At 73.9% G+C, this 87,865-nt stretch carries 82 protein-coding genes and 2 pseudogenes; 45 read left to right on the forward strand and 39 right to left on the reverse strand.

The genetic code is table 11. From position 1 onward, the window contains the following. Nucleotides 1-231 precede the first annotated feature (231 nt). Genes AB0B40_RS23060 through AB0B40_RS23070 form a run of 3 tightly spaced genes read left to right on the forward strand, consistent with a single transcriptional unit; the run spans nt 232 to nt 6,096 of the window. A complete protein-coding gene (locus AB0B40_RS23060) occupies nt 232-1,038 on the forward strand; it encodes an HlyD family efflux transporter periplasmic adaptor subunit (RefSeq protein WP_345060343.1) in 807 nt (268 codons plus the stop codon). Further along, entirely contained in the window at nt 1,035-3,269 is a 2,235-nt protein-coding gene (locus tag AB0B40_RS23065; protein ID WP_345060341.1) for an NHLP family bacteriocin export ABC transporter peptidase/permease/ATPase subunit, read from the forward strand. Before AB0B40_RS23060 ends, AB0B40_RS23065 begins: the two co-directional genes overlap by 4 nt. A 1-nt stretch (nt 3,270) precedes the next feature. After that, a complete protein-coding gene (locus AB0B40_RS23070; protein ID WP_362265298.1) occupies nt 3,271-6,096 on the forward strand; it encodes an NHLP bacteriocin export ABC transporter permease/ATPase subunit in 2,826 nt (941 codons plus the stop codon). 95 nt (nt 6,097-6,191) lie between these two features. Here AB0B40_RS23070 and AB0B40_RS23075 read toward each other — a convergent pair whose 3' ends face one another. Together AB0B40_RS23075 and AB0B40_RS23080 are read right to left on the reverse strand one after the other, a co-directional pair. After that, nucleotides 6,192-6,797 carry a dihydrofolate reductase family protein gene (locus AB0B40_RS23075; protein WP_345060337.1) on the reverse strand — a complete coding sequence of 202 codons (606 nt, stop codon included), beginning with the start codon at nt 6,795-6,797 and terminating at the stop codon, nt 6,192-6,194. Nucleotides 6,798-6,865: 68 nt separating this feature from the next. Further along, nucleotides 6,866-7,684 carry a ribonuclease BN gene (locus AB0B40_RS23080; RefSeq protein WP_345060361.1) on the reverse strand — a complete coding sequence of 273 codons (819 nt, stop codon included), beginning with the start codon at nt 7,682-7,684 and terminating at the stop codon, nt 6,866-6,868. A gap of 260 nt (nt 7,685-7,944) precedes the next feature. On the opposite strand from AB0B40_RS23080, the gene AB0B40_RS23085 reads away from it, so the two are divergent. Then, nucleotides 7,945-8,991: a galactosyldiacylglycerol synthase gene (locus tag AB0B40_RS23085; RefSeq protein ID WP_362265356.1), complete on the forward strand. Its 1,047-nt coding sequence runs from the start codon at nt 7,945-7,947 to the stop codon at nt 8,989-8,991. A 35-nt stretch (nt 8,992-9,026) separates the two neighbouring features. Here AB0B40_RS23085 and AB0B40_RS23090 read toward each other — a convergent pair whose 3' ends face one another. From AB0B40_RS23090 to AB0B40_RS23100, 3 genes are all read right to left on the reverse strand, one after another. After that, nucleotides 9,027-9,806, reverse strand: coding sequence for a polysaccharide deacetylase family protein (locus AB0B40_RS23090; RefSeq protein ID WP_362265300.1), 780 nt, complete (start codon nt 9,804-9,806; stop codon nt 9,027-9,029). A 7-nt stretch (nt 9,807-9,813) separates the two neighbouring features. After that, the gene (locus AB0B40_RS23095; RefSeq protein WP_345060333.1) at nt 9,814-10,734 is read right to left on the reverse strand and encodes a DMT family transporter; all 921 of its coding nucleotides are present in this window, start codon (nt 10,732-10,734) and stop codon (nt 9,814-9,816) included. Nucleotides 10,735-10,860: 126 nt separating this feature from the next. Next, on the reverse strand, nt 10,861-11,715 hold the full coding sequence (locus tag AB0B40_RS23100; protein WP_362265302.1) for an SDR family NAD(P)-dependent oxidoreductase: 855 nt from the start codon (nt 11,713-11,715) through the stop codon (nt 10,861-10,863). A 261-nt stretch (nt 11,716-11,976) separates the two neighbouring features. Here AB0B40_RS23100 and AB0B40_RS23105 point away from each other — a divergent pair, with 261 nt between their 5' ends. From AB0B40_RS23105 to AB0B40_RS23125, 5 genes are all read left to right on the forward strand, one after another. After that, on the forward strand, nt 11,977-13,482 hold the full coding sequence (locus tag AB0B40_RS23105) for an MFS transporter (RefSeq protein WP_362265304.1): 1,506 nt from the start codon (nt 11,977-11,979) through the stop codon (nt 13,480-13,482). Between the two features lie 173 nt (nt 13,483-13,655). Then, the gene (locus tag AB0B40_RS23110) at nt 13,656-13,823 is read left to right on the forward strand and encodes a hypothetical protein (protein WP_362265306.1); all 168 of its coding nucleotides are present in this window, start codon (nt 13,656-13,658) and stop codon (nt 13,821-13,823) included. Between the two features lie 289 nt (nt 13,824-14,112). Continuing rightward, the gene (locus AB0B40_RS23115; protein ID WP_362265308.1) at nt 14,113-15,126 is read left to right on the forward strand and encodes an iron-containing redox enzyme family protein; all 1,014 of its coding nucleotides are present in this window, start codon (nt 14,113-14,115) and stop codon (nt 15,124-15,126) included. 30 nt (nt 15,127-15,156) lie between these two features. Then, nucleotides 15,157-15,801 (forward strand): HemK2/MTQ2 family protein methyltransferase, encoded by a 645-nt coding sequence (locus tag AB0B40_RS23120; RefSeq protein ID WP_345060357.1) that lies wholly within the window; start codon nt 15,157-15,159, stop codon nt 15,799-15,801. A gap of 52 nt (nt 15,802-15,853) precedes the next feature. Then, nucleotides 15,854-16,120, forward strand: a complete 267-nt coding sequence (locus tag AB0B40_RS23125) for a CDGSH iron-sulfur domain-containing protein (protein WP_362265358.1) — start codon at nt 15,854-15,856, stop codon at nt 16,118-16,120. 207 nt (nt 16,121-16,327) lie between these two features. Here AB0B40_RS23125 and AB0B40_RS23130 read toward each other — a convergent pair whose 3' ends face one another. Then, nucleotides 16,328-16,762: a protease inhibitor gene (locus AB0B40_RS23130; protein WP_345060323.1), complete on the reverse strand. Its 435-nt coding sequence runs from the start codon at nt 16,760-16,762 to the stop codon at nt 16,328-16,330. A 472-nt stretch (nt 16,763-17,234) separates the two neighbouring features. Between AB0B40_RS23130 and AB0B40_RS23135 the strand changes: the two genes are divergently transcribed. Both AB0B40_RS23135 and AB0B40_RS23140 read left to right on the forward strand, forming a co-directional pair. Next, the gene (locus tag AB0B40_RS23135) at nt 17,235-18,827 is read left to right on the forward strand and encodes a cytosine permease (protein WP_362265309.1); all 1,593 of its coding nucleotides are present in this window, start codon (nt 17,235-17,237) and stop codon (nt 18,825-18,827) included. 82 nt (nt 18,828-18,909) lie between these two features. Beyond that, nucleotides 18,910-20,079, forward strand: a complete 1,170-nt coding sequence (locus AB0B40_RS23140) for a lactate 2-monooxygenase (RefSeq protein WP_345060319.1) — start codon at nt 18,910-18,912, stop codon at nt 20,077-20,079. Nucleotides 20,080-20,201: 122 nt separating this feature from the next. Here AB0B40_RS23140 and AB0B40_RS23145 read toward each other — a convergent pair whose 3' ends face one another. The 3 genes from AB0B40_RS23145 to AB0B40_RS23155 all read right to left on the reverse strand — a co-directional run bounded on the left by AB0B40_RS23145 (nt 20,202) and on the right by AB0B40_RS23155 (nt 22,645). Continuing rightward, complete coding sequence (locus AB0B40_RS23145) at nt 20,202-21,851, reverse strand: RICIN domain-containing protein (RefSeq protein WP_362265310.1); 1,650 nt, start codon at nt 21,849-21,851, stop codon at nt 20,202-20,204. A 170-nt stretch (nt 21,852-22,021) separates the two neighbouring features. Continuing rightward, a complete protein-coding gene (locus AB0B40_RS23150) occupies nt 22,022-22,402 on the reverse strand; it encodes a toxin Doc (protein ID WP_345055335.1) in 381 nt (126 codons plus the stop codon). 3 nt (nt 22,403-22,405) lie between these two features. Then, nucleotides 22,406-22,645, reverse strand: a complete 240-nt coding sequence (locus AB0B40_RS23155; protein WP_030344647.1) for a hypothetical protein — start codon at nt 22,643-22,645, stop codon at nt 22,406-22,408. Nucleotides 22,646-22,806: 161 nt separating this feature from the next. Between AB0B40_RS23155 and AB0B40_RS23160 the strand changes: the two genes are divergently transcribed. From AB0B40_RS23160 to AB0B40_RS23170, 3 genes are all read left to right on the forward strand, one after another. After that, a complete protein-coding gene (locus tag AB0B40_RS23160) occupies nt 22,807-23,337 on the forward strand; it encodes a methylated-DNA--[protein]-cysteine S-methyltransferase (protein WP_345055328.1) in 531 nt (176 codons plus the stop codon). Nucleotides 23,338-23,348: 11 nt separating this feature from the next. Continuing rightward, on the forward strand, nt 23,349-24,071 hold the full coding sequence (locus tag AB0B40_RS23165; protein ID WP_345055326.1) for a 2OG-Fe(II) oxygenase: 723 nt from the start codon (nt 23,349-23,351) through the stop codon (nt 24,069-24,071). Nucleotides 24,072-24,365: 294 nt separating this feature from the next. Further along, complete coding sequence (locus AB0B40_RS23170) at nt 24,366-26,756, forward strand: SpoIIE family protein phosphatase (RefSeq protein WP_362265312.1); 2,391 nt, start codon at nt 24,366-24,368, stop codon at nt 26,754-26,756. A gap of 39 nt (nt 26,757-26,795) precedes the next feature. Here AB0B40_RS23170 and AB0B40_RS23175 read toward each other — a convergent pair whose 3' ends face one another. Next, nucleotides 26,796-27,344: an RNA polymerase sigma factor gene (locus tag AB0B40_RS23175; protein WP_345055321.1), complete on the reverse strand. Its 549-nt coding sequence runs from the start codon at nt 27,342-27,344 to the stop codon at nt 26,796-26,798. Between the two features lie 47 nt (nt 27,345-27,391). Here AB0B40_RS23175 and AB0B40_RS23180 point away from each other — a divergent pair, with 47 nt between their 5' ends. The 5 genes and pseudogenes from AB0B40_RS23180 (at nt 27,392) to AB0B40_RS23200 (ending at nt 32,933) form a co-directional block, all read left to right on the forward strand. Next, the gene (locus AB0B40_RS23180) at nt 27,392-28,780 is read left to right on the forward strand and encodes a serine/threonine-protein kinase (RefSeq protein WP_362265314.1); all 1,389 of its coding nucleotides are present in this window, start codon (nt 27,392-27,394) and stop codon (nt 28,778-28,780) included. A 152-nt stretch (nt 28,781-28,932) separates the two neighbouring features. Continuing rightward, complete coding sequence (locus AB0B40_RS23185) at nt 28,933-29,646, forward strand: DUF4232 domain-containing protein (RefSeq protein ID WP_362265316.1); 714 nt, start codon at nt 28,933-28,935, stop codon at nt 29,644-29,646. Between the two features lie 197 nt (nt 29,647-29,843). Next, nucleotides 29,844-31,093, forward strand: a pseudogene (locus tag AB0B40_RS23190) (hypothetical protein). A 63-nt stretch (nt 31,094-31,156) separates the two neighbouring features. Continuing rightward, complete coding sequence (locus tag AB0B40_RS23195; RefSeq protein WP_345055338.1) at nt 31,157-32,410, forward strand: SLC13 family permease; 1,254 nt, start codon at nt 31,157-31,159, stop codon at nt 32,408-32,410. 31 nt (nt 32,411-32,441) lie between these two features. Next, a complete protein-coding gene (locus AB0B40_RS23200) occupies nt 32,442-32,933 on the forward strand; it encodes a universal stress protein (RefSeq protein ID WP_345055311.1) in 492 nt (163 codons plus the stop codon). Between the two features lies 1 nt (nt 32,934). On the opposite strand, the gene AB0B40_RS23205 is transcribed toward AB0B40_RS23200, so the two are convergent. Beyond that, entirely contained in the window at nt 32,935-34,875 is a 1,941-nt protein-coding gene (locus AB0B40_RS23205) for an RICIN domain-containing protein (RefSeq protein WP_362265360.1), read from the reverse strand. Between the two features lie 322 nt (nt 34,876-35,197). After that, complete coding sequence (locus AB0B40_RS23210) at nt 35,198-36,166, reverse strand: aldo/keto reductase (RefSeq protein WP_362265317.1); 969 nt, start codon at nt 36,164-36,166, stop codon at nt 35,198-35,200. Nucleotides 36,167-36,305: 139 nt separating this feature from the next. On the opposite strand from AB0B40_RS23210, the gene AB0B40_RS23215 reads away from it, so the two are divergent. Next, nucleotides 36,306-37,157 carry an endo alpha-1,4 polygalactosaminidase gene (locus AB0B40_RS23215; RefSeq protein ID WP_362265319.1) on the forward strand — a complete coding sequence of 284 codons (852 nt, stop codon included), beginning with the start codon at nt 36,306-36,308 and terminating at the stop codon, nt 37,155-37,157. A 70-nt stretch (nt 37,158-37,227) separates the two neighbouring features. Here the strand turns inward: AB0B40_RS23215 and AB0B40_RS23220 are convergent, their stop codons facing one another. Next, nucleotides 37,228-37,425 carry a ferredoxin gene (locus AB0B40_RS23220; RefSeq protein ID WP_345060636.1) on the reverse strand — a complete coding sequence of 66 codons (198 nt, stop codon included), beginning with the start codon at nt 37,423-37,425 and terminating at the stop codon, nt 37,228-37,230. A gap of 12 nt (nt 37,426-37,437) precedes the next feature. Further along, a complete protein-coding gene (locus AB0B40_RS23225; protein WP_362265321.1) occupies nt 37,438-38,667 on the reverse strand; it encodes a cytochrome P450 in 1,230 nt (409 codons plus the stop codon). Between the two features lie 405 nt (nt 38,668-39,072). Here AB0B40_RS23225 and AB0B40_RS23230 point away from each other — a divergent pair, with 405 nt between their 5' ends. After that, nucleotides 39,073-39,522 carry a nitroreductase family deazaflavin-dependent oxidoreductase gene (locus AB0B40_RS23230; RefSeq protein ID WP_345060640.1) on the forward strand — a complete coding sequence of 150 codons (450 nt, stop codon included), beginning with the start codon at nt 39,073-39,075 and terminating at the stop codon, nt 39,520-39,522. A gap of 125 nt (nt 39,523-39,647) precedes the next feature. Here the strand turns inward: AB0B40_RS23230 and AB0B40_RS23235 are convergent, their stop codons facing one another. Continuing rightward, nucleotides 39,648-40,574: a cation diffusion facilitator family transporter gene (locus AB0B40_RS23235; protein WP_362265362.1), complete on the reverse strand. Its 927-nt coding sequence runs from the start codon at nt 40,572-40,574 to the stop codon at nt 39,648-39,650. A 311-nt stretch (nt 40,575-40,885) separates the two neighbouring features. Here AB0B40_RS23235 and AB0B40_RS23240 point away from each other — a divergent pair, with 311 nt between their 5' ends. Then, entirely contained in the window at nt 40,886-41,902 is a 1,017-nt protein-coding gene (locus AB0B40_RS23240; RefSeq protein ID WP_345060642.1) for a glutathione S-transferase C-terminal domain-containing protein, read from the forward strand. Between the two features lie 28 nt (nt 41,903-41,930). Beyond that, the gene (locus AB0B40_RS23245) at nt 41,931-42,233 is read left to right on the forward strand and encodes a DUF4235 domain-containing protein (protein WP_345060645.1); all 303 of its coding nucleotides are present in this window, start codon (nt 41,931-41,933) and stop codon (nt 42,231-42,233) included. Between the two features lie 48 nt (nt 42,234-42,281). Here the strand turns inward: AB0B40_RS23245 and AB0B40_RS23250 are convergent, their stop codons facing one another. The 3 genes from AB0B40_RS23250 to AB0B40_RS23260 are packed head-to-tail and all read right to left on the reverse strand — an operon-like array spanning nt 42,282 to nt 43,955. Then, nucleotides 42,282-42,674 (reverse strand): VOC family protein, encoded by a 393-nt coding sequence (locus AB0B40_RS23250; protein ID WP_345060647.1) that lies wholly within the window; start codon nt 42,672-42,674, stop codon nt 42,282-42,284. Nucleotides 42,675-42,726: 52 nt separating this feature from the next. After that, nucleotides 42,727-43,191 carry a pyridoxamine 5'-phosphate oxidase family protein gene (locus tag AB0B40_RS23255; RefSeq protein ID WP_345060649.1) on the reverse strand — a complete coding sequence of 155 codons (465 nt, stop codon included), beginning with the start codon at nt 43,189-43,191 and terminating at the stop codon, nt 42,727-42,729. A 32-nt stretch (nt 43,192-43,223) separates the two neighbouring features. Then, nucleotides 43,224-43,955 carry a helix-turn-helix domain-containing protein gene (locus AB0B40_RS23260; protein WP_345060651.1) on the reverse strand — a complete coding sequence of 244 codons (732 nt, stop codon included), beginning with the start codon at nt 43,953-43,955 and terminating at the stop codon, nt 43,224-43,226. 126 nt (nt 43,956-44,081) lie between these two features. Here AB0B40_RS23260 and AB0B40_RS23265 point away from each other — a divergent pair, with 126 nt between their 5' ends. Further along, nucleotides 44,082-45,584, forward strand: a complete 1,503-nt coding sequence (locus tag AB0B40_RS23265; RefSeq protein WP_362265324.1) for an APC family permease — start codon at nt 44,082-44,084, stop codon at nt 45,582-45,584. A gap of 28 nt (nt 45,585-45,612) precedes the next feature. Continuing rightward, nucleotides 45,613-47,238, forward strand: coding sequence for an amidohydrolase (locus AB0B40_RS23270; RefSeq protein WP_345060655.1), 1,626 nt, complete (start codon nt 45,613-45,615; stop codon nt 47,236-47,238). Nucleotides 47,239-47,365: 127 nt separating this feature from the next. Here AB0B40_RS23270 and AB0B40_RS23275 read toward each other — a convergent pair whose 3' ends face one another. Beyond that, nucleotides 47,366-48,238: a hypothetical protein gene (locus tag AB0B40_RS23275; RefSeq protein WP_362265327.1), complete on the reverse strand. Its 873-nt coding sequence runs from the start codon at nt 48,236-48,238 to the stop codon at nt 47,366-47,368. A 60-nt stretch (nt 48,239-48,298) separates the two neighbouring features. Further along, nucleotides 48,299-49,267: a helix-turn-helix domain-containing protein gene (locus tag AB0B40_RS23280; RefSeq protein ID WP_362265328.1), complete on the reverse strand. Its 969-nt coding sequence runs from the start codon at nt 49,265-49,267 to the stop codon at nt 48,299-48,301. A 71-nt stretch (nt 49,268-49,338) separates the two neighbouring features. Here AB0B40_RS23280 and AB0B40_RS23285 point away from each other — a divergent pair, with 71 nt between their 5' ends. From AB0B40_RS23285 to AB0B40_RS23295, 3 genes are all read left to right on the forward strand, one after another. Next, complete coding sequence (locus AB0B40_RS23285; RefSeq protein ID WP_345060661.1) at nt 49,339-50,289, forward strand: NADP-dependent oxidoreductase; 951 nt, start codon at nt 49,339-49,341, stop codon at nt 50,287-50,289. A gap of 129 nt (nt 50,290-50,418) precedes the next feature. Next, the gene (locus AB0B40_RS23290; protein WP_345060664.1) at nt 50,419-50,799 is read left to right on the forward strand and encodes an anti-sigma factor antagonist; all 381 of its coding nucleotides are present in this window, start codon (nt 50,419-50,421) and stop codon (nt 50,797-50,799) included. Nucleotides 50,800-50,886: 87 nt separating this feature from the next. Beyond that, nucleotides 50,887-51,543, forward strand: a complete 657-nt coding sequence (locus tag AB0B40_RS23295; RefSeq protein ID WP_362265330.1) for a DUF4230 domain-containing protein — start codon at nt 50,887-50,889, stop codon at nt 51,541-51,543. Here AB0B40_RS23295 and AB0B40_RS23300 read toward each other — a convergent pair whose 3' ends face one another. Genes AB0B40_RS23300 through AB0B40_RS23325 form a run of 6 tightly spaced genes read right to left on the reverse strand, consistent with a single transcriptional unit; the run spans nt 51,544 to nt 55,322 of the window. Then, entirely contained in the window at nt 51,544-53,307 is a 1,764-nt protein-coding gene (locus AB0B40_RS23300; RefSeq protein WP_362265332.1) for a proton-conducting transporter membrane subunit, read from the reverse strand. It lies immediately after the preceding gene. After that, a complete protein-coding gene (locus tag AB0B40_RS23305; RefSeq protein WP_345060704.1) occupies nt 53,307-53,654 on the reverse strand; it encodes a sodium:proton antiporter in 348 nt (115 codons plus the stop codon). The genes AB0B40_RS23300 and AB0B40_RS23305 overlap by 1 nt, the downstream gene beginning before the upstream one ends. Before the next feature lie 8 nt (nt 53,655-53,662). Continuing rightward, on the reverse strand, nt 53,663-54,400 hold the full coding sequence (locus AB0B40_RS23310; protein WP_345060670.1) for an MnhB domain-containing protein: 738 nt from the start codon (nt 54,398-54,400) through the stop codon (nt 53,663-53,665). Next, nucleotides 54,397-54,657, reverse strand: coding sequence for a hydrogenase subunit MbhD domain-containing protein (locus tag AB0B40_RS23315; RefSeq protein ID WP_345060672.1), 261 nt, complete (start codon nt 54,655-54,657; stop codon nt 54,397-54,399). Before AB0B40_RS23315 ends, AB0B40_RS23310 begins: the two co-directional genes overlap by 4 nt. Nucleotides 54,658-54,678: 21 nt before the next feature. Then, nucleotides 54,679-55,131 carry an MrpF/PhaF family protein gene (locus tag AB0B40_RS23320; protein ID WP_345060674.1) on the reverse strand — a complete coding sequence of 151 codons (453 nt, stop codon included), beginning with the start codon at nt 55,129-55,131 and terminating at the stop codon, nt 54,679-54,681. After that, complete coding sequence (locus AB0B40_RS23325) at nt 55,128-55,322, reverse strand: hypothetical protein (RefSeq protein WP_362265335.1); 195 nt, start codon at nt 55,320-55,322, stop codon at nt 55,128-55,130. The genes AB0B40_RS23320 and AB0B40_RS23325 overlap by 4 nt, the downstream gene beginning before the upstream one ends. Before the next feature lie 257 nt (nt 55,323-55,579). On the opposite strand from AB0B40_RS23325, the gene AB0B40_RS23330 reads away from it, so the two are divergent. Together AB0B40_RS23330 and AB0B40_RS23335 are read left to right on the forward strand one after the other, a co-directional pair. Then, nucleotides 55,580-56,197 (forward strand): VanZ family protein, encoded by a 618-nt coding sequence (locus tag AB0B40_RS23330; RefSeq protein ID WP_345060678.1) that lies wholly within the window; start codon nt 55,580-55,582, stop codon nt 56,195-56,197. A gap of 92 nt (nt 56,198-56,289) precedes the next feature. After that, a complete protein-coding gene (locus tag AB0B40_RS23335; RefSeq protein ID WP_345060680.1) occupies nt 56,290-57,522 on the forward strand; it encodes a lectin in 1,233 nt (410 codons plus the stop codon). A 9-nt stretch (nt 57,523-57,531) separates the two neighbouring features. Here AB0B40_RS23335 and AB0B40_RS23340 read toward each other — a convergent pair whose 3' ends face one another. The 3 genes and pseudogenes from AB0B40_RS23340 to AB0B40_RS23350 form a co-directional block, all read right to left on the reverse strand. Then, the gene (locus tag AB0B40_RS23340; protein WP_345060682.1) at nt 57,532-57,777 is read right to left on the reverse strand and encodes a hypothetical protein; all 246 of its coding nucleotides are present in this window, start codon (nt 57,775-57,777) and stop codon (nt 57,532-57,534) included. A gap of 35 nt (nt 57,778-57,812) precedes the next feature. Then, nucleotides 57,813-58,717: pseudogene (locus AB0B40_RS23345) on the reverse strand (DNA topoisomerase IB). A 7-nt stretch (nt 58,718-58,724) separates the two neighbouring features. Further along, complete coding sequence (locus AB0B40_RS23350) at nt 58,725-59,528, reverse strand: SDR family oxidoreductase (protein ID WP_362265338.1); 804 nt, start codon at nt 59,526-59,528, stop codon at nt 58,725-58,727. A gap of 277 nt (nt 59,529-59,805) precedes the next feature. Here AB0B40_RS23350 and AB0B40_RS23355 point away from each other — a divergent pair, with 277 nt between their 5' ends. The 5 genes from AB0B40_RS23355 to AB0B40_RS23375 all read left to right on the forward strand — a co-directional run bounded on the left by AB0B40_RS23355 (nt 59,806) and on the right by AB0B40_RS23375 (nt 64,389). Next, complete coding sequence (locus AB0B40_RS23355; RefSeq protein WP_345060686.1) at nt 59,806-60,849, forward strand: PHP domain-containing protein; 1,044 nt, start codon at nt 59,806-59,808, stop codon at nt 60,847-60,849. A 51-nt stretch (nt 60,850-60,900) separates the two neighbouring features. Next, complete coding sequence (locus AB0B40_RS23360) at nt 60,901-61,557, forward strand: HAD family hydrolase (protein ID WP_345060688.1); 657 nt, start codon at nt 60,901-60,903, stop codon at nt 61,555-61,557. 332 nt (nt 61,558-61,889) lie between these two features. After that, nucleotides 61,890-62,921, forward strand: a complete 1,032-nt coding sequence (locus AB0B40_RS23365; RefSeq protein ID WP_345060706.1) for an SDR family oxidoreductase — start codon at nt 61,890-61,892, stop codon at nt 62,919-62,921. Nucleotides 62,922-62,961: 40 nt separating this feature from the next. Beyond that, entirely contained in the window at nt 62,962-63,210 is a 249-nt protein-coding gene (locus AB0B40_RS23370; protein ID WP_345060690.1) for a hypothetical protein, read from the forward strand. 201 nt (nt 63,211-63,411) lie between these two features. Continuing rightward, nucleotides 63,412-64,389 (forward strand): PP2C family protein-serine/threonine phosphatase, encoded by a 978-nt coding sequence (locus tag AB0B40_RS23375; RefSeq protein WP_345060708.1) that lies wholly within the window; start codon nt 63,412-63,414, stop codon nt 64,387-64,389. 45 nt (nt 64,390-64,434) lie between these two features. On the opposite strand, the gene AB0B40_RS23380 is transcribed toward AB0B40_RS23375, so the two are convergent. Both AB0B40_RS23380 and AB0B40_RS23385 read right to left on the reverse strand, forming a co-directional pair. Further along, nucleotides 64,435-65,724, reverse strand: coding sequence for an ROK family transcriptional regulator (locus AB0B40_RS23380; RefSeq protein WP_345060692.1), 1,290 nt, complete (start codon nt 65,722-65,724; stop codon nt 64,435-64,437). 235 nt (nt 65,725-65,959) lie between these two features. After that, nucleotides 65,960-69,139 (reverse strand): cytochrome P450, encoded by a 3,180-nt coding sequence (locus AB0B40_RS23385; RefSeq protein ID WP_362265341.1) that lies wholly within the window; start codon nt 69,137-69,139, stop codon nt 65,960-65,962. Between the two features lie 240 nt (nt 69,140-69,379). Between AB0B40_RS23385 and AB0B40_RS23390 the strand changes: the two genes are divergently transcribed. The 5 genes from AB0B40_RS23390 (at nt 69,380) to AB0B40_RS23410 (ending at nt 74,608) form a co-directional block, all read left to right on the forward strand. Beyond that, nucleotides 69,380-70,027 (forward strand): PAS domain-containing protein, encoded by a 648-nt coding sequence (locus AB0B40_RS23390; protein WP_345060696.1) that lies wholly within the window; start codon nt 69,380-69,382, stop codon nt 70,025-70,027. A 210-nt stretch (nt 70,028-70,237) separates the two neighbouring features. Beyond that, a complete protein-coding gene (locus tag AB0B40_RS23395; RefSeq protein ID WP_362265343.1) occupies nt 70,238-70,732 on the forward strand; it encodes an FBP domain-containing protein in 495 nt (164 codons plus the stop codon). Nucleotides 70,733-70,826: 94 nt separating this feature from the next. Then, entirely contained in the window at nt 70,827-72,113 is a 1,287-nt protein-coding gene (locus AB0B40_RS23400; RefSeq protein WP_345060700.1) for an aromatic acid exporter family protein, read from the forward strand. Between the two features lie 13 nt (nt 72,114-72,126). Next, a complete protein-coding gene (locus AB0B40_RS23405; RefSeq protein WP_362265346.1) occupies nt 72,127-73,230 on the forward strand; it encodes a hypothetical protein in 1,104 nt (367 codons plus the stop codon). A gap of 220 nt (nt 73,231-73,450) precedes the next feature. Continuing rightward, entirely contained in the window at nt 73,451-74,608 is a 1,158-nt protein-coding gene (locus AB0B40_RS23410) for a lactonase family protein (protein ID WP_362265365.1), read from the forward strand. Here AB0B40_RS23410 and AB0B40_RS23415 read toward each other — a convergent pair. Together AB0B40_RS23415 and AB0B40_RS23420 are read right to left on the reverse strand one after the other, a co-directional pair. After that, nucleotides 74,576-75,301 (reverse strand): DUF2470 domain-containing protein, encoded by a 726-nt coding sequence (locus AB0B40_RS23415; protein ID WP_345049923.1) that lies wholly within the window; start codon nt 75,299-75,301, stop codon nt 74,576-74,578. The two genes, AB0B40_RS23410 and AB0B40_RS23415, sit on opposite strands and share 33 nt — an antisense overlap. Before the next feature lie 83 nt (nt 75,302-75,384). Beyond that, nucleotides 75,385-75,993: a TetR/AcrR family transcriptional regulator gene (locus AB0B40_RS23420; protein WP_345049921.1), complete on the reverse strand. Its 609-nt coding sequence runs from the start codon at nt 75,991-75,993 to the stop codon at nt 75,385-75,387. 121 nt (nt 75,994-76,114) lie between these two features. On the opposite strand from AB0B40_RS23420, the gene AB0B40_RS23425 reads away from it, so the two are divergent. Beyond that, entirely contained in the window at nt 76,115-77,644 is a 1,530-nt protein-coding gene (locus tag AB0B40_RS23425; protein ID WP_345049918.1) for a cytochrome P450, read from the forward strand. A 36-nt stretch (nt 77,645-77,680) separates the two neighbouring features. Here AB0B40_RS23425 and AB0B40_RS23430 read toward each other — a convergent pair whose 3' ends face one another. From AB0B40_RS23430 to AB0B40_RS23440, 3 genes are read right to left on the reverse strand one after another with little or no spacing between them, the layout of a single operon-like run. After that, the gene (locus AB0B40_RS23430; RefSeq protein WP_362265348.1) at nt 77,681-78,529 is read right to left on the reverse strand and encodes a pentapeptide repeat-containing protein; all 849 of its coding nucleotides are present in this window, start codon (nt 78,527-78,529) and stop codon (nt 77,681-77,683) included. Between the two features lie 49 nt (nt 78,530-78,578). Next, complete coding sequence (locus AB0B40_RS23435; RefSeq protein ID WP_345049911.1) at nt 78,579-79,322, reverse strand: PIG-L deacetylase family protein; 744 nt, start codon at nt 79,320-79,322, stop codon at nt 78,579-78,581. A gap of 59 nt (nt 79,323-79,381) precedes the next feature. Next, on the reverse strand, nt 79,382-80,683 hold the full coding sequence (locus tag AB0B40_RS23440) for an alpha/beta fold hydrolase (protein WP_362265350.1): 1,302 nt from the start codon (nt 80,681-80,683) through the stop codon (nt 79,382-79,384). A gap of 205 nt (nt 80,684-80,888) precedes the next feature. Here AB0B40_RS23440 and AB0B40_RS23445 point away from each other — a divergent pair, with 205 nt between their 5' ends. The 4 genes from AB0B40_RS23445 (at nt 80,889) to AB0B40_RS23460 (ending at nt 85,003) form a co-directional block, all read left to right on the forward strand. After that, complete coding sequence (locus AB0B40_RS23445) at nt 80,889-81,644, forward strand: (Fe-S)-binding protein (protein WP_345049904.1); 756 nt, start codon at nt 80,889-80,891, stop codon at nt 81,642-81,644. Next, nucleotides 81,641-83,119, forward strand: coding sequence for a LutB/LldF family L-lactate oxidation iron-sulfur protein (locus AB0B40_RS23450; RefSeq protein WP_345049901.1), 1,479 nt, complete (start codon nt 81,641-81,643; stop codon nt 83,117-83,119). The genes AB0B40_RS23445 and AB0B40_RS23450 overlap by 4 nt, the downstream gene beginning before the upstream one ends. Further along, the gene (locus AB0B40_RS23455) at nt 83,116-83,757 is read left to right on the forward strand and encodes a lactate utilization protein C (RefSeq protein WP_345049897.1); all 642 of its coding nucleotides are present in this window, start codon (nt 83,116-83,118) and stop codon (nt 83,755-83,757) included. The genes AB0B40_RS23450 and AB0B40_RS23455 overlap by 4 nt, the downstream gene beginning before the upstream one ends. Nucleotides 83,758-83,848: 91 nt before the next feature. Further along, nucleotides 83,849-85,003 (forward strand): betaine/proline/choline family ABC transporter ATP-binding protein, encoded by a 1,155-nt coding sequence (locus AB0B40_RS23460; RefSeq protein WP_345049893.1) that lies wholly within the window; start codon nt 83,849-83,851, stop codon nt 85,001-85,003. Between the two features lie 6 nt (nt 85,004-85,009). Here the strand turns inward: AB0B40_RS23460 and AB0B40_RS23465 are convergent, their stop codons facing one another. The 3 genes from AB0B40_RS23465 to AB0B40_RS23475 are packed head-to-tail and all read right to left on the reverse strand — an operon-like array spanning nt 85,010 to nt 87,296. Further along, entirely contained in the window at nt 85,010-85,951 is a 942-nt protein-coding gene (locus AB0B40_RS23465) for an ABC transporter substrate-binding protein (protein ID WP_362265353.1), read from the reverse strand. Next, nucleotides 85,948-86,619 (reverse strand): ABC transporter permease subunit, encoded by a 672-nt coding sequence (locus tag AB0B40_RS23470; protein WP_345049887.1) that lies wholly within the window; start codon nt 86,617-86,619, stop codon nt 85,948-85,950. The genes AB0B40_RS23465 and AB0B40_RS23470 overlap by 4 nt, the downstream gene beginning before the upstream one ends. Beyond that, the gene (locus AB0B40_RS23475; RefSeq protein ID WP_345049884.1) at nt 86,616-87,296 is read right to left on the reverse strand and encodes an ABC transporter permease; all 681 of its coding nucleotides are present in this window, start codon (nt 87,294-87,296) and stop codon (nt 86,616-86,618) included. The genes AB0B40_RS23470 and AB0B40_RS23475 overlap by 4 nt, the downstream gene beginning before the upstream one ends. Nucleotides 87,297-87,865: the final 569 nt, after the last annotated feature.

Below are 87,865 nucleotides of genomic sequence, written 5' to 3' on the forward strand. Positions count from 1 at the left end.
GCCGGCCCGCCGGCGAACTGCACCGGCCGACGGCCGACGCGGTCGCCCCCCGGATGACCAGGCTCGGCGCCTGGGAGGACTCTCGGATGCCCAGGAACACGTGGGCACCCGGCACACGTGCGCCTCTGAAGCACACACGTATGCGCAGCACATACGCCTCGGCGACACGCGCATCCGCAGCACACGTGCCTTTGAAACACTTGCGTCTCTCCCACAGGTGAGGGAAGTTCCGTGCAGTTCCGCCAACAGGCCCTCGCCAAGCTCCAGTCCCCGGAAGAGCTGGATCTTCCGGTGCGGCTCGCCCGCCCGCAGGGCTGGCTCGCGCTCGGCGTCACCGTCGTCGTCATGGCCGCCGCCTCCGTGTGGGCGGTGACCGGCTCGGTCGCCTCCACGGTCGGCGCGCCGGCCATCCTCACCCACGGGCAGGGCAGTTACCTGCTGCAGAGCCCCGTCGCCGGGCAGGTGACGGCGGTCCTGGCCCGGCAGGGCGAACGCCTGCCCGCGAACGCGCCGGTCCTCAAGGTCCGTACGGGCAGGGGCGACACCGTGGTCCGCACCGTCGCCGCGGGCCGGGTGACCACGCTCGCCGCCGGCATCGGACAGATCATCCAGACCGGCGCGAACATCGCCGCGGTCGAGAAGGTCGCCCATGCCTCCGACCCGTTGTACGCGACCGTGTACGTGCCCGCCGAGAACGCCGCCGCCATCCCGGCGCACGCCTCGGTCGACCTCACCGTGTCCTCGGTGCCGACGGAGCGGTACGGCGTCCTGCGCGGCGAGGTGAAGTCGGTGGACCGCACCGCGCAGTCCCCCCAGTCCATCGCCGCGTACCTCGGCGACAGCCAGCTCGGCGAACAGTTCACGCGCAAGGGCCGCCCGGTCGCCGTACTGGTGGAACTCGACACGTCGTCGTCCACGAAGAGCGGCTACCGGTGGTCCACCGCCGGCGGGCCGCCGTTCCGCCTCGACTCCATGACCCTCGCCACCGGTTCCGTCCGCCTCGCCGACCAGCGACCCGTCGATTGGCTGCTCCCGTGACCGCCCCGACCGGGAACGCCCCGGAAACCCGTCCCCGCAGACGGGCGGCTCCCGCGAAGCGGCCGGCTCCCAAGTCCCGTACCGGTACGGTCCGTACGCCCACCGTGCTGCAGATGGAGGCCGTCGAGTGCGGCGCCGCCTCCCTCGCGATGGTGCTCGGCCACTACGGGCGGCACGTCCCGCTGGAGGAGCTGCGCATAGCCTGCGGGGTCTCCCGCGACGGCTCCCGCGCCTCCAACCTGCTGAAGGCGGCCCGCGGTTACGGCCTGACGGCCAAGGGCATGCAGATGGACCTGTCCGCCCTCGCCGGGGTGCGGGCGCCCGCCATCCTGTTCTGGGAGTTCAACCACTACGTCGTCTACGACGGCGTGGGCCGCCGCTTCGGCCGGCGCGGGGTCTACATCAACGACCCCGCCAAGGGCCGCCGGTTCGTGCCCATGGAGGAGTTCGACGGCAGCTTCACCGGGGTCGTCCTGGTGCTGGAGCCGGGCGACGGCTTCAGCAAGGGCGGGCGCAGGCCGGGTGTGCTCGGCGCCATGCCGGCCCGGCTGCGCGGCACGGCGGGCACCCTCCCGGCGGCGATGCTGGCCAGCCTGCTGCTGGTCGCGGTCGGCGCGGCCGTGCCCGCGCTCAGCCGCACCTACATCGACGTGTTCCTCATCGGCGGCCAGACCTCGCTGCTGGGCGTGCTGTTCACCTCGATGGCCGTCTGTGTGCTGCTCACGCTGGTGCTGACCTGGCTCCAGCAGACCAACCTGCTGCACGGCCGGATCATCTCCTCGACCCTCTCCAGCGCCCGGTTCCTGCGCCATCTGCTGCGGCTGCCGGTGACGTTCTTCGCCCAGCGCTCCCCCGCCGACCTGGTCCAGCGCCTGCAGTCCAACGACCAGGTCGCCGAGACCCTCGCCCGCGACCTCGCGGCGGCCGGTGTGGACGCGATCGTGGTCGTGCTGTACGCGGTCCTGCTCTACACCTACGACCCGCAGCTGACGTTCCTCGGCATCTCCGTGGCCCTGCTGAACGTGGTGGCCATGCGGCTCGTCGTACGGTTGCGCGCCACCCGGACGGCGAAGCTGCGCGCGGACACCGCGCGGCTCACCAACACCTCCTACACCGGTCTCCAGCTGATCGAGACGATGAAGGCGACCGGCGGTGAGGACGGCTACTTCCGCAAGTGGGCCGGCCAGCACGCCACCACGCTGGAGGAGCAGCAGCGGCTCGGCGTGCCGAGCGCCTGGCTGGGGGTGGTGGCGCCGACGCTCGCCACCTTCAACAGCGCGCTCATCCTGTGGATCGGCGGGCTCCGCGCGGTCGACGGGCACATCTCGGTCGGTCTGCTCGTCGCGTTCCAGGCGCTGGTCACCCGCTTCACCGCGCCGCTGACCCGGCTCAACGGAGTGGCGGGCCGCATCCAGGACTTCGCGGCGGACGTGGCCCGGCTGAAGGACGTGGAGAACTTCCGGGCCGACCCGCTGCACTCCCGCCCCGAAGGCGGCGACTCGACCCGCCGGCTGCACGGGCACGTCGAGCTGGAGAACGTCACCTTCGGCTACAGCCCGCTCGACCAGCCGCTGCTCACGGGCTTCGACCTGACCGTCGGCCCCGGGCAGCAGGTGGCGCTGGTCGGCGGCTCGGGCAGCGGCAAGTCCACGGTCTCCCGGCTCATCTCGGGCCTGTACACCCCGTGGGACGGGGTGATCCGCATCGACGGCCGGCGGCTGGAGGAGATCCCGCGCGGCGCCCTCGCCGCCTCCGTGTCCTTCGTCGACCAGGACGTCTTCCTGTTCGAGGGTTCGGTCCGCGACAACGTGGCCCTGTGGGACCCGTCGATCCCCGACGAGGCCGTGGTGGAGGCGCTCAAGGACGCGGCCCTGTACGACGTGGTGACGCGCCGCCCCGGCGGTATCCACAGCAAGGTGGAGCAGGACGGCCGCAATTTCTCCGGCGGGCAGCGCCAGCGCCTGGAGATCGCCCGGGCGCTGGTGCGCCGGCCGAGCATCCTGGTGCTGGACGAGGTGACCAGCGCGCTGGACGCGGAGACCGAGCTGGTCGTGATGGACAACCTGCGGCGGCGCGGCTGCGCGTGCGTGGTGATCGCGCACCGGCTGAGCACGGTCCGCGACAGCGACGAGATCGTCGTCCTCCAGCACGGCACGGTCGTGGAGCGCGGACGGCACGAGGAGCTGGTGGCGCGTGGCGGCGCGTACGCGGCGCTGGTCAGGGAGCGGTGAGATGACGACTGTTCAGGAGGGGTACGGAGGCGACCTCGTCCTCGGCGCGCTCGGCTCGCTCGGCACCCGGCTGGACTGCGCCGGTCTGGGCCGCCTGGACCTTCAGGGCCCGCAGGTGCTGTGGCTGGTCACGGCCGGCGCCCTGGACCTGTTCGCGGTGGACGCCGCCGGGCAGGGCCACTGGCACCACCTCGGGCGGCTGGAGCCGGGCGCGCTGCTGCTCGGCCCGGTCACCGGGCCCCAGCACACGCTGGTGGCCCGCCCGGTCCGGGACTGCGTGGTGCACCGCGTCAGCCTGCGCGAGCTCTATCAGCCGGCCCCCACCCAGACCTGGTCCTACGACGAGTACGGCAACCCGCAGTACGTGCCGCCCGCCACCAGCCCGCTGGAGTACGCGGTCGCGCTCGGTGTGGGCCGCGGCCTGTCCGTCCTCTTCCAGGCCCCGATGGCCGAGGAGCGTCCGGCCACGCCCACGGACGACGACGTCTTCTGGATGCAGGTGCCCCCGGGCAGTGTCCAGTACGGCTCGCTGTACGGCGCGGAGGCCGCCGCCGACCTGCTGATGGACCCGGCGCTGTGGCAGAGCATGGTGGACCAGCAGTACCGGCTGCTGACCGCGCTGGACCGGTGGATCGAGCAGCTGGAACGCGCTCACGAGACACGTACGGCCGCCGGGATCAAGGCCGGTGAGGCGGTGCGCGCACAGGCCGACCAGACCCTGCTGGCGTCCATCGGCAAGCGTTCGGCCCGCCGTACGACCGCCGCCGACGCGGATGCCTCGTACGCGGCCTGCAGACTGGTCGCCGAGGCGGCCGGGATCGCCCTCGCCGAGCCCGCGCAGGGCGGCACCGAGAGCGACCGGCTGGATCCCGTCGAGCGGGTCGCCCTTGCCTCACGCGTACGCACCCGGGCGGTCCGCCTGGACGGGCGCTGGTGGCGGGAGGACGTCGGCCCCCTGGTCGGCCGGCGGGCGCTGTCCGGAGCCCCGGTCGCCCTGCTGTGGCGGCGCGGCGGCTATGTGGCCGTACAGCCCGCGACCGGCCGTGAGACACCCGTCGAGAAGGCGAACGCGGAGGAGTTCGAGCCGCGCGCGGTGATGTTCTACCGGCCGCTGCCCGACAGACGGCTCGGGCCGCTCGGACTGCTGCGGTTCAGCCTGGCCGGCACCCGCGCGGACCTGCTGCACCTGCTGCTCGCGGGCCTGGTGACGGTGGTCATCGGCGCGCTGGTGCCGATCGCCACGGGCAAGGTGCTCGGCGAGTACGTGCCGCGGGCACAGGTGGGTCTGATCGTCCAGGTGTGCCTGGCGGTGATGGTGAGCGGGGTGGTCGCGGCGGCGTTCACGCTGCTGGAGAACCTGTCGATCCTGCGCCTGGAGGGCCGTATCGAGGCGGCGCTGCAACCCGCCGTCTGGGACCGGCTGCTGCGCCTGCCCACCCGGTTCTTCACCCAGCGCTCGACCGGTGAGCTGGCGAGCGCGGCCATGGGCATCAGCGCGATCCGCCGGCTGCTGGCCGGAGTGGGCCCGGTGGTCGCGCAGTCGGTGACGGTCGGCGCGATGAACCTCGGTCTGCTGTTCTGGTACAGCGTGCCGATGGCGATGGCGGCGGTCGGCATGCTCGTCGTCATCGGGGCCGTGTTCACCGGTCTGGGGCTGTGGCAGGTGCGCTGGCAGCGGCGGCTGGTGGTGCTCGGCAACAAGCTGAACAACCAGGCGTTCCAGACCCTGCGCGGGCTGCCCAAGCTGCGGGTGGCGGCGGCCGAGAACTACGCGTACGCCGCCTGGGCGCGCCAGTTCGCGCGCAGCCGGGAACTCCAGCAGCGGGTCGGCCGGATCAAGAACCTCACCACGGTCCTCGGCGCGGTCTATCTGCCGGTGTGCACACTGCTGATGTTCATGCTGCTGGCGGGTCCGGCCCGGGGGGCGATGTCGGCGGCGGACTTCCTCACCTTCAACACGGCGGTGACCATGGTGCTCACCTCGGTCACCCAGCTGACCGGCGCGTTCGTGTCGGCGGTGGCGGCGCTGCCGCTGTTCGAGGAGATCAGGCCGGTGCTGGACGCCACACCCGAGGTACGGACCGGGAGCACCCGCCCCGGCCCGCTGTCGGGTGCCGTGGAGGCCCGCCGGCTCTCCTTCCGGTACGCCGACGACGGCCCGCTGGTCCTGGACGACGTGTCCTTCGCGGTCCGGCCGGGCGAGTTCGTCGCGGTGGTCGGCCCGAGCGGGTGCGGCAAGTCCACGCTGCTTCGCCTGCTCATCGGCTTCGACCGGCCGGTCTCGGGCAGCGTCCTGTACGACGGCCAGGACCTCGGGGCGCTCGACCAGTCCGCGGTGCGCCGCCAGTGCGGGGTGGTCCTCCAGCACGCGCAGCCGTTCACCGGCTCGATCCTGGACGTCATCTGCGGCACCGAGCCGTACACCCCGGAGGAGGCGATGGCGGCGGCCGAGCTGGCGGGGCTCGCGGAGGACATCAAGCGGATGCCGATGGGGCTGCACACGATCGTCGCGGGCAACGGCGCGATCTCGGGCGGTCAGCGCCAGCGTCTGATGATCGCCCAGGCTCTCGTCCGGCGCCCGCGCCTGCTCTTCCTCGACGAGGCGACCAGCGCGCTGGACAACGACACCCAGCGCATCGTCATCGACAGCACCCGCAAGCTGAACGCCACCCGGATCGTGATCGCCCACCGGCTGTCGACCGTCCTGGACGCCGACCGGGTGATCGTGATGGAGGACGGCAAGGTGGTCCAGCAGGGCACCCCGGACGACCTCCTCGCCGACACCGGGGGCAGGCTGCACGAGCTGGTACGCAGGCAGCTGACCTAGGCCCGGTCCGCGGCGCCGCCCGGGTGAGGCCCGCCGGGCGGGGCGTGCCCGGCGGGCTTCACCCGTGGCCTGTTCGGTGACCCGGACGAAACCGCCTAGTAGCTGTCGGAGCCGGGCTTGCCGTTCGGCCGGTAGACGCCGACGACGGTGCCGCCCTTCGTCGTCGAGACGCTGACCGGCTCCAGCGCGGTGGGGATCGCTCCGTCGGCGAACAGCCGCTTGCCGGTGCCGATGATCACCGGATGGACGGTCAGCCGGAACTCGTCGACGAGGCCGTGCCGCATGAGGGTCTGAGCGAGATCGCCGCTGCCGACGACGTTGATGTCGCCGCCGTCCGACGCCTTCAGCCTGAGTACGGCATCGACGGTGTCGCCCTCCAGCAGCGTGGAGTTCCGCCACTCGACGGACGTCAGGGTCCGGGACGCCACGTACTTGTGCATGCTGTTCATCCGATCGGTGAACGGGTTGCCGGGATCGGCGGTCGGCCAGTACGACGCGAAGATCTCGTACGTCTTGCGGCCGAGCAGCATCGCGTCGGAGTGCTCGTACCAGCCGGCGATGGCCGTGCCGACCTCGTCATCGGACACCGGTTTCTGCCAGCCGCCGTACTCGAAGCCGCGGTCGGCGTCCTCGTCCGGACCGCCCGGCGCCTGCATGACGCCGTCCAGCGTCAGGAACGTACAAACAATGATCTTGCGCACGGTGCGCTCCCTTCGTCGAGGGGTAGACCGCGCGACCGCCGGAGACTCATCGGTGCGGACGTCAGGTCCTAGGGGGATTCCTCGTCACCCTTCCCCTGCGGCTCGTCGTGGTGGTGGGACGGCATCCAGTGGTGTTCGGTGAACCAGCGGCCGAAGAGGGCACCGCCGTAGATGACGAACCCGACGCCGATCAGCCAGGACTCGACGACGAGTACGGTGCCGACGGCTCCGTAGCTCAGGGCGTTCGTGACGATGAGCGGGGTGAAGACGAGGTAGGAGAAGGCCCTCAGTCCGGCCAGGCCGATGACCGTGGCCAGCGCGCCGGGCAGCAGCCCGCGCCAGCGGATCTGGCCGCCCAGCAGGAAGCGCTGGCCCCACCAGAAGAAGAGCACCCCGCTGATGGCGGACACGATGATCCGCTGGTCGCCGTGCAGCGTCGTCTTCGTCGCCACCTCCTGGTAGAGGTAGGCGGTCAGAAGAACCAGCCAGGTCGCCTGCCGCCACACCCGGTGCCAGGGACCGGGCGCCAGGCCCCAGATCCGTTCGTAGGCGTTCTGCACACTGCCGCCGAAGGCCACGCCGAAGACGGCGAGCAGCACGGCGCTCCAGACACTGGTGGTGCCGATGACCTTGCGCGGCGGGCTGACCACGTCGGTGATCACGCGCGCGGACCGGCCGGTGAGCCCCATGCCGTCGGTGAGCCAGGAGGCGAAGCCGCCCCGCACCAGGGGGTCGGCCGCGGCCACCACGATCAGCAGGGGCGCCAGTGTCACCAGGGCCAGGGTGGCGAACCCCATGGCCCGGTGCATCAGCTCCAGCTCCTGTCCGTGCTCGAACAGGGCCCGGACGCGCAGCCACTGCCACGCGCGGTGCAGGCCGCGCCGCAACCGCTTCACGGCTCCTCCCGTGCTCGCCGCCCACACGCTCTCCCGTAACCGATTCCAGCGTGGCACGCCGTGGGCGGCTCGCAGCCGGAGGACGGGGCACCGGCATGGTGTCGTGGTGCGCACGAGTGACGCTCCGGCCGGGCGACACGGCGGGCGCGTCCGCCGTCCGGGCGCCGCGTCGGCGGAGAATCGGGGCTGTGCGGACCACCGACCAGGAAGCGCCGGGCGGCCGGCGGCGAACGCTGATCGTGAGCGCGAGCATGGGAGCCGGTCACGACACCGTGGCCGCCGAACTCGCGCGACGGGCCGCGGCCCAGGGGCACGAGGCCCATGTGGCCGACGTGCTGCGGCTGCTGCCCCACGGCCTGGGCACGGGGCTGCGCCTCGGTTACCAGGCCTCGGTACGGCACCTGCCCTGGGCGTACGCCGGGATCTACGGCGCGTTCCTGCGCGAGGGCGGTGGCCCCCGGCCCAGCGGGGTCCCACTGGCCAGGCTCGCCGCGGACCGGCTGACGGAACTCGTGGACCGGCTGGACGCCGATGTGGTGGTGTCCGTCTTCCATCTGGCCGCACAGCTGACCGGGCATCTGCGGGCCCGGGGCAGGCTGCGGGTGCCGTGCGCGGTGTTCCTGCTCGACTTCGCGGTGCACCGGCAGTGGCTGCATCCGGGCAACGACCGGTATCTGTGCCTCACCGACGCGGCGGCGGAGCGGGTGCGCCGGGCCGTCCCCGCGCCCGTGGTCACGACCGGCCCCGTGGTCGCGCCCGCCTTCCGCGCCCCGGCTCCCGGAGCCGCCCGGTGGCGGGAGCGGTTCGCCGCGCGGGCACCCGGCCGGCCCCCGGTCCTGCTGTCGGCGGGTGCCTGGGGCGCCGCGTCCCGGCCGGCCGGCACCGCCCGGCTGCTGGCGGCGGGCGGCTGGCTGCCGGTGGTGCTGTGCGGCCGTAACGAGCGGCTGCTCGCGCGTCTGTCGCGGGAGCCGGCGGCGGTCGCCCTGGGCTGGGTCGACGACATGCCCGGGCTGCTGGCCGCGTGCCACGCCCTGGTGGACAACGCCGCCGGCCAGACCGCCGTCCAGGCCCTCGCCTCGGGCCTGCCCGTGATCGGCCACCGCCCGCTGCCCGGCCACGGTGCCGAGGGCGTACGGCGGATGGCCGACCTGGGCCTGTCCGAACTCGCGCCGGACGGCCCCGCGCTGCTGGCGGCCCTGGCCGCGCTCCGCGAGGGCGGCCGGGAACGCACGGACCGGGTGACCCGCGGCCAGGCCCTCTTCCGGCACGACGCGATGAGGTACGCGACCGAATGGTGACCCTCCGCGCTCCGGCCCTCGTACGGCCGACGCGGTCACCTCGTGGGGGCTTCCCCCGCTGCGGGGGCCGGTGCGGCTGCCCATGCCCGGGCGTGTTCGCTCAGCGGCCCCACTTCCAAGGCCGCCTCCCGGCAGCCTCCGACGAGGGCCGGCAGGGCACCCAGCGCCGCGTGCCAGCAGCCGGGAGCCGAGTACCGGTCGGAGTCGTGCAGCAGGACGGTGCCGCCGCCGCGCAGGTCCGCGGCGACCCGGGCCCGTACGGACTCCGGCGTGGCGTCCGCCGTCCAGTCCCTGCCCCAGGCCGACCAGAGCACCGTCCGCAGTCCGGCCCGTCGCGCGGCCCGCCAGCGGCTCGTGGTGAGGATGCCGTACGGCGGGCGGTACCACCGCGGGCGGTGCCCGGTGATCTCGTGCACCGCGCGGACCGTCCGGGAGACCTCCTCGGCGTCGCGGGCGAACGCGGGGCGCCAGGGCCGGTCGTGGCGCCAGCCGTGCACGCCCAGTTCGTGTCCGCGCCGTACGGCCTCGCGGACCACGGCCGGGTGGCGCACCACGTGCTCGCCGACCACGAAGAAGGTGGCCCGTACCCCGAGCCCGTCCAGCGCGTCGAGGAAGCGCGGGGTGGACACCGGGTCCGGTCCGTCGTCGAAGGTGAGCGCGATGTGCCGACGGCGGCCGGTGCCGGCGAACCCGGGGAAGAGCAGGGGCCGCAGGCCCGGGAGCCAGGTGGCCGCCGGGCCGATGTGCGCCGCGGCGGCACCGGCCGGCAGCAGGAGGGCGGCCGTCCGCCAGGAGCGGCCGGGCGCGAGGGACATCGGTGACCTACCTCCTCGGAGTGCGCGGGACGGCGGCGGAGCCGGCAGGGTCCGCCGGGTCGGTGGCGTCCCACTCCCCGGCGGCCGACGACGCGTGGGCCAGGCCGATGCTGCCCGCGCCGATCAGGGCGGCGCCGATCACCTCCGGCAGCACGTGCAGACCCAGGCGGATCGTCTCGTCGAACAGCACCCAGCCGAGGACGACGCTGGTGAGCGCGTCGCCGAGGGTGAGCGCGGGCTGGGATGCGGTCAGCGATCCGGCGGCGAGCGCCCCCTGGAGCAGCAGGAAGGCGACGAGTCCGGCGGCCCCGGTGGCGTACAGCGACCAGTGCGTGAACATCGCCGCGGGGCCGTGGGCCAGTCGCCCCACGGCCTCCTTGAGCAGCGCCGCCGTGGTGGCGAAGGTGACCGCCGAGGCGAGACCGAGCAGCGCGGCCCGGGACGCGCCCCTGACCGGGCGCGCGGCCACCGCGAGCAGGACGACGGCGCCGAGCGCTGCGCAGCCGCCCAGCAGCCAGGCCCCCGGCCGCGCGGTGGGCCGGCCGGCCGACGGAGCAGCGGCGAGCAGGAACAGGGCCAGACCGACGGCGAGGGCGGCGAACGCCAGCCAGGTCCGGGTGTCGGGGCGGCGCCGGAAGACGACACTGCCCACGGCCAGGGTGAACAGCAGCTCGGCGGCGAGCAGGGGCTGGACCAGCGACAGGCTCCCGGTGGCCAGCGCCCCGGCCTGGAGCACGCCGGACAGCGCCAGCAGCCCGGTGCCGGTCAGCCAGGACGGACGCCGCAGTAGGTGGCCGAACCGGCGCACGGCCGACTGCGCCCCGTCGCCCTGGTCCGGCTCCTGCACGGCGGCCCGCCGCTGCAGCACCGAGGCGGACGCGTTGGACAGGGCCGCGAGCAGGGCGAGCAGCACCGTGACGACGGTCACGACACACCCACCGGAAGCCCTCGGCGCGCCGCCGGTACGGCCCGGGCCCGCCACCCCGCGCCGCTGGAGGCCGACAGCGTCCTCACGGCGACCATGACGCACCCGCCCGGACCGGACATGGCCGCCTCACCCGAAGCGGGCGGCGAGCCGCCGGTAGAGACCGGGCGCCGCGCCACGCACCCGGGCGGGCAGGCGCAGCCATCCGGGGACGTACACCTCGTCCCTGCCGTGCAGTACGGCGGCGTGGACCGCGTCCGCCACGCGCTCGGGGGATACGGCCCGCGGCCAGGACCTCGTGTAGGGGATGCCCCGCCGGTCGAAGAAGGGCGTGTCGACCACGCCCGGGATGACAAGGCTGACCCCCACTCCGGTGCCGCGCAGCTCGTACCGCAGGGAGTCGGCGAAGGTGCCCAGGGCGGCCTTCGCCGCGGAGTAGACGGCTTCCCCGCGTACGCCCACGCAGCCGGCGAGGGACCCGATGAGCACGACGCGTCCCGATCCGGCCGCGACCATGTGGGGCAGTACGGCCCGCACGAGGTGCACGGTGGCCAGCAGGTCGACGCCCACGATCTCGTCGATGCGGGCGGCGGGCATGCCGGTGAAGTCGCCGGCCCAGCCGACGCCGGCACCCGCCACGAGCAGGTCCACCTGACCGAGGTGGTCCAGGACGAGCTCGGTGAGCCGGCGGCCGGCGCCGGGCCGGGTCAGGTCCGCAGGCAGCGCGATCCCGTCGGCGAGCGCGGCCACCTGCTCCAGTCGGGTGACGTCACGCCCGTTCAGCGCCAGCCGCCAGCCGCCCTCGGCGGCCAGCCGGCGGGCCACGGCCGCACCGATGCCGGAGGAGGCACCCGTCACCAGGGCGGTACCGCCCCGACCGGTCCGGCCGCGACCGGTGAGCGGGGCGACGCAACGCTCCTCGGCCGTGGCCGGCGCCGTCCGGGTGCCGTCCGGCGGTCCTGGCGGGGAGGGGGCATGGGACATGGTGACGACCTCACTGCGACGGCGTGCACGGGCTCGCGAACTCCGGGGCCGAATCCTCGCGGTGTATCCAGGGCGCCACACACTGAAACTCCGCGCACGGCGGGACCCGGGCGGCGGGGCCCGGCACGTGAGCGGCGGCACCCAAGATAAAGAAACGTTGCCGTTTCGCTCGTATCGTCGTAGGCTCGACGTGTACGAAACAGTTTCGTTTACGAGCTGTTTCCCTTTCCGCACCCTGACGACTTCCCTGGAGTGGCCCCCATGTCCGAGAAGACCCTGGCCGCCGCCTCCGGCGCGGGAACCGCGGCGACGCAGGAAGGCGCGGCCTCGCCCAGGCGGTGGGGGATCCTCGCGGTCATCGCCATCGCCCAGCTGATGGTGGTTCTCGACGCCACCATCGTTAACATCGCACTGCCGTCCGCCCAGACCGACCTCGGCTTCTCCGACGGCAACCGGCAGTGGATCGTCACCGCCTACGCCCTGGCCTTCGCCTCCCTGCTGCTGCTCGGCGGCCGGATAGCCGACCTGTTCGGCCGCAAGCCCGCCTTCCTCGTGGGCGTCGTCGGTTTCGCGGCGGCCTCCGCGCTCGGCGGTGCCGCGAACGGCTTCACCATGCTGGTCGCCGCCCGCGCCCTCCAGGGCGCCTTCGGCGCGCTGCTCGCCCCCGCCGCACTGTCGCTGCTCAACACCACGTTCACCGACGCCCGGGAACGGGCGCGCGCGTTCAGCGTCTACGGCGCGATCGCCGGTGCCGGCGGCGCGGTCGGCCTGCTGCTCGGCGGTGTGCTGACCGACGCGCTGGACTGGCGCTGGACGCTGTACGTCAACGTCGCCATCGCCGTCATCGCCTTCGCGGGCGGCTGGGTGCTGCTGGGCAACCACCGCGACGCGGCGAACGCCAGGCTCGACGTACCGGGGACGGTCCTGGTCGCCTCCGGTCTGTTCGCCCTGGTCTACGGCTTCTCCAACGCCGAGACCCATGACTGGGACTCGCCGCTGACCTGGGGCTTCCTCATCGCGGGCGGTGTCCTGCTGGCGGCCTTCGCCTGGTGGCAGACCCGGACGGCGCACCCGCTGCTGCCGCTGCGCATCCTGCTCGACCGTGACCGGGCGGCCTCCTTCCTCGCGGTGCTCATCACCGGTGCCGGCATGTTCGGCGTGTTCCTCTTCCTGACCTACTACCTCCAGCTCAACCTCGGCTTCAGCCCCACGAAGACCGGCGTGGCCTTCCTGCCGATGGTCGGCGCGCTGATGGTGACCGCCCAGGCCGGCACCACGATGCTGCTGCCGAGGCTCGGCCCGAAGACCGTCATCCCGCTGGGCTTCGCGATCGCCACGGCCGGCATGGCCTGGCTGACCGGCATCGGCCTCGGCTCGCACTACCTGGGCGCGGTGCTGCCGCAGCTGATCGTGATCGGTGTGGGTCTCGGCCTGGTCATGCCGCCGGCCATGCAGCTGGCCACGGGCGGGGTCGCGGCCGAGGACGCGGGTGTGGCCTCGGCGACCGTCAACGCCATGCAGCAGGTCGGCGGCTCGATCGGCACGGCCCTGCTGAACACCCTCGCGGCGAGCGCCGCCACCGACTACCTCTCCGGCCGGAACGCCACCGCCAAGCTGGTGCAGGCGCAGGCCACCGTCGAGAGCTACACCACCGCCTTCCGGTGGTCGGCGGTCCTCTTCGGCGCGGGCGCGGTGATCGCCTTCCTCTGCTACCGCCGTGGGGTGCCCCGGCAGGACGCGGGCGCCACGCCCGTCGTCCACATGTAGACGACCATGCAGACCGCCCGGCATGGAGATCGTCTTGCAGCTCGCCGCGCCCGGGCCGAGGGGCCGCCGTCCCCCCGCGGACGGCGGCCCCTCGGCCGTCCCGGCACAACGCTTGAGAACGCGCCGGCGGGTAACCCGCACAGGAGATCACCACGACGGCGGAAGGAGACGTCATGCCGGGCGGCAACGAGCACGAGGACCAGCCGGAGACGGCCCTGGAGGAGGTGCTCCGGGAGGTCGAGGAGGCCGAGAAGCGCGACGAGGACAAGACGGCCTCGGGCGAGGCCGGCGACGCCATCACCCCGAACACCGGCGCGCAGGAACAGGCGGAGGGCGACTGAGGCGCGCAGGATCAGGCGGAGGGCGACTGAGGCGCGCAGGATCAGGCGGAGGGCGACTGAGGCCGGCCGGGCAGCCCGCCCGCGGAACGCTCCGCCGCGGACACCCGGCCCGCTCCGCCCCGGTTCACCGCCACGGCGCGACCGACGCGGTGCACCCGGTGACCCGGTGCCGGGTCGGCGCGGTGCACCCGGTGACCCGGTGCCCCGGTGGCCGGTCGGCACGGGATCCGCGTGATCCAGCGCGCGCGTGCGCGGAGATTCTTTCCCTCGGGCCGGGTACCCGAGCCCCATGACCGACCACCTGCGAGGACCTCAGCTGCCCACGCCCCGCGGGCCTCTCTCCGCCGCCGTCACCGCCTACCTGCGCGGCACGGGCCCGCTCCCCCGCCCCACGGAGGCCGGGGCCGCCGACCCTTACGGCGACGATCTCCAGCTCGCCCTGTACCTGTGCTACGAACTGCACTACCGCGGCTTCGCCGGGGTGCCGGCGGACACCGAGTGGGACCCGGACCTGTTGCGCGTCCGGGCCGGCCTGGAGCACCGCTTCCTCTCGGCGCTGCGCGCCGACAGCCCGGCCCACGACAGCCTGGACGAGGCGCTCGCCGCCCTTCTCGTCGAGCCGGCCGAGGGCACGGGGGTCTCCCATTTCCTGTGCTCCGAGGGCGAGCTGTGGCAGCTGCGGGAGTACGCGGCGCTGCGCTCGCTGTACCACCTGAAGGAGGCCGACCCGCACGCCTGGGTGCTGCCCCGGCTGTGGGGCCGGGCGAAGGCGGCGATGGCCGCCGTGGAGTACGACGAGTTCGGCGGCGGCCGGGCCGAGCGGGTGCACGCGCGCCTGTTCGCCGACCTGATGACGGACCTGGGCCTGGACACCGCCTACGGCCGCCACCTGGACGCGGCCCCGGCCGAGATGCTCGCGGTGGTCAACCTGATGTCCCTGTTCGGCCTGCACCGGGAGCTGCGCGGCGCGCTGGTGGGCCACTTCGCCGAGGTGGAGATCACCTCCTCGCCCGGCTCCCGCCGCCTGGCCGAGGCGATGCGCCGCACGGGCGCCGGCCCGGCCGCGGAGTTCTTCTACGACGAGCACGTCGAGGCCGACGCGGTGCACGAACAGGTCGTCCGGCACGAGGTGATCGGCGGACTGCTCGCCGAGGAGCCGGAGCTGGCTCCGGACATCGCCTTCGGGATCGACGCGACCGAGTACCTGGAGGGCCGGCTGGCCGGGCGGCTGCTCGACGACTGGCGCGCGGGACGGTCGGCACTGCGGACACCGCTGGCACAGGAGCTGTCTCATACATCCTGAATCCCGGGGTACCCGCGCGGTGTGATCGCTATGGTGCTTCCGGGCGTGTACGCCCCGCAGGACGACACGGAACTGCTGGCCGAGGCCCTCCGCGAGGAGGGTCCGCCGCCCGGCGCGCGCGTCCTCGACGTCGGCACCGGCAGCGGGGCGCTGGCCCTGGAGGCGGCCCGGCGAGGCGCTCGGGTGACCGCGGTGGACGTCTCCCGGCGGGCGGTGTGGACGGCCCGGCTGAACGCGTGGCTGACCCGGCTGCCGGTGCACATCCACCGCGGCAATCTCTTCACCCCGGTCCGTGACCGCACGTACGACCTCATCCTGGCCAACCCGCCATACGTGCCCGCGCCCGACACCGGGCGCGGACCGCGCGGCCGGTCCCGGGCCTGGGACGCGGGGCACGACGGGCGGCTGCTGCTGGACCGCATCTGCCGGGACGCGCCGGCGCTGCTGCGGCCCGGAGGGATCCTGCTGATCGTGCACTCGGCACTGAGCGGTCCCGACCGCACCCTGGAGCTGCTGCGGGCGTCGGGACTGAAGGCCGCGGTGGTCCGGCGCCGATGGATCACCTTCGGCCCGGTGCTGCGCTCCCGGGAGGACTGGCTGCGCCGGCGCGGGCTGCTCGCGCCGGCCGAGGACAGGGAGGAGCTGGTGGTCATCCGTGCCGAACGACCCTGCTGACACCGTGCAGCACGACCCTGCCGACACCGTGCCGGACGACCCTGCCGACACCGTGCCGGACGACCCGGCGACGCCCGTACGGGAGGACCCGGCGCAGGGCGCGGACGAAACCGCCGGCTCCGGGCCGCGCGCCCCGGCCCGGCAGGCCCGTCACGTCACCATGCGACGGCAAGGGCCCCTCCTGATGGAAGGGCCCGTGGAGATCGAACTGGAGGACGGGACCACGGTCTCCTCGGACCGGTTCCGCGTCGCTCTGTGTACCTGTCGGCGCAGTCGCCGCTACCCGTGGTGCGACACGAGCCATCGGCGCCGCGCCTGAAGACGAGGTCTAAACCAGTTGTTTTTCGCCGCTCCCCGGAAGGCCCCCCACGGGCCTGTCCGGGGAGCGGCTGTGTGCTCGGGACCGGCGGGCGGCCCCACTCCGCCCGCCTGCCCCGGTGCGAGATCGCAGGATCCCCGCGCCAGGGGCCGCACTCCCCAGTTGCGAGCCTGATCCGGTGTCGCGAAGACCCCTGCGATCCCGGTCTCAGAACGCGAAGAGGCTGCCGCCGACGGCGTCCCTCATGCACGCGTTGCCGAAGGTGCGCTCGTAGGAGACGCGCTTGCCCTGCCAGACGCCCTGGACCGTGACGACCACGGGGGCGTAGAGCTTGGTGCACATCACACCGTCCGCCGCCTTCAGCGATTCGAGATCGCCGTTGACGCCGCGCAGTTCGGCGCAGGCCTCGGCGGCGGCGGGGTGGGTGCCGGAGGCCGAGGGGGCGCAGTTCAGTGTGACGGCGCGCTCCGGGGTGGCCGTGGCCGCGTCGTTGCCGTGGCCGGTGGTGAGGACCAGCGCCGAGGGGGCGTAGAGCGACGACGGGGCGGCGCCCGGTGCAGCGACGGCGGCCCCGGTCAGGGGTCCGCAGACGGCGGCGGCCGTGAGGCCGAGGGCCGCTGCCCAGCGCGCGGTGTTCCGCATTGTGTGCATCCTTCCGCTCGAGAGACGAGGTGCCGGCTCCGGTCCGGTCGGGTGCCGGAGCGGCGAGCGCCACTCTGCCGAGTCCACCGCCGAAACTCACATCGAACCCATGGCTTTCAGTAACCTTTCGTGTTGAATCAGTGGCGTGAAGTCACGGAAATCGAACGCTGTGACCCCGGAACAGAGCCGTTCCCCCGTGCTGTGAGCGGTCAGATGGCTGAAAATCAGCGCTTCGTTAATCGTCCTGAAACATTCCGGCTCCGCCCTCCATAAGTCGCTTCATGACTCCTTGTGTTCATGAAGTGATCACCAGGAGTGGGTGCCTCCGCCATGCGGGCGGAGCACGTTCCCGCCCGACGGGTGGACGGATCATCCATCGGCGGCGCGAAAGTTGGATGAACCGTCGTCTGGATCATGGGCGGCGACGGCCGTACCGTCGCCACACCTCGCCCCCGTCCCCGCTGGAGCGCCCATGACCCCGCTGCCCGAACCACCCGTCCCGCCCGCCGCGTCGGCCCTCACGGAGGTGGAGGCGCACGGCGTGGAACGCATTCCGGACGCGGACCGCACCGCGACCGCGCTGGACCTGTTCCGGCTCGCCTTCGGCGGCGCCAACACCTTCTCGACCTGTGTGCTCGGCGCCTTCCCCATCCTCTTCGGGCTCTCCTTCCGACAGGGCCTTGCGGCCACCGTGCTCGGTGTCGTCGCGGGCGCGCTGATCCTGTGCCCGATGGCCGTGTTCGGCCCTGTCAACGGCACCAACAACGCCGTCTCGTCCTCCGCGCACCTGGGCGTCCACGGCCGCGTGGTGGGCTCGTTCCTGTCGCTGCTGACGGCGGTCGCGTTCTTCTCGCTGTCGGTGTGGAGTTCGGGCGACGCACTGGTCGGCGGCGCGCACCGGCTGTTCGGCCTGGAGCGCGACAACCTGTCGTACGTCGTCGCGTACGCGCTGTTCGCCGGTCTGGTGCTCGCGGTGTGCGTGTACGGCTTCCGGTTCATGCTGTTCGTCAACAAGATCGCGGTGATCTCGGCGAGCGCGCTGTTCCTGCTCGGCGTGATCGCCTTCGCGGGTGACTTCGACCCGTCGTACGCCGGTGTGTTCACGGACTCGGCGGACGCGGTCACGCGGTCGATGTTCTGGCCGTCGTTCATCGGCTCCGCACTCATCGTGCTGTCCAACCCGGTGTCGTTCGGCGCGTTCCTCGGCGACTGGTCGCGCTACATCCCGGCGTCCACTCCGCGCCGCCGGGTGGTCGGGGCCGCGTTCCTGTCCCAGCTCGCGACGCTGCTGCCGTTCGTGTTCGGCCTGGCGACGGCCAGCATCGTGGCGACGAAGGCACCGAAGTACCTCGACCCCGCGGCCCCGGACTTCGTGGGCGGGCTGCTGGCCGTCTCGCCGGGCTGGTTCTTCCTGCCGGTGTGCCTGCTGGCGCTGATCGGCGGCCTGTCTACGGGCACGACCTCGCTGTACGGCACCGGCCTGGACTTCTCGTCGGTGTTCCCGAGACTGTCGCGGGTCCGGGCGACCCTGCTGGTGGGCGTGCTGTCGATCGCGTTCATCTTCGTCGGCCGGTTCGGCCTGGACCTGGTGCAGTCGATCTCCACCTTCGCCACGATGATCGTCACCTGCACCACGCCATGGATGGTCGTGATGACGCTGGGCTTCTTCACCCGGCGCGGCTGGTACGACCCGGACGCCCTGCAGGTCTTCAACCGCCGTCAGCGCGGCGGACGTTACTGGTTCACGCACGGCTGGAACTGGCGCGGCATGACCGCCTGGTGGGTGGCCGCGCTGGTCGGCGTGCTGTTCACCGACATCCCGGGCCAGTTCGTGGGCCCGCTGGGTGACCTGGCGCACGGCGTCGACATCAGCCTGCCGCTCTCCCTGGCCGTGGCCGCGGTCCTCTTCCTGGCCCTGCTGTGGCTGTTCCCCGAACCGCGTGCCGCCTACGGCCCGCAGGGCGCCCGGCTGGTCCCGACGGCCGAGGTCCCGGTACCGCCGATCACCGGCCAGGGCGCCGTCGCCGGCGCGCCGGAGTCCCTGCCGGCGGCGGACGCCGGCTGATCCGGTCCCGGCACCGGCCCCTCCGACTTACCGGTCGGTATCGTCGGGCGGGCAGGTGACCGGTGACCGCGGGAGGGACGGAATGGCCAAGCACTGGGCGGACTTCCAGTACGAGATCTACCTGAACGGGATGACCGGGACCGTGCCCCGGCTCCCCACCGACCTGACCCGGCTGGAGGAGCTGGCCGAACACCGGCTCGGCCCGGGACCCGTGGGGTACGTGGCGGGCAGCGCGGGGGACGGCGGCACGGCCCGCGCCAACCGGGCGGCGCTCGCCCGGCGCCGGATCGTGCCGCGGATGCTGCGGGACGTGAACGAGCGCGACCTCACGACCGAGGTGCTGGGGCGGACCCTGCCGGCACCGCTCGCCCTGGCGCCCGTGGGTGTCCTGTCGATCATGCATCCGGACGCCGAGTCCGCCGCCGCCCGGGCCGCCGCCGCCCACGGCGTGCCGTTCATCCTGTCGTCGGCGTCGAGCACCCCGCTGGAGCGGGTGGCGGAGGCGATGGGGGACGCCGAGCGGTGGTTCCAGCTGTACTGGGGCAAGGACCGCGAGGTGACCCGGAGTTTCCTCGGCCGGGCGAAGGCGGCCGGTTTCTCGGTGCTGGTGGTCACCCTGGACACCCCGCTGCTGGCGTGGCGGCCGCGCGACCTGGACCAGGCGTACCTGCCGTTCCTGCACGGCGTGGGCACCGCCAACTACTTCACCGACCCGGCCTTCCTGGCCGGCCTCGCCAAGCCGGTGCACGAGGACCCGAACGCGGCGGTACTGCACTTCCTCGGCCTGTTCGGGGACGCGAGCCACACCTGGCCGGACCTGGCCTTCCTGCGTGAGCACTGGGACGGGCCGATCGTCCTCAAGGGCGTGCTGCACCCGGACGACGCCCGGCTGGCCGCGGACGCCGGGGTGGACGGCGTGGTGGTCTCCAACCACGGGGGCCGGCAGGTGGCCGGGTCGGTCGCGGCGGCCGACGCGCTGCCCGGGGTCGCGGACGCGGTCGGCGACCGGCTGACGGTGCTGTTCGACAGCGGGGTGCGCACCGGTGACGACGTCTTCAAGGCCCTCGCCCTCGGCGCGCGGGCGGTCCTGCTGGGCCGGCCGTACGTCTACGGGCTCGGCCTGGACGGCCGGGCCGGCGTGGAACACGTCATCCGCTGTCTGCTGGCGGAGTTGGACCTCACACTCGCCCTGTCGGGCCACGCGACCCCCGCCACGGTGACCCCGGCTGCCCTGGCCGAGTCCCCCGCCTGACCCGACCCGGCCGACGTCGCCCCGGCCCCCCGGGCGGGGCGGGGGCGGCAACCACGCGAGCGACCACGACCGGGGCGCCGTCGGCGACCTGCCCCGCGCCCCGCGGCGAGCTGCCGGGGGCGCTACGCGGGCCGGGCCGATCGCCCGCCCGGGCCGGCGATCGAGAGCGAGCCCGGGCTCGCCGTCGGCGTGCCGGTCGTCCATCGCTGGCCGGCGGAGCCGTCCCGGACCTTGACCACGAGGTCGGAGCCGGCCCCGTCGCCGGCGGCGAGGGCCAGGGTCCGGTCCCACCGGGGCAGCAACTCGCCCTGAGCGGTGAGGTCGTAGCGCACGTCGTCGCCGCGCTTCGACGCTGCGTCGGCGCAGTCGCCCAGCTGCACCACGCCGGCGTCGGCGTGCGAGTCGAGGCACAGGCCGGCTCCGGCCGCGTTGCGCAGTTGGCCGCCGGAGTCGTACGTCCACCGCTGCGTGAGCGCGCCGGAGCACGCGGCGAGGACGGCGCTCGCCCCGGCGCGGGGCGTGCCCTCGAGGTCCAGGCACAGACCGGCGGCGGCGTTGCGCAGCGGTCCCGGCCGGCCGGTGCCGGGCAGCGGCGCGGTGGCGGTCCCCGGCGAGGCCGAGGCGCCGGGCGCGGCACCGGCGGTGGCGACCGGGCCGGTGCTCGCGTCGCCGTCCGGCCACACGCTGACCGCGATCACGACGGCGAGCAGACCGGCCGCCGCCACGCAGACGCCGGTCAGCAGGGTCCGGGACGAGCGTGCCGCGCCGGGTGCGCGGCGCGCGGACTCCCCGGTGAGGGCCCGGCCGGCTGCGGAGCCGTCCTCGTCGGCCCGGCGCCGTCCGCCGGCCGCGCTCGTCCGGCCCAGGAAGCCCGGACCGCCGCCGCGCCTGCGGCCCCCGGAGCGGCGGGAGCCGCCGCGGGCGCGGGCGGGGTCCGGACGGCGGCCGGGGCGCGAGTCGAGGTAGCGGCGGGCGCCCCAGCCGAGCACGGCCTCGGCCAGCAGCACGCCCAAGGCCGCCTCGGCGTGGCCGAGTTGCTCGGCGGCGTGCCGGCAGTAGGCACAGCCGGACAGATGCTCCTGGACATCGGGCAGCAGTGCGCCGCCCCGGCGGATCGGGACGTCGAGCAGACGGTTGTAGTAACGGCACTCCTTGCCGGGCGCGAGTTCCCGATGGGCGCGTACCAGGCCCTCGCGGAACTTCTCCCGAGCCTGTTCCAGCGCCGCCCGCGCGGCCTCGATGTCCACGCCGAGCAGCCCGGCGGGCACGTCCAGCGGTTCCGCCTCGACCTCGGCGTGCCACAACAGCGCCTGTTCCAGGCGGGAAAGGCTGTGGAACGAGCGGTCGGACAGGGTGCGGTTCTCCGGTATCGGCGGGTGCGCGGCGCGCATACCGCGGCCCCCGGCGGGCTTGCCGAGTCCGGGCAGTACGGCGGCGATCCGGTCCGTGCCGGACCAGTTCACGACCGTGTCCCGGACGGTCACCAGCAGACGCGGGCGCAGCGCGTCGGCCGGTTCCCCGAGCGCCAGCCGGCCGAGGACCTGGTGGAAGGCGGTGGCGGTGACCATGTGGGCGAGGGGCCCGGAGGCGGCCAGGCAGATGACCGCGTACTCCTGGGCGGGCTGCCAGTGCCGGGCCATCAGGAGGGCGGAGGACCGGGACGCCTCCGCGTCGGAGCCGGCCCGCAGCGGGCCGGCGAGGAGTTCGTCCGGTTCCGCGGGTTCGGCGCCGGACGGCGGGTAGGGCGGACGAGGGGGGTGGGGGGTGTGCACTGAGCGGATTCCTTAGGCGCGTGGTGCGTCGGTGCGTGTCTCTCCCGCTCCCGTGCGTGCGGGAGATCGGGGAATGCAACCGCGCTGGAACCCTTGCACAACTGCCGCACCAGCAACAAGGCGCCCGCAGGACATCGACGGGTTTGCGAGAACCGTCCGGCTCCGGCGGGTCAGATCTGCCAGGAGCGGAGCCGGTCGGCCGCGCCGTACACGTCGGCCTTGCCGGAGATCAGGTCGCGGGCCAGGTCGACGAGGGCGCCGTAGGGCGGGTCGATGCCGGCGCCGCTGACGAACATGTAGGCCACCGCGGTCGCGCAGGCGAACCGGGCGTTGGCCGCGGGCAGCGGCTTGAGCACGGCGAGGGTGTGCAGCAGCGCGGCGGCGCGCCAGGCCGCGTCGGAGTCGACGCCGAGCCGGGGCGGGTCCACCCGGTGCCGGGCCACGGCGGCGACCAGAGCGGAGAAGTCGTCCACGGCGGGCTGGTCGGGCAGGACCTCCTCGTGCCGCTGGAGCAGCCACGGGACGTCGATGTGGATGACGGAGGGGGGCATGGCTCAGGCGGCCTCGCCCTTGGCGGGGCGCTCGTCGTCGGGGAAGGCCGCCGCGAACTCCTCGGCGTGGCCGGCGAAGAAGCGGCGGAAGGCCTCGGCGCCCTCCTGCAGCGCCCGGTGCCGGGCGATGTCGGCGGCGGCGGCCTCGCGCACGAGGGCCTTCATCGACGTACCCCGCTCCTTGGCGATCTGCCGCAGGTCCTCTAGTTCCCGTTCGCTGAACTCCACATTCAGAGCTGGCATGTCCCTCACGGTACCGCGCGGGTACTCACCCGTAAATATGAGCAGGTCGGACGGCACCCGGCACGGTACCGGCGGGCGGTGAAGGCCATGTCCGATTCCCGCCGGTGACGCGACGCGCGGCGCACCAGACTCGACAGCACGGAACAAGCCGAGGAGGACCGATGGCGACGCACACCGTCCGCACCGTCCGTACGATCCACACCGTCCACGCGAGCCCGCTGGGCGACCTGCTGCTGACCGGGTCCGTGTCCCCGGCCGGCGCTCTCACCCTCACCTCGCTGTCCCTGCCCGGGCAGGGCGGCGCGCCCGCGGTCCGTGCCGAGGACCGCGACGACCGCCCGTTCGCCGAGGCGCACCGGCAGCTGGCCGCGTACTTCACGGGCCGCCGCACCCGGTTCGACCTGACGCTGTCCCCCGCCGGCAGCCCGTTCCAGCGGGCGGTGTGGCAGGCCCTGGAGGACGTCCCCCACGGCACGACGACCACGTACGGAGAGCTGGCCGCCCGGCTCGGCGTGCCCCGCGCGGAGATCCGCTCGGTGGGCCGGGCCCTCGGCGCCAATCCGCTGCTGCTGCTCCGCCCGTGTCACCGGGTGATCGGCGCGGACGGCTCGCTGCGCGGCTACGCGGGAGGGGTCGAGCACAAGCAGTGGCTGCTCACCCACGAGGGCGCCCTGCAGCCCACCCTGCTGTGAGAGGAGGATCGATGACGCCCACCCCGGCCGAGATCCGCCGCCGGGCGGCCGGCACCGACTGGCCCGCGCTCGCGGCCGAGCTGGACGAGCACGGCAGCGCGCCCACCGGGGCACTGCTGACGCCCTCCGAGTGCGCGGACCTGGCCGCCCTGTACGAGCGGCCTGAGCTGTTCCGCACCACGGTCGACCTGGGCCGGCACCGGTTCGGCTCGGGTGAGTACCGCTACTTCCGCCACGACCTGCCCGCCGGGGTCGCCGCGCTGCGGGCCGCGCTCTACCCCCGCCTGCTGCCGGTGGCCCGGGACTGGGCGGCCCGGCTCGGCCGCCCGGCACCCTGGCCCGACTCGCTCGACGAGTGGCTGGCGCGCTGCCACGCGGCCGGACAGGACCGGTCGGCGCAGATCCTGCTCAGCTACGGGCCGGGCGACTGGAACGCCCTGCACCGGGACGTGTTCGGCGAGCTGGTCTTCCCGCTCCAGGTGGTGATCGCGCTGGACGCGTACGGCAGCGACTACACCGGCGGCGAGTTTCTCATGGTGGAACAGCGCCCGCGTGCCCAGTCCCGGGGCACGGCGAGCGTGCTGCGGCAGGGGCACGGCCTGGTGTTCACCACCCGGGACCGCCCCGTGCGCACGCGCCGCGGCTGGTCGGCCGGGGCCATGCGGCACGGGGTGAGCACCGTACGGTCCGGGCGGCGGCGCACCCTGGGGCTGGTCTTCCACGACGCCGCCTGACCGCGCCGCCGCCGCTCCGGTCACCTCGCCTCAGCGGGAACCAGAAGTACTCGCAACCGATCGTGAAGAAACAGATTCTGACGTGTTGCCACACATGCTCGTCAGGGGTCCGTCAGGACACGGGCGCCCCCGGGCCGGCGCCGGCCCCGGGATCGCCCTGACCGGGGACCTGAGCACGCCCGACGGGTCGGCCGTGTGGCCCGGGACGGCGTTCACGCGAGGGCCGGAAGCACTACCCTGGAGCGCGGGTGGTGTCACCCGATCACTGTGAGTGCGCGCTTGGGAGCGGCGACGATGAGCCGGGTCTATCCGTTCGACGATGGGGCGACGGCCCGGGCCGTCATCGGCGCCGACGGCACGCTGACCGAGTGGAACGAGGGTGCCCGCCGCCTGCTCGGCCACCCGGCCGAGGTCGTCCTGGGCCGCCCCGCCGCCGGCCTGCTGGCCGGCGCCGGCATCCCGGCCGCACCGACGGGCTCCCGCTGGGAGGGAACCGTCGGACTGCGCCACCGGGACGGCCGTACCCTCTCGGTGTGGCTGCTCGCCCACCGCCGCCCGCCGCGCGACGGACAGCCGGGCGACTGGCTCGTGGTCACCCCGCTCGACGGCGCGGAACCGTCCGCCGCCCGGGATCCGCTCGCCGAGGCGGGCCTGGTCCAGTCGCCCTGCGCCATCGCCGTCTACGACGACCGGCTGCGGCTGCGCCGGATGAACGAGGCGATGGCCGCCGTCGTCGGACTGCCGGAGGAACGGCTGCGGGGGCTCCGGCTCGCGGAGATCGGTGGCAGGACGCAGAGCGAGGAACTGGAACAGGGCCTGCTGCGGGTGCTCACCTCGGGCCGGCCGCTGGACGTGCATACGCACCTGCGCGCCTGCGAGGAGGGCCGGGCCCACGCCTGGCTCGCCCGCATGGCACCGGTCCGGGACGCCACGGGCCGGGTGCGGGGCGTGTGCATGGCCGCGCACGACGTCACCGACGGCCAGCGGGCCCGGCAGCGGCTCCAACTGGTCAACGAGGCCAGCGTGCGCATCGGGAGCACCCTCGACGTCACCCGTACCGCACAGGAGCTGGCGGACGTGTGCGTGCCCGCGCTCGCCGACTTCGTCACCATCGACCTGTTCGACCCCCAGGAGTTCGGCGGTGAGCCTCCGTCCCGCGTCATCGCGCCGGTGCGGCTGCGCCGCGCCGCCCACCGGTCGGTGCTCGACGGCGCACCGGAGGCGGTGATCGGCCCCGGGCAGACGGAGGAGTACCCGGAGTTCTCCCCGCAGGCCGACTCGGTGACCGCGGGCCGCACCATCGCCACCTCGCTGGCGACCGGCGACATGGACCAGTGGCTGACCTGGCACGGCAGACGCGGCGAACAGGTACGGGACTTCGGCGTCCACTCCGCGATGTCGGTGCCGATCCAGGCGCGCGGGCTGACCCTCGGGGTCGCGGTGCTCACCCGGCACCGGCGCCCGGACGCGTTCACCGCGGACGACGTGCTGCTGGCCGAGGAGATCACCGCCCGGGCCGCCGTCTGCATCGACAACGCCCGCCGCTACTCGAGGGAGCGGGAGACGGCACTGGCGCTCCAGCGCAGTCTGTTGCCCCGCTCGCTGCCGCGTACGGCAGCGCTGGAGGCGTCCTCCCGCTATCTGCCGGCCGCGCGCGCCGGCGTCGGCGGGGACTGGTTCGACGTGATCCCGCTGTCCGGGATGCGGGTGGCGATGGTCGTCGGGGACGTGGTCGGGCACGGCATCCAGGCGTCCGCCACCATGGGCCGGCTGCGCACCGCCGTGCGCACCCTGGCGGACATCGACCTGGCTCCGGACGAGCTGCTGACCCACCTGGACGATCTGGTGCTGCGGCTGTCGGACGAGTCCGGTGGCGAGGGCAGCCCCGGCGAGGTCGGCGCGACCTGCCTGTACGCCGTCTACGACCCGGTGTCCCGCCGCTGCACGATGGCCCGGGCTGGACATCCGGCGCCCGTGCTGGTGCGCCCGGGCGGCCGGCCGCGCCTGCTCGACCTGCCCGCCGGTCCGCCGCTGGGCCTCGGCGGGCTGCCGTTCGAGTCCGCCGAGGTGGAACTGCCCGAAGGGACGATCCTCGCCCTGTACACCGACGGCCTGGTGCTGTCCCGGGAGCGGGACGGGGACGCCAGCCGCGAGCTGCTGTACCGGGCGCTCGCGCAGCACACGGACTCGCTGGACACGACCTGCGACCGCGTCCTGCGCGCCCTGCTCCCCTCCGGCGGCGCCGCCGACGACGTGGCACTGCTCATCGCCCGCACCCAGGGGCTGCCCGCCTCCCAGGTGGCCACCTGGGAGGTCCCCGCCGACCCGGCGCTGGTCGCGCCGATCCGCAAGCAGGTCGTGGAGCAGCTGGACACCTGGTCGCTGAGCGAGGCGTCGTTCACCACGGAGCTGGTGGTCAGCGAGCTGGTCACCAACGCCATCCGGTACGGCTCGCACCCGATCCGTCTCCGGCTGATCCACGACGCGGCCACGCTGATCTGCGAGGTCTCGGACACCAGCCACACCGCCCCGCACCTGCGCCGGGCCAAGATCTTCGACGAGGGCGGCCGAGGTCTGCTGCTGGTCGCCCAGCTCACCCAGCGCTGGGGCAGCAGACACACCCCGGAGGGCAAGACGATCTGGGCCGAGCTGCCGGTGTACGAAGAGGACGCGCCGGGCGGGTAGGACGGTGCGGCGAGCCCGGCCGACGGGGACCGACCGGTCTCAGGAGGCCGCCAGCCAGGGCCGTACCTGCTTGCGGGCCTCGTGCAGGCGGGACTTGAGCGTGCCGAGGGGGATGCCGGCGCGCTCGGCGGCCTCGGCGTAGTCCAGCTGGCAGATGTCCCGGTACACCAGCGGGGCCACCAGATGCGGGTGTTCCCGCTCCAGGCGGTCCAGCGCCTCCAGCAGATCCACCCGTGAGCCGGCGATGACGCTGGTGGTGCGCGGATCGACGGCGTGCGCGGGCTCGATGGCGACGGGCTGCTCGGCGGCCCGGCGCTTCAGCTCGCGGTACTTCTGCCGGCAGCAGTTGGCGACGACGGTGTACAGCCAGGTGCCGAAGCGGCTGCGGCCCTGGAAGCCGGAGATGTGCCGGGCCACCTGGAGCAGCACGTCCTGGGCGGCCTCCTCGGCGTCCTCACGGCAGGGCAGGAAGCGCGCGCAGCGGCGCACGGTCTCCGGCCGGATCTCGGTCAGCAGCCGGTCCAGGGCCGTGCTGTCGCCTGCGGCGGCACGCCGGGCGAGGTCTTCCACCGGTGCCTGGTCCTGCACGGATGGGCCCCCCTTCGAGTCGATCTCAGGGCAGGCATGATAGTCGTATGCACTCCCTGGAGCGGATCGGCCGCTACCGCCTCGAACGGCCGCTGGGCACCGGTGCCTTCGCCACCGTGTGGCTGGCCCACGACCCCGAGCTCCAGGCGCCGGTGGCCGTCAAGGTCCTCGCGGAGAACTGGGCGCACCGGCTCGACATCAGGGAGCGCTTCCTGTCCGAGGCGCGACTGCTGCGCCGGGCCGGTTCCAGCAGGGTGGTGCAGGTCTACGACATCGGGGAACTCCCGGACGGCAGGCCGTACTTCGTCATGGAGTACGCCGGCGGCGGCACGCTCGCCGATCTGCTGGCGGGCGGTCCGCTGCCGGTGCGGGACGCGCTCGCGCTGACGGCCGAGGCCGCTCGCAGCGCCGCCGCCCTGCACGAGGCCGGTATCGTGCACCGCGACATCAAGCCGACCAACGTGCTGCTGCACACCGCTCCGGACGGCACCCGGCGGGTCCTGCTGGCCGACCTCGGCCTGGCCAAGAGCCTCGCGCAGGCCTCGGTGCTGACCCTGGCCGCCGGTTCGGCCGGTTACCAGCCGCCGGAGCAGGCCGAGCCCGGCGAGGGCATCGACGAGCGGGCGGACGTCTACAGCCTGGGCGCGGTCGGCTACGAACTGCTCACCGGGACCGTGCCGGGACAGCCGGGGAAGGTGGTGGCGCCCCGGCGGCTGCGGCCCGAGCTCGGCGAGGACGTGGAGCGGGCACTACTTCGCGCGCTGGAGCCGGACCGGGCGCGCCGCTGGCCGGGCGCCCTGGCGTTCGCGCACGAGCTGGACCGGCTGGCGGCGGGCCCGGTGCGGCCCGCGCGGCGGCTGGACCGGGTGCGCGGCCGGCTCAGCACCGTGACCCTGGGCCTCGCCGCGGCCCTCGCCGCCACCGCCGCCGCGGTCACCATGACCGCGGTACTGCACCGGGGCGGCACCGGGGGCGACGTGGTGCGGGTCGCGGACGCCCAGGGGCGGATGAGTCTGGAGGTGCCGGCCGGCTGGGGCCGCGAGGTGCGCGACTCCGGCTGGGACCCGCACGCGCTCGGTCTGGCGACGGGGCACGAACCGGGCCTCGTGGTGGCCGACGACCTGTCCCACTGGCCCGACCTGAAGGCGGCCGTGAACGGGGTGTTCGCCGGGATGAGCGCGCACGGCGACGTCACCGCCAGGGTCAGGGGGCTCGCCCACTCCGGCTGCCGCTACACGGGCGCCCGCACCTTCACGGACGCCGACTGGCACGGACTGGTCCGGTCCTGGAGCGGCTGCCCGGACGGCGGCTCGGTCACCGAGTCCGCGCTGGTGCCGGCGGACGGCGCCGCGCACCCGCAGGTGTACGTGCAGATACGCCGGCGGGGTGACGGCGATGCCGTCGACGGCGTACTCCGTTCGCTTCGGATGGGCTGAAAGGGGGCTGCCGAGCGTCGATGCGGGGAATCAACCCCGCGTGTCCCGAACTTTTCCGGCGCCCCGCGCATCGGACGGTGTGGACGGCGCACCCGGCGCCACAGGCACGCGTCCCGGTCGCGTGCCGTGACCTTCCAGGAGTGTTGAGCGACATGGTGTACACCCCCCGGTCCGCGCGGCACGGGGCCCTGCTCGTGGGCACGGTTGCCGTGCTGGGCCTCCTGACCGCCTGCGGCAACGGCGCGGACGTCCACGGCAGCCCGCCGGTCACGGCCTCCGGTACGGCCGCGCCCGCGCAGGACGGCAAGAGCGGCCCCGCGTCCAACCCCGCCTCGGGCTCCGCCCCGGCCTCCGCCCCCCAGGCGACGGTCTCGACGGGCTCCTCACGTTCCCCGGGCGGCAGGACGAAGACCCCGACCACGCCGGCCACCGCGGCCACCACCGGCGGTTCCCGCTGCCACACCTCCGGACTGAGCGCCTCCGTGGGCCGCAACGACCCCGGCGCCGGCCAGGAGAACTTCCCCGTGGTGCTCACGAACAAGTCCGGGCGCACCTGCACGCTGCGCGGCTATCCGGGCGCCGCCTTCGTGAACGGCTCCGGGGGGCAGCTCGGTGCCGACCCCCGGCGCGAACCCGGCTCCCCGGAGACCGTCACGCTCCGGCCCGGGCAGAGCGCCTGGACCGGCCTGACCTTCTCCAACCCGGCGGTCAGCGGGGCCAAGCAGGCCACGCCGGCCGCGCTGCTGGTCACCCCGCCGGACGAGCGGGACCCGCTGAAGGCGGCCTGGCCGGGCGGTCCGGTGCCGGTCTCCGGCAACTCCTCGTCCGTCCGGCTGACGGTACTCAGCCCCGGCACCGGCCCCTGAGCCGGCGCTTCCTCCGCGCGGACCCCGCTGCCCTCACTCCCGAGGCAGCGGGGTTCGTCATGACGGCGCCACAACTGTCACAGGACGGCAACAGGCGCCGTCGGCCGCGATCTTTCCCCGGCCTTCGGTCATCGAACCCGGTCGACCGCACGGCGAACGGGCTCAGCAGGGGCCATGACCAGGGAATCGGGGAGAAGATGAGCGGGATCTCACGCAGGCGGATGCTCACGGCGGGGGCGGCGGCGGGCGCGGCGGCGGGCGCCCTCGGGACGCTGGCCGCCTGTTCCTCCGGCACCGGCCTCCGGTCCGCCGGAGCGGACCCGGCGGACGGCAGGGGCACCACCCAGGCCCGGCCCGTACGGCCGATCGGAGACGGCTCCACCGCCGACACCGGCGCCCAGCCGCACCAGCCGAAGCCGGTCCGGCTGACAGCGGGTCTGCGGCCCCCGCAGTTCGTGGTGTTCTCCTGGGACGGCGCGGGCGAGCTGAGCAACAGACTCTTCTCCCGGTTCCGCAAGGTGGCCGCCGACCACGGCGCCGCGATGACGTTCTTCCTCAGCGGCATCTACACCCTGCCCGAGTCCCGGAAGCACCTCTACCCCCGCAGCACCCGGTCGGCGCCTCCGACATCGGCTACCTCGCCGACCGGCACATCCACGCCACGCTCCAGCAGGTGCGCGCGGCCTGGCTGGAAGGCCACGAGATCGGCACCCACTTCAACGGGCACTTCTGCGGCGCCACCGGGGTGCGCAACTGGTCCCCGGCCGAGTGGCGCAGCGAGATAGAACAGGCGGTGGACTTCGTCACGAAGTGGAAGACCAACACCGGCTTCACCGACCTCGACCCGCTCCCCTTCGACTACCGCAAGGAGCTGACCGGCGGCCGTACCCCGTGTCTGGAGGGCCAGGCGAACCTGCTGCCGACCGCCGCCGCGCTCGGCTGGAAGTACGACGCCAGCTCCCCCGGCGGGCTCCAGGTCTGGCCGGGCAAGGTGCGGGGCGGCCGGATCTGGGACTTCCCGCTGCAGTCCATACCCTTCGCCGGGCACTCCTTCCAGGTACTCTCGATGGACTACAACATGATGTTCAACCAGTCCGGCGGCAGCCCGCTCGGCGACCGCACGCAGTACGACGCCTGGCGCACCCAGGCCCGCGACACCTACCTGGCCGGTTTCCGGCGGGCCTACGACAGCAACCGCGCGCCCTTCTTCATCGGCAACCACTTCGAACGCTGGAACGGCGGCATCTACATGGACGCCGTCGAGGAGGCCATCGGGAAGATGGCCGCCTACGACGACGTGCGCTTCGTGTCCTTCAAGCAGCTCGTGGCCTGGCTGGAGGCGCAGGACCCGGCGGTGCTGCGCAAGCTGCGCACACTGTCGCCCGGGCAGTCCCCGGTGGGCGGCTGGGCGGAGTTCCTGGGCGCGGCGGGCAGCCGGTCGTCGTAGTCCGTTCAAGGTCGTCTGTTTTCATGGGCGGGCACGCAGTGATCGATTCTGGAAGGATCCGCCCTGAACACCCCGCTCGCCGAGGCCCTGTCCGCCGTTCTGCTGGTCGCCGTGCTGGCCTGGGCCGTCGTACGGCCCTTCGGGTGGCCGGAGGCGGTCATGGCCGTTCCCGCCGCCGGGATCGCCGTCGCCACCGGAGTGATCTCGCTCGACCACGCCCGGGCCGAGGCGGAGCGGCTCGGGCCGGTGGTCGGGTTCCTGGCGGCGGTGCTGGTGCTCGCCCACTTCTGTGACGTGGAGGGACTGTTCCAGGCGTGCGGGGCGTGGACGGCGCGGTGGGCCGCGGGCCGTCCGGTGCGGCTGCTGACGGCGGTGTTCGCGCTGGCGTCGGTCATCACCGCCGTGCTCAGCCTGGACGCGACGATCGTGCTGCTGACGCCGGTGGTCTTCGCCACGGCCGCGCGCACCGGCGTACGGCCCAAGCCGCATGTCTACGCCTGCACGCACCTGTCGAACACGGCGTCGCTGCTGCTGCCGGTGTCCAACCTGACCAACCTGCTGGTGTTCGCGGCGAGCGGGCTGAGCTTCACCCGGTTCGCGGCACTGATGGCGCTGCCGTGGCTGGCCGCGATCGGGGTGGAGTACCTGGTGTTCCGGCGGTTCTTCGCCCGGGACCTCGCGGCGGCGGCCCCGGCGGACCGGGACACCGGCGAGGCACCGCGGCTGCCGCTGTTCGCGGTGGTGACCGTGGGCTGCACGCTGGCCGGGTTCGTGGTGGCGTCGGCGTTCGGCGTCGAACCGGCCTGGGTGGCGGCCGCAGGCGCGCTGGTGCTGGCCGGGCGGGCAGTGGCCCGGCGGAAGGCGACGCCGCTGACGGTGCTGCGGGCGGCGGCCCCGTCCTTCCTCGCGTTCGTCCTGGCGCTGGGCATCGTGGTGCGGGCGGTGGTCGACAACGGGCTCGCGGACGTCCTCGGACATGTGGTGCCGGGCGGCACAGGGCTGCCCGCGCTGCTCGGCATCGCCGCGCTGGCCGCCCTGCTGGCCAACCTGATCAACAACCTGCCCGCGGTGCTGGTGCTGCTGCCGCTGGCGGCACCCTCCGGGCCGGGCGCCGTCCTCGCCGTGCTGCTCGGCGTGAACATCGGCCCGAACCTCACCTACGCCGGGTCGCTGGCCACGCTGCTGTGGCGGCGGATCGTGCACCAGCACGAGCACGACGTGGACCTCGGGGAGTTCACCCGGCTCGGTGTGCTCGCCGTGCCGTCCTCCCTCCTGGTCGCGGTGGTGGCACTGTGGGGGTCGCTGCAACTTCTCTGAGGGTGCGCGCGAGCGGAGGGAGACCGAGGGGATGCGGGTGATCGCCTGGCTGGTGGAGGGCACCTGGCCCGCGTGCGTGGACGCCGTGCGCGCCCACGCGCCGGACGACGCCGAGGTGGTGCTGCTCCATGTGAGCGGCCCGGACGTGCCCGCGGTGGCGCACGGGGCCTTCGCCGGACTGCTCGGGCGCGGGCACCGCGAGGCTGACCCGGGTGACCGGCTGGAGGCGCTCGGCGGGACCTCTGCGTCGGCGCTGCTCGACGCGGCGGCCGCGCGGCTGGGCCGGCCCTGTGCCCGCGAGGAGCGGTCGGGCCGGGTCGAGCGGGAGGTGGTGGCCGCCGCGGCGGGGGCGGGACTGCTGGTACTGGCCCGGGACGGGGACCGGTCCCGGCTGGGGCCGAAGAGCCTCGGCCCGGCCGTCCGGTTCGCCGTCGACCACGCCCCGTGCCCGGTGCTGCTGGTGTGGCCGGAACCGGCCCCGGCCCTGGGGACCATCCCGCCCCCGCCGCCGCACCACCCCTGACTCAGCGGCGCGGGCGCCCACCGTCCCGGCCGTGTCCGCCGCCCCGGCCGCAGTACTCCGGGTACGGCGTACACGGATCGCCGGTGACGGCCGGGGAGGGTGCGGAGCCGGACGACGCCGGCGCCGCAGGGGTCTCGGGGGCGGCCGCGGACGGAGCGGGAGTGACCGGTTCGGCGAAGACACCGCGAGGTGTGCGGCCGGCCGGCACCGGGGTGCTGGCGGGCACCGGGGTGCTGTCGCCGTCCCAGTTGACGTTCTCCATGCGCAGGTCCGCGTGGGCGGTGTCGACGCTCCAGCGCTGGGCGGTCCCCGCGGCACGGGTCTTGAGCACCAGGGCTCCGGAGCCGTCGGTGGCGGCCGGGGTGAGGGCCAGTTCCTGGCTCCGGCGCGGCACCAGGAGTCCCTGGAGGGTGAGGTCGTACCGCAGGTCACCGGCCCTGCCGGCGGCCGCGCAGGGGGCGAGACGGACCGAGTAGCCGAGGTGGGAGTCCAGGCACAGGCCGGGGGCGGCGGCGCTGCGCAGCAGTCCGTCCGTGTCGTACGTCCACTGCTGGCTCGCGATGGCGGAGCAGGCGGTGAGTTCGGTCTCGGCGCCCCGGACGGCCTTCTCGCCGACGACACCGACGCACAGACCGGAGGTGAGGTTGTGGAGCCTGCCGCGCAGGGCGCCCTGGGCGCCGGCGTGCGTACCGGCCCAGCCGGCCCCCGCTGAGGCCGTCGCCTTGCCCGGCGCCCTGGAGGGCGGGCCGGCGGCGCCGGGAGCCGGGGCGTCGCCGGAGCCCGGCAGCGACCACAGCACCAGGGGCAGGACGACCAGGCCGCTGACGGTGACGACGGCCAGGGCGAGGTGGCGGCGCCGCACCCGCCGGGCGGCGCGCTGCGCGGAACGCCGGGAGAGGGGGGCGGCCTCGGTGCCCCCGGGGGTGCGGGGGGACGGGGCGGCTCGGCGGCGGGCGGGCGACGCGCCCCGGCCAGGCGGCCGGCGGCGGCGCCCGGTCCCCGCGCCCGGCGAGCCTGGCACGAAGGTCTCCCCCGCCGCCGGTGCGCCGGCGTCCCCGCCCCGGGGTGCACCGGCCTCTCCGGGGCCGCCGGCCTCTCCGTCCCCGGGCGTGACGGCAGTCCCGTCGGCCGCTGCGGCGGCGCCCGTCGGGGCCGGCGCGGCGGGCTCCTCGGCGCGGGCCGCCCGGGACTCCAGATAGCCGAGGGCGCCCCAGCCGAGGACGGCCTCGGCGAGCGCGCGGCCCAGGCCGTCGCCGAACCGGGCGAGTTGCTCGGCGGTGCGGCCGCAGTGGGCGCAGCCGGCCAGGTGCCCGCCCAGGTCCGGGTCGATGTCGGTGCCGCCGCGCCGGTAGGTCACGTCGAGCATGCGCAGATAGCGCCGGCACTCGTTCTCGGGCGCGAGTTCGCGGTGCGCCTGGAGGCACTCGTCGCGCAGCCGCTCGCGGGCCCGCCGGAGTTCGAGGCGGACGGCGTCCTCGTCCATGCCGAGGAGCGCGGCGGGCACGGCCAGGGGCTCGGCCTCCACCTCGACGTGCCACAGTACGGCGCGGGAGGTCTCGGGCACCCGGTGGAAGGCGCGGGACAGCAGCCGCCGGCCGGGCGGTGGCAGCAGCAGGGCCGCGGCCCGCTCGCCGCCGGCGGTGCCGGTGCGCAGGGCGGGGTGGAGGTGTGCCCGGCGGTCGTCGGCGTCCCACTCGGCGGCGATGGTGCGGACGGCGACCAGCACATGGGGCCGCCAGGCCGCGCTCGGGCCGGCCTGCCGGAGGGACGCGCCGAAGAGCCGGGTGAAGGCGGCGGTGGTCAGCATGCCGGCCGCGCGCGGGCCGTCGGTGCACAACCGGGCATAGGCGAAGGCCGCCGACCAGTGCCGGTCGAAGAGTTCGCCGACCGGATGCAGTACGGGCGACACGCCCGTCCACTTCTTCAGTTCGGCGCTCAGCATTTCGTCCGACGGGCCTTCCTCGGTCACGGCCGTATTCCTCCAGACACACATGCGGAATTAGTCCATACCATTGGGTACGGAAAGGTCGTGAGGCAGCTCGAACCTCCCCTGAACAGGCTCTTTTGCAGGTTCCTGCGCGCCGACAGCGCACACTTTCGCACAACGGAACACACCCGAACAAGGGAACCCGCGATTCTCGGGATTCCACGCGACAGGCTCTCTCTTGACATTTCGTCAGGATCACTGTTGACGTTTCGTCAAGGGTTCGTATTGACGAAACGTCAAGAGTGGCCAATTCGCGCCGCGCGGGCCCCGGTGAACGTCAGTGGCCGCTGACGGCACGCGGGGTGTAGGGCTGCTGGAGTTCCTCGATCTCCTTGTCGCTCAGTTCCAGTCCGACGGCGGCCACCGCGTCCTCCACGTGGTGCGGCTTGGCCGCGCCGACGATGGGAGCGGCCACCGTGTCCTGGTGCAGCAGCCAGGCGAGGGCCACCCGGGCGCGCGGCACGCCCCGCTCGGCGGCGATACGGGTGACGGCCTCGACGATCGCGCGGTCGCTCTCCAGGTACAGCCGGCCGCCGAAGTCGTCGTGGGCGCTGCGGTCGGTCACCGTGCCCCAGTCGCGGGTGAGCCGGCCGCGGGCGAGCGGGCTCCACGGCAGCACACCGACGCCCTGGTCCGCGCACAGGGGCAGCATCTCCCGCTCCTCCTCCCGGTAGAGCAGGTTGTAGTGGTTCTGCATGGACACGAACTTCGTCCAGCCGTGCCGCTCGGCGGTGTACTGCGCCTTGGAGAATTCCCACGCGTACATCGAACTCGCCCCGATGTAGCGGGCCTTGCCGGCCTTGACCACGTCGTGCAGGGCCTCCATCGTCTCCTCGACGGGGGTCGCGTGGTCGTAGCGGTGGATCTGGTAGAGGTCGACGTAGTCCGTGCCCAGGCGGCGCAGGCTGTGGTCGATCTCGGTCATGACGGCCTTGCGGGACAGACCGGCCCCGTTCGGGCCGGGCCGCATCCGGCCGTTCACCTTCGTGGCCAGCACGATCTCGTCGCGGTGGGCGAACTCCCGCAGGGCCCTGCCGACGATCTCCTCGCTGGTGCCGTCGGAGTAGACGTTCGCGGTGTCGAAGAAGTTGATGCCCGCCTCCAGCGCCTGCCGGATCAGCGGGCGGGACGCCTCCTCGTCCAGCGTCCACTCGTGCGTGCCGCGGTCCGGCAGCCCGTAGGTCATGCAGCCCAGACAGATCCGCGACACGTCCAGGCCCGTCGAACCGAGCTTCACGTACTGCATAGTCGCTGCTCCCGCCTTCGGAACGGTGGTCACGATCGAGCCTACGACCTGGCCAGGGGCCGACTTGACGACGGGAACGTCCGGGCGATTTGATCCTGGCACGTGCCGCGCCGCCCGGCGTGGGCAGGATGGAGCGGACTTGCCCCCCACGGGTGTTCTCCGCGCCGCGGGGCCGCGCACGGCCCTGGGCGCCCTGGCGACGGCCCTGACCGTCGCGGTGACGGCCCTGGCCGGCTGTGCCTCCGGCGACCGCGACGAGAGCGGTTCGCCGAAGCCCGCAACGGTCCGGCTGCCCCCGCGGGGCGCCGGGTTCGACTACCAGATCGGCGGCGGCTACCCCCCGCCCGCGGGCGTGCGCGTCGTCAGCCGCGACCGGTCCGACTCCCCCGCGCCCGGGCTGTACAACATCTGCTACGTCAACGCGTTCCAGGCCCAGCCGGCCGAGCGCTCCTCCTGGCCGGCCGACCTGCTGCTGCGCGACGCGCAGGGCCGGGTCGTCATGGACGAGGACTGGAACGAACCGCTGCTGGACCTCCGCACTCCGGCCAAGCGGGAACGGGTGGCGCGCCGGGTGAACCACTGGATCGACGGCTGTGCGGACAAGGGCTTCGACGCCGTCGAGCCCGACAACTACGACAGCTACGTCCGCTCCCGCCGGCTGCTCACCGCGGCCGACGCGACCGCGTTCATGACCCTGCTCTCCCGGCACGCGCACGCCCGCCACCTGGCCATCGCGCAGAAGAACACCGCGGAACTGGCCGGGCGGCGCAAGCGGGCCGGGCTGGACTTCGCGGTCGCGGAGGAGTGCGGGCAGTACGACGAGTGCGGGGTCTACGCGAAGGCGTTCGACGACCGGGTGGTGGACATCGAGTACACCGACTCCGGCCTGCGCGCCGCCCGCGCCCGCTGGGGCGGCCGGCTGAGCATCGTCCGCCGGGACCGGGACGTGTCCACGCCGGGCAGCGCGGCGTACGTCCGCAAGGTGCGCTAGATCGTCTGCCGGCCGGCCTCGGCCGGCCGTGGGGCGGTACGGCGGTGGCCGCCGCCGTACCGCCGGGCCGTCACCCGACGCCGTCCCGCACGGTGATCGCGCTCACCGGGCAGGCGCGGGCCGCCTCCCGGGTCATCGGGTCGTCTCTCCCTTCGCTGCCGGGGAGCAGCATGCTGTACCCGTCGTCGTCCTGGGTGAAGACGCCCGGCGCGGCCAGCGCGCACTGCCCGGCGCCGATACAGGCGTCCTTGTCGATGTCGATGTGCATGAGCAGAGCCTCTTACCAGGTCACGGGGAGTTCCAGCATCCCCTGGATCGTGTCGCCGGGTTTGAAGGGAATGTCCTTCGCCGGGGCGGCCAGCCGCAGCCCCGGCAGCCGGGCGAGCAGGCTGCCGAGGGCGATCTCCAGTTCGGCCCGGGCCAGGTTCTGGCCCAGGCACTGGTGGATGCCGAAGCCGAACGCCACGTGGTGGCGGTCGGCGCGGTGGAAGTCCACGCCGTCGGGGTCGTCGTACACGGACGTGTCACGGTTGATCACCGACGTCGCGAAGAGGACGCCGTCGCCGGCCCGGATCGTGGTGCCGGAGACCTCGATGTCCTCCAGCGCCACCCGCTGCAGCCCTTCGGCGATGGACAGCATCCGGAGCAGTTCCTCGACGACGGCGGGCAGCAGGGCGGGATCGGCGCGCACCTCGGCCAGCCGGTCGGGGTGCTGGAGCAGGGTGTAGGTGCCCAGGGAGATCATGTTGGCGGTGGTCTCGTGCCCGGCGACCAGCAGGATGAGAGCGAGCGACACGAGGTCGGCCCGCTCCAGGTCGCCGTCGCGGTACCGGCGGTGGACGAGGTCGTCGAGGATGCCGTCGCCGGGTTCGGCGTCCTTGGCCTTGGCGTCGATGAGGTCGCCGAGGTACTGCTCCAGCCGGTCGCGGGCCGCCACGGCGTCGGCGCCGGTCGGGCCGCGCAGCAGCCGGCGGGACTGTTCCTCGAAGAACTCGTGGTCGGCGTAGGGCACCCCGAGCAGGCCGCAGATCACCATCGACGGCACGGGCAGCGCGAAGGCGGAGACCAGCTCGGCGGGCGGTCCCTGCTCGATCATCGCGTCCAGCAGTTCGTCCACCACCTGCTGGATCCAGGGGCGCAGCGCGGCGGCGCGCTTCACGGTGAACGACGGGATCAGCATGCGCCGCTGCCGCTGGTGTTCGGGGTCGTCAAGGCCCAGCAGGGCCACCCTGCGGTCGCGGCCCGCCTGGAAGCGGGGCGTGGGCACGGGGAAGCCGGAGCGGCGGCGGTCGGTCGACAGGCGGGGATCGGCGAGCAGGGCGCGGGCGGTGGCCTGTGCGGTGACGAGCCAGACCTCGCGGCCGTCGTAGAGGGTGACGCGGGACAGTGGTCGCCCGTCGCGCAGCGGGTCGTAGCCGGTGGGCGGGTGGTAGGGGCAGGTGCGGTCCTGGGGGAAGGCGACGGGGTCGGGCAGGGCGGCCGGGCCGGTGATGTCCGTCAGTTCCGTCATGGAAAGACCTCGCAGACGAAGGAAGTGCGTCGTGCCGATCTTCATTAGATGCCCCAGGCACCTATAGGTCGACCTGAAGTTCGGCCACTTCGGTGACCCCCGTGATCTGGCCGAAGCACCATGGGTCCGAGGGGCGGGAACCAGCCGCCGTCCCGCCTGCCGGGAGCCCTCGGCCGGCGGCCGGTCACGGCGGACGGGCACCGACGCCGCCCCGGACCCGTGCGCCGGCCCGCGGCGGGGCCGTCCTCCTCCCCATGATGCCGCACGCCCGGGCGGTGCGGCGGGCGGGCGGGGCACGGGGTGTTCACCGTGTCGGCGGGCGCGGCCCGCGGTACGGATGTTTCCGGCGGCCTCCGGTGTTGACGGTGGCGAACGTTCGTTGGACCGACGAAGGGACAGCAGGAAATGCCTCTTGAGGGCGAGTACGAGCCCAGCCCGACACAGTGGGTGCGCGACCAGGTCGAGCTGTACGAGAGTTCCGGCGGGACGCAGGGCACGACGCTGGCCGACACGGGGATGCCGGTGATCGTGCTGACCACGCGGGGCGCGCGGAGCGGGAAGATCCGCAAGACGCCGCTGATGCGGGTGGAGCACGACGGCCGGTACGCGGTGGTCGCCTCCCTCGGCGGTGCCCCCAAGCATCCGGTCTGGTACTTCAACGTCAAGTCCGACCCGCATGTCGAACTGCAGGACGGCCCGGTGAAGCGGGACATGCGGGCCCGGGAGATCACCGGGGCGGAGAAGGCCGAGTGGTGGGAGCGGGCGGTGGCGGCCTATCCGCCGTACGCCGAGTACCAGGAGAAGACGTCCCGGGAGATCCCGGTCTTCGTGCTGGAGCCTGTCGACGAGAGCTGAGCCGGCGGGAACCGCGCCGACGGGAACCGGTCCGGGAACGGCCCGGTTCCGGCCGGAGGCCGGGCCGTTTCAGAAAAATCTGTTCCTGAGGCGTGTGGACCGGCTCTCCCGCGGGCACTGGTGCGTCAGGCCCCGCCGCGCTCCCCCGTCGCGGCGGGGCTTTCGTGTGCCTCGCCCGCCGGCCGGTCGGTGACGTCCAGGAAGACCTGGTCGGTGTCGGGAAACGTCCGGGCGAGGGACCGCTTGATGCGTACGGCGACCTCCTCGACCCGCTCGCTGTCCAGGCCCGGCACCAGGTCGATACGGGCGGCGACCATGGTGGAGTCGAGGCCCATCTTCATGGTGAACAGCGCCTCGACGCTGTCGATCTCCGGCTGTGCCCGCAGCAGCGCCCGGATCCTGCCGCTCAGCTCCGGGTCGGCGGCCTCGCCGATCAGCTGGTCCCGGGCATCGCGGCCGAGCCGGTAGGCGACGTAGACCAGGAGGACACCGATCGCCATGGAGGCCGACGCCTCCCACACGACCTGGCCGGTCACCATGTGCAGGGCCATGCCGATCATGGCGAGGGTCACGCCGAGCACCGCCGTCCCGTCCTCGGCGACCACCGTGCGCAGCGCGGGATCACGCAGCCCTCCGAGACCGCCGCCCTGGCTGCGCACCTGGTGCAGGGCCCGCAGCAGCGAGACGCCCTCGGCGACCAGGGCCACGCCCAGCACGACCAGGCCCGCCACATAGCCGCTGAACGTCTCCTCGGCACCGCTGTGCAGCGCCTCGAAGCCCTGGAAGAAGGAGAAGCAGCCGCCCATCACGAAGATGCCCACGGCGGCCAGCAGGGACCAGAAGAAGCGCTCCTTGCCGTAGCCGAACGGGTGCCGGCTGTCGGCCGGCCGGCGGCTGCGGCGCAGGGCGGCCAGCAGGAAGACCTCGTTGAGGCTGTCCGCGACCGAGTGCGCGGCCTCGGACAGCAGCGCCGGCGAGCCGGCGAGGACGCCGCCGACCGCCTTGGCCACCGCGATCACCAGGTTGGCGGCGAGCGCGACGAGGATGGTGATCTTGGTGTGCCGGTCGGCCTCGGACCCGGTCCGCGCCGGTGGCGTCGTCCCGCCCGTGCCGTCCGCCGTTCGCGCTCCGCCGTCCCTGTCGGGTGCCGGTGGGGTTTCCGCGCCCGGGACGTGTTCCGGTCGCGTCGCGCTCTTCTCGGCCGTACGTGCGGCCGTCTCCCGTTCCGAGGATGTCCCGCTCACCTTTCGCCGACTGCCCCGGACCCGGCGGCTCACACCGTGCGGGCCGCGCGAAACGGGGAACGCGTCGGCCAGAACGGGGAACGCGTCGGTCAGGAGGCCCCGGGCCGCGAGGAGGAGAGATGGGTGACGACGGCAACAGCGCCTACGGACACCGGCCGTTCAAGAGGTCCGGGAGCCACTTCGGCGACCGGATCACCGCCGACGGCCGGGACGGCTGGCCGGTGGAGGCGGGCCGCTACCGGCTGGTGGTCTCCCGCGCCTGTCCGTGGGCGAGCCGGGCGGTGATCTCGCGCCGCCTGCTGGGGCTGGAGGAGGCGCTGTCGCTGGCGGTCACCGATCCGGTCCAGGACGACCGCAGCTGGCGGTTCACCCTGGACCCGGACGGCCGGGACCCGGTGCTGGGCATCCGGTTCCTGAGCGAGGCCTACGACAAGCGGGAGACCGGCCACCCGGGCGGGGTGAGCGTGCCCGCGGTGGTGGACGTCCCCAGCGGACGCCTGGTCACCAACGACTACCAGCGCATCACGCTGGACCTGGCCACCGAGTGGACGGCCCTGCACCGCGCCGGCGCCCCGGATCTCTATCCGGCCGGCCGGCGCGACGAGATCGACCAGGTGATGGCCGAGGTGTACGAGGACGTGAACAACGGGGTGTACCGGGCCGGGTTCGCCACGCACCAGAAGGAGTACGAGGAGGCGTGCGCCGGGGTCTTCCAGCGGCTGGAACTGCTCGGCGAGCGGCTGTCCCGGCAGCGGTATCTGGTCGGTGACACCCTCACGGAAGCGGACATCCGGCTGTTCACCACCCTGGTCCGGTTCGACGCCGTCTACCACGGCCACTTCAAGTGCAACCGCTGGAAGCTGACGGAGCACCCGGTGCTCTGGGCGTACGCCCGGGACCTGTTCCAGACGCCGGGGTTCGGCGACACGGTCGACTTCGACCACATCAAGCGGCACTACTACCAGGTGCACACCGGCATCAACCCCACCGGCATCGTGCCGCTCGGCCCGGATCTCGCCGGGTGGCTGAGTCCGCACGGCCGGGAGGAGCTGGGCGGCCGTCCGTTCGGCACGGGGACACCGCCCGGACCGGTGCCGCCGGGCGAACGAGTGGCCCCGCGGGGACGGCCCGCATGAGGGGCGCCTGAGGAGGAAGTAGTCAGACATGGCCAAGAACAAGAAGAAGAAGCTCCCTCTCGCCTATCAGCCGGTCGGGTTCGTGCTCAGCTGGGCAGGCGGTGCACTGGCCGGGATGGCCTTCCGAAAGGCGTGGAAGGCGATCCGGCACGAGGACGACGCGCCCGACGCCCTGGACCCGGACCGCGGCTGGGGTGAGATCCTGCTGGCCGCGGCGGTCCAGGGCGCCATCTTCGCGGTGGTGCGCAGCGCCGTGGACCGCACGGGCGCGAAGGCCATCGCCCGGTCGACGGGTGTGTGGCCGGCGGCCGACAAGGGCGGCCGGGACTGAGCCGCGGGGCCGGCCCGACTCCGGCGGGCCGGCCCCGTTCCGCCGGGGTCAGCCCTGTTTCGGTGCCGCCGGGGGTACCAGGCGCAGGGTGAAGGAGTGTCCGGCGGGGTCGGCGTAACCGCGCTCCTCGTACGGCCCCGCCGCGTCCTTCGTCTCGATCGGCCGGCCGCCGAGCCCCACCACCCGCCGCTCGGCCTCGTCCAGGTCCTCGACCAGGAAGTCGAGGTGGGCCTGGAGGGAGTTCTCCGGGCGCGGCCAGCTGGGCGGGGTGGCGTTGGCGTCACGGCGGAAAGCCAGCCGGATGCCGTCGGCGCCCCGGATCTCCACCAGGTTGGCGGACGCGGCGGTCCGCTCGCCGTCCAGAAACTCCCTGTAGAACTCGGCGAGTTTCTCGGGTTCGGCGCAGTCCAGCACGACCACGCCCGCTTTCACGAGTGCCATGGATCCTCCCGGGAAGTGTCCTCTTCCCAGCGGATATCCCGGGCCGGGGGATTCAGTCGGCGGCCAGCCACTCCCCGTCACGCATCAGCTCCCGCCCGCGCAGCTCGTTCTCCTCGCGCCAGGCCTGGATCCGCTGCGGGATGACCACGAAGTACAGGTGGGGGGCGGCCAGTTGACGCGGATCGAAACCGGTCTTCCCGGCGAAGACCTCGGCGTCCTCCTCGGGCAGGTCCTCGGGCGTCACCGCCCGTACGGCGCCGTCGACCAGGACCACGTCCCGCGTGGGGCCGATGCCGAGCCGGGCCCTGCCGGTGGCCACGAGATTGCGGCCGGTGGGGCTTTCGGCCGGGGTGGCGATCAGCAGCGCGGTGCCGTCCCACACGAAGGACAGCGGCACGAGATGCGGGGCCGCGCCGTCGGGGCCGGCGGTGGCGACCCATGCGTCGACGTCGTGCTCCAGCCGGTGGAGGGTGTCCTTCTTGCGCTGCCCGGCGGAGCGGGCGGGGGGCGGGGTCATGGCGGGCGGCCTCCTCTGGGTGATCGTCCCGTTCAGTGTGGCCGTGCGTCCCCGGTTCCCGCACGGAGCCGCTCCAGGCGTGTCCGGGCCGCGGTGAGGAACAGCTCCAGGGCGGCCGGGTAGGAACTGGCGCGCATGGTGGTGACCAGGTGCCCGGCGGTGGCCGCGATGTGCGGGTGGGTCTCGGCGGGCAGCCGGCCGTAGGTGGTCCGCCACACCTGTGCCTCGGCCTCACGGGCGGCCCGCGGCAGGGCGGTGCCCGCGGAGTCCAGCGCGCCGAAGGCGAGGGCCTGGTCCACGAACGCGTGGTAGATCCGCACCGCCTCCGGCCCCGGGAACCCGGCCCCGCGCAGTACGCCGAGAATACTCTCCACCGCCTGGATCTCGTGCGCGCGGCCGGTGACGCGATGGGCGCTCAGCACCGCCGCCCGGGGGTGTGCGAGGGCACCGGCGTGCATCCGCAGCCCGAGTTCGCGCAGGTCGGCGGTCCAGTCGCCGGTGGGCCGCCAGGACCGCAGGGCACGGCCGATCAGCTCGTCGGCGATGGCCAGCATGAGGTCGTCGGTGTCCCGGAAGTACCGGTACAGCGAGCTGGGATCGGCGCCCAGCGCCCGGCCGAGGCGGCGCACGGAGAGGGCGTCGGCGCCGTGCTCCTCGATCAGCCGCAGGGCGGTGTCGACGATCAGCTCGGCCGACAGCACGACGCCCTGTTTGGTGGGGCGCCTGCGCCGCCGTGCGGCGGGCGGGACGACACGGTCGCTCATGGAAGCCTCCCTGGCACGTGCTCGCACCTTACGACAACACCGTTGACCTGTGGAGTACCCCGGCAGTTTCATGTGCGGTCACCGGGGCCGACGACCGAGGCCCCCGCGGTGAGCGGAGAGCCGGCCATGAGCCACAGAACCACCGGAGGGGACGGCCCCGCGCGTCCCGGACTGCGCAGGTCCCTGGGTGTGGTGGACGGCGTCGCCGTCGCCGCGTCCAGTACGGCCGCGACGACCAGCATCGGCATCGGGCTCGGGGTGACCGCCGGGGTGGTCGGCCCGCACCTTCCGGCGATCATGCTGGTGGCGTTCCTGCCGGTGCTGGCCATCGCCGGAGCCTACGCCCGGCTCAACCGGGTGGAGCCGAACGCGGGCAACGGCTATGTGTGGGTGGGCCGCTCGCTCAGTCCCTGGCTGGGCTTCACGGTCGGCTGGGTGAACATCGTGGCGAGCGTGGCGTTCCTCGCCTACACCACGGCGGTCACCGGCTCGGCGCTGCTGCAACTGGCGAGCCGGGCGGGCCTGCACCGGCTCGGCTCGCTCGGCCTGGACCCGGACTCCACGGCACAGACGACGGCGGTGGGTGTCGTGGTGCTGGCCGCGGTCACCGTGACGGCCGTGACCGGGGTGCGCACCGCGGCCCGGCTGCAGGCCGGGCTGCTGGTCTTCGAGTACGTCGTCCTGCTCGGCTTCTGCGGGTACGGCATCGTCACCGGCCGGCGCGCCTTCAGCCTGTCCTGGTTCGACCCGTTCGCCATCCCCTCGGCGACCGCGCTGGCGCAGGGCCTGCTGCTGTCGGTGTTCTGTTACTGGGGTTTCGAGGCCGCGTTCACCGTCACCGAGGAGGTCCGCGATCCCCGGGACGCCTCCCGGGCCGGGCTGATCACGCTGGTGACGATGCTCGGGCTGTTCCTGCTGGGCTCGGTCGCCTTCCAGCGGGTGCTGTCCCCGCGGGAGCTGGCGGGACACGGCGCCCAGGGGCTCGCGTACTACGGCGACCGGCTGGCCGGTGAGCCGCTGGCCGCGCTGCCGCTGGTGGCGCTGATGTTCTCGGCGGTGGCCTCCCTGCAGGCCGGGGTCATCCCGACGGCCCGCGGGGCGTTCGCGATGAGCCGGGACCGTACGCTCGGTCCGGTGTGGTCCCGGATCAGCGCCCGGTACGGGACCCCGGCGGCCGGGACGCTGCTGATCGGGGCGCTGGCCACGGTGGTGGCGCTGCTCTCCCTGGCGATCCCCCGCCTCGCCGACCTGATCATGGCGACGGTGAACGCGGTCGGCATCGTCGTCGCCTTCTCCTACGCCCTCACCGCGCTGGCGGCGGCCGTACGGTTCCGCTCGCTGCTGCGCACGGACCGGCGGCAGGCCCTGCGCGCGGTGGTGCTGCCCGGGCTCGGTGCCCTGGCCCTGCTGGGCCTCGGCGGATACCTCGGCTGGTCCTTCGGCACCTCCGCCGACCACTTCGAGATCAGCGCGGACAACGGCTGGTTCCTGCTGCTCGTGCCGCTTGTGATGATCATGTCGGGGCTCGTGGTGGCCGGCTGGGCGAAGTGGGTGCGCAAGTCGCCCTACTTCCGCACCGGCGCGGGCACCGACGCCGACTCGCCGAAGCTGCTCACTCCCTCCACCTGATCCACCCCGACCCACCTGGAAAGGCATCATGCACGCTGACCTGCTCTTCACCGGCGGCCCCGTCCTCACTCCCGAGGGCCGCACCGCCACCGCCGTGGCCGTCACGGGGGACCGGATCACCGCCGTCGGGCACACGGAGGTGCGCGAACTCGCCGGGCCGCGCACGGAGGTGGTGGACCTGGCCGGGCGGCTGCTGCTGCCCGGTTTCCAGGACGCGCACGTCCATCCGGTGCCGGCCGGGCTCGAACTGTCCCAGTGCGATCTGACCGGGGCGACGACGGCCGAGGAGACCGTGGCCGCCGTACGCGCCTACGCCGACGCCCGTCCGGAACGGGAATGGATCCTCGGCGGCGGCTGGTCGATGGAGGCGTTCGCGGGCGGCACGCCGTCGAAGGAGCTGCTGGACGCGGTCGTCCCGGACCGGCCGGTGTACCTGCCCAACCGGGACCACCATGGCGCCTGGGTCAACAGCCGGGCGCTGGAGCTGGCCGGGATCGACCGGCGGACCCCCGATCCGGCCGACGGCCGGATCGAGCGCGACGCCTCCGGGGAGCCGAGCGGCACGCTCCAGGAGGGCGCGATGCGACTGGTCGGCCGGCTCACCCCGGCCGCGGGCCCCGCCGACCGGCTCGCCGCGCTGCTGCACGCCCAGCGGCATCTGCACGCGCTCGGCATCACCGCCTGGCAGGACGCCCTGGTGGGAGACTTCCTCGGCATGGACGATCCGGCCCAGGCATATCTCACCGCCGCCGCCGAGGGTTCGCTGACCGCCCGGGTGGTGGGCGCCCTGTGGTGGGACCGGGAGCGCGGGGCCGAGCAGATTCCCGAGCTCGTGCGGAAGCGGGAGGCGCTGAGCCGGGGCGGCTTCCGGGCGGGCACGGTGAAGCTGATGCTGGACGGCGTCGCCGAGAACCACACGGCGGCGCTGCTCGACCCGTATCTGGACCGGTGCGGGTGCGCCACCGCCAACCGCGGCAAGAGCTTCATCGATCCGGAACAACTACCGTATTTCGTCACCGCGTTGGACGCCCTCGGCTTCCAGTGCCACTTCCACGCGCTGGGTGACCGGGCCGTACGGGACGCGCTGGACGCGATCGAGGCGGCCCGGGCGGCCAACGGGCCGAGCGACACCCGGCCGCACCTGGCGCACCTCCAGGTCATGCACCCCGACGACGTGCCCCGCTTCGCCCGGCTCGGTGCCACCGCGAACATCCAGCCGCTGTGGGCCGCGCACGAGCCGCAGATGGACGAGCTGACGATCCCGTTCCTCGGTCCCGAACGGGCCGCCCGGCAGTACCCGTTCGGGGCGCTGCTGCGCTCCGGGGCCAGGCTCGCGGCGGGCAGCGACTGGCCGGTGAGCAGCCCCGATCCGCTCCAGGGGATCCATGTCGCGGTCAACCGGGTGGAGCCGGGCCGCACCGGACCGGTGTTCCTGCCGGACGAACGGCTGGACCTGGCCGAAGCGCTGACGGCGTACACGGCCGGGTCGGCGTACGTGAACCACCTCGACGACAGCGGTCGGGTGGCCGTCGGCGCGCTCGCCGACCTGGTGGTCCTGGACCGCGATCCGTTCGCCGGGCCGCCGGAGGAGATCGCGCAGGCGAGTGTGGCGCTCACCTATGTGGGGGGTGCCCGCGTGTACGCCGCCGAGTGACGCCGTCCCGGTGGCGGGCGGCCTGCCGGCCGGTGCGCCGGCGTGTCCGTTCGGGCGGTCCCCGCGATCCTGCGGGGGCCGAAGGCCCGGACGCCCGGCCGGCGCCGTCGGCCGCGGCCGGCACCCGTCAGTCGCAGCCGGCGCCCTGCTTCAGCAGCGGCCACGCCTCCACGCCGGCGGCCGTGCGGACGTAGGCCGTCATCCTGTCGTCCGTCAGCCACAGCCGTCGGCCCCGCAGGTGGTACCCGGTGTCGTGGGCGTCCGCCGGCATACCGGCCCTCGCGCGGTACGGCGCCCGGAGCAGGCCGTCCCGTTCCAGCACGCCGTCGGGGTCGCGGGCGTACCTCCGGTCGTCCAGGGTGAGGAAATGGGCGGACTGCCGGCCGCAGTGCGCGGACCCCGGCGAGCTGCTGAGCGCGGTCACCGGAACCCGCCGGCCCCGGCGGTCCGTCCAGATCTCCCAGCCCGTGGTGTCCGTGAAGCCCGCGGGGAGTTCGGCGGGGTCGCAGGAGGCGTTCGTCTCCGGGCCCCAGCCGGGCCGGTCCTGCTGGTCCCTGGCCACCACGACCGCCACCTTGGTCCGGCCGCCCACGTCGTAGGAGTACAGGACCCGGTCCGGCTCGGTGCGTTCCGCCCGGTAGCCGTGGTCGGGCTGCTCCGGCCGGACCATGTCGAAGTAGAGGGCCAGTCCCTCTTCCGGCGTGGCGCCCCCGTCCGATGCGCTCCACCCGTCCGGTCCGGAGCCGTCGAAGATCTCCCCGTCGCACTCCAGCGCCCGGCCGGCCGCCCCGGAGGCCAGGCGGAGCGCACGCGGGCCGCTGCCGTCGGGTCGCCCGGCCGGCACGTGGAGCGGGCCGGAGTACGCGGTCGCCGGAGGCGTGCCCTTCACCACCAGGTCCGGGCGGGCGCCGTCGTCGCACCCCACCGCCGTCACCGCCGTCACCGCCGTCGCGGCCGTCACGGCCACCGCCGTCGCCGCGAGCCCTGGCCCTCTGCGCATTGCCGCCCCTGTCCTCGTGTGTCGCGTGCGGTCCTTCGACGCGGGGGCGGGCCGGAACGTTCAGCGGGCCTGCTGGAAGGTCCTGCGGTACGCCTGCGGGGACACCCCGATCGCCGCGTGCAGGTGCTGGCGCAGTGAGGCGCCGGTGGCGAAGCCGACCTGGGCGGCGATCCGGTCCACGGGCAGGTCGCTGGCCTCCAGCAGGTGCCGGGCCCGGGCCACCCGCTGCTGGATCAGCCAGCGGCCGGGGCTGAGGCCGACCTCGTCGTTGAAGCGGCGGGCGAAGGTGCGCAGGCTCATCCGGGCGTGTCCGGCGAGGTCCGCCAGGGTGAGCGGCTCGTCCAGCCGCTCCAGCGCCCAGGCCCGGGTCGCGGCCGTGCTCGCGGCACCGCTCACGGGGACCGGCTGCTCGATGTACTGCGCCTGGCCGCCGTCCCGGAACGGCGGCACCACACAGCGCCGGGCGACCGCGTTCGCCAGCTCGCTGCCGTGGTCGGTGCGGACGATGTGCAGGCAGATGTCGACACCGGAGGCCGCCCCGGCGGAGGTGAGGATGCGGCCGTCGGCGACGAAGAGGACGTCCGGGTCGAGGTCCACCTGCGGGTAGCGGCGCCGGAACGCCTCGGCCACCTGCCAGTGGGTGGTGGCCCGGCGGCCGTCGAGGAGGCCGGCCGCGGCGAGGACGAAGGCGGCCGTGCAGATGGACACGATCCGGGCGTCCGGGCGGACCCGGGCGAGCGCGGCGGCGACCTCCGCGGGCAGTTCGGCGGGGATGTGCGCGGGCAGCAACGAGGGCACGATCACCGTGTCGGCGGTGTCCAGGATCTCGGGGCCGTGGGCCACGCCGACGGTGAAGTCGGCGTTGGTGCGCACCGGGCCGCCGTCGACCGAACAGGTGAGGACCTCGTAGTGACCGTCGGCCGCGCCGAAGATGCGGCTGGGGATGCCCAGTTCGAAGGGGTACACGCCGTCGAGGGCCAGCACGACGACCCGCTCCGGGCGCCGGGTGCGCAGCTGCATGTCAGGCATGGCACGATCCTATCGGAGGTTGGCATTCATGCCATTTTCCCGCCGGGCGGCCTCCGGCAGGCTGGGTGACCATGAGCGATGTGAACACCATGCGAGTCATCAGCCAGGACGTCCTCGGCGGTCCCGAGGTCCTGAAGGAAGTACGGGTCGAGCGGCCGAAGCCGGGCCCGAACCAGGTGCTGGTCCGGATGCGGGCGGCCGGGGTGAACCCCACCGACTGGAAGCACCGGGCCACCGGCGGGTTCCTGGGCGCCCCTCCGTTCGTCCTCGGCTGGGACGTCTCGGGCGAGGTCGCGGAGACCGGCATCGGGGTGGCCGCCTTCCGGCCCGGTGACGAGGTCTTCGGCATGCTGCCCTACCCCTACGGCCACGGCTCGCACGCCGAGTACGTGATCGCGCCGGTCCGTGCCCTGACGCACAAGCCCGCCTCGGTCGGGCACGTCCAGGCGGGCGCTCTGCCGCTGGTGTCCCTGACCGCCTGGCAGGCGCTGACCGAGCACGCGGACGTGCGGCCGGGGCAGCGGGTGCTGATCCACGCGGCGGCCGGCGGGGTGGGCCATGTGGCGGTGCAGATCGCCAAGGCGCGTGGGGCGTACGTGATCGGCACGGCGAGCGCGGGCAAGCACGGCTTCCTGCGGGAGATCGGTGTGGACGAGCCGGTCGACTACCGGTCGACCGATGTCACGGAGGCGGTGCGGGACGTCGATGTCGTCCTGGACACGCTCGGCGGTGAGACCTCGGTGCGGTCCCTGCGGACGCTGCGGCCCGGCGGTGTGGTGGTGTCGATCCTGCCGGTGGGCCCGGCGGACTTCCAGCAGGAGGCCGATCGGCTGGGCGTGCGTGCGGTGCGGATGCTGGTGGACGCCGACCGGGCCGGGATGCGGGCGATCGCGGAACTGGCGGAGTCCGGCAAGCTGACGGCGACGATCGCCGGGACGTTCCCGCTGGCCGACGCCGCGAAGGCGCACGCCCTGGGTGACACCGGCCGGACGACGGGCAAGCTGGTGCTGCTGGCGGACTGAGCGGTGCGCCTCGCCAGCAGGCGGAAACTCGAAGACATATGTCAATCGAACATGCTCAAATTCCTTCCAACGAGGGTAACTTGACGATCGGGAAGCGACGTCGGGGTGCGGGTGGGAGGTGGGGCCGAGGTGCGACACGAACCCGTACCTCTCACCCGGCAACTGGGCATGTACACGTACCGCGGGCACACCGTGCTGGAGTTCCGGGGCGAGATCGACATCGTGGCGGCCACGGAGATCGGCCCGTTCCTCGACCGGGTCACCGGGCGGGCCGGTGCCCGGGTCGTGTTCGACCTGCGGCCGGCGGAGTTCTTCGACTGCTCGGGGCTGCGGCTGCTGTACCGGGCGCGCGTCCGGGTGCTGGAGCGGGGCGGGCAGCTGCACCTCGTGTGCACGCATCCGCTGACCCTGCGGGTCTTCCGGGTCACCGGTCTGGCCCGGCTGCTGCCCCCGCACCCGGACCTGGACGCGGCCCTGGCTCCCTCCGGGGCCGCGTCCGGCTCGCTGTGACCGCCGGCGGCGGTGCCCTCGGGTTAACGCCTCGGTCTGTTCCGGGCTTTGGCGGGAATCCGGTCAGCAGGAAGGAGGACCGTCACGATGGTGACTTCCGTCAGACATCTGCCCGGCTGGGCCAAGGCCGTGGCGGCGCTCGTACTGGTGCTGGCCGTCCTGTTCGCCGGGATCCGGCTGGCCGTACTGCCCGGCATCAAGGACCTGTTCGGCACCGAGACCCATGACCGCTCCGGACCCGCACTCCTCAAGTCCATCCAGGACATGAGCCGTTACGACGCCGCCTCGGGCAACTTCCAGGTCGTGGTCGACCTGGAGAAGGACGCCAGGTTCCTGCCCGACGCCATCCGCGGCACCCGCACCCTGTACGTCGGCGCGGGCACCGTGGACGCCTATGTCGACCTCGGACAGGTCGGCGAGAAGGACGTGACGGTCAACGCGGACCGCACGTCCGCCGCCCTGCGCCTGCCGCACGCGCGGCTCGGCCGCCCGGCTCTCGACCCCGACCACTCCTACGCCGTGTCCAAGCAGCGCGGGCTGCTGGACCGGCTCGGTGACCTGTTCTCGGACAACCCCAACAGCGAGCAGGCCGTGCAGAAGCTCGCCGTCCGGCACATCGGCGACGCGGCGAGGAGCAGCGGGCTGACCGGCCGGGCCGAGACCAACACCACCGACATGCTCCAGGGTCTGCTGCACTCCCTCGGCTTCCGGGAGGTGCGCGTCTCGTACCGCACGGGGGGCTGATCAGGAGCCCAGCACGCCCGGCAGGGCCAGCGCCCCCAGCACGGTCACGCCGACCAGCAGCCAGGCCACGTAGTCGCCGACGTGCCCGGACTGCAGGCGCCTGAGGGGCGCGGCCCAGTCGGGGGCGGCCACCCAGCGCGGGCGGGTGACGGCGAGAGCGGCGAGGGCCACGGCCAGCACGGCGGAGGCCACGCCCAGCAGCACTCCGTGCAAGGTCCAGTGCACGGAGGCGTGGGCACCGCCGGAGCCCGCCTCGTTGACGGAGCGGCCCACCAGGTCACCGAAGCCGGGGACCGCCCCGACGGCGAGGGCCGCGGCGAGCAGCACGGCCGGCACGGTCGTCATGGTGTCCGGGATCCGGCTCAGCAGGCCGGAGGTCTCGGGCTCCTCGTCGGAGCCGCTGGTCTCGTACTCCGCGTCCTGCGGGCGCGGCCCGAGACCCAGGAACACGCGGGCGGTCAACCGCAGGACCGCTCCGGCGGTGATCGCGGACGCGGCCACGTACACCACGGTGAGCGGGCCGCCCACCGCCTCCTCGGCGACGGCCTTGCCGAGTGCCGTGCCGAACGGCGGCAGACCGGCCAGGCCCAGGGAGCCGACGGCGAACATCACGGCGGTGGCGCGCAGCTGCCGGGCCCGGCCGTGCAGGGCGTGCTCGTCGACGCTGCCGAACCGGTCCAGGAGGGCGCCCGCGCAGGCGAACAGCGCGGCCTTCACCCCCGCGTGTCCGATGATGTAGACGGCGGTCCCGTCGTCGCCCTCCGGGGAGAGGATGCCGAGGCCGACGAGGAACAGGCCGGTGTGGGCCACGGTGGAGTAGGCGAGGAGCCGCTTGATGTGCCGCTGGTACCAGCACATGACGGCGCCGGTGGCGGCGGTGAGGGCGCCGAGCGTCACCAGGGCCCGGGTCAGGTCGGCGGCGGGGATCCCGCCGGGGCCGGCGAAGACGGTGCCGTACACCCGCCAGACGCCGTAGGCGCCGAGTTCGACCATGACGCCGGACAGGAGCATGCAGACCGGGGTGGGGGCGACGGCGTGGGCGTCCGGGAGCCAGAAGTGGAAGGGGACGGCCGCGGCCTTGACCAGCAGTCCGGTGAGCACCAGCACGAAGGAGGCGAGGACCAGCGCGTCCGGGCCGCCGTGGGCGGTGGCGTCGAGCCCCCGGCCGATCTTCGTCATGGCCAGTTCGCCGGTGCGGGCGTACAGCAGGGCGATGCCCATCAGCAGGGCGTACGCGCCCAGGGAGTTGACGACTCCGAAGGTCAGGGCGCCCTGGACGGCCTTCGCCTCGTCGATGCGGTAGCCGGTCAGGGCGTAGGCCACCACGCTCATCAGCTCGAAGAAGACGAACGCGTTGAACAGGTCGCCGGCGATGGCGAATCCGCACATGGCGCCCTGGAACACCAGCATCAGCGCGGTGAAGGTGCCGGTGTGGCCGGTGGGGGGCTGGTCGAAGTAGCGCCAGGAGTAGGCGAGTGCCGCCACGGTGAGCAGCGAGGCCAGCGTGGCCATGCCGAGCGCCGGGCCGTCCCCGACGACCAGGATGCCGACGCTCTCGCCGCCCACGGGCAGCCAGCCGCCCACCCACTCCACCATGGGCGGCGTGGAGTTCAGCAGCAGCAGGAGCGCGAGGGCGGCCGTGCCGCCGGCGACCACGAAACCGGTGATCTCGGCGAAGACCCTGGGCAGACGGCGGCCCGTGGCCACCAGCAGGGCGGCCCCGAGCAGCGGGACCGCGACGAGCAACGGGAGCAGGTGGTGCATCAGCCGCGCAGCTCCCGCAGTGCGTCGGGGTCGACGGTGCCGTGCCGCTTGGCGACCTGCAGGACGAGGGCGAGCAGCAGCGCGGTGACCGTGGCGCCGACGACGACGTCGGTGAGGGTGAGGGCCTGCACCACCGGGTCGACCACCGGCCGGGAGCCGGGCCGGATGTCGGAGAAGACGGGGGCGGTGGCGCCGTCGCGGTAGCCGACCGCCAGCAGCAGGACGTAGGTGGCGGACTGGCAGACCGCGAGACAGCCGACGGCGTGGATGAGGTTCCGGCTGGTGGCGAGGCCGTAGCAGCCGGTCAGGAAGACGTAGGCGGCGACCAGGTAGGGCAGGACGTGCATCAGGGTTCTCAACTCCCGTGCGTCTCCTCGATCTCGACGGCCTGGTCGAGGAAGTGGGCGAGCAGGACGACGACCGCGGCGGCCACCTCCATACCGATGGCCGCGTTCAGCAGGGGGACGGCGCCGCCGGAGGACAGCGTGTTGAAGGTGCCGTACGGCAGCAGCGTGTTGGCCAGGAACGCGGTGCCGGCCAGGACGGAGGCGAGGCCGAGCACCAGGTAGGCGCAGACGGCGAGCGCGTCGGTGGTCTCGTAGACGCCGAGCGGGCGGACGCGTTCCAGCGCCCGGTAGTCGGCGCCGAGGTAGAGCAGGTGCAGGGCGGTGGCCGCGACGACCCCGCCCTGGAAGCCGCCGCCGGGGCTGAGCTGGCCGTGGGCGATCACGTACAGGCCGGTGACCAGGGCGACGGGCAGCGTGAGCAGCGCGTAGCGGCGGACCGGGCGGGCCACCTCGGCGGGTTCGGGCCGGGCCCGCCGCTCGTCGCGGGCCTGGCGCAGCAGCACCACGCAGCCGAGGACGGCGGCGAACAGGATGCTCATCTCGCCGAGGGTGTCGTAGGCGCGCTGGTCGAAGTTGACGGAGGAGACGGTGTTGGCGGTGTGCCGGGCGAGGGATGCCCGCACGGCCCGGTCCCCGTACGGGTGCCGCGTGCCGCCGAAGCCGGGCAGGTCCAGGCAGGCGGCGACGAGCAGGGCGGCAAGGCCCGCGCCGCCCACGGCCAGGAGCCACAGCCGTAGCCGGTTCACTTCGCGTCCTCCTCGCGCCGCCCGCGCCGTCTGGTCTTGCGCACGCACAGCATGATCAGCAGCGGGGTGAGCGCGGAGCCGACCGCCAGCTGGGACAGGCCCACGTCCGGGGCCTGGAGCACGGTGAACAGCACGGCCAGCATCACCCCCTGGACGGACAGCACCAGCGCCTGGCGGGCGGGGTCGCGCTGGGCCACGGCCGCGGTGGCGCAGGCGGCCACCAGCAAGAGGGTGACGGCGATCAGCGCGTCGGACACGGCGCGCCTCCGTTCAGCCCGTCAGCCACCCCGCACTCCCCGGAAGCCGCCCGCCAGCGCCCGGGAGGCGATCAGGTTGCCGCCGATCAGCAGGGCGCCGATCGCGAGCAGCTTCACCATCGCCCGGCCCGGTCCGGCGGCCACGCACAGCGCGAGCACGACCACCGCACCCAGGCCGGCCGCCGACCAGGTAAGCCCCCAGGCGCTCGCGCCCTCGTCGGCCAGGTCGTCGGAGAGCAGGCGGGCGAAGACGAGCGTGCCGACCGGTCCGAGCAGGGCGAGCAGCAGGGCGAGGTCGACGTAGGCCGGGCGGCCGTAGCCCTGGGACAGGAGCAGCAGCGCCGGGCAGACGGCGGAGGTGGTGAGGTTCTGGGCGATGACCCGGCGGGCCGTCGGCCCGGTGGTCACGCCCCACAGCGCAGCGGCCCCTCCCCCGCCCAGTTCGACGGTCGCCGCGAGGATCCACCCGTTCACCGCCAGGTCACCGCCCGCCGGCCGAGCCGGGCCGACAGCGCGCCCACGGCGGCGCAGCTCGCGCCGACGATCCGTTCCAGGGTGTCGACCGTGCTGATCAGCACCAGCCACAGCAGGGCCAGCGCCGCCCACCAGGCCAGGAGTTCACCGACGGCGAGGAGGGCCGCGCGGGGGGCCGTACGGCGTGTCATGCGGCGCCTCCTCGGTCCGTCGCGCGCGGGTACGCGGCGATCTGCCCGGTGTGCCGCTGGGGGCATCCAAGCACCGCCGGACCCGGCCGGAGCGGCGGCACGCGGGTCAGCACCCACTGTGCCCCGGAGGCGGGAACGGAAACCCGGCGGTGCGCGGCACCCCGGGAGGGGCGGCATCCCGGCCCTGATGCCGGGTAACCGCCCTACGACCCGGCGAAGTTCAGGCCCTATGACCCGGCGAAGTTCAGGAGGATCCCATGGCCCGTACCGCCTTGCGCCTGCCCGCGGTTCTGCGCACCCCCCGCGGGCGGCAGCGCACAGCGCCGGCCCGTACCGCCCCGCGCCTGCCCACGGTTGTGCGTCCCTCCCGCAAGCGCAGGGAGCAGGACGGCCAGCCCGTCGCGCGGCACGCGCTGCCGTTGCCCGTCCGGCTGCTGGCCATGCTGGTCGCCTTCGCGTTCATGGTGGCGTTCGCCGTGATCCTGGCCCGCCTCACGCTGCAGCCGTCCCCCGCCTCGGTGTCGCTGACGCACAGCAACCTGCACCCCGGCCGCTCGCTGAACGCCTACCTGCAGCACGGGCAGTTCCGGGACACGGTCAAGCAGATCGGCGGGAACGTGCTGCTCGGCGTGCCGTTCGGGGTGCTGGTACCGGTGCTCGCCCCGCGCGCCCGGGGGCTGCTGCGGGTGCTGGCCCTCACGGCGCTGGTGATGCTGATGGTGGAGCTGGCGCAGGGCGCGCTGGTCACCGGGCGGGCGTTCGACATCGACGACGTCATCCTCAACACGAGCGGGGCGCTGCTGGGTTGGCTGCTGCTGGGGCGGCGCCTCGGTCGCGGGCTGCACCGGCGGGTTCCGGCGCCGGCGGCCGAGTGAACGCCGGAACCAGGTCTGTACCAGGCTATTGACTCCCTCTTATCTCACTCCTTAAATCAAGAGGCATCTTCCCCCCACCGGAACGGAGAGCCATGGCCTCCCCCCGCCTGCTCCGCAGATGTCTCCTCGCCGTCCTGTCCGCCGCGCTGGTCGGCTCCGCCGCCGTCGGCCCGGCGCGGGCCCAGTCCGCCGCCCCGGCGGCAGCGGCCGTCACCACCTTCTCCGACACCTTCGACGGGGCCGCGGGCTCGGCGGTCGACGGCTCGAAGTGGACGCTGGAGACCGGCGACAACGTCAACAACCACGAGCGGCAGTACTACACCTCGGGCACGAAGAACGCGGCCCTGGACGGCCAGGGCCATCTGGTGATCACCGCCCGCAAGGAGAACCCGGCCGGCTACCAGTGCTGGTACGGCAGCTGCCAGTACACCTCGGCCCGGCTGAACACCGCCGGTAAGTTCAACGCCCAGTACGGCCATGTCGAGGCGCGTATGAAGATCCCGCGCGGGCAGGGCATGTGGCCCGCGTTCTGGATGCTCGGCACCCCGGTCAACTGGCCGGACTCGGGTGAGATCGACGTGATGGAGAACGTCGGTTTCGAACCGTCGACCGTGCACGGCACCATCCACGGCCCGGGCTACTCGGGCTCGGGCGGCATAGGCGCGGGCTACTCACTGCCGAACGGGCAGGCCTTCGCGGACGCGTTCCACACCTTCGCCGTCGACTGGGCGCCCGACTCGATCACCTGGTCGGTGGACGGGAACGTCTACCAGCGGCGCACCCCCGCCGACCTGGGCGGGAAGACCTGGGTGTTCAACAAGCCGTTCTTCCTGATCCTGAACCTCGCGGTCGGCGGCTACTGGCCCGGCGACCCCGACGGCTCCACGCAGTTCCCGCAGCAGCTGGTGGTGGACTCGGTGTCGGTGACGACGAGCGACAGCGCCGCCGGTGCGCCGATCCGCGGCCTCGCGGGCAAGTGCGTGGACGTGGCCGGCGCGAATTCCGCGAACGGCACGCCGGTCCAGCTCTACGACTGCAACGGCACGGGCGCGCAGACGTGGACCGTCGGCTCGGACGGCACGCTCCGGGCGCTCGGCAAGTGCCTGGACGTCGCGAACAACGGCACGGCGGACGGTTCCGCCGTCCAGCTGTGGGACTGCACCGGCGGTCCCAACCAGAAGTGGACCGTCACCGGGGCGCACGACATCGTCAACCCGCAGGCGAACAAGTGCCTGGACGTCACCGGGAACAACTCGGCCAACGGGACCCGGCTGCAGATCTGGACCTGCACCGGCGGCGCCAACCAGAAGTGGACGGTCGGCTGAGCTGTCCGCTCAGTGCAGCTTCCAGGTGTACTTGTCGCCGCCCACGAAGCGGACCGCGTCCGGGTCGTCGAGATCATGGATCGGGATGCCGTGGGCGGCGGCGGTCTCCAGCACGTCCGTGACGGTCCTGGCCTCGCCGACCACCTCACCGTCGATCTCCACGATCCGGAAGGGCGGTTCGCCGTGCCTGCCGGGGCAGACACCGAGCACGAGGACCCGCGGCCGGGAGATGTAGGGAGCTCCTTGTTCGGTCATGCGATTCAGCGTAGAACGCCAGGCGGGCCGACGGCTCATCCGCGGGAGCCGTCCAGGAGATCGAGGACGGCGGCCTCCACCGCTCCCTGTGTGGCCGGACGGCCGAAGTCCCCGTGTTCGCCCAGCCGGGTGAGCGCGGGGGCGATGGTCACGTCCCGTTCGAACAGCTCGAAGACCTTGGGGTCGATGTACGACGCCCGGCACACCGCGGGCGTGTTGCCCAGGTAGTGGCTGACCTCGCGGACGGCCCGGGCGGTCTGCCGGCGCCGGGCGGCCTCGGTGGCGCGGGCACCGCGCGTGACCACGGCGACCGCCACGGCGGCCAGCACGGTGGCGTGCCAGGTGCGGAAGTCCTTGGCGGTGACATCGGTGCCGGACAGCCGGCGCAGGGCCTCGTTGAGGTCGTCGCCGTGCAGGTCGTGCCAGGCGCCGTGCTCACGGAAGGCGAGGAAGCGGTCGCCGCCGCGCGGGCGGCGCAGCAGGGCGCGGGTGACGGACCGCACCTGGTCGTCGACGAGGGCCCGCACCATGACGACGCCCCCTTTGGCGGGGAAGCTGAACGTGATCTCGTCGCGGCCGCACCTGACGTGCTCACGAAGCATGCCAGGTCGAGGGCCGCCTTGGCGCGCAGTTCGGGCAGGGTCCGCGCGACCTGCCGTACGTGCTCGTGTTTGGCCTGCTCCTGTTCGGCCCGGAACTGCTCGTGGTACAGGTACTGGCGGCGTCCGGCCGCGTCGGTGCCGACGGCCTGGAGATGGCCGTTGGGCCAGGGGCAGACCCACACGTCACGCCAGGCGGGCGGGATGGTCAGAGCCCGGATGCGGGCGCGCTCCTCGGGGTCGGTGAGGGCCTTGCCGGTGCTGTCGACTTAGCGGAAACCCCGGCCGCAGCGGACGCGTCCGTAGCCGGGGCCGTCGCAGGAGCTGGTCCGCAGGCGCATCGGGGCCTCAGGGACGGCGCCAGTCGTCGCTGGTCAGATGCGACCCGGCCTGGGGGCCCATGCGCAGCATCCCGCCGTCGACGCTCCAGGAGGCGCCGGTGACGTACGAGGCGTCCGGGCTCGCGAGGAACGCGATCACCGCGGCGACCTCCCGGGCGTCACCGGGCCGGCCGAGCGGCACGCCGGGCCGGCGCTCGGTGTGCACGTCGGTGTCCTCCTGGCCGGTCATCGGGGTGGCGATCTCGCCCGGCGCGACGGCGTTCACGGTGATGCCGTGCTCGGCCAGCTCCAGGGCCATCACCTGGGTGAGCAGCCCCAGTCCGCCCTTGGCCGCGCAGTACGGAGCCGCGCCGACCCGGGGCTGGTGCTCGTGCACGGAGGTGACGTTGACGATCCGGCCGCCGTCACCCTGTCGGATCATCCGCCGGGCGGCCCGCTGTCCGAGCAGGAAGGGGCCGACGAGGTCGACGTCCAGGACCCGCCGCACGTCGGCCAGGGTCAGGTCGAGGAAGGGCGTCATGGTGCCCGTACCGGCGTTGTTGACCAGGACGTCGATCCGGCCCAGCTCCTCGCAGAGCGCGTCCACGGTGTCGGCGGCCTCGGGCGGACGGGTCAGGTCCAGCCGGGCCACGGCGGCCCGGCGGCCGTGCGTGCGGACCTCCTCGGCCGTCTCCTCGGCGCCCTTCTCGTCGGAATGCCAGGTGATGCCGATGTCCAGGCCCGCCTCGGCCAGACGTACGGCGGTGGCCCGGCCGATACCGCTGTCCGCGCCAGTGATCAACGCCGTTCGCCGCGCGCCCGGTGTGGACATCGCTCGCCTCCTAGCGGGGGTACCTGGACGAGTCATCGCAGTACCCGGGCCCGGGTCGCACAAACCGGCGCCGCCATGGGGGGGCTCGTCGTGACCGCCGGTGTCGCCGTGGCCGTCCGGAGGTGCGCGGGCCGCGGGGCGTGGCGGGTGGGGCGTGGTCGGGTGGGGCGCGGGGCGTGGTCGGGTGGGGCGCCGTCGGGTGGGGCGCGGGGCGTGGTCGAGTGGGGCGCGCGGGTTGCCGCCGTCCTTTCGGGGGTTCTGGTGTGAACCTGGTGGCATGGAACCCGTCGCCGCCCTGGAGCGGATCGCCTTCCTGCTGGAGCGGGCGCTGGCGCCCACCTATCGGGTACGGGCCTTCAGGACCGCCGCCCGGGTGCTCGCCGCGCTGCCCGGGGACGAGGTCGCCGAGCGGGCGGCGGCGGGGACGCTGGAGTCCCTGAAGGGTGTCGGGCCGAAGACCGCACAGGTGGTGCGGGAGGCGCTGGCCGGTGAGGAGCCCGGCTATCTGCGCAAGCTGGAGGAGGAGGCCGCCGCGCCGGCCGGCGAGGACGTGGCCGGTGCCGGTCTGCGGGCGCTGATCCGCGGGGACTGCCACACGCACTCCGACTGGTCAGACGGCGGCAGCCCGATCGAGGAGATGGGGCGGGCGGCGGCCGAGCTGGGGCACGAGTGGACCGTGCTCACCGACCATTCGCCGCGGCTGACCGTGGCCCGCGGGCTGTCGGCCGAGCGGCTGCGCGAGCAGCTGGAGGTGGTGGCGCGGCTGAACACGCGGTGGGCGCCGTTCCGGCTGCTCACCGGCATCGAGTGCGACATCCTGGAGGACGGCTCGCTGGACCAGGAGCCGGAGCTGCTGGAACAGCTGGACGTGGTCGTGGTGTCGGTGCACTCCAAGCTGCGGATGGACGCCCGGTCCATGACCCGCCGGATGGTGGCCGCCGTGCGCAGCCCGCACGCCGACGTCCTCGGGCACTGCACCGGGCGCCTGGTGACGGGCCGGGGGCGGCCGGAGTCGCAGTTCGACGCGGAGGAGGTGTTCGCCGCGTGTGCCGAGGCGGGGACGGCCGTGGAGATCAACAGCCGGCCGGAGCGGCTGGACCCGCCCCGGCGGCTGCTGCGCCGGGCGGTCGAGGCCGGGGTGCTGTTCTCCGTCGACACGGACGCGCACGCGCCCGGCCAGCTGGACTGGCAGATCCTCGGCTGTGCCCGGGCCGAGGAGTGCGCGGTGCCACCCGAACGGGTGGTGACCACCTGGTCGGCCGGTGAGCTGCTGGGCTGGACGCGCGAGGGCCGGCTGCCGGCGCGTGCGGTGGGTTCCTGACCTGCCCGGCGTGGTACCTGGATGGCAGCGAGCGCCAGGAAAGGATCCCGCATGGAACGAGCCGCTGTCTTCGACGTCGACGGAACCCTCGTCGACACCAATCACCTGCACGTGGTCACCTGGTGGGAGGCGTTCCGCCAGGCCGGGCACGCCGTACCCATGCACGCCGTGCACCGGGCCGTCGGCCTGGGCTCCACGGACCTGATCGCCCATCTGCTCGGTGACGACCGCGACAAGGACCGGGACGGCGAGCTGAGCGACGCGCACAAGGCGCTGTACGGCCAGTACTTCGACCGGCTCCCCGCCCTGCCGGGCGCCCGGGAGCTGTTGCGGCGGCTGCACGGGGACGGCTGGACGGTGGTCCTGGCCACCTCGGCGAGCGGGGCCGAGCTGGGGGCGCTGCGCCGGGCGATCGACGCGGACGAGGCCATCGCGGGCACCGCGAGCGCCGAGGACGTACGGGAGGGCAAGCCGGCCCCCGAACCCGTGGAGCACGCGTTGGAGCTGGCCGGGGTTCCGGCCTCGCGAGCGGTCTTCGTCGGGGACACCGTGTGGGACATGCGGGCGGGCAGCAAGGCGGGGGTGCGCTGTGTGGGCGTGCTGTGCGGCGGGATCCCCCGGGCCGACCTGGAGGAGGCGGGCGCCCAGACGGTGTACGCCGACCCGGCCGACCTGCTGGCGCGGCTGGCCGGGAGCCCGCTGGCCTGAGCGGCCCCCTGGGTGACGCAGCTCACGGAGGGGGCCGGAACACCACGGCGTTGTTGCCCGTTGAACCAACCGTGGGTGTGGATGGGACAGTGTCCCCGGGCCTCACCTTTTGCCCACAGGGACGATCGTTCGGCTGAAGCCCTGTGGAGCCTTTCGCCGAGAGGCGACCGCCATCCGCACCCACCACCAGACCGCCCCGGCCGTGAATCCCCCGTCACGGCCGGGGCTTCCACATGCCCTCCGGCGCCGGAGAGCGTCGCGTGTGCCGGACCGGCGCCCGGGTACCCGGCCGCTCGTCGCAGCGTCCGCCGTGCCGACGAGAGGAGCCGATGGTGAGCAGCTCAACGGGCAGCAGGGTCGTCGTGACGGGAGCCACCGGCAATGTCGGGACGAGTGTGGTGCGTCTGCTCTCGGAGGACCCCGACGTCAAGTCGGTGCGGGGACTGGCCCGGCGGGTGCCCGAGTGGTCACCGGAGAAGACCGAGTGGTCCGCCGTCGACATCGCCTCGGACCAGGCGAACCTCGCCGAGCGGTTCGAGGGCGCCGACGCCGTGATCCATCTGGCCTGGGCGTTCCAGCCGACGCACGATCCGGCCACCACCTGGCGGACCAATGTGCTCGGTGGCATCCGGGTGTTCGAGGCGGTGGCCGCCGCCCGGGTGCCGGTCCTGGTGCACGCCTCCTCCGTCGGGGCGTACTCGCCGGGGCCGAAGGACCACCCGGTGGACGAGTCCTGGCCGACGCACGGCTGGCCGGACGCCGCCTACTGCCGGGAGAAGGCATACCTGGAACGCACCCTGGACGTGTTCGAGCGTGACCATCCCGAGGTGCGGGTGGTCCGGATGCGCCCGGCGTTCCTGTTCAAGTGGCAGTCGGCGAGCGAGCAGCGGCGGATCTTCGGCGGGCGCTTCCTGCCCGGTCCGCTCGCCCGGCCGGAGCTGCTGCCGTTCCTGCCGGACATCCCGGGCCTCAGGGTGCAGGCCCTGCACACGGACGACGCGGCCGAGGCCTACCGGCTCGCGGTGCACACGGACACCGCCCGGGGCGCCTTCAACCTGGCCGCCGATCCCCCGCTGGACGCCGGGGTGCTCGCCGAGCTGCTCGGCTCCCGGCCGGTCCGGCTGCCGCGTACGGCGGCCCGCTCGGCGATCGCCGCCGCGTGGGGGCTGCGTCTGCTGCCGGCCTCTCCGCATCTGTTCGACGCCGTGCTGCGGCTGCCGCTGATGGACTGCGCGCGGGCGCGCGCCGAGCTGGACTGGCAGCCCCGGCACACGTCGACCGAGGTGGTCCGGGAGTTCCTGGACGGCCTGCGGCAGGGCGGCGGAATGCAGACCGAACCGATGCGGGGGCGGAAGGTCGGCTGACCGGACCGGCCCCGAGATCCAGGAAGGAGCGGAAACCACGATGACCACGCCCCAGCAGGAGCCCGGCAGCGGTTCCGGACCCGACGAGACGCCGGTGCCCAGGGACCTGCCCGATCAGCAGGCCCGCCCCGGCGACGACCCGTGGGACGTCGTACCGGGGCACCCCGTCGACGCCGAGCCCGACGAGGAGGCGCAGGACCCGGACGAGGCCGGCTCCGGCCCCCGTGGCACGCCCCGCTCGAGCACGGTGCACCCCGAGCATCCGGAGCCGCAGGAGCCGTCGGCGTAGAGCCGGCGCTCTCCGGGTCCGCCCGTCCGGGCGCGGTCCACCAGAGCGCCATGTGCATCGCTCGTGGATACTCTGTGAGGTGTGATCGAGTCCGGACGGCTGCGACCGCGTCGTCGCCACGACCGGGGACCGCTGGTGCTGCTGTCGCCGGTGATCCTGACCGTCGTCATCGCCAGCCTGGCCTACGCCACTCCCCCGGAGATGGCCTTCAGCCGTCTCCTGCCCGCGGCGCCGGCCCTCGCCGCCGCCATGTGGCCGGTGCTCCCCACCGTCCTGCTGGGGACGGTCTGCCTGTTTCTGATGATCGGCCTCAGCATCGTGTTCCCGGGTCTGGGCACGTGGTGGACGGCCGGCGGGATCATCGCGGTCACCGTGGCGGCCGCGTACGGAAGCCATGTCCGGCTCCAGCGCGAGCGGACCCTGTTCCACGTGCGGCTCGTCGCCGACGCGGCCCAGCAGGTGGTGCTGAGTCCGATGCCGCGCCGTTTCGCGGGTGTCGAGATCGACTCGCTGTATCTCGCCGCCGCGGCGGAGGCCCGTATCGGCGGGGACTTCTACGAGGTGGTCGACACGCGGTACGGCGTCCGGCTGCTCATCGGCGATGTGCGCGGCAAGGGCCTGCCGGCGGTGGGCGCGGCGGCGGCGATCGTCAATTCCTTCCGGGAGGCGGCCCACGGCGAGGCCGACATGGTCGGCGTCGCCCGCCGGCTGGATGCCAGCAGCACCCGTTACAACGCCGTCTTCCCCTCGGAAGGGCCGATGGAGCGCTTCGCCACCGCCCTACTCGTGGAGATCCCGCACGGGGGCAGGCGTATCGAGATCCTCAACTGCGGGCACCCCCCGCCCCTGCTGCTGAACCGCGGGAAACTGCGCGTCCTCGAACCCACCGCGCCCTCGCCGCTGCTCAATCTCGCGGATCTGATGGGCGATCACTACAGCGTCGACACCTTCGACTTCGACCCGGGCGACCTGCTGCTTCTGTACACGGACGGGATCGCCGAGGCCCGTGCCCGCGACGGTGAGTTCTTCCCGCTGGCCGCCTGGATGCGCGGACAGTCTCCGGCGCCGCCCCGAGAGCTGCTCACGGCTCTCCACCGCGATCTGCTCCACTACAGCAAAGGCCGTCTCGACGACGACATCGCCGCCCTCGCGGTGCGCCTGAGCGCGCCTTCGGACTGAGCGCGAGCGGCGGACCGGCGGCCGGTCTCGCCCGCGTCCGTCCGTTCAGCGCGGGGCGCGTTGCCGGAGTGCGGCTCGCCAGGCGGGCAGCCGGTCCTCGGCGGCCGGTTCGGGGCGGCGGCCGCCGCTGGCGAAGAAGTCGGCCAGGGGCAGGATCGCCGCGCCGACGGTGACCGCGTCCGGACCGAGCCGGCCGAGGTCGATGTTCACCTTGTCGGCCGGGTGGCGCAGCGCGTACGTCGCCGCGTGCCGGCGCACGGCCGGCAGGAAGCGCGTGCCGAGCTGGAGCCCGGCCCAGCCGCCGATGAGGATCCGCTCGGGCTGGAAGAGGTTGATCAGGTCGGACAGACCGGCGCCGAGGTACTCGGCGGTCTCCTCCAGGACGGCCAGCGCGACCGGGTCGGGCGCGGTGCCCTCGGGCGGGTAGGCGGCGGCGAGCATCGCGGTGAGCGCGGTCTCCTCGTCCGTGTCCTCGGGCGGCCGGCCGCCCTCCTCGCGCCAGCGGGCGAGCAGCGACTCGGCGCCGGCGTACGCCTCCAGGCAGCCGGGGGCACCACAGCGGCAGCGGCGCCCGCGCACCCGGACCGTCAGATGGCCCCACTCCACGGCCCGACCGTGCTCCACCTCGGGGGTGACCAGGCAGGCGCCGACGCCGGAGCCGAAGAGCACGACCACGGCGTTGCGTGCGCCGCGCCCGGCGCCGAACCACATCTCCGCCTGGCCGAGGGTCTTCGCGCCGTTGTCGATCAGGTACGGCACCCCTTCGGGGAGCTCGGAGGCCGAGCGGAGCAGCTCCTCCAGCGGGACCGCGTCCCAGCCGATGGTCTGCCCGTGGACGACGGCACCCCGGTCCGGGGTGTGCTCGACGATGCCGGGGACGCCGATGCCCACGCCGAGCAGCCGGTCGGGGGCGGCCTCGTCGGCGGTGAGGACCTCGGCGACGCCGTCGCGGATGTGGCCGGCGATCACCTCGACGTCGTAGCCCTGCGGTGTCAGGGGGCGTTCCACGCGGGCGAGTTCGGTCAAGGCCAGGTCGAACAGCTCGACGCGGACGCGGGTCTCGCCGACGTCGACGCCGATCATCTGGCCGCTGTGCGGGGCGACGCGCAGCAGGGTGCGGGGCCGGCCGCCGTCGGAGTCGACGCTGCCGGCCTCCTCGACCAGGCCGTCGGCGATCAGGTCCGCGACCACGTTGCTGACCGAGCCGGAGCTGAGTCCGGTGGCCGGTCCCAGCTCGAAACGGCTGAGCGGGCCGTCGAAGTACAGCCGCTGGAGCACCGCCGTGCGGTTGCCCCGTCTCAGGTCGCGTACTGTGCGCCCGTTGCGCCCTGCCATGTGGCTCCCTTCACGAACCGTGCCCGACCTGCAACATACCCCTTCAGGCAGCCGGGGCGCGATATTTCCACACACCTTAGTTCACGGTATGAGCTAAGACGAAGGGGCACGGTGGCCCGGGGTGCCGGAACCGGCCACCGCACCTGGACGGGGCGCGGCGCCGTATCGACCGGCCACGGCCGGGATCCGCCGCGCCCGCTCCTCCGGGTCCGCCACCGCGCCCCCTCCCCGCGGCTCAGCCCGCCGCGTACACGTCCTCCACATAGCGCCCGTCCGCCACGAGCGTGTCGAGCCACCGCTGGGCCGCCGTCTCGTCGGCGCCGGGGGTGCGTTCCCGGTACAGGGTACGGAACGCCTCGCGGACGCCGGGTGCCATGCGGGCGCCGTCGCCGCAGACGTACACCCGGGCCCCGGCGCCGAGCAGCCGCCACACCTCGTCGGCCTCGGCGGCGAGGCGGTGCTGCACGAAGGCGGCGCCGTTCTCGGGGGCGGCGCTGAACGCGGGGCGCAGGGACACCGCGCCGGCCCGCTCGGCGGACCGCAGCTCGTCGGCGTGCAGATAGTCGGCGCCGGGGGCGTCACAGCCGAAGTAGAGGAGCGCGGGCGGAAGTTCGGCCCCTTGAGCGCGCGCGGCGGCGCGGTCGGCCACGGTCCCGCGGAACGGCGCGAGGCCGGTACCGGCGGCGATCATCACCGCCGGGGCCGAGGCGTCGACACGGAAGGCGTCGCGACAGGGCTGGACACGGGCGTACACGGTGTCTCCGGCGGCGAGGGAGGCGAGGTGGCCGGAACCGGTGCCCCGGTAGCGGCCCCTGCCGGACCGGGCGGGCGCGTCGAGCACCGACACCATGAGGTCCGCGTGGCGCGGGGCCACGGCCGGGCTCGACGAGACCGAGTAGTGGCGGGGGCGCAGCGGGGTCAGCAGGTCCAGCAGGAGCGGCCAGCCGAGGGCGCCGCACAGCGCGGGGTGGTCCTCCGCCAGCTCCACCAGGGTGCGCGGATCGTCGTCGGTCAGGGCGGTGAGGGCGGCACGCTCGGGCGGGCAGGGGTTGGCCTCGGCGAGCAGGGTCAGCTGCCGTGCCGTCGGCCGCTGCTGCAACTCGACGTGGTGGGTCAGGAACTGACCGACCGTGAGCGGCCGGTCGGGTGCCAGACCGTCGCGGCGCGGACGGGCGGCCCGGATGTCCAGGACGGCACCGGCGTCCAGGCCGAACGCGGCGACGGCGCGGTCCACCAGGTCCGGGGCGTTGGCGGGCAGCACGGTCAGGTGGTCGGCGGTGCGGTAGGTGACGCCCTCCGGCAGGGCGACGCGCAGGAACCGCTTGGTGCGCGGGTGGTCCGGCGCGGTGAGGTCGTACGCCTCGGTGACCGTCATCGGGACCAGGCCGTGCCGTTCGGCGAGTGCGTCCAGCGGGCCCCCGGCCAGGGTGCGCACCGTGTAGGCGTGGGCGGGCTCGGCGGGGGTGCCGCTCCCGGCGTCCGGGTCGCCGTAGCGCTGGAGCAGCACGGTGCGCAGCCGGGCGGTGAACTCCCTCACGGTCCCGCTGAGATCACCGGAGGCGTCGGCGGCGGCGCGGGCGGTGAGCCGGGTGGCGCCGAGTTCGGCGAGGCGGGCGTCGACGCGGGTGGGCACCTGCTGGTAGGTGGCGGCCCAGTTGCGGTCGCCGACGCCGAGGACGGCGTAGGTCACGCCGGTGACGTCGGGGGTGCCGTCGAGCCAGGTGGTGAAGGCGACGGCGTCGTCGGTGGGGCGGCCGTTGTAGGAGGCGGCGGTGATGACGACGGGCCGGTCCGTGGGCAGGCCGTCCGGGTAGGCGTCCAGGGCGGCGACCTCGGTGGCGCAGCCGACGGCGGCGGCCTCGTCGGCGAGCTGGGCGGCGAACTCCCGGCAGGTGCCGTAGTTGCTGCCGTGCAGGAAGAGGGCACGGGTGCCGGGGCGGACCCGGGCCGGGAGCGCGTCCGGGGCCGGGGTGCCCGCGGCCGGGGCGGCGGGGGTGCCGGGCAGGGGGGCGTGGACGCGGTCGGCGGTGGTGCGCGGGGTCAGTGCGAGGGTGAAGCCCTCGGGCTTGAGGGTGAGCGTCTCCTTCACGGTGAGCCGGTAGCCGGCGTGGTCGTGCAGCCGGTAGCGGTGGACCAGCAGGGCGAGCAGCATGGTCGCCTCGTGCAGCGCGAACTGCCGTCCGATGCAGGCGCGTTCACCGGTGCCGAACGGCTTGAAGGCGTGCACCGGGCGGCCCGCCTCGGCCGCGGGGGTGAACCGCTCGGGGTCGAACAGCTCCGGGTTGTCACCCCAGACGGCCTGGCGGTGCAGCATCGGCGTGAGCACGGTGACGGCCTGGCCGGCGCTCAGCGGGATCCGCCCGCCGAGCAGGGTGTCCTCACGGGCGTGCCGGCCGAACGCGGCGGCCGTCGGCCACAGCCGCAGCGCCTCGTTCAGGACCTGACGGGTGTAGGTGAGCCGGCCGATGTCGTCGTACGCCGGCTCCGGGTCGGACGTGTCGCCCCACAGGGCGTCGGCCTCGCGCTGCACGAGCCGGAGTACGGCGGGGTGCTTGGCGAGGTAGTACAGGGCGAAGGACATCGCGCCGGAGGTGGTCTCGTGGCCGGCGATCAGGAAGGTGATGACCTGGTTGCGGATGTTCGCCGTGTCCAGGGTGGTGCCGTCGGCGGGGTGCGGGGCGCTGAGCATCAGCCCGAGCAGGTCCTCGGCACCGCTCTGGTCGGTGCCGGTGCGGGCGGCGATGACGTCGTCCACGACGCGCGCCAGGTGGTCGGCGTCCCGCCGGAAGGCGGCGTCGGCCGCCGAGTGGTCCTGGCCGGGGCTGCGGGCCAGGCGGGTCATGCTCCACTCCAGGCAGCGGACCATCGACTCCACGAAGGGATGCGGCTCGTCACGGTCGAAGGAGCCGAAGTCGTAGTCGAACCCGGCCAGTCCGATGGTGTCGAGCGTCATGCGGGTCATGTCCTCGGGCACGTCGACGGGCTGCCCGGCGCGGGCCGCGCGGTCCCAGGAGTCGATGAGCCGCCGCGCCACCTTCAGCATGACGGGGTGGTAGGTGCGCATCGAGCCGAGCGCGAAGGCGGGCATCAGGATGTCGTGCGCCCTGGCCCAGTTGGGCTCGTCGTTGTACGCCGTGAACAGGCCGTCGGCGGCGAACTCGCGCACGTTCTCCAGGGCGGGTCCGACATGCTTGGCGAACCGCTCCTCGTCGGCCAGGTCTGCGACCAGGTCCGCGTCGGCGACGAACACCGTGTCCCGGCCGTGCAGCCGGCGCACCAGCACCGGGCCGTGGGTCCGCATCAGCTCCATGACCTGCTGGATGGGGGTGTGGCCGGGGCCCGTGGCGGTGATGTCGACGACGGGGACGCCGGGCAGGGTGCCGGCCGGCTCGGGATGCGGTGCGGTGGAGGGCATGACGCGACAACTGCCTTTCACGGAAGCGGACGTACGCCTTCCAGGGTGGTCGACGGACGGACCGCCTCGGCGCCACGGCACTACACGATCGTGCAGTGGAAAGTGGGCGGCGGCTCTTGCGCGGGACGCCGGACGGCCACTCCCCGGCCGGGGGCCCGCCGCCCGGCGCGTACGGCCCCGCCGGGTTGCCGCTGACCTGCCTCTTCCTCTTGGATGGCGGCCGACGGGCCCGGAGGTGCGATGGAAGCGGAGCGAGCCGACGCGGTGGTGTGGCGCAACCGCGCCCTGATGGTGTTCGACCGGGTGGCGGTACCGGTGGCGGTCTGCGACGTGTACGGCCAGGTGGTGCTGGCGAATCCGGCGATGGCCGCCGAGTGCGGTACGACCCCGGGCCGGCTGAGGGGCAGGCAGGTACTGGAGCTGTTCCGTCCGCAGGAGGCCGGCCAGGTGGAGCGGATCGCCGAGGCGCTGCGGCTGCGGCACCGCTCCCGCTACCAGGTGTCGGTGTGCTGGCGGGCCCCCGGCGGGGCCGAGCGGCACGGGGAGCTGACGGCGGATCCGGTGAGCGACAGCGTGCAGGAGACACCGGCGCTGCTGGTGATGCTGCGAGTGCTCGGCGAGCATCCCCGGACCCCGCCGGAGCCGGTGCGGGCCAGCGCGGTGGAGCGGCGGGTGCTGGCGCTGCTGGCCGGGGGCGCCACCACCGCCCACGCCGCCCGCGAGATGGGTCTCAGCCGGGACGGCGTCACCTATCACCTGCGCCGCCTGTCGACACGGTGGGGCGCGGCCAACCGCACCGAACTGGTCGCCCGCGCCTACGCCCTGGGCGTACTGCTCCCCGGAGTCTGGCCGCCGGAGGCGAAGGCCGCCGGGCCGGAGGAGGAGTAGTCGCCACCGGAAACCCGGCGGGGGCAGGGCCCGAGCCGGCAGACGCAGCCGGACCAGCGGAGGCAGGCTCGAGGGCCGGCCGCCCCCGCACGCCGGGCGCGCGGCGGCAGCCCGCGGAAATCCATTGGCCCACCCGCCCCGCGACTAAATACAATAGCTGTACACCTAGACCCTCTAGGTAACAGTCGCTGGATCCGGAAGGACTCACCCATGAGGTCGCTCACCGAGCAGGACATCCGCAACTCGTTCATCAACTGCTCCAAGGGCGAGGCCAGGCGGCTGGCCGTCCCGCGCGACCTCGGTGAACGCCCGTGGGAGGATCTGGACTTCCTCGGCTGGCGCGATCCCGGCGCCCCGGACCGCAGCTATCTGGTCACCGAACGCGACGGCCGCCCCGTCGGCATCGCCTTCCGCTTCCCGGCCTCGCGGCGCGGCTTCCTGCACCGCAGCATGTGCTCCGTCTGCCTGACCACCCATCCCGGCGGCGGGGTGTCCCTGATGACCGCGCGGAAGGCGGGGGTGGCGGGCCGCGAGGGGAACTCGGTGGGGCTGTACATGTGCACGGACCTGGCGTGTCCGCTGTACGTGCGCGGCAGGAAGGTCCCGGAGTCCGGCGCCCGGTTCCAGGAGAGCCTGACCGTGGAGGAGCAGATCGCCCGCGCGCGGGACAACCTGTCCGCCTTCGTCGACCAGCTGTACGCCTGAGCGCCTCATCTGGACATACGCGAACACGTATGGTCGAAAACAGTCCGCGAACAGCCACGTTCGATGCACCCGAGGAACGGGAACAGGCCAAGGGATGCTCGACGTACGAAAGTGGACCACGGAACTGCTGCGCCTGGTGAGGCGCCGCCGGGAGCCGGTGGTCGTCCAGACGCTGCGCTCCGCGACGGCCGCGACGATCGCCTACGTGATCGCGCTCCGGCTGAGTCCCGAGCCGGCCCCGCTCACCGCCCCGCTGACCGCGCTGCTGGTCGTCCAGGTGACCTTCTACGCCACGCTCACCAACGGCATCCGCCGGGTGAACTCGGTGGTGGCCGGGGTGCTGGTGGCCATCGCCTTCAGCGTGCTGGTGGGGCTGACCTGGTGGAGCCTCGCGCTGCTGATCGTCGCCGCGCTGGCCGTGGGACACCTGGTGCGCGTCGACGAGTACGTGGCCGAGGTGGCGATCAGCGCCATGCTCGTGCTCGGCGTCACCACGGTCGGGTTCACCGCGTGGGCCCGGATCGTGGAGACGCTGATCGGCGCGGTCGTCGGCACCGCGTGCAACCTGCTGCTGCCGCCCCCGGTGTGGGTGGACGCGGCGGGCCGGTCCATCGAGGACCTCGCCCGGCGGGTGCGCCAGCTGATGCTGCGGATGGGCGAGGAGGCCGCGGGCCGGATCCCCTGGGAGCTGGCGGCCGAGCGGCTGCACGAGGCGCGCCGGCTCGACCACGACATCGTGCAGGTGGACGCGGCGCTGCGGCAGGCCGAGGACAGTCTGCGGCTCAACCCGCGGGTGAAGGAGGGGCTGCTGCACCGGGTGGTGCTGCGCACCGGTCTGGACACGCTGGAGATCTGCACGGTGGTCCTGCGGGTGCTGGCCCGTTCGTTCACGGACCTGGCGAAGGCCCGCGGGCCCGAGGAGCTGTTCCCGCCCCGGGTGGGGGCGACGGTGGCGCAGTTGCTGTCGGAGATCGCCGACGCGGTGGTCAGCTTCGCGGTGCTGGTGACCACCGACCTGAGCAAGAACGCCGAGTCGGCGGAGGCCCGGCTGTCGGCCGAGCTGCACACGGCGGCCGGCACCCGTGACCGGCTGGCCGAGCTGCTCCGGGAGGAGATCGCCGAGGACTGGACGAACTGGCAGCTGCTGGGTGCCGTACTGACCGAGACGACCCGCATCATCGACGAACTGAACACCGAGCACCGCACCCGCCGCCTGCTGGAGGAGCTGGACCGGGTCTCCCGCGAGCAGCGGGCCAGGCTGCCCCGGATGGCCTGGCTGCGCGACCGGCTGGGTGTGCACGAGGAGCTGTGGCGGAACCACGCGGGGTTCGGCCGGCGTTACCAGGAGGGAGGCGCCGGGGCGGGCCGGCGCGGAAAGTGAGAGGGGCGGGCGGATGGCGGTTTCCGGAGTCCGGATCGACGGCAACGGCCTGCGGCTGCCGGGCGGGGTGGCGGTGCGGTTCGTGCGCACCCTCCGGCTGCCGGAGACCGGCACGCACCCGCTGCCGCCGGGGCTGGGCGAGTTCCCGGTCCGGCGGGTGGCCGACTACGCCGACCGGGTGCCGCAGGAGTGGCGGGCGCGCGGCGGCGTGATGCTGCCGGTGTACCTGCGCGAGGCGATGTGGCTGAGTTTCGCCGGCACGACGGAGCCGGCCGCGCTCCAGGTCGGCGTGGGCAAGGTGTGCGCGGTGTCCGGCGAGCCGTGGCGGAGCCGGCTGTCCCGGAGTCCGCAGAACTATGTGGTGCTGCCCCGCCAGCCCTGGCTGGACGGCATCAACTCCGGCAAGGGCACGGTCCGCCAGTTCGTGGCCGTACCGCTGGGGCTGGGCGCGACCGTGGAGGGGCAGGTCACCGGTGCGGAGGTGTGGGGCGGGGTGCAGCTCCAGTCCTTCCCGCTGAAGGAGGAGGTGCTCGCCGAATGGCGGCGCCGGGAGCGGGCGCGGCGCACCGGCCCGGCTGCCGGAGCGTTCGGCGGGTACGGCGGGTACGGCGCCCCCATGCCCATGGCGGCGGCCCCCGGCGGGCAGCCGCCGGGCGGGGTGCCCGGGGCGCCGCCGCCCGCGCCCGCCGCGTCCTTCGGCGGGCCCCCGCCACCGGCCGCGCCCCGGCGGCGCGCCGCGGCCATGGGACTCGGCGTGGGCGGCTCGATGCGGCAGGAGGTCTACGAGGACGACCGGCCCCTCGAGGACTGGTCCGGGGAACCGGCCGGGCGGGTGTTCGTGCACCTGGTCACGCCCCCGGAGTGGCGGCGGATCACCGGCGAGGCGCCTGCGCCGTCGCCGGTGGACCGGGCGGCGTACACCCGGGCGGGCCTGCCCTGGTTCGACTACTACGACGACAACGCCGAGGACCTCGCTCCCACGGACACCCTGGAAGCCGTCCAGCCGGTCGGCGAGTGGCTCGGGGACGACCCGGAACCCTGGCAGGCGCCGTCCCCCGGGCAGGTGACACCGCTGAAGGACGCGACGGGCAGGCCGGTCGAGGACGGGGAGTGGTAGGGCCGCCGGCCCCGCCGGCCGTTGCGGTGCGCGCGACCTTCGTTGCCCGGCTTGCCCCTGGCGCGGGGCGCGGGCCAAGGTGTCTGTCACGAGCGGGGCGAGCGACGACCTGAGGTACGGCATGGACACGGAGACACGGGCCGCGGCAGGGGATCCCTCCCCGCCCCGGCGGGACCGGGAGCGTGGTACCGGCTGGACCAGGCGCCGGTTCGTCGGGGCCCTGGCCGGCGCGGCGGCGGTGGTGGCGGTACCGTCCCCGGCCGCCCCGCCCGCCGGCACCGCCGCCCCTCGCTCCGGCACCGGGGCCACGCGGAGCGGGCCGAGGACCGCAGCGCCTCCCCCGAAGCCCTCCGGGCCGCGCCCGCTGTACATCGGCACCTACACCTCCGCCGACGGCGGCGGCACCGGTATCGGCCTGGCGTCGTACGACCCGGAGACGGGCCGGATCACCGGGACCGGCACGCTCACCGGGGTCCCCGACCCGTCGTATCTCGCCGTACACCCGGACGGCCGCACGCTGTACGCGGTGGACGAGCGGCAGGACGGCGCGGTGACGGCCGTACGTCTCGCGGACCGGCGCGTGCTGGGCACCCGGAGCACCGGCGGTGCGGGTCCCTGCCACCTGTCGGTGCATCCCACCGGACGCTGGCTGCTGAGCGCCGACTACGGGTCGGGCAGTGTCGCCGTGCACCCGGTCGACGCCTCGGGCGCACTGGGCGAGCGCACGGATCGGGTCACGCACACCTCCCCACCGCCCGGCCCCGGGCAACAGGGGCCGCACGCCCATCAGTTCCTGACGAGTCCCGACGGCGGGCACGTCCTCGCCGTGGACCTCGGCACCGACACCGTCTACACCTACCGGCTCGATCCCGCGAAGGGCGCGCTCACGGAGGTGGGGCAGGCACACACCCGGCCCGGCGCGGGGCCGCGCCACCTGACCTTCCATCCGGGCGGGCGGTATGCCTATCTGGCCAACGAGGTGGACGACACCGTGGCCGTCTGCGCCTACGACCCGCGGTCCGGCGGGCTGGACATCGGCGAACCGCAGCCGACGGGGTCGGGCGGCGGCACGAACTATCCGGCGCAGTTCCTGGTGACGGCGGACGGCCGGTACGCCTTCCTCGCCAACCGGGGGCACAACAGCCTCGCGCGCTACGCCGTCGAGGGCGACGGGGCCCGGCTGCGGCTGCTCGGTACCGTGCCGGCCGGCGGGGACTTCCCGCGGCAGATCGCGTTCTCGCCCGACGGCCGGCTGCTGTTCGCGGCGAACCAGCGCTCCGGCACGGTCACCGTCTTCCACGTGGCCGCCGACGGTGGGCTGCGTCAGGCCGGCGAGCCGTTCGCGTCACCCGTCGCCGTCTGCGCGCTGCCGCTGTAGCGCCCGGGGGCAGACGGCGGCACCGGCCTGCGCCAGGAGCGCGTGCATGCGTTCGGTGAGCTGGCCGACGTCGTCGGCGGGCGTGTGGAAGGGCAGCCGTACGTCGCCGTGCGCGCGGGTGCGTTCGATGCGCAGGGTCAGCCCGTGCCGGTCGACGGCCAGGGGCGCCACCCGGGTCGCGGCGTGCAGGCTCTCGGGGCGCACCAGGCGGCTGAGCCGCTCGACGGCGTCCGGGTGGGCGTCGGCGAGGTGGGTGAGCAGGTGGGCCTCGGCGCCGGCGAGGGGGTCGGGTCGGGCCGCGGTGAACTCGTCCAGGTCGACGGTCACGGGGCCGGAGCCCTGCCGGAGCACGACGCGGGTGGGCCGGAAGAGCAGGGCGTCCTCGGACGGGACGAGCCGGCCGGAGAGCCAGAGCCGGGCCCGGATGCGGTTGCGCACCGGTACAGGGGCCACGTCGGCGAACTCCAGCAGCGCGCAGGGCTCCTGGCGCGGGGCGCACAGGGCCGCGGCGAACAGGCCGCTGTCGTCGGGGACCGCCAGCCGCACCGCGCCGTCCTCGGTCATGGTGTGCGCGCCGGCGTACTCCTCGCGCACTCCGTCCGCGGTCACCGCGCACGACCACGCGACGGCCGCCACCGAGCGTGCCCGTTCCGCCGCGCCGGGGGCGGCCGTCCAGTCCTGCCTGTCACCCATACCCAGACCTCTCCTTAGGTAAGCCTTGCCTAACCTAGCGGAGATCGAGACGCACGCCAACCACGCCGCACCGGCGCACAGGGTTACCCGAGGACGCCCAGCAGCGCGCGGGCGCACAGGTCGCGCACCTGTCCGCGGCTCAACTCGCCCTCGCCGCGCAGCCATTCGAGACAGACGGCGGTGGTGAAGGCGAGCCAGCCGCGCACCGCCAGGCGCACCTCGGGAGCCGCTCCGAAGACCGGCCCGAACTCGGGATCGGCGGCGAGCGCGGCCAGTATCTGCTTCTCCTGCGCGGCCAGGGCCTGCCGGTAGACCCGGCGCACGGCCTGGTCGCCGGCCGCGTCGGCACGGTGGAAGGCGCGGAAGCCGTGGGCGTGGTCCTCGACGTAGCCGAGGTAGGTGTCGAGGCCGGCGGCGAGCTGCTCACGCACCGGCACACCGGGCTCGGCCGCCGTCATGCGCAGCATGCGCGCGCTCTCCCGGTCCACGACGGCGGCGAAGAAGTCCCGCTTGGTGGGGAAGTAGTGGTACAGCAGACCGCGCGAGACCCCCGCGATCTCGGCGACCTGCTCGATCCAGACCTCGTCGTAGGGGTTCTCCGAGAACAGTCGCGCGCCGACCGACAGCAGCTGCTCGCGCCGCTCCTCGGTGCTGAGCCGGCGCCGGGCGCGCTCCCCCTGGTTCGCGGGCATGGCGTCACTTTACTTGACGTCGATTCAACAGGGGGATCACACTGGAAGCCGTTATTGAACCCACGTACAACACGAGCGCGTCACAGTTCCAACCATCCGCTGGATCAAGGGAGATCGCGTCATGGCGGAGACGACGCAGGCCACGGGGGCCGGGCTGCCGAGGGGTTTCCGGAGCGCCGAGCAGGGCTGGCCCGAGCTGCACCGCATCCCGCATCCGCCGCGCCGGGTGCCGCTGCTCGGTGATGTGCTCGGTGCCGACCGGCGCCGGCCGCTGCAGGACTCGATGCGGTACGGGCGCGAACTGGGCCCGATCTTCCGGCGCCGGGCCTTCGGCAAGGAGTTCGTGTTCGTGTGGGGGGCGCCGCTGGTCGCCGATCTCGCCGACGAGTCACGGTTCGCCAAGCACGTCGGGCTGGGGGTCGCCAACCTGCGGCCGTTGGCCGGTGACGGCCTGTTCACCGCCTACAACCACGAGCCCAACTGGCAGCTGGCGCACGACGTCCTGGCCCCCGGATTCAGCCGGGAGGCCATGGAGGGCTACCACGGGATGATGCTGGCCGTCGCCGGCCGGCTGACCGACCACTGGGACCGGCAGCTGGCCGCCGGGCGCACGGTGGACGTCCCCGGTGACATGACCCGGCTGACCCTGGAGACGATCGCGCGCACCGGCTTCGGGCACGACTTCGGCTCCTTCGAGCGCCACCGGCTGCACCCGTTCGTCACGGCGATGGTCGGCACGCTCACCTACGCACAGAGGCTGAACAGCGTGCCCGGGCCACTGGCCCCGCTGCTGCTGCGCACCGCCGCCCGGCGCAACGCGGCCGACACGGCCTACCTCGACCGGACCGTCGACGAGCTGGTCGCCGCCCGGCGCCGGTCCGGTGGCGGTGACGGGGACCTGCTGGACCGCATGCTGGCGACCGCGCACCCGGTCACCGGCGAGAGGCTGTCCGCGGAGAACGTCCGCAAACAGGTGATCACGTTCCTGGTGGCCGGTCATGAGACCACCTCGGGCGCCCTCTCCTTCGCCCTGTACTACCTCGCCCGGCACCCCGAGGTCGCCGCCCGGGCCCGCGCCGAGGTGGACCGCGTCTGGGGCGACACCCCGCTCCCCGGTTACGACCGGATAGCCAGGCTGCGCTACGTCCGCCGGGTGCTGGACGAGTCGCTGCGGCTGTGGCCGACCGCGCCCGCGTTCGCCCGGGAGGCCCGGCAGGACACCGTCCTGGCCGGTGAGCACCCGATGCGCCGGGGCGCCTGGGCCCTGGTGCTGACGCCGCTGCTGCACCGCGAGCCGGAGGTGTGGGGCGAGGACGCCGAACGGTTCGACCCGGACCGTTTCACCGCGGCGGCGGTACGGGCCCGGCCGCCCCACACCTTCAAGCCGTTCGGCACCGGCGCGCGGGCCTGCATCGGCCGCCAGTTCGCCCTGCACGAGGCGACCCTGGTCCTCGGCCTGCTGCTGCGCCGCTACGAGCTGCACGCCGACCCCGGCTACCGGCTGGCCGTCGGCGAGCGCCTGACCCTGATGCCGGAGGGGCTGCGGCTGCGGCTGGAGCGTCGGCAGCGGCCCGTGAGCACGCCGGGCGACGACGATGCGCGGCTCCGCCGCGTGGGCGCGACCGGCCCCGACCGCGCCACGGACGTCTGACAGCACACCCCGGCGCCTTCGGGCGGACGCCTGGCGTCAGCGGCCCGCCGTCCAGTGCGCCGGCCGGGTGACCGACTCGGGCAGTCTGGTGCAGGCGCTGCCCCGGGCCGCGTTCAGCTGGGGCTGGGTGAGGAAGAAGGCGCCGGTGAGGTCCGCGTCGGTCAGATCGGTGTCGCGCAGGTCGGCGCCGATGAGATCCGCGCCGGTGAGGTCGGCACCGGTGAGGTCGGCGGCGATCAGACAGGCACCGCGCAGGCTCGCCCCGCTCAGGTCGGCGCCCCTGAGGCGGGCGCCGACGAGGTCCGCGCCCCGCCGGTCCTTGCCCTTGCCCTTGCCTTTGCCCTTGCCCGTACCGGCGGCCCGGACCAGCTCGCTGGTGCGCAGCAGGAGCACGTTGACCTCCTGCCGGTGCGCGGCCACGTCCAGCGCGGCCAGCTCCTCGGGGGTCTGCCGGGTGAGCCGCTCGGTCTTCTCCAGCGCCTGCCGCAGCTCGGGGTGGACGGACCGGGCGGCGGGCAGGCCCAGCGCCTCCGTCAGGTACCACAGCAGCTCGTGCAGCTGCCGTACGACCGGGAACACGTCGAACATCCGGCGCGCCCGCTCCTGCGGCCCGGTGCGCCAGTCCTGCCCGTCGAAGGTCACCTGGGAGACCTTCTGGCCGGCGCCGAAGCAGTCGTAGACCGTGCAGCCGGTGAAGCCCTTCTGCCGCAGGTCGGCGTGGATGCCGCAGCGGTGGTCGCCCCGGAGGTTCGGGCACGCCTTGCCCGCGGGCTTGGTCAGCGCGAAGTCGGAGGAGCGGGCGAAGGGCAGGGCGACACAGCACAGCCCGAAGCACTGTGCGCAGTCGCCGCGCAGGTCGGAGGGGTCGGTTATCTGATCCGGCATGAGGCCCAGCCTACTGACCTGCGCATCCCTCTCCCCCGCCCGTGCCGAGCTACCGGCCGAACAGCTCGAAGGACACCGCCGGCCTGCCGCCGAAGCGCTTGCCGGTGGCCGTCGTGGTCTCGGCCAGGAAGTCGCGGACGTACGTTTCCGGGTCCTGGTCGGTCAACGCCTCCAGGTAGCTGCGGTGCTCGAGCAGTGAGCGCACCGCCCGTTCCAGGCCGGGCGTGGCGTCGACGGCGTGGGTGGCGTTGCTGGAGCCGGCGACCGCCACCCAGCGGACGCCGTTCCACGGTTCGAGGCCCTGGTCGACGAGTTCGGGGAAGATCCAGCGATTGCCGGCGTCGGCCGCGGCGTCCAGGGTGGCGCGACCGACGGCGACGTGGTCGGGGGTGTTCCAGACGACACCGCCCCAGGTGTCGCGGTGGTTGAGGGTGACGACGAGTTCGGGGCGGTGGCGGCGGATCGCGGCGGCGATGTCGCGGCGCAACGCGGGACCGTACTCGATCACGCCGTCCCGGTGGCCGAGGAACTCCACCGCGGTGACGCCGACCACGGCCGCGCTGGCCCGCTGCTCGCGCTCGCGCAGCGGGCCGCAGACGGCGGGGGGCAGGGTGTCGATGCCGGCCTCGCCCCGGGTGGCCAGCACGTAGGCGACGTCGCGGCCGGCATCCGTCCAGGCGGCGACGGCCGCCGAGCAGCCGTACTCCAGGTCGTCGGGGTGGGCCACCACGGCCAGGGCGCGCCGCCAGTCGTCGGGCAGGGGCAGCAACTCGGTGATCTTCGCCTCGGTCATGGGCGGCAGACTATGCGGCCCTGTGCCGACCGCAACTTCTTTGTCGCGGGCGCGGCAGGTCAGACCTCGTCGCGGGCGAGCGCCAGCAGCCGGTCCAGGACCCGCGGCGCGCCCGCGCGCAGGCCGTCGTGCTCGAACTCGTCGGTGACCCAGGTGCGCAGGCCGCGGACGGCGCGGGCGGTCTGGAGCGAGTGCGCGGTGTCGACGTACATGTCGTCGTGGTAGACGGCGGCTGCGACGGGAACCTCGTTGGCGGCGAGGCGGGCGGGGTCGTACAGCGGGCGCCAGTCGGTGCGGGCGGCGAGCAGTCCGGCCGTCTCGCGCAGGGGCCGCAGGGCCGGGTCGGTGTCGAACATCCAGGGGTGGACGGTCTCGCCGGTGAAGAGCACCGGGCCGTCACCGGTGAGCGCCTTGGCCGCGTCGAACTGCGGGAACTCGGCGCGGACACGTTCGGCGGCCCAGGCGGTGGGGCGCGCGTCCTGGCCGTAGATGGACTCGTGGACGAGGGCGTAGAGGGGGTGCGCGGCGTACGACAGCAGGGACTGCGCCTGCTCCTGGAAGGAGTCGGACAGTTCCGGGCCGGCAGAGGTGCGGACGAAGGCGTCCTCCAGCAGGTGGTGCAGGCGGTGGCTGCCGTCGCTCGTGCCGAGCATCAGGCCCAGGGACTGGAACGCCTCGACGGTGAAGCGGTAGCCGTTCGGCAGGACCACGTCGTGGGTGAGGAGGTGGTCGGCGATCCGGCGGGCGCGTTCCACGTCCTCGGGGTAGCGGTCGTAGTGGGCGGCGACCTTGCGCTCGACGCGCGGGTAGGCGGCGCGGTAGACGTCGTCGGCGTGGGCGTGCAGGGAGGGCAGGCCGCCCGTGATGATCGCGGTGTGCACGCCCTGGGGAGCGAGGGAGAGGTACGACACCGTGCAGAAGCCGCCGAAGCTCTGGCCGAGCACGGTCCACGGGGCGCCCCCGGTGAGCTGGGGGCGGACGGCCTCGCAGTCGCGGACGATGGAGTCGGCGCGGAAGCGGGTGAGGTAGTCGGCCTGGGCGGCGGGGCCGCCGCGCAGCGGGAGCGTCTGCCGGGTGGCGGGCGTGGAGCGGCCGGTGCCGCGCTGGTCGAGGAGCAGGACGCGGTACTCCCTCAGGGCCCGGTCGAGCCACGCCTGACGTCCGATGAAACGATTCGCCCCGAACCCGGGGCCGCCCTGCAGGTACACCAGCCAGGGCAGGTCCCGCCCCGCCTGGTCGCTCGCCACGGCCTCGCGGGCGTACAGCTCGATGGTCTCGCCGCCCGGGTCGGCGTGGTCGAGGGGCACGGTGAAGTGGTGGTCGGTGAGGACGACGCCGGGCTGGCGGTAGCTGAGGCTCAACGAATCTCCCGGGACGGACGGCACGGACGCGTCCCAGTCCAGCACACGACCGCGCGCGGGCAGAGCCCCGGGATCATGGATTGTTACTGAACTCGGGGTCAGCACACGAGCCGTCCGGCGCGGCGCACCGCCGGCTCGGTCTCCCCTCGACGGGGCACCGCGCACTACCCTGCACTCGTCCGACGACCGACACCGAGGAGCCGTGATGCGTGTCGCTCTGTTCCTGACCTGTGTCAACGACACGCTGTATCCGGACACCGGCCGGGCTGTGGTGAGGCTGCTGGCCAGGCTGGGTGTCGACGTCGGCTTCCCGGCGGCCCAGAGCTGCTGCGGGCAGGCTCACTACAACACCGGCTACCGGCACGAGGCCGAGCCGCTGGCCCGGCATTTCGCGGATGTCTTCGGGGGGTACGACGCGATCGTGACCCCGTCCGGGTCGTGCGGGGCGATGGTGCGGGAGCTGTATCCGCGGATGGGTGAGCGGGCCCGGGCCGAGGGGCGCGGGGACGCGCTCGCCCGGACGCTGGCGCCGGTGGTGCCGAAGACGTACGAGCTCACCGAGTTCCTGGTGGACGTGCTGGGCGTGACGGACGTCGGCGCCTGGTATCCGCACACCGTCACCTACCACCCCACCTGTCACGGTCTGCGCTCCCTCGGGCTCGGCGACCGGCCCCGGCGGCTGCTGGCAGCGGTGAAGGGGCTGGAGCTGGTCGAGCTGCCGGGCGCCGAGGAGTGCTGCGGGTTCGGCGGCACCTTCGCGCTGAAGAACGCCGAGGTGTCGGCGGCGATGGGCGCGGACAAGGTGCGCAACGCCGAGTCGACGGGAGCCGAGGTGCTGTGCGCGGCCGACAACTCCTGCCTGATGCACATCGGCGGCACGATGAGCCGGCTGCGGACGGGCATGCGGCCCGTGCACCTCGCGGAGATCCTGGCGAGCACGGAGGAGGAACCGGCGCTATGAGCGGGACGTTCGTCGGCATGCCCGCCTTCCCGAAGGCGGCGCACGACGCTCTGCACGACCCCACGCTGCGCGGCAATCTGCGGCACGCCACGCACACCATCCGGGCCCGGCGCGCGCGGGCGGTGGGCGAGTTGTCCGACTGGGCGGAGCTGCGGGAGGCGGGCCGCCGGATCAAGGACCACACACTGCGACATCTGGACCGCTACCTGGTGCAGTTGGAGGAGGCGGTCACCGCGGCGGGCGGTACGGTCCACTGGGCCGTGGACGCCGACGAGGCCAACCGGATCGTCGCCGAACTGGTCCGGGCCACCGGTGAGTCGGAGGTCGTGAAGGTCAAGTCGATGGCCACGCAGGAGACCGGGCTCAACGAGGCGCTCGCGGCCGAGGGCATCCGGGCCTACGAGACCGATCTCGCCGAGCTGATCGTGCAGTTGGGCGAGGACCGCCCGTCGCACATCCTGGTCCCGGCCATCCACCGCAACCGGCGCGAGATCCGCGACATCTTCCGCACCGAGATGGGCAAGTGGGGCCGCCCGGCCCCGGAGGGCCTGACGGACACACCCGCCGAACTCGCCGAGGCGGCCCGGCTGCACCTGCGGGAGAAGTTCCTGCGCGCCAAAGTCGGCATCTCCGGCGCGAACTTCATGGTCGCCGAGACGGGCACCCTGGTCGTCGTGGAGTCCGAGGGCAACGGCCGGATGTGCCTGACCCTCCCGGAGACGCTGATCTCGGTCGTCGGCATCGAGAAGGTGGTGCCGGCCTGGCGGGACCTGGAGGTCTTCCTGCAGACCCTGCCGCGCTCCTCCACGGCCGAACGGATGAACCCCTACACCAGCATGTGGACCGGGACCACGGACGGGGACGGGCCGCGCGCCTTCCATCTGGTCCTGCTGGACAACGGCCGCACCGACGCCCTGGCCGACCAGGTCGGCCGGCAGGCGCTGCGCTGCATCCGCTGCTCGGCGTGCCTGAACGTGTGCCCGGTGTACGAGCGGGCGGGCGGGCACGCCTACGGCTCGGTCTACCCGGGCCCGATCGGTGCCATCCTCAGCCCCCAGCTGCGGGGCACGGCGAGCGAGATCGACGCCTCCCTGCCCTACGCGTCGAGCCTGTGCGGGGCCTGCTACGAGGTGTGCCCGGTCGCCATCGACATCCCCGAGGTGCTCGTACATCTGCGGGAGCGGGTGGTCGAGGGCGGTCCGGCGGTACGGCAGGGCAACAAGGTGGTGCTCCGGCCGGCGAAGGGGCACGCGGCCGAGCGGGCGGCGATGCGGGCGGCGCGCTGGGCGTTCACCCACCCCGGCGCCTTGCGCGCGGGCCAGCGGCTGGCCTCCCGGACGCGCCGGCTGCATCCGCGTACCCTGCCCGGTCCCGGCAGGGCGTGGAGCGACACCCGGGATCTGCCGGCCGTACCGCCGGAGTCCTTCCGGGACTGGTGGCGGCGCACGCGCGGCGGAGAGGACGGCGGCGAGTGAGCGACAGGGAGCGGATCCTGGGCCGGGTGCGGCGCGCGCTCGCGGACGTCACTCCCGACGAGCGGCCCTACGAGCAGGCCGTGAGCCGGGACTATCTGCGCGAGCACGGGGAGCGGACCCCCGAGCGGACGGCGGAGCTGCTGGCGGAGAACCTGGCGGACTACCGGGCGGTCGTGCACCGCTGCACGGAGGCCGGGCTCCCGGCCCTGATCGGCCGGCTGCTGGCCGACCGGAAGGCGGCCTCGGTGCTGGTGCCGGCCGGGCTGGACGAGGGCTGGCTGGCCGCGACGGACGTCACACGCGTCCCCGACCGGCCGGAGAGCACGCCGTTCGACCTCGACCGGGCCGACAGCGTGCTCACCGCGTGCGCGGTCGCCGTCGCCGAGACGGGCACGATCGTGCTGGACGGGGGCCCCGGCCAGGGCCGCCGCCGCATCAGCCTCGTCCCCGACCACCACATCTGTGTGGTGCGGGTGCCCGGCCAGGTCGTCTCCTCCGTCCCCCAGGCCCTCGAACGCCTGGACCCCGTCCGCCCGTTGACCTGGATCTCCGGCCCGTCGGCCACCAGCGACATCGAACTGGACCGGGTGGAGGGCGTGCACGGTCCCCGTACGCTGGAGGTGATCCTGCTCGGCTGACCCCCGCCCTTTCCGGGGGCGGTGACGCCGGTGTCCGCCGGTCGGGGCACGGCGGGATGAGGCCCGGGGCGCCCTGCCGTAGCGTGGGGGAATGATCCGGTTCGAGCAGGTCACCAAGCGGTACCCGGACGGTACGACGGCCGTGGACGGCCTCTCCTTCGAGGTGACCGAGGGGGAACTGGTCACCCTCGTCGGACCGTCCGGATGCGGCAAGACGACGACCATGATGATGGTGAACCGGCTCATCGAACCGACCGCCGGCCGGATCTTCGTCGGCGGTGAGGACATCGCGACCGTCGACCCCGTGCGGCTGCGCCGCCGTATCGGCTACGTCATCCAGCAGGTCGGTCTCTTCCCCCACCGCACCGTCCTGGACAACACCGCGACCGTCCCCGCGCTGCTGGGCTGGAAGCGGGCGAAGGCGCGGGCCCGGGCGGCCGAGCTGCTGGATCTGGTGGGCCTGGACCCGGGGACGTACGGGCGGCGCTATCCGGAGCAGCTGTCGGGCGGGCAGCGGCAGCGGGTCGGTGTGGCCCGGGCGCTGGCCGCCGATCCGCCGGTGCTGCTGATGGACGAGCCGTTCGGCGCGGTCGACCCGGTGGTGCGCGAGCAGCTGCAGGACGAGTTCCTGCGTATGCAGGCCGCGGTGCGCAAGACGGTGCTGCTGGTCACGCACGACATCGAGGAGGCCGTCCGGCTCGGCGACCGCATCGCCGTGTACGGGGAGGGCCGCATCGAACAGTTCGACACGCCCGGCGCGGTGCTCGGGGCGCCCGCGACCCCGTACGTCGCCTCCTTCGTGGGCGCCGACCGCGGGCTGAAGCGGCTGTCGGTCACCGCGACCGAGCCGGACGATCTGGAGCAGCCGCCCGTGGCCCGGGTGGACGAGCCCGCCGAGCGGGCCGAGCGGCGGCTGCGCGCCGAGGGCGCGCGGTGGGCGGTGGTCCTGGACACGGGCGGTGACCTGCGCGGCTGGGTCGGTGTCGACGAGCTGGCGGCGGGCGGGGCGGTCGGGGACCTCGTGCACCGGATGACCGCCTGGGTGCCGGTGGGCGCACCGCTCAAGCAGGCGTTCGGGGTGATGCTCCAGCACGACGCCGGGTGGGTCGCCGTACTGGACGGCGCGCGGTTCCTCGGTGTGCTCACCCCGGCGAAGCTGCACGAGGCGCTGCGCCGCTCGGTGGACGCGGACGCGCAGGGTGTGGCGCGGGCGCAGGTCAGTTTCGACTCGGTGTCGGACGCCTGACACGGCTCACTTCAGCAGGCCCTTGTCCGTCAGGTACGTCCGGGCGACGTCGGCGGGCAGCCGGCGCCAGCTGTCGACCTGCTGGTTCAGCCGTGCCAGGTCCTCGGTCGTCAGGACGTCGTTGAGCTTGCCCAGCACCTTCGCCACGCGCTCGCTGCCCGCCCGGGAGCGGTTGACGACCGGGACGACGTAGTCGGCGTTCTGCAGGTGCCTGTCGTCGGCGAGCAGGACCAGCCCGAACTGGTCGAGGGTGGCGTCCGTGGTGGTGGTCAGCACCATCTGGTCGCGGCCGTCCTGCACGGCCCGCTTGGCCTGGGTGGTGCCGACGCCCTTGGGATCGACCCCGGTGATGTCGATGCCGTACACCTTCTTCAGGCCCGGTGCGCAGTACGGCCGTGCCACGCACTCGTCACCGGCGGCGAGCCGCACCTTCAGCTTCGCGGCGCCCAGGTCGCCGAGGGTCCTGAGGTCGTGCGCGCGGGCGTAGCCGGCGGTGACCGCGAAGGCGTTCTGGTCGACCGCACGGCCGGGCGGAAGGACCGTGAGGCCGCGGGGTGCGGCGAGGGCGCGCAGGGCCTTCATGGTGGCGCCGAGGTCGGGGGAGCCGACGGGCTTCGCGGCGGCGCCGTGGGTCTTGGCGCCCAGCCAGTCGGCGAACGTGGCCGCGTACTCCGGTACGACGTCGATCTGGCCGGACTCCAGGGCCGGTTCGTACAGCTCCCGGTTGGCGACCGTGAGGATCGAGGTCCGGTACCCGGCCCGGGTCAGCAGCTGCGCGTACATCTGGGCGAGCAGGTCGCTCTCGGTGAAGCCGGCCGACCCGATGGTCAGGTGGTCGCTGTCGCCGGGGGACGCGGTGACCGCGCCCCGGTTCTCCAGGGAGGGTCCCGTGGAGCAGGCCGTGAGGGCGAGGAGCACGGCCGGGACCGCCCGGGTACGGCCTCTCATCGGCCGCCCCGGGCCCACTTCGGCGCCAGGTGTTCGGCGGCCTCGAAGGTGCCCTCGACGACCAGGGCGAACCCGGCGACGAGGAGCGCGCCCGCGACCACCTGGGGCGTGCTGGCCAGGTTGAAGCCGGCGGTGATGATCCGGCCGAGGCCGCCGCCGCCCGCGAGCGCGGCGATGGTGGCGGTGGCGACGAGCTGGACGGCGGCGATCCGGACCCCGTTCAGCAGCAGGGGCAGCGAAAGGGGCAGCTCCACACGGAACAGCAGCTGCCGGCCGGTCATCCCCATCCCCCGGGCGGCCCGGACGACGCTGCGGTCCACCTCGCGCATGCCGACGTAGGCGTTGGTCAGCAGGGGCGGTACGGCGAAGAGCACCAGGGCGACCACCGTGGGACCCTCGCCCCACCTCCCCACCGGGGTCAGCAGGAGCAGGACCAGGACGGCGAAGGTGGGCACGGCCCGGCCGACGTTGGAGAGGTTCACGGCGAGCGCACCGCCCTTGCCGAGGTGGCCGAGGACGAGGGCGACGGGCAGGGCGATCAGACAGCTGAGGAACAGGCAGACGACGGTGAGCAGCAGGTGCTGGAACAGGCGGTGCCGGATGCCGTCGTCGCCCGACCAGTGCGCGGGGTCGGTGAGCCAGTCCCAGCTGGCGGCGAGGGTGCTCATGCGCGGGCCGCCCGGGTCCAGGGCGTGATCAGCCGCTGCACGCCCAGCAGGAGCAGGTCCGCCGCGACGGCGATCAGCACGCACAGTACGGACGCGGTGAGCACCTGGGCCTTGAAGTAGGTGTTCATGCCCGCGTAGATGAGATTGCCGAGCCCGCCGAAGCCGACGATCGCGCCGACCGTGACCAGGGAGACCGCAGAGACCGTGGCGATGCGCAGGCCGGCCATCGCGGCGGGCAGGGCGAGGGGCAGTTCCACGGTGAGCAGCAGCCGGACGGGGCCGTAGCCGAGGCCGCGCGCGGCCTGCCGGGTCTCCTCCGGGACCGCGCGCAGGCCCGCGAGGACGTTGCGCACCAGCAGGGTGAGCGAGTACAGCACCAGCCCCGCGACGACCAGGGTGGCCGAGAGGCCGTAGAGCGGCAGGAGCAGGGAGAACATCGCCAGCGACGGGATCGTGTAGAGGATGGTCGTCACGGCGAGGACCGGACCGGCCGCCCAGCCCCAGCGTCGGGCCACCACGGCGAGCGGCAGCGCGATGGCCAGGCCGATCAGGACCGACAGGAGGGTCAGCTGGAGGTGCTGGACCACCGCGTCGAGCAGGATCTGCCGGCGCGTGCTCAGATAGGCGCCGCAGATCCACTCGTTGCGCGCGAGGCAGTCGTCCGGGGGCGCGGTCACGGGTCCATTGCACCGGGCGAGCGAGCGGGTCGGCGCGTTGGGGTGACCCGTACGGGGGGCGTGCGGCCCCGGCGCCGTGCGGCCCCGGCCGGGCACGGCCGATGGCCGGGTCCAGCCGATGCCCGGGTACGGCCGATGGCCGGGTACGGCCGATGGCCGGGCACAAGCCCACGACCGGGGGCGGCCCACACCGGGGCGGCCGACGGCCGGGGGCGGCCCACGACCGGGCACAGCCGATGCCCGGGCACAGCCGATGCCCGGGTCCAGCCGATGCCCGGGTACGGCCGATGGCCGGGCACAAGCCCACGACCGGGGGCGGCCCACACCGGGGCGGCCGACGACCGGGCACAGCCCACGACCGGACACAGCCGATGGCCGGGCACAGCCCACGACCAGGCACAGCCGATAGCCGGGCACAGCCCACGGCCGGGGGCGGCCGATGGCCGGGGGCGGCCGATGGCGGGGCACAGCCCACGACCGGACACAGCCGATAGCCGGGCACAGCCCACGGCCGGGCCACCACGTCCCGGAAGGAGAGCCGCAGCGGCTCCGGCGCCCAGTCGGGGTCC

Source organism: Streptomyces sp. NPDC042638 (assembly GCF_040647235.1).
Taxonomy (GTDB): domain Bacteria; phylum Actinomycetota; class Actinomycetes; order Streptomycetales; family Streptomycetaceae; genus Streptomyces; species Streptomyces rameus.

Excerpts from the sequence above, each read along its gene's own strand:
- AB0B40_RS23070 (WP_362265298.1), top strand. The coding sequence starts at position 3,271 with ATGACGACTGTTCAGGAGGGGTACGGAGGCGACCTCGTCCTCGGCGCG.
- AB0B40_RS23085 (WP_362265356.1), top strand. The coding sequence starts at position 7,945 with ATGGGAGCCGGTCACGACACCGTGGCCGCCGAACTCGCGCGACGGGCC.
- AB0B40_RS23090 (WP_362265300.1), bottom strand. The coding sequence starts at position 9,806 with ATGTCCCTCGCGCCCGGCCGCTCCTGGCGGACGGCCGCCCTCCTGCTG.
- AB0B40_RS23100 (WP_362265302.1), bottom strand. The coding sequence starts at position 11,715 with ATGTCCCATGCCCCCTCCCCGCCAGGACCGCCGGACGGCACCCGGACG.
- AB0B40_RS23105 (WP_362265304.1), top strand. The coding sequence starts at position 11,977 with ATGTCCGAGAAGACCCTGGCCGCCGCCTCCGGCGCGGGAACCGCGGCG.
- AB0B40_RS23110 (WP_362265306.1), top strand. The coding sequence starts at position 13,656 with ATGCCGGGCGGCAACGAGCACGAGGACCAGCCGGAGACGGCCCTGGAG.
- AB0B40_RS23115 (WP_362265308.1), top strand. The coding sequence starts at position 14,113 with ATGACCGACCACCTGCGAGGACCTCAGCTGCCCACGCCCCGCGGGCCT.
- AB0B40_RS23120 (WP_345060357.1), top strand. The coding sequence starts at position 15,157 with ATGGTGCTTCCGGGCGTGTACGCCCCGCAGGACGACACGGAACTGCTG.
- AB0B40_RS23130 (WP_345060323.1), bottom strand. The coding sequence starts at position 16,762 with ATGCGGAACACCGCGCGCTGGGCAGCGGCCCTCGGCCTCACGGCCGCC.
- AB0B40_RS23135 (WP_362265309.1), top strand. The coding sequence starts at position 17,235 with ATGACCCCGCTGCCCGAACCACCCGTCCCGCCCGCCGCGTCGGCCCTC.
- AB0B40_RS23140 (WP_345060319.1), top strand. The coding sequence starts at position 18,910 with ATGGCCAAGCACTGGGCGGACTTCCAGTACGAGATCTACCTGAACGGG.
- AB0B40_RS23150 (WP_345055335.1), bottom strand. The coding sequence starts at position 22,402 with ATGCCCCCCTCCGTCATCCACATCGACGTCCCGTGGCTGCTCCAGCGG.
- AB0B40_RS23155 (WP_030344647.1), bottom strand. The coding sequence starts at position 22,645 with ATGCCAGCTCTGAATGTGGAGTTCAGCGAACGGGAACTAGAGGACCTG.
- AB0B40_RS23160 (WP_345055328.1), top strand. The coding sequence starts at position 22,807 with ATGGCGACGCACACCGTCCGCACCGTCCGTACGATCCACACCGTCCAC.
- AB0B40_RS23165 (WP_345055326.1), top strand. The coding sequence starts at position 23,349 with ATGACGCCCACCCCGGCCGAGATCCGCCGCCGGGCGGCCGGCACCGAC.
- AB0B40_RS23170 (WP_362265312.1), top strand. The coding sequence starts at position 24,366 with ATGAGCCGGGTCTATCCGTTCGACGATGGGGCGACGGCCCGGGCCGTC.
- AB0B40_RS23180 (WP_362265314.1), top strand. The coding sequence starts at position 27,392 with ATGCACTCCCTGGAGCGGATCGGCCGCTACCGCCTCGAACGGCCGCTG.
- AB0B40_RS23185 (WP_362265316.1), top strand. The coding sequence starts at position 28,933 with ATGGTGTACACCCCCCGGTCCGCGCGGCACGGGGCCCTGCTCGTGGGC.
- AB0B40_RS23200 (WP_345055311.1), top strand. The coding sequence starts at position 32,442 with ATGCGGGTGATCGCCTGGCTGGTGGAGGGCACCTGGCCCGCGTGCGTG.
- AB0B40_RS23205 (WP_362265360.1), bottom strand. The coding sequence starts at position 34,875 with ATGCTGAGCGCCGAACTGAAGAAGTGGACGGGCGTGTCGCCCGTACTG.
- AB0B40_RS23210 (WP_362265317.1), bottom strand. The coding sequence starts at position 36,166 with ATGCAGTACGTGAAGCTCGGTTCGACGGGCCTGGACGTGTCGCGGATC.
- AB0B40_RS23220 (WP_345060636.1), bottom strand. The coding sequence starts at position 37,425 with ATGCACATCGACATCGACAAGGACGCCTGTATCGGCGCCGGGCAGTGC.
- AB0B40_RS23225 (WP_362265321.1), bottom strand. The coding sequence starts at position 38,667 with ATGACGGAACTGACGGACATCACCGGCCCGGCCGCCCTGCCCGACCCC.
- AB0B40_RS23230 (WP_345060640.1), top strand. The coding sequence starts at position 39,073 with ATGCCTCTTGAGGGCGAGTACGAGCCCAGCCCGACACAGTGGGTGCGC.
- AB0B40_RS23240 (WP_345060642.1), top strand. The coding sequence starts at position 40,886 with ATGGGTGACGACGGCAACAGCGCCTACGGACACCGGCCGTTCAAGAGG.
- AB0B40_RS23245 (WP_345060645.1), top strand. The coding sequence starts at position 41,931 with ATGGCCAAGAACAAGAAGAAGAAGCTCCCTCTCGCCTATCAGCCGGTC.
- AB0B40_RS23250 (WP_345060647.1), bottom strand. The coding sequence starts at position 42,674 with ATGGCACTCGTGAAAGCGGGCGTGGTCGTGCTGGACTGCGCCGAACCC.
- AB0B40_RS23255 (WP_345060649.1), bottom strand. The coding sequence starts at position 43,191 with ATGACCCCGCCCCCCGCCCGCTCCGCCGGGCAGCGCAAGAAGGACACC.
- AB0B40_RS23260 (WP_345060651.1), bottom strand. The coding sequence starts at position 43,955 with ATGAGCGACCGTGTCGTCCCGCCCGCCGCACGGCGGCGCAGGCGCCCC.
- AB0B40_RS23265 (WP_362265324.1), top strand. The coding sequence starts at position 44,082 with ATGAGCCACAGAACCACCGGAGGGGACGGCCCCGCGCGTCCCGGACTG.
- AB0B40_RS23270 (WP_345060655.1), top strand. The coding sequence starts at position 45,613 with ATGCACGCTGACCTGCTCTTCACCGGCGGCCCCGTCCTCACTCCCGAG.
- AB0B40_RS23275 (WP_362265327.1), bottom strand. The coding sequence starts at position 48,238 with ATGCGCAGAGGGCCAGGGCTCGCGGCGACGGCGGTGGCCGTGACGGCC.
- AB0B40_RS23280 (WP_362265328.1), bottom strand. The coding sequence starts at position 49,267 with ATGCCTGACATGCAGCTGCGCACCCGGCGCCCGGAGCGGGTCGTCGTG.
- AB0B40_RS23285 (WP_345060661.1), top strand. The coding sequence starts at position 49,339 with ATGAGCGATGTGAACACCATGCGAGTCATCAGCCAGGACGTCCTCGGC.
- AB0B40_RS23295 (WP_362265330.1), top strand. The coding sequence starts at position 50,887 with ATGGTGACTTCCGTCAGACATCTGCCCGGCTGGGCCAAGGCCGTGGCG.
- AB0B40_RS23300 (WP_362265332.1), bottom strand. The coding sequence starts at position 53,307 with ATGCACCACCTGCTCCCGTTGCTCGTCGCGGTCCCGCTGCTCGGGGCC.
- AB0B40_RS23305 (WP_345060704.1), bottom strand. The coding sequence starts at position 53,654 with ATGCACGTCCTGCCCTACCTGGTCGCCGCCTACGTCTTCCTGACCGGC.
- AB0B40_RS23325 (WP_362265335.1), bottom strand. The coding sequence starts at position 55,322 with ATGACACGCCGTACGGCCCCCCGCGCGGCCCTCCTCGCCGTCGGTGAA.
- AB0B40_RS23330 (WP_345060678.1), top strand. The coding sequence starts at position 55,580 with ATGGCCCGTACCGCCTTGCGCCTGCCCGCGGTTCTGCGCACCCCCCGC.
- AB0B40_RS23335 (WP_345060680.1), top strand. The coding sequence starts at position 56,290 with ATGGCCTCCCCCCGCCTGCTCCGCAGATGTCTCCTCGCCGTCCTGTCC.
- AB0B40_RS23340 (WP_345060682.1), bottom strand. The coding sequence starts at position 57,777 with ATGACCGAACAAGGAGCTCCCTACATCTCCCGGCCGCGGGTCCTCGTG.
- AB0B40_RS23350 (WP_362265338.1), bottom strand. The coding sequence starts at position 59,528 with ATGTCCACACCGGGCGCGCGGCGAACGGCGTTGATCACTGGCGCGGAC.
- AB0B40_RS23355 (WP_345060686.1), top strand. The coding sequence starts at position 59,806 with ATGGAACCCGTCGCCGCCCTGGAGCGGATCGCCTTCCTGCTGGAGCGG.
- AB0B40_RS23360 (WP_345060688.1), top strand. The coding sequence starts at position 60,901 with ATGGAACGAGCCGCTGTCTTCGACGTCGACGGAACCCTCGTCGACACC.
- AB0B40_RS23370 (WP_345060690.1), top strand. The coding sequence starts at position 62,962 with ATGACCACGCCCCAGCAGGAGCCCGGCAGCGGTTCCGGACCCGACGAG.
- AB0B40_RS23375 (WP_345060708.1), top strand. The coding sequence starts at position 63,412 with ATGGCCTTCAGCCGTCTCCTGCCCGCGGCGCCGGCCCTCGCCGCCGCC.
- AB0B40_RS23380 (WP_345060692.1), bottom strand. The coding sequence starts at position 65,724 with ATGGCAGGGCGCAACGGGCGCACAGTACGCGACCTGAGACGGGGCAAC.
- AB0B40_RS23385 (WP_362265341.1), bottom strand. The coding sequence starts at position 69,139 with ATGCCCTCCACCGCACCGCATCCCGAGCCGGCCGGCACCCTGCCCGGC.
- AB0B40_RS23390 (WP_345060696.1), top strand. The coding sequence starts at position 69,380 with ATGGAAGCGGAGCGAGCCGACGCGGTGGTGTGGCGCAACCGCGCCCTG.
- AB0B40_RS23395 (WP_362265343.1), top strand. The coding sequence starts at position 70,238 with ATGAGGTCGCTCACCGAGCAGGACATCCGCAACTCGTTCATCAACTGC.
- AB0B40_RS23400 (WP_345060700.1), top strand. The coding sequence starts at position 70,827 with ATGCTCGACGTACGAAAGTGGACCACGGAACTGCTGCGCCTGGTGAGG.
- AB0B40_RS23405 (WP_362265346.1), top strand. The coding sequence starts at position 72,127 with ATGGCGGTTTCCGGAGTCCGGATCGACGGCAACGGCCTGCGGCTGCCG.
- AB0B40_RS23415 (WP_345049923.1), bottom strand. The coding sequence starts at position 75,301 with ATGGGTGACAGGCAGGACTGGACGGCCGCCCCCGGCGCGGCGGAACGG.
- AB0B40_RS23420 (WP_345049921.1), bottom strand. The coding sequence starts at position 75,993 with ATGCCCGCGAACCAGGGGGAGCGCGCCCGGCGCCGGCTCAGCACCGAG.
- AB0B40_RS23425 (WP_345049918.1), top strand. The coding sequence starts at position 76,115 with ATGGCGGAGACGACGCAGGCCACGGGGGCCGGGCTGCCGAGGGGTTTC.
- AB0B40_RS23430 (WP_362265348.1), bottom strand. The coding sequence starts at position 78,529 with ATGCCGGATCAGATAACCGACCCCTCCGACCTGCGCGGCGACTGCGCA.
- AB0B40_RS23435 (WP_345049911.1), bottom strand. The coding sequence starts at position 79,322 with ATGACCGAGGCGAAGATCACCGAGTTGCTGCCCCTGCCCGACGACTGG.
- AB0B40_RS23445 (WP_345049904.1), top strand. The coding sequence starts at position 80,889 with ATGCGTGTCGCTCTGTTCCTGACCTGTGTCAACGACACGCTGTATCCG.
- AB0B40_RS23450 (WP_345049901.1), top strand. The coding sequence starts at position 81,641 with ATGAGCGGGACGTTCGTCGGCATGCCCGCCTTCCCGAAGGCGGCGCAC.
- AB0B40_RS23460 (WP_345049893.1), top strand. The coding sequence starts at position 83,849 with ATGATCCGGTTCGAGCAGGTCACCAAGCGGTACCCGGACGGTACGACG.
- AB0B40_RS23465 (WP_362265353.1), bottom strand. The coding sequence starts at position 85,951 with ATGAGAGGCCGTACCCGGGCGGTCCCGGCCGTGCTCCTCGCCCTCACG.
- AB0B40_RS23470 (WP_345049887.1), bottom strand. The coding sequence starts at position 86,619 with ATGAGCACCCTCGCCGCCAGCTGGGACTGGCTCACCGACCCCGCGCAC.